Raw genomic sequence first — 111,221 nt, forward strand, 5'->3', positions numbered from 1 at the left:
TCCTGGACCGTGGAGGTCCGCTTCCGGCGGCCGGGCGAACCGGAAGCCCCGGGCGCCGAGGCGAGGGTCCGCCTCCGCTACACGCCCGGGCCCGGGGAGACCCGCTCGCCCGCCCCGCCGCGCAGCGGCATCACCCCGATGACGACCTGGCGTTCGGGGCCCGCGCGGTTGCGCTGGCGGTCCTCGGTGGTGCCCCGCGCGCGCTGGACCAGGGGCGAGCGGGGCCGCTGGGAGGGCCGGGTACGCCCCTGCGCGCCCGGCGACCTGTGGGCGACACCCGCCGCCCCGCGCACCGCCCTCGCGGTGTCCGCGCTGGAGAACGTGGTGCGGCTGTGCGCGCGGCAGGGGCCGGGGCTCTCGGTCGCGGTGGACCCGCTGACCGTCGGCCGCGTCACCCCGCACGACCCCGAGGACGGCGACTCCCTCATCGAGGGGGACCCCGTCCTCGGCACCTGGAAAGTGAAGAACGCCTCGACCGGTGCCCGTGTCATGACGCTGACCGGATTCGAGGGCCCGGTCCCGGCCGGCTGAATTCCCGCAGAAAAGGAGCGCGAGAAAATGTCCGACACCCTGAAGAACAAGGCCGTTCTGGAGCGCTACTACGAGGAGTGCCTCAACAAGGGGAACCTCGACGTCATCTACGAGGGCGCGGCCCCCGACCACATCAGTCACGGCACCGCCCCGAACAGCGAGGAGGGCGTGGAGCACCTGAAGGAATGGGTGCGGATCCAGCGCGCTTCCTTCCCCGATCTGCATGTCACGGTGGACGACTGGATCCTGGAGGGCGACAAGGTCGTCAGCCGGTTCACCGCGCGGGGAACCCATACCGGGGAGCCGTACGAGGGGATTCCGGCGCAGGGGCGTGAATTCGCCGTTCCGGGAATCGTCATCGACGCGTTCCGGGACGGGGTGATCGTGGAGAGCTGGTTCTCGCTCGACGCGTTCGACCTCGCGAAGCAGCTGGGCGCCTTCGGCTGACCACGGCGGCGGCCCCCGGCGCCCCGGGCGAGGGGCGCCGGGGGCCGGCCGGGGCCGTCGTCACGCGGTACGGGCCGCCCGCGCGGACGCGTCCGTGATGGGCTCGGCATGGGCCTCGGCGTTGCCGGAGGCGGCGATGCGGTCCAGGGCACGCTGCAGGACGACGGTGTCCTCCAAGGTGTGGATCTCGGTGATGCGCCCCCACTTGAGATACATGAACTGCGTCATCACGTTGTCGTAGCGGGAGCCGTCCGGCAGCGGGCCGCCGATCCGGACGCGGGTGGCGACCTTCGTCAGCCAGGGGCCGCCGGAAATGATGATCTCCAGTGGCTCGAACTCCGCGTCGGGAATGAGGCGGAAGACCCGCTGCCACCACAGGCTCATGGATTCGACGGTATGCCGCTCACCGGAGAGCGCGTGCTCCCCGTAGAAAACATAAGTGAATTCCGGTGCGAGCGTGTCCACCATGGACTGCCAATTGCCGGAGTTGATGTCGGAAAACGCCTTGCGCAGCTTCGCTGCCACGATCCGGTGATACATATCCGCCTCCTTTCCGAAATGCCCCGCCCGAAACGGAAGATGAGGGAGACCTTGCCCACCGAGACCTTGCCCACCGAGACCTTGCCCACCGAACCGAGCCCGGTACTGATCACGGGCTGCTCATCCGGAATCGGCCGTGCCTGCGCGCTCAGGATGCACCGCGCGGGAATGACCGTGTACGCCACCGCACGCAGGCCCGAGACCCTCTCCCGACTGGCCGACGAGGGCATCCGCACCCTGCGGCTCGACGTCACCGACGAGGACAGCATGCGCGCGGCCGTCGACGCCGTCGAGGCCGAGCACGGGTCGGTGGGCACGCTCGTGAACAGCGCGGGGTTCGCCGCCTCCGGAGTCGTGGAGGAGATCGGACTGTCAGAGATGCGGCGGCAGTTCGAGACGAACGTGTTCGGGCTGGCCCGTCTCAGCCAGCTGGTCCTGCCCGGGATGCGGGCCGCCGGGCGGGGCACCGTCGTCAACATCTCCTCGATCTTCGGCCGCTACGCGGTCCCCGGCGGCGGCTTCTACCAGGCGTCCAAGCACGCCGTCGAGGCGCTGAGCGACGCGTTGCGGCTGGAGACGGCCGGCTTCGGCGTCAAGGTGGTCGTCATCGAGCCGGGGCCGGTGCGCACCACCAACTTCGGCGCGACGTACGTGGACAACCTCCCCTCCGTCAGCGCGGTGTACGACGAGTTCCGGCAGCGCACCGCCGAGTACTTCGAGGCCATCTACACCGGCAGCCGCCGCACCCTGGCGGGCACCTTCGCCGTCCAGGCCGACGACGTCGCCCGCGTCGTGACCCGCGCGGCCCGCACCCGGCGTCCCCGCGCCCGCTACACCGTCGGCTTCCTCGCCCGGAGCACCATCGCGCTGCGCCGCCTGGCCCCGGACGTGGTCTTCGACCACCTCTTCGTACGGCGCGCGTTCCCGGTGCCGCGTGGCGGCCCCCGGCGGACGGCGCCCCTGACCCGAACCGCTCCCGCAGGTAAGGACTTTCGATGAACACCCTCACCGCCACCCCCGCCCCCACGGCCCCCCGTACCGCCCCCGGCCCGAAGGGCGCTCCCGTCCTCGGCAGCCTCGGCCCGTGGCGCCGCAACACCGCCGAGTTCCTGCTCGGCCTGCAGCGCGACCACGGCGAGCTGGTCCGGATGCGGCTCGGGCCGATGACGGTCCACCAGGCCACCAGCCCCGACGCGGTCCGCAGGGTGCTGGTGGAGAACAACGCCAACTATGTGCGCGGGCCGCTGTACGAGCAGTTCGGCGTGGTCATGGGCAAGGGCCTGCTGACCACGGACGGCGAGTTCTGGCGCGGGCACCGCCGGGCGGTGCAGCCGGTGTTCCTGAAGAACGCGGTCACCGACATCGTCCCCAACATCGTCGAGGCGACGACCGAGATGCTCGACGAGTGGGAGGCGAGGGCCGCGCGCGACGAGCCGGTGGACCTGATGGCCGAGATGCTGCGGCTCACCCTGGTCACCCTCAGCCGATCGCTGTTCGCCTACGACATCAAGCCCGACGCGCCCGCGCTGAAGCGGATCGTCGACGACGTGGTGGAGGTGATGTTCCGGCGGGGCACTCCGTCCGAGATGCTGCCGTCCTGGCTGCCGACCGCACGCAACCGCAAGATCGCGAACATCCACCAGATCTTCGACAAGGTCGTCGCGGACGTCCGGGAGAACTACGCGCGGACCGGCGAGGGCCCGCTGATCGCCCTGATGGAGCAGGCCGAGGACCCGGCGACCGGGGAGCCGTGGACCGACCGGCAGCTGCGGGACGAACTGCTCACCATCTATCTGGCGGGCCACGAGACCACGGCCGTCTCCCTGTGCTGGACGCTGCTGTCGATCGCCAACCATCCGCAGGTGCAGGAGGAGCTGGACGAGGAGATCGGCCGCGAGCTGGGCGGCGCCACCCCCGACGCGGACAGCGCGGCCGGGCTGACGTACACGCGGATGGTGGTGGACGAGAGCCTGCGGATGTACCCGCCGATCTGGATCTTCCCGCGCGCGGCCGTCGGAGCCGACACCCTCGACGGGTACGACATCGAGGCCGGCTCGTCGATCCTGCTCTCGCCGCTCGCCTCGCACCACAACCCGCGCCACTGGGACAACCCGGTGGCCTTCGACCCCTACCGCTTCACCCCGCAGGCCGTGCGGGAGCGCCCGCGCATGGCGTACTTCCCCTTCGGGGCGGGCCCGCGGCAGTGCGTCGGCAACGCCATGGCGCTGCTCGAACTGCGGATCATCGTGGCGATGATCAACCAGCGCTTCAAGCTCAACCTCGTGCCCGGCGCCGCCCTGGGCTACGGCTCTCCCGTCATCTCCCTGCGGCCCCTGCGGGACGTGACGGTCCGTCTGCGCTCACGCGAGCACAAGCCGCACACCGTGACCCCGGTGACGTCCGACGCCACCACCGCGTCACCCACCGGGGGCTCGACGTGCCCCTACGGCGCGGGGGGCGCCTAGCCGCCGAACCCGCCCGGGGCGGCCGGCGCTTCAGTGCCCGGTGCCGCGCCCGGTCCCGGCCGGCAGCGGGGGCTCCGTCTCGATGACGTGGGCGGCCATGCGCGGCACGCAGGTGATGGTCCTCGCCAGGGAGGGCCTCGGCCGGGCCGGAGCGCAGGGCCCAGTCCTCCACGCCGACGCGCAGCGCGGTGTTCGGCATGCCCGCCTCCATACGGACCGCGAGGTCGCCGGCGGGCCGGTCCGTGCGGTCGGCGATCAGCGCGGCGAACGCGGCCTCCGCGTCGTGGTGTGCCGCCGGCCGGACGGCCCGCAGCCCCGGCTCGTCCCGGCACTGCCGGACGAGATCGCGCAGTGTCCGGGCCCGTGGCCCCATGGCGTCGTGCTGCCTCACCCGGCCTCCTCTGGCGTCAGCCGCCTTCCCCCGGCGTCACCAGTCCCGCCTCGTACGCCACGATCACCGCCTGCGCCCGGTCGCGGACTTCCAGCTTGGTGAAGAGGCGGTTGATGTGGGTCTTGACCGTGTGGTCGGTGATGGTGAGGTGGTCGGCGATGTCCGCGTTGGAGTGGCCCTGGGCGATGAGGAGGAGGACCTCGATCTCGCGGGCCGTGAGGCGGTCCAGGAGGGGCCCCGGGGTGGTGACCGGGCGGCGGGGGGCGAACTCGGAGATGAGGCGGCGGGTGATGCCGGGGGCGAGCATGGCGTCACCCGCGGCCACCACCCTTACGGCGTGCAGGAGTTCGGGGAAGGTGGCGTCCTTGAGGAGGAAGCCGCTGGCTCCGGCCGCGAGGGCGTCGAAGACGTACTGGTCGAGGTCGAAGGTGGTGAGCATCAGCGCCTTCGTGGCCCCCTCGGTCTCCCGGAGGATCGTGCGCGCCGCCTGGATGCCGTCCAGCCTGGGCATCCTGATATCCAGCAGGGCCACGTCGGGCCGGTGGGCCAGCGCGAGGGCGACGGCCTGTTCGCCGTCCTCCGCCTCGCCGACTACGTCGATGTCGTCCTGGGTGGACAGCAGGTTCACGAAGCCGGTTCTCACGACTGCCTGGTCGTCGGCCACGATCGCGCGGATCGGTTCCCCCGCCGTCACTCGTACACACCCTCCGCGAAGCTCTTCGCGCCCGCCCGCACCGGGAGTCCGGCCTCGACCAGGAAGCCGCCCCCGGGGCCGGCCGGCCCGCAGGCCAGACGTCCGCCGAGTAGCGTCGCACGCTCCCGCATGCCGCTCAACCCATGGCCGCCCGAGTCAAGTTGGCCCTTCTGAGGGCCCGGGCCGTCGTCGGCGATACGGACCCGCAGCTCGTCCTCCTCGTAGGTGAGGAGTATGTCGACCGCGGCGCCTCTCGCGTGGCGGCGGGCGTTCGTCAGGGCCTCCTGGACGATCCGGTAGGCCGTGAGTTCGAGGGACGGCGGGAGCACGGGGGGCCGGGTGCCCTCGGTGTGCAGGGTGACCACTCCGCCGGCCGACCGGTGGGCCTCCAGCAGGGCGTCCAGGGAGTCGAGCGTGGGCTGCGGCAGCACCGGGGCCGGGTCCTCGGAGCCGTCGTCCGCGTGCAGCACGCTGAGGAGCTGGCGCAGTTCGGTGAGGGCCGAGCGGGCGGACGAGGCGATCTGCTGGAAGCCGTCGCGCGCGGGCGGGGACAGGTCGGGCGTGGTGTACGTGGCGCTCTCCGCCTGGACCGCGATCACCGACACCGAGTGCGCCACGATGTCGTGCAACTCCCGTGCTATGGCCGCTCGTTCCTGGGCGGCGGCATGCCTGCGCTCCATGGCGATCAGCTCCCGCTGGGCCGTCTCCCGCGCCTGCCGGGACTCCTCCCGGCTGCGGAAGGCGTCCGCGATGCCGACCGTCGCCACGACGCCCACGGCCAGGACGAACGACTCCGTGAAGTACGACAGCGAGCCGTCGGCGCCCAGGGCGGGCGACCGGCCGCCGAGGTCGTACACGCCCGTCGCCACATGGCCCGCGTTGACGAGGAGCGAGCCCGTGATCGCGGCGGCGCTGAGCAGCGCCGGATGCAGGACGCGATGGCGCGCGAGGGTGTAGAGGCCCATGACCCCGGCCACCGCGACCGCCATCAGCAGCTCGGGCCGGAAGAGGAAGTTCAGCAGTGCCGCCGGTACCACCAGGAGTCCGAGCCGGGGTTCGCGCTGCCGCCACAGCAGCGGGAGCACCACGAAGGGCAGGGTCGCCAGCACCGTCGTCGAGGTGATGCGCGCGTGCAGGACCTCGGCCGCGGCCAGGAGGATCAGCAGGACGCCGGTGACGTACGGGTAGCGGGGGGAGCGCGGCCAGGCGGTGGGGCGCAGGGACGGCTTCTGACGCATCCCCACATTGTCGGCCAGAGGCCCTCCGGCTCGCGTCACCGTACGGGTTGACCCGGGTGCCGGGCGAGTACCACGGGTTGACGCCCAGGATCGGAATCCGGTGTGACGCTTCTCGACCGCCCCTTGCGAAGACTTGCCGGCAGTGGACCGACACCGGCAGGCAGGGGACAGGGGGAGCGGGATGCGGGGCGCTTCGAGAGGGCTGTTCGACTCGCCGGTGCCGTCGGCGGTAGCCGTGGGGACCGCCCGCCCCTGGGAGACGCTCTGTTGGACCGCCTGCGCGGTGTTCGCGCTGCTGCTCTCTCTACGCACGACCCTCACCCCGCACCAGGTGTGGGGCGCCTGCGCCGCCGCCGGATACGGACTCGCCGCGCTCGTCGCCCACTTCTCCGCGCGGCCCTGGGGCCGGGCGAGCGCGGCGGTGGCAGCCGTCGGGTCGGTGCTGGTGCCGCTGGCGTTCCTGGTCGCCGACGGGGCCCGGCAGCTGGAGGTCACGGTCGTGGAGCGGTCCGGCACGCTGCTGCTGAACTCCGGCACCCCGTACGTATCCGACCCGGCCGAACTGCGCGACTACAACCCGTACTTGCCCGGCATGGCCCTCTTCGGGCTGCCCCGGGCCGTCCTCGGTGACGTCCCGCTGGCGGACGCCAGGCTCTGGTTCGCGCTGGTGTCGCTCGGGGCGATGGGACTCGCGGCGCTGTTGTGCGGGGGGTCCCGGCCGTCCCGGCCCGGCTCCCTCCCGTGGTGGGCGGCCTCCCGGTCGTTCCGGCGCGGCACCGCCCTGCTGTCCTCGGGCGACCAGCCGTCCCGGCGGGTCTCCGCCTTGCTGTCCGCGGGCGACCGATCGACCCGGCGCGGCACTGTCCCGCTGTCCGCAGGTGAGCTGTCCGCGGGCGACCGACCGACTCGGCGCGGCACTGTCCCGCTGTCCGCGGGCGAGCTGTCAGCAGCCGAGCTGTCCGCGGGCGACCGGTCGGCTCGACGTGGCCCCGTGCGGTCTCTCCTCTGGCTCGCCGCGACCCCCGCAGTCGCCCTCCCCCTCGCCGTCGGTGGGGTCGACCTCCCGGTCATCGCCCTGATGTGTCTCGCGCTCGCCCTCGCGGGCCGGGGCGTCTCCGGCGCCGCCGGGCTCGCGCTCGGCGCCGCCGCGGCGCTGAAGTGGACCGCCTGGCCGCTGCTGCCCGTCGGGCTCGCGCTGCTCGCCGTGACCGCCGGCCGCCGGGCCGCTGTACGGGCCGGTGCCACGGCCGTCGGACTCGCCGTACTGGCCGTGCTGCCGGTCGCGCTCGCCGACCCGGGGGCGTTCGCCGAGCACGTGCTGCTCTTCCCGCTCGGCGAGGGGGCCACCGGGTCCCCGGCGACCAGCCCGCTCCCGGGCCACCTCCTGGCGACGTACGTGCCGGGGGGCTTCGCCCTCGCGGTGGCCGCGCTGGCGCTGAGCGCGCTCGCCCTGGCCGTGTTCCTCGTGACGCGCCCGCCGCGCAGCACCGTCGCCGCCGCCGACCGGCTCGCGCTGGGCCTCGGGATCGCCATGTGCCTGATCCCCGCCACCCGCTTCGGATACGTCGTCTACCCGCTCGTGCTGCTCGGCTGGTTCCGGCTCGTGCCGGCCGCCCGCCGTCCGGCCCGGCCAGGAGAAATGCCGTCCCATGCGCTCGGCGTACTTCGCGCTGTGCGCGCTCAGCCGCCGCGTGCGCCCCGCGCCCACCTGTTCACCGTGAAGCCGCTGGAGGACTGACCGGCCATGCCGCGCACGCTCGTCGTCACCAACGACTTCCCGCCCCGCCAGGGCGGCATAGAGACCTTCGTCCACGCCATGACGGTCCGCTTCCCGCCCGACCGGGTCGCCGTCTACACCTCCAGCACACCGGGCGACCGGGCCTACGACGCCCGGCTGCCGTTCCCCGTGGTGCGCGACCGCACCCACATGCTGCTGCCGACCCGGCGGGTGACCGCCCGTGCGGTGGAGCTGGCCTGCCGCTTCGACTGCGACAGCGTCTGGTTCGGGGCCGCCGCCCCGCTCGGGCTGATGGCCGGCGAACTGCGCCGCCGTACGGACGTCGAGCGGCTGGTCGCCACCACGCACGGGCACGAGGTGTGGTGGGCGCGCACGCCCGGCGCCCGCGCGCTGCTGCGCCGCGTCGGCGCCGGGGTGGACAGCGTCACGTACCTCGGTTCCTACACCCGGGCCCGGATCGCCGCCGCCGTCGGGCCGGAGGCCGCGGCGCGCATGCGGCGGCTGGCGCCGGGCGTCGACGCCGAGGTCTTCCAGGGCTCCGGGGCCGCGGCGGCCCGGGTGCGGGAACGGTACGGACTGGGCGACCGGCCGGTCGTGCTGTGCGCGGCGCGGCTCGTCCCGCGCAAGGGGCAGGACACGCTCATACGGGCGTTACGCCTGGTGCGCCGCAGCGTGCCCGACGCGATGCTGCTGCTGGTCGGGGACGGCCCGCACGTACGCGCCCTGCACCGGCTGGCCGCCGAGGAGGGGCTGGCCGGGGCGGTGGTCTTCGCGGGGGGCCACCCGCACGAGGACATGCCCGGGTTCTACGCCGCCGCGCAGGTGTTCGCCATGCCGTGCCGGACCCGCCGGGCGGGCCTGGAGGTGGAGGGTCTCGGGATCGTGTTCCTGGAGGCGGCGGCGGCCGGACTGCCCGTCGTCGTCGGCGACTCGGGCGGGGCGCCGGACACGGTCCGCGACGGGGAGACCGGCTTCCTGGCCGACGGCCACGACGTCCGGGCACTCGCCGACCGGCTCACGCTGCTGCTGGGCGATCCGGAACTGGCCCGGGACATGGGCCGCGAGGGCCGGGAATGGGTGCGGGAGCAATGGGGGTGGGCCGGGGCCCACGAGCACCTGACGTCCTTGCTGGGGGTGGGCTGAGGGCCAGGGGCGCCCGGACCCCCGAGACGGCCCCGAAGACCACCCCCGTCAGCGCTTCTCGACGGCGTCGACCATCCGCAACGCGCGCCGGACGGTCTCCGCCAGGGACGGCCCGGCCGCCGGGTCGGACCGCAGCGCCCAGTCCTCCACCGCGATGCGCATCGCGGTGTTCAGCACGCCCGCCTCCACCCGGACCGCCAGATCGCCGACGGGCCGGCCCGTGCGCTCGGCGATCATCGCGGCGAATGTCGCCTCCGCGTCGTAGTGCGCCTCCAGCCACACCGCGCGCAGCCCCGGCTCGTCGCGGCACAGCAGCAGCAGGTCGCCCAGGGTCCGCAGACGGGGTGTGGCGTCGTCGTCGTACCGGACGCTCAGGATCGCCTCGGCGAGTGAGCCGTGCTCGTCCCGGCCCTCCCGCAGATGCTCCGTCAGCAGTTCGAGGCCCGTGGTGAGCAGGGGGCGTACGCACTCCTCCTTGGAGCGGAAGTACCGCCACAGCGTGCGCGTCGACACCCCCGACGCCGAGGCGATGTCCTCCGCGGTCACCGCCGCCACGCCCTTGGCGGCGAAGAGCCGCACCGCCTCCTCGGCGATCTCCATACGCGTCTCGGCACGCCGCCGCTCCGTCAGCGGTGGCCGCCCCGTGGCCCCACCTGCTCGTCCGGCCATGCGCCCTCCTCGACTTGCCGTGCTCACTCTATTTTACGTCGCGTCACGTCTGACTGGCGTGAAACGACCTGTTGGCACATCGCGTCTTTATGTCGCACTGAGACAAAAACCAGTACCGTGCCTGACGCCACACCACATCGCGCCGCGCGACGCGACGAGCAGAGGAGCGCCATGGGAGCCACGGGTCTGTCGGGCAAGAGCGTCATCGTCACCGGAGCCGCCTCCGGCATCGGCCGCGCCACCGCCCTGCGGTTCGCCGAGGAGGGAGCGAAGGTCGTGGTCGCCGACCTGAACGAGGAGGGCGCCAAGAGCGTCGTCGCGGCCATCGAGTCCGAGGGCGGAACGGCCGTCGCCGTCACCGGCGATCTGAGCGACGGCGCGGTGGTTGACGCGGTCGTGGCCGCCGCGGTCGGCACCTTCGGCGGCATCGACGTCCTGGTCAACAACGCGGGTGTCATGGACAGCATGTCCGCCGCCGCCGACGTCACCGACGCCGAGTGGGAGCGGGTGCTGCGGGTCAACCTCACGGCACCCTTCCTGCTGGCGCGTGCCGCCCTGCCGCACATGATCGCCGCGGGCGGCGGCGCCATCGTCAACACCGCGTCCGAGGCGTCACTGCGGGGCAGCGCGGCCGGGACGGCGTACACCGTCTCCAAGCACGGGGTCCTCGGCCTCACCCGGTCCCTCGCGGTGATGTACCGGGACCAGGGCATCCGCACCAACGCCATAGCCCCGGGCGGCACGACCACCGACATCACGGCCGATGTCCACATCGACCGGGAGGCCCACGGACCGACCGTCGTCGGCAGGCACTTCGTCAACATGGGCCGCATCTGCGCACCGGAGGAGCAGGCCGCCGCCATCGTCTATCTCGCCTCCGACGCGGCGAGCGGCGTCAACGGCGTCATCCTGCCGGTGGACAACGCCTGGGCCGCCGTCTGACCCCACCCGACCCCTCACCTACGGCACACCGCGAGAGGAAGAGGACACCCATGTCCACCCCCCACACCCCCGTGTCAGCCCTGGGATTCGACCCGGACGCCCTGCGCGAGCGGTACCGGGCCGAGCGCGACCGGCGGATCCGTCCGGACGGCAACCGTCAGTACCGCCGTACCGCGGGCGAGTTCGGCCACTTCGACGAGGACCCGCACGCCGAGCCCGGCTTCACCCGGGAGCCCCTGCACGACCACGTCGAGGTGGCGGTCGTCGGCGGCGGGTTCGGCGGCCTGCTCGCCGCCGCCCGGCTGCGCCAGGCGGGCCTGCGGGACATCCGGATCATCGAGAAGGGCGCCGACTTCGGCGGCACCTGGTACTGGAACCGGTACCCGGGGATCCACTGCGACATCGAGTCGTACGTCTACCTGCCCCTGCTGGAGGAGCTCGGCTACGTCCCGAAGTGGAAGTACGCGCCGGGCGAGGAGATCAGGGAGCACGCCGAGGCGATCGCGCGGCACTTCGACCTCTACCGCGACGCCTGCCTCCGGACACAGGTGAGCGAACTGCGCTGGGACGAGGCCGAGTCCGTGTGGGTCATCGGCACCGACCGCGGCGACCGGATGACCGCCCGGCACGTCGTCGTGGCGACGGGCCTGCTCAGCCAGCCCAAGCTGCCCGGGATCGAAGGCATCGAGACCTTCAAGGGGCACATGTTCCACACCAGCCGCTGGGACTACGACTACACCGGCGGCGACGCGAACGGCGGTCTGACGGGGCTCGCCGACAAGCGCGTGGCCCTCATCGGCACGGGCGCCACGGCCATCCAGGTCGTCCCGCACCTCGGCCGGGACGCCCGGCACCTGTATGTGTTCCAGCGCACCCCGTCCTCCGTGGACGTGCGCGGACAGCGCCCCACGGACCCCGAGTGGGCCGGCTCGCTGAAGCCCGGCTGGGCGCGGGAGCGCAGGGACAACTTCCTCACGGTCGTCACGGGCGGCCGCGCCGATCAGGACCTGGTCGCCGACGGCTGGACCAGCAGCGCCCGCCTCCAGCGGAAGCTCATCCCGACCAACAGCTACGACGCCCTCACGCCCGAGGAGCGCGAACGCCTGGAGGAGATCGCCGACTTCCAGAAGATGAACGAGCTGCGGGCCCGGGTGGAGAGAATCGTCGAGGACCCGGCGACGGCCGAGAAGCTCAAGCCCTGGTACCGCTACATGTGCAAGCGGCCCACCTTCAGCGACCTGTACCTGGAGACCTTCAACCGGCCGAACGTCACTCTCGTGGACACCGCCGACCACGGGGGCGTCGAGCGCGTCACCGAGCACGCCGTCGTCGTGGGCGGGGTGGAGTACGAGGTCGACTGCGTCGTCTTCGGCACCGGCTTCGAGGTCGGCGTCTCCGGGCTGCTGTCCGGGCAGCTCCCCGCGTACGGCAGGGAGGGCACCGCCCTGCTGGAGTCCTGGCGGAAGACCGGCCCGAGGACCCTGCACGGCTTCTACAGCCGGGGCTTCCCCAACCTGTTCATGCTCGGCTCCGTACAGAGCGCCAGCTCCGTGAACTACGTGCACGTCCTGGACGAACAGGCCACCCATGTCGCCGAGGTGATCGCCGAGGCACATCGGCGCCAGGCCCCGTGCGTGGAGCCGACCGCCGAGGCGGAGGAGGCCTGGGGGGCCACGATCCGTGAGAAGTCGGTGGACCTGTACACGTTCCAGTCGGAGTGCACCCCCGGCTACTACAACGGCGAGGGCATGCCCAGGCCCCGCAGCGAGTCCTACGGCGACGGCCCGGTCGCGTTCTACGAGCTGATCAGACGCTGGCGCGCGGAGGGCGGCATGGACGAGGTGCTGGGATCGTGACGGGCGGTTCGAGCAGGTACGACGCGCGTGAGATGCGCAGTCCCGGCCGGCAGGCCAGGCGTCTCAACTCACCGAACCCGCTGTGGGGTTCCAACGGCGTGGCGTTCGGCCCGGACGGGCGGCTGTACGTCGCCCAGTTCCTCGCCGGGAAGATCAGCGCCGTGGACCCGGCGACCGGGGACGTCGAGGTCGTCGTCCCGATGGACAGCCCCGTCGAGTCGCCCGACGACCTGGCCTTCGGGGCGGACGGCTCGATGTACATCGCCGACCTGGTCCCCGGCCGGGTGTGGCGCCGCAGCCCCGAGGGCGAGTACACCCTGGTCTCCGCCGAGGTGCAGGTGCCCAACGGCATCACCTGCGTCGGCGACCGGCTCTTCGTCAACGAGATGAAGATGAACGGCCGTCTGCTGGAACTCTTCCCCGAGGGCGGCGACCCGGTCGTCCTCACCGACGGGCTTGCCTTCGGCAACGCGATGCAGCTGGGCCCGGACGGCTGCCTCTACTACCCGCACATGATCAGCAGGCAGGTCTGGCGCGTCCCCCCGGACGGCGGGGTGCCCGAGGTGGTCGCCGAGGACGTGCACGACCCGGTCGCGGTCCGCTTCGACCTGGGCGGTCTCCTCCACGTCCTGTCGCGCGGCCCCGAGGGCATCGTCACCCGCGTCGACCTGCACGGCACGGGCGCGCGCTCCCTGGTCACCAGCGGGGTCACGGGCCTGGACAACGCCGCGTTCGACGCGGAGAACCGCATGTTCGTCTCCAGCTTCGCCAGCGGCGGCATCACGGAACTGCGTCCCGACGGCCGCACCCGCCCGGTCGTGCCCCGCGGCCTGGACGGCCCCTACGGCGTGACGATCGACCTCGGCGGCACGGTCTACGCGGCCGACCACTACCGGCTCGTCCGCCCGGAGCACCCCGACGAGGGCGGCTCGGGCGACGTCGCGACGGAGATCCTCCAGCCCTTCTTCCACGGCATCACGGCCGACGGCGAACTCCTGCACACCACCTCGCAGTTCGGCACCGTCCAGACCTACGACCCCGCCGCCGGCACGACCCGGCTCAGGGCGAACGGCCTGAACCAGCCCCTGGGCATCGCGACCCGGGCCGACGGTGCCCTGGTCGTCGCCGAGACAGGCGCGGGCCGCGTCGTCGCCATCGACGGGACCGACACGGTGACCGTCCTCGCCGAGGGCCTCGACCACCCCGTGGACGTGGCCTTCGACGCCGAGCAGCGCTGTTACGTCAGCGACGACCGGCGCGGAGCGATCCTGCGCGTCGACGACGGCGAGGCGGTGCCGGTCGCGGAGGGACTCGGCGCCCCGCAGGGTCTCGCCGCCCACGGCGACGAACTCTTCACCGTGGACACCGAACACCGACGGCTGTGGTCGGTCTCCCTGACGACGGGCGCCGCCCGCGTCGAGGCCGAATCGCTGGCGGTCGGCATCCCGCCGGGCACCGACCCCCGCCCGGCCCCTGCCCTGTTCACCCACCAGGTCCCCGGCCTGGCCCACCGGTTCGCGGGCCTCACCGCGGCCCCGGACGGTTCTCTGCTGCTGTCCGCGAACGGGGAGGGCACGGTGGTGCGGTTGTCTCCGGCGCGGGGCGACAGGTAGGGGCTGTCGCGCGGCGGGGTGGGGAGGACGGTCATGTCCGAGGGTGCCTGGCCCATGGGTTCGCGGGCCTCACTGCGGCTCCGGATGGTTCTCTGCTGCTGTCCGCGAACGGGGAGGGCACGGTGGTGCGGTTGTCTCCGGCGCGGGGCGGCACGTAGGGGCTGTCGCGCGGCGGGGGTGGGGAGGACGGTCATGTCCGAGGGTGCCTGGCCCATGGGTTCGCGGGCCCGACCGCGGCTCTCCGGCGCGGAGCGACCCGTAGCGACACGTGGCGACACGAACGGGGCGGCACGGAGCGCGGATCGCGCTCCGTGCCGCCCCGTTCGGCGGTTCAGCGGCGGCGGCCCCGGGAGGGCCTGCCGCGCCGTGCGCGCGGGGCGGTGCCCGTGCGGGCGGGGCGGTTCTCGGCGGGCGGCGGGGTGAGGACGACGGGCACGCCCGAGGGTGCCTGTGCGCCGGTGATGCGGTTCAGTTCGGCCTCGCCCGAGCGGACCCGGGTGATCCGCGGCGTGATGCCGGCGTCCGCCATCAGACGGGCCGTCTCGCGCCGCTGGTGCGGCAGGACCAGCGTGACGACGGTGCCCGACTCACCGGCCCGGGCGGTACGGCCGCCCCGGTGCAGATAGTCCTTGTGGTCGCCGGGCGGGTCCACGTTGACGACGAGGTCGAGGTTGTCGACGTGGATGCCGCGGGCGGCGACGTTGGTGGCCACCAGGACCGTGACCTCGCCGTCCTTGAACCGGGCCAGGGTCCGGGTCCGCTGGGACTGGGACTTCCCGCCGTGCAGGGCCGAGGCGCGGACCCCGACGGCCAGCAGCTTCTTGGCCAGCCGGTCGGCGGCGTGCTTGGTGTCCAGGAACATGATCACGCGTCCGTCGCGGGCGGCGATCTCCGTCGTGGTGGCGTGCTTGTCGTCGTCCTCCACGTGCAGCAGGTGATGCTCCATCGTGGTGACCGTGTTCGCCGACGGATCGACCGAGTGGACCACGGGGTCGTGGAGGTAGCCGCGGACCAGGCGGTCGACGTTGCGGTCCAGCGTGGCCGAGAACAGCAGCCGCTGGCCATCGGGGCGCACCTGGTCGAGCAGGGCCGTCACCTGCGGCATGAAGCCCATGTCGGTCATCTGGTCGGCCTCGTCGAGGACGGTGACCGAGACCCGGTCCAGCCGGCAGTCGCCACGGTCTATGAGGTCCTTGAGCCGGCCGGGCGTCGCGACGACGACCTCGGCACCGGCGCGCAGCGCGCTCGCCTGACGGCCGATCGACATCCCGCCGACCACCGTGGCGAGCCGCAGCCGCAGCGCGCGTGCGTAGGGGGTGAGCGCGTCGGTGACCTGCTGGGCCAGTTCCCTGGTGGGCACGAGGACGAGGGCCACCGGCTGCTTGGGCTCGGCCCGCTGCCCGTCGATACGGGCCAGCACGGCGAGGCCGAAGGCGAGGGTCTTGCCCGACCCCGTGCGTCCGCGGCCCAGGACGTCCCGCCCGGCCAGCGAGTTCGGCAGCGTAGCCGCCTGGATCGGGAAGGGCTCCACCACGCCCTCGCCCTGCAGCGCGGTCAGCAGCCGCTCGGGCAGGTCGAGGTCGGCGAACGCCTCGACGGCGGGCAGGGCCGGGGTGAGGGTGGCGGGCGGCGCGAATTCGCCGCCGGGCGCCGTACGGCGCCGGGGGCCGCCGCGTCCCGCGCCGGCCGTACGGGAGGAGTTGTTCCGGCCCCCCGTCCTGCGGGAGTGGGGCGAGCCGTTGTTCTTGCGAGCGGTGCGATCCAAGGGGATCCTTCCTCGATGCGGCACGTATCGGGGAATTCCCGGAGGTCAGACGGCCTCTAGGGGGCCGCACCAGGATTCGCAAGACTGAGCCGGGTAGGGAATGAAACGTGCGGGGGCCCGCACCACATGGGTGCGGGCCCCGATCACGTCGAACGCGTCAGCGTCAGGCGGGAACGATGTTCTCGGCCTGCGGGCCCTTCTGGCCCTGCGTGACGTCGAAGGTGACCTTCTGGCCTTCCTGAAGCTCGCGGAAGCCGGAGGTGGCGATGTTCGAGTAGTGGGCGAAGACGTCCGGGCCGCCACCCTCCTGCTCGATGAAGCCGAAGCCCTTTTCCGCGTTGAACCACTTCACGGTGCCAGTTGCCATAGTGAATCTCCCTTGAGGGGCAAATACCCGAGATCCGCACTTTACGGACTCGGAGTCGCCGCAATGATCACCCTCGGAGAGATCCGAAAATCCTCGGAAACTAAAAAGAGTGCTCGTCGACAAAGGTCGATAGAGCACTCGAAGTCTCTGGGAACCAAAACTGCAACACCAGCCAAGGTAGCACAGGTCGTCTCGGAGGGTCGGGGAATGTCGTACCCGAGGTGGACACGGGGGCCGGTCGTACTGCGTTCTCAGTAGCCCGGATTGTCGGCAGCCGCACGACGACGCGGGGGCCTTGTCACGGACACGCTGGGCGGACGATCGACACCGGATGTGGAGACCTGCTGCCGTGGCAACTTTCCTGTATCGAGTGGGCCGTCTGGCCTTCCGGCGACGCTGGTACGTCGCCCTGGTCTGGGCGGCCGTGCTGGCCGCCGTGGGGCTCGGCGCCCTCAAGGCGCCGGGGGCCGTCGACGAGGAGTTCTCGATGCCCGGCATCGAGTCCCAGAAGGCGTTCGACCTCATGGAACAGCGCTTCCCCGGCGCCACGGCCGACGGGGCGACCGCCCGGGTCGTCTTCATCGCGCCGGGCGGCGAGAAGGTGACCGCCGCCGAGAACAAGGAGGCCATCGAGAAGGCCGTGACCGGCCTCGGCGACGGCACGCAGGTCGCGAGCGCCGTCGACCCGTTCCAGGCGAAGACGATCAGCAAGGACGGCACGACCGCCTTCGCGACCGTCACCTACAAGGTCAAGTCCACCGACCTCACCGACGCCGGCCGGACCCAGCTGGAGCACACCATCGAGTCAGCCCGGGACGCCGGGCTGACCGTCGAGGCGGGCGGCACCGCGCTGGCCGCCGAGGGCGGGCCGGGCGGCATGGCCGAGGTGATCGGCGTCGCGATCGCCGCCGTCGTGCTCCTCGTCACCTTCGGCTCGCTGGCCGCCGCCGGGCTGCCCCTGCTGACCGCCGTCATCGGCGTCGGCGTCAGCATGGCCACGATCCTCGCCCTGGCGAGCGCCCTCGGCCTGTCCACCACCACCGGCACCCTGGCGATGATGCTGGGCCTCGCCGTCGGCATCGACTACGCCCTGTTCGTGGTGTCCCGCTACCGGGAGGAGCGCGCCAAGGGCAGTACGCCGCAGGAGGCGGTCGGCATGGCCGTCGGCACGGCCGGATCCGCGGTGGTCTTCGCCGGGCTCACCGTCGTCATCGCGCTGGCCGGGCTCACCGTGGTCGGCATCCCGATGCTCACGAAGATGGGCCTGGCAGCGGCGGGCGCGGTCGTCGTCGCCGTACTGATCGCGCTGACCCTCGTCCCGGCGTTCCTCGGCTTCTGGCCGAACGCGGTGCTGCCGCGCCGGGCCCGCAAGAGCGGCCGGATCGTGGAGAGCACCGAGACCAACGGCGGCGCCCGCTGGGCCCGGTTCGTCCTGCGCCGCCCGATACCCGTCCTGCTCCTCGGCGTCGTCGGCCTCGGCGCCCTCGCGCTGCCCGCGGCCGACCTCCAGCTGGGCATGCCCGGGGACGAGGCCAAGCCCACCTCCACCACCGAGCGCCGGGCCTACGACGCGCTCGCCGAGGGCTTCGGTCCTGGCTTCAACGGGCCGCTGACCATCGTCGTGGACGGCAAGGGCGCCGCCGACCCCAAGGGGGCCGCGGACTCGATCGCCCAGGAGATCGGCGCCACCAAGGGCGTCGTGTCCGTCTCCCCGGCGCGCTTCAACGACGCAGGCGACACCGCCGTCTTCTCCGTCGTGCCCTCCACCGCGCCGACCGACGAGAAGACCAAGACCCTGGTGACGACCATCCGGGACGAGCGGCCCGGCATCGAGTCCGGCACCGGCGCGAGCTACGAGGTGACCGGCAGCACCGCGATGAACATCGACATCGCGGAGAAGGTGCAGGCCGCGCTGGTCCCGTATCTGATCGTGGTCGTCGGTCTGGCGATCGTCCTGTTGCTGGTGGTCTTCCGGTCGCTGCTCGTCCCGCTCAAGGCGGCCCTCGGCTTCCTGCTGTCGGTTCTGGCCTCGCTCGGCGCGGTCGTCGTGGTCTTCCAGCAGGGCCACGGCGCGGAGCTCCTCGGTGTGGAGCAGACCGGCCCGATCATGAGCCTGATGCCGATCTTCCTGGTGGGCATCGTCTTCGGTCTCGCGATGGACTACGAGGTGTTCCTCGTCTCACGGATGCGGGAGGCGTACGTTCACGGCGAGTCGCCCGCGCAGGCGGTCACGTCCGGCTTCCGGCACAGCGCCCGCGTGGTCGTGGCGGCGGCCCTGATCATGATCGCGGTCTTCGCCGGATTCATCGGCGAGAGCGACTCCATGATCAAGATGATCGGCTTCGGGCTCGCCTCCGCCGTCCTCTTCGACGCCTTCGTCGTACGGATGGCGATCGTGCCGGCGGTGCTGGCCCTGCTCGGCGGCAAGGCGTGGTGGCTGCCGAAGTGGCTCGACCGGGCGCTGCCCCGCGTGGACGTGGAGGGCGAGGCGCTCAGCCGCCGGCCCGGGACGGATCCGGCCCCGGACACCGCCCCCGAGCTGGAACCGGCGCGCACCTGACGCACCCTCCCCCCACCAGGGCCGCCCGTGGCGAAGGACACGGGCGGCCCCCCGGGCGTTCCCGCCCGGAGTCGACCACGATGGTCCCAGCCCCACCGACCGGAGAGCCCGATGAGTATCAGCCTGGAGCGGCGCTACGCGGATCGCCTCGAGGAGTTCTCGGCACGCCACACGTTCCTCGTCGATCTGGCGATGGGCCTGGCGCTGATGGGCTGCGCGGCCCTCGGCGGTTCGCTCACCATGCCCGGCGCCGCCCCGCCGGACCAGGACAAGACCGCCACCGTCCTCATGGGAGTGGCCTGCCTCGTCCTGCTCAAGCACCGCACGCACCCGCGCACCGCCGTCGTCGTGGCCGGGGTCTCCACGGTGGCCGCGGTCGCGCTGGGCTACCTGGTCACGCCTCTGTTGCTGGCCCCGGTCATGGCGGCGCTCTACTGGCTGGCCACGCTCACCGACCGCAGGTCCATCCGCGTCTACGGCCTCACCACCCTGGTGGCGTTGACGCTCGCGGCCGTGTTCTCCGACTCCATGAACCATGTCTCGCTGGTGCTCAGGACGATCGGCCCGGTCTTCTGGCTGATGCTGCCGCTCGCCGCAGGCAAGACGACCCAGCTGCGGCGCGCCTACCTCCAGTCGGTGCAGGCCCGCGCCGAACACGCCGAGCGCACCCGGGAGGAGGAGGCCCGCCTGCGCGTCACCGAGGAGCGGATGCGCATCGCCCGGGAGCTCCATGACGTGGTCGCCCACCACATGGCCCTGGCCAACGCCCAGGCCGGCACGGCCGCACACCTCGCCCTCACCAGCCCCGAGCAGACCAAGAGGATCCTCACCGACCTCACCGGCACCACGTCCTCCGCGCTGCGGGAGCTGAAGGCCACGCTCGGCCTGCTGCGTGACAACGACGACGACCCCGGCTCCCCGAGGCTGGAACCGTCCCCGGGCCTGGCCCGGCTGCCCGAGCTGGTCGCGGCGTGCGAGTCGGCGGGCCTTCAGGTCACCGTCACGACGGAGGGGGAGCCGCAGCAGCTCTCACCGGGGGTGGATCTGACGGCCTACCGGATCGTGCAGGAGGCCCTCACCAACGTCGCCAAGCACGCCGCCGCCGAGGCCGCCCACGTCCGCCTCGCCTACACCCACTCCCGTCTGCTGATCGCGGTCGTCAACGACGGCCCCAGCAAGCCGGAGGCCGCCCAGGGCCGCGGCTTCGGCGTCGTGGGCATGCGCGAACGCGCCCACTCCATCGGCGGCGAGCTGTGCGCCGGCCCCCGCCCGCAGGGCGGTTTCGAGGTCACCACCGCCCTGCCGCTGCAACCCTCCCCCGACCTCGCGGAAGGAACCACGCCATGAGCATCAGGGTGCTGCTCGCCGACGACCAGGCCCTGCTGCGGGCCACGTTCCGGATCCTCATCGACTCCTGCGCGGACATGGAGGTCGTCGCCGAGGCCTCCGACGGCGCGGAGGCGGTGGAGCTGACCCGCGCCCACCGCCCCGACATCGTCCTGATGGACATCCGCATGCCCGGCACCGACGGCCTCACCGCCACCGCGACCGTCTGCGCCGACCCGGAGCTGTCCGCCACCCGCGTCCTCATCCTGACCACCTTCGAGACCGAGGACTACGTCGCCGAGGCCCTGCGCGCCGGTGCCAGCGGCTTCCTCGGCAAGGACGTCACCGCCGACACCCTGCTGACCGGCCTGCGCACGGTGGCCTCCGGCGAGTCCCTCCTCTCACCGGCCGCCACCCGCTCCCTCATCACCCGCTTCCTGCTGGCCCCCGCCCCCGGCACCCATCTGGCACCGCCGGAACGCCTCGCCGACCTCACGGTCCGCGAACGCGAGGTGATGGCCCTGGCCGCGGACGGCCGGTCCAACAGCGAGATCGCCGAGGACCTCACGGTCAGCCCGCTGACCGTGCGCACCCACATCCACCGGGCCATGACCAAACTGGGCGCCCGCGACCGCGCGCAACTGGTCGTCATCGCCTACCAGACGGGCCTGGTACGGGCGACGCCGCCTGCGACGTAGGAGGGGAGGGCTACGGCCTGCCGTACGTCGCCACCATGATGTTCTCGGCCACCTTGTTCATGTCCTGGCCCTTGGCGTCGGTGGAGTTGACGCTGTAGACGAGGGTGCGGGAGCCACCGCGGGTGCCGGCGATGGCCGCGTTGTACCCCCAGCGCCCGCCCGTCTTGCCCCACACCTCGCGGCCGCCCAGCACCTTCATCGAAAGGCCGACGGAGTACGCGGCCGGCTCCCCGGTCTTGGAGTCGGTCACCTTCGGCAGGGTGAACATCTCGTCCAGCAGCGGCCCGCGCACGACCAGGCCCTGGAACAGGGCCTGGGTGAAGCGCTCCAGGTCCGCCGTGGTCGACACGATGTCCCCGGCCGCCCACCCGTCCGTCGAGCCCCACACGGACACGTCGCGGAGCCCGACCGTGCCGTCGTCCAGCCGCATCCTCTGGTAGCCGTGGTTGTGCGGCCCGACGATCCGCGGGTTCGCCCCCGGGAAGTAGGTGTCACACAGCCCCAGCGGCTTGAGCACCCGCCGGGCGACCTGACGCTCGTAGGAGTCATCGGTGACCCGCTCGATGATCAGACCGGCGATCGTGTAGCCGATGTTGAGGTAGTGCTGCCGCTCGCCCGGCGCGAACTCCGGTGCCTTCGACGTCGCCGAGCGGACCATGTCCCGGGGGTCGTGGATCTGGAAGCGGTTCGCGTACGCCTCCTCGACCGTGGTGCCGGGGAAATCGGGGGCCGGGATGCCGTGCGTGTGGTTCAGGAGCTGGCGGACCGTGACGCCCGCGTACGACGCCGGGATCAGCTCCGGCAGATACGAGCGGGCACCGCGGTCCAGGTCCAGCCGGCCCTCGGAGGCCAGTTGCAGGGCGACCGCCGCGGTGAAGACCTTGGTCACGGAACCGGCGCGGAACCGGGCCGCCGGATCGGCCGGGCGGTTCGTCTCCAGATCGTGCACGCCCGAACTGCCGCGCCAGACACCCTCGGCGCCGCCGACGCGCACGAGCGCGGCGGTCGCGTCGGCCGTGGGCAGGCCGGCGATGGCGGTCTCCAGGGCGGTGTCGGGGGACTGCGCGGACACCACGGCGGTCGGGGCGGCCGGGCCGGACGCGGCGGCCGGGACGACCGACGGCCCCGCCACGACCACCCCCGCGACGAGCACTGCGGCCAGTAAACGGGTACGGGTCATGGTCAACTCCGTTGATCGGAACCGGTGTTCTGGACGGTTCCATCCTCCGGACCCGAGGCGCCCGGCGGATCGCCCCCGCGGGCGGTCCCGGGGAGTCAGTTCCTCGCCGACGCGGGGGAGGAACCGTCGCGGCCGCCTCCCCCTGGCGGGGGATCACCGGCCGCGATCAGCCCCGTCTCGTACGCGCAGATCACGGCCTGGATCCGGTCCCGCAGCCCCAGCTTCGCCAGCACGTTGCCGACATGCGTCTTCACCGTGTGGTCGCTGACCACCAGCTCGGTGGCGATCTCGGCGTTCGACAGGCCCCGCGCGAGCAGCAGCAGCGTCTCCCGCTCCCGCCCGGTCAGCACGTCCAGACGGGGATCGGGCCGACGGGGCCGGGCGGCGCCGGGCCGTGTGTACTGCTCGACCAGACGCCGGGCCACGGACGGCGCGAGCAGCGAGTCGCCCCGGGCGACGACCCGTACGGCGTGCACGAGATCGTCCCGGCGTACGTCCTTGAGCAGGAAGCCGCTCGCGCCGGCGTGCAGCGCCTCGTAGACGTACTCGTCGGAGTCGAACGTCGTGAGCATCACGGTCCGGCAGTCGCCCAGGGCGCTGATCGCGCGGCAGGCCCCGATCCCGTCCATGCGCGGCATCCTGATGTCGAGCAGCACCACATCGGGCGCGTGCCGCCGCACCGCCTCGACCGCCTCGGCCCCGTCACCCGCCTCGGCGACGACCTCGATGTCCGGCTGGACGTCCAGGATCATCGCGAAGCCGCTGCGCACCAGCTCCTGGTCATCGGCCACCACGACCCGGATCGTCACGGCCCCACCTCCGCGGCGGCCGGTACGGGGATCGTCACGCGCACCTCGAACCCCCGCCCGTCCGCTCCCCGCCCGGTCACCGCGCTCCCTCCGTGTGCGGCGGCCCGCTCCCGTATCCCGGCGAGCCCGTGCCCGCGCCCGCCGCGGCCGGGTCGCGGCCCGTGCCCGTCATCGGTCACCCTGACATCCAAGTCGCCGCGTCCGTAAGTGAGTTGTACCGCGACGGTACGTGCTCCGGCGTGCCGGACGGTATTGGTCAGGGACTCCTGGACGATCCGGAAGACGGTGGCGGCGACCGCCTCCGGCACGGGCCGGACGTCTCCCGCCGTCCCGTACGTGACGTCGAGGCCCCCGGCCCGCACCCGGTCGAGGAGTGCGGGCAGCTCCGCGAGCCCCGGCTGGGGCTCGCGCGGGGCGGCGCTGTCGTCGTCCCCCTCCCGCAAGACGCCCAGCATCCGGCGCAGCTGCGTCATGGCGTCCCGCCCGGTCGCGGAGATCGCGTCGAAGGCGGCCTCCGCCCGCTCGGGCGCGGCACGCACCGCCACCGGTCCGGCCTCCGCCTGCACGATCATCAGGCTCACCGCGTGGGAGAGGATGTCGTGCATCTCCCGTGCGATCCGGGCCCGTTCGCGGGCGGCGGCCTGCTCGGCCTCGACGCGGTGCGCCCGCTGACGGGCGTCGGTGAGCCGCCCGAAGACATAGGCCGCCGTGAACACGATGAGGGAGAAGGTCAGTTCACGCGCGGACCGCGTGTTGAGCCACACCCCCACCGGCACGGCGACCAGCAGCACAGCCCCGGTGACGAGCCGCTTCCGCGCGGGCGACAGGGCGGCAATCGTGTAGACGACCACGAGCCCGGTGTACGGCAGCGGCTGCCCGGGCCCGTCCACGGCCAGCCCGTACAGCGCGCCCGCGGCCAGCACCGCGAACAGCACGGCGAGGGGAGCGCGCCGCCGCCAGACCAGGGGCAGCGCGGTGAGTGTGCTCAGCCCGTACGCGGCCCAGGTCGCGGGCGGCAGCCCGGCCGCACGCGGCACGACGAACGGCATGGTCATCGCGCCTTGCACGAGCAGCGCGATGCCGATGTCGACGACGAGCGGATTGGCCGCCGACAGCGCCCGCCCCCGCTCCCACCACCCTCGCGGATCTCCGCGTAAGCCCCCCATGCCTCCCCAAGGTAATGCGCCCTGACGGGTGCTTACGCTCCAGGTGCGCGAAAGGCGACCTGCCGGCGGGTGGCCTCGTCGATCTCGTCGAGGGTGAGGAGCGGGGTCGCCCGGGACCGCACGGCACCGCTGGCCTTGACGGTGAGGCTGACGGCGGCCATGGAGACGGTGTCGGGAAAGTCCACGATCATCACGAGGTCGTCGGCCCCGAAGGCGAAGTACATGGCCTCGACCTCCCCACCGAGACCGGAGACCACCTGATCGACGACAGCCCGCCGCCCACTGGCACCTTCCTTGAGCAGCCCCTTGGTGCCTTCGGGCGTGTACGTGGCCTGGATGAGGAACTTCGGCATGGGGCATGCCTTCCCGGGGCCGCGTCGGCTGCTACGCGGAACGCCCGCATTCACCCGTTGGCGCCATACGGTTCAGGCCCGGAGATAGGCCAGTACCGCCAGCACACGGCGGTGGTCGTCGGGGGCCGACGGGGGAAGGTCGAGCTTCTGGAGGATGCTCGCGATGTGCTTCGCGACGGCGGCGTCCGTGACGACGAGGCGGCGGGCGATCGCCGCGTTGGAGCGGCCCTCGGCCATGAGGGCGAGGACCTCGCGTTCCCTGGGCGTGAGCCGGTCCAGGTGGAGCGGGTCGGCGGGGGCGGCCTTGGATCGCGGTGGTGCGTACGTCGGGCCGGTCATGAGGTGGCCGCCTCCGAGGCCGTACTCGCCGCGCTCGCCCTGCTGGCCACCGACACCGCCGTCGTCGCCCTCCAGGCCCGCGCCACCGCGCGGGCCGAACGGGACGAGGCCGTCTTCGGGCGGCTCACCGCCGAGGCCGACCGGGTCCGCGAGACCCACGCCGGGCCGGCGGCCCGGCTCGATGTCGCCGCCGACCGCATGCGCTCCACCCCGGACCTCAGGACCCGGCCGGCCTCGGACGCGGGCCGGGGCCTGCCCACCCGGCTGCCCGGGCACGACGGGGGTCGGCAGCTCCGGGGCGTACGCGCCCGACGGCCGCACGCCGGCCACCGCCGGCTTCGACGAGACCGTACGCCTGTGGGACGCGTCCGACCCGGGTCGCCTCGATTCCCTGGGCGAACCGCTCACCGCGCACACCGCGCCCGTCCCGTTGGTCGCGTTCAGCCCCGACGGAGAGACCCTGGCGAGCGCGGGCGAGGACGACGCGCCCATCCTGTGGAACGTCGCCAACCCCGCCTACCCGCAGCGACTCGGGGAGCCGCTGACCGGCCACACCGAGGCCGGGTGGGAGGTGGCCTTCAGCCGCGACGGCCGCACCCTCGCCAGTACCGGCGCCGACGGCGGCGTCCTGCTCCGGCACGGCTCACGGCGCCTCGGGGGTCCACGCCGCCACCAGGTCCAGCAGCCCTGGGAAGCGGGCTTCGAGGTCGGTGACGCGGACGTGGCTGCGGCGTTCCAGGCCGTACTGGCGCTGGCGGGTGACGCCGGCCTCGCGCAGGGCCTTGAAGTGGTGGGTGAGGGAGGACTTGGGGCGGTCCAGGCCGAACCAGCCGCACGAGTGGTCGAACGCCTCCGACTCCAGGAGCAGTTTGCGCACGATCGTCAGACGCAGCGGGTCGCTCAGCGCGCCCAGCACCGTCTCCAGACGCAGCTCCTCCACCGCCGGCTCCGGCAGCGGCTCCGGCAGCCCTTCCGGCTCCGGCACCACCTTGATGACCGGCACGTCGTGAGCCGTCGCGGACATGGGCAGCTCCCTGGCATCCGAATCGCTTGTACGAGTTTCATCGTACTGCATGCTAAGTTCGAGAAAACTCGTACTGAGCTTGCCGGAGGGATCAACCATGTCCGAGAGTCAGGCCGCACCCCGTACCCCCACCTGGTGGGTGTGGCTGGCGGCGTGGCCGGTCACCGCCGTCTTCGTGCTGTCCAACGCGGCGACCCCGCTGTATGTGCTGTGGCAGCGCGACATCGGGTTCTCCAGGGGGACCCTGACCGTCGTCTTCGCGTTCTACATCGTCGGGCTGCTCGGCTCGCTGCTCGTCTCGGGCGTGGTCTCCGACCGGCTGGGCCGCAAGCCCGTGCTGCTGCCCGCCCTCGCCCTGGCGTTCGCCGCCTGCGCGATCTTCGCGACCGCCACGACCGTGACCGCGCTGATCATCGCCCGGCTGTTCACCGGCATCGCCGTCGGCGCCGTCGTCTCCGCCGGCATGGCCGCCGTGACGGATGTCGCGGGCCCGGAGCGCAAGCGGCTGGCCGCGCTGCTGGCCTCCTGCGCGATGGTCTTCGGTGCCGGGCTTGGCCCGCTGCTCGCCGGTCTGCTCTCCGAGACGCTGCCGGCGCCCACCGTGACCGTCTTCGCCGTCGAGGCGGTCCTGCTGGTCACCGCCGTCCTCGCCGTGCTGCGCATGCCCGTACGCCGTCCCGCCGCACGCGGGAAGGGCGCCTGGGTGCGCGTGCCCGGCGTGCCGCACGGCAACGGCATCCATCTCGCCCTGGGCATCGCGGTGTTCGCACCCGGCATCACCGCCACGTCCTTCGTGCTGTCGCTCGGCCCCACCCTGTTGACCGAACTGCTCGGCACCACCAGCCGGATCGTCGCCGGAGCCATGGCGTTCGTGATGTTCCTCGCGGCCACCGGCGTCCAGTTCGCCGTGCGGGAGCTGCCCCGGCGCACCATCCTGACCGCCGGTGCGATCAGTACCGCCCTCGGCATGGCCGCGCTGATCGTCGCCGTGCACACCTCGTCGGTCGCCCCGCTCGTCGCCTCCGCGCTGCTCGCCGGGGCCGGCCAGGGCATGGGCCAGCTCGGCGGTCTGTCGCTGCTCAACTCCAGCGTCCCGCCGCAGCGGCTCGCCGAGGCCAACGCCGCGCTGAACGTGGGCGGTTACCTCCCGGCCGGACTGCTGCCGGTGTCCACGGGCTACCTCATGGATGCCGTGGGCCTGCCCACCGGGGCGACCGTCTTCGGAACGGTCCTGATGGGCCTTGCCGTCATCGGCGGTTCGGTCGTCCTGTCCGGCCACGGCAGGGGGTCCCGAGCCGGTACCTACGCATTCCGTAAGTGAATTATCGATGGAATTTCGAGCCCCCTTTCTCTTGCGTCTCTGGAGAATCTCCCGTCCTCGAAAGGGAATTCGAGCAAGATGCATTCCCGTCAATAAAGGCGATCGGCGCTTTCAGGACTTTATCCGCCGGTGAAAACGCGAAATCGTTTCGCCATATCTACGATCGCAAGCTATGACCGACACTTCTCGGGACAGCTCCGCCACCCGTGCGCGCTGGCAGACCTGTCTCCAGCTCGCCCGCGAACTTCTGCTCGTCGGGCCGGACGGCAAGGACCTCAAACTCGACTATCTGCACACGCTGATAGACACGGGCCGCCTCGGCCCCACCCGCCACCCGCGCAAGAAGATCCTCGTCATCGGAGCCGGAATCACCGGCCTCGTCGCCGGGCGATTACTCAAGGACGCCGGCCACGAGGTCACCATTCTGGAGGCCAATGCCAGCCGGGTCGGCGGGCGCGTCAAGACGTTCCGGGCCACCAAGCACCACCAGCCCTTCGACGACCCGGCCCAGTACGCCGAGGCCGGTGCCATGCGGCTGCCCGACTTCCACCCGCTCGTCCTCGCCCTGGTCGACAAACTCGGGCTCGGCCGCCGCCAGTTCTACAACGTGGACGTGGACCCCGGCACGGGAAGCGGCCCCGACGTCCCCGTGCCCCCGGTGACGTACTCCTCCTTCACCGGCAGGACCTGGACCTACGGCGACGACAGCCCCGACTTCCGCGAGCCCGACAAGCGCGGCAACTCCTGGATCCGCGTCAACCGCGTCCAGGTGCGGCGATCCGACTACGCCGCCGGGCCGGAACGCGTCAACGAGGGCTTCCACCTCACCGGCGACGAAGTCCGCGCCCCCGTCGTGAAGATGGTCGACGACGCGCTGGAGGCCGTGCGCGACTACTACTCCGACCTCGTCGACGGCCGGCGCGTCAACAAGCCGTTCGAGGAGTGGGTCGAGGGCTGGGCGCGGGTGATCCGCGACTTCGACGGCTACTCGATGGGCGGGTTCCTGCGCGATCACGCCGGGCTCAGCGACGAGGCGATCGAGGCCGTCGGAACCCTGGAGAACATGTCCTCGCGGCTGCATCTCTCCTTCTTCCACAGCTTCCTGAGCCGCAGCGACATCAACCCCGGCGTCCGCTACTGGGAGATACCCGGCGGCAGTTGGCGCCTGCCGCACGCCCTCCACCAGGGCCTGCGCGACGAGGTGCGGCTCGGCCACCGCATGATCCGCCTCGAGTACCACGACCCCAGCCGCGACACCGACCCCGAGGGCACCGGCGCCGTCGGACCCGACGGCTGGGGCGTGGCCGTGCAGACCGTCGCCGAGGACGATCCACAGGGCCCGCCCCGCCTGTGGACGGCCGACCTCGCGATCGTCACCGTCCCGTTCTCCGCCCTGCGCTTCGTGGAGATCGTCCCCTCGATGTCGTACAAGAAGCGTCGCGCGATCATCGAGACCCACTACGACCAGGCCACCAAGGTGCTGCTGGAGTTCAGCCACCGGTGGTGGGAGTTCACCGAGGACGACTGGCGCGAGGAACTGGACCGCATCTCGCCGGGGCTGTACGAGCACTACCGGCAGGGCGCGGACGCGGACACCGCTCTCACCGTCGTCTCCACGGACTCCGGGCCCAGCCTCACCTTCGCCGGGCTGCTCGGCGCCGCCGTCAAGGACAGCGCCGTCACCGAGGAGATGCGGCAGCTCGACAGCGCCCTGCCGCTGCGCGGACCCGCCGTCCGCCCCGCCACCCACTGCTTCGGCGGGGGCTCCGCCGCCGACAACCCCAACCGGTTCATGTACTACCCCTCGCACCGGGTCGAGGGCAGCACCGGCGGCGTCGTCCTCGCCTCCTACTGCTGGTCCGACGACGCCGCGCGCTGGGACTCCATGCGGAGCGCCGAGCGCTACGTCTACGCCCTGCGCAATCTCCAGGCCCTGCACGGCCGCCGTATCGAGGTGTTCTTCACCGGGCGGGGCGCCACGAAGAGCTGGGCCCGTGACCCGTACGCCTTCGGCGAGGCCGCCATCTACACCGCGCACCAGATGACCAGCTTCCACCTGGACGTCTCCCGGCCCGAGGGCCCGGTGCACTTCGCCGGAGAGCACACCTCCCTCAAGCACGCCTGGATCGAGGGTGCTCTCGAGAGCGCCGTGCGGGCCGCGCTCGCCGTCCACCAGGCCCCGCCGGTCACCGTCCCGGGGGAGGGGGCATGACCGCGATCGACCGCGGGTGCACGGTCGCCCGCTATCTCGCCCTGCGGCTGGCCGAGTTGGGTATCACGCATCTGTTCGGCGTCCCCGGCAACCACCTCGGCCCGTTCCTGACCACCCTGCGGGACGAGGACGACATCGAGTGGGTCGGCACCCCCACCGAGGGCGGCGCCGGCCAGGCCGCCGACGCCTACGCCCGCATCCACGGCGTGGGAGCGGTCGCCGTCACCTACAGCGTGGGCGCGTTCAACCTGCTCAACGCCTGCGGAGGCGCCTACGTCGAACAGGTCCCGCTGGTCGCCGTCAACGCCTCCCCGCCCTACGAGCAGTGGCAGAACTACCGAGCCGTCGGCCTGCTCACCTCGCACATGAGCCCCCGCGCTGAGAGCAACCTGGACGTCTACCGGCAGGTCACCGTTGACGCGCAGGTCATCTCCCACCCGGGCCTCGCCCCGGGCCAGATCGACGCCGCGCTCACCGCGTGCCTCTCCGAGCGCCGCCCGGTCTACCTGGAGATCATGGAGGACCTCTGGGACGAGCCCTGCCCCGCGCCCGAGATACCGATCGTCCCCCGTGAGCGGCCGTTCAGCGCGCGCAACCAGCAGCTGCTGGACCACGCCGTGCAGGCGATCATGACCCTGGTCGAGGAGCACCCCGGCCCGGACGGCAGGCCCCGCCCGATCGTGTGGGCCGGCGAGGAGATCGACCGGTTCCGCCTCGGCGAGCAGCTCACCGGCCTGGTGGAGGCCACCGGCGTGCCGTTCTGCACCACCGTCGGCGCCAAGGCCGTCGTCGACGAGGACCTGCCGCAGTTCCACGGCGTCTACAACGGCCCGGCCAGCCACCCCGACGTGCACGCCGTCTTCAAGGACTGGGCCACCTGCCGCATCGGGCTCGGCGCCTGGTCCACGTCGAAGAACCTCGGCGGCGAGCAGTCCGTCGGCGGCGACTGGGTGATGGCCGCGCTCGGCGGCGTCAGCGTCGGCACCTCCTACTTCCCCGACGTCCAGCTCCGTCATCTGCTGCCCGCCCTCCAGGACGCGCTGGTGAAGGCCTACGGCTCCGGGGGCCTGACCGCCGACTACTACGCCGAGTCCTACGACCACCACGGCTCGCCGGGCGACCGCCCCGCGGCCCTCGAACAGCACCGCGCCTCCCTCCGCGCCGGCGCCGCGCGATCCCGCCACCCGGACGGGCAACGCCTCACCTACGACGGCGTCTTCGACCGGATCAACCACTTCCTGAACCACGACACCGGCGAGGACTGGACAGTCGTCTCGGACGCCGCGTTCTCCCTCATCGGCTCGATGAACCTGTCCCTGCCGGAGGGCGGATTCCTCTCGCAGGTCAGCTGGCTGTCCATCGGCTGGTCGGTCGGCGCGGCCACCGGTGCCGCGCTCGCCCCCGAGCGGGCGGACGCCCGCCCGATGGTGTTCGTCGGCGACGGCGCCTTCCAGGAGACCTGCCAGGAGCTCTCCACCCACACCAGGCTCGGACTCCGCTCGGTGGTGTTCGTCATGGACAACGGCCACTTCTACGGCATCGAACAGATGCTGGTGCACCCGGAGTTCTACGCGGACCAGGACGCCGCGGACGCCGACTTCTACAACGTCCTGCACCCCTGGCACTACGACCGCCTCGCGGCCGTCTTCGCCGGCGGGAAGACCCCGGCGAACGGCGTCAGCGTCACGCACACCGCGGACCTGGACGACCTCCTGGCCCGCCTCACCGACCAGGCCGACCCGCTCAACGCCGGACCGCTCCTGGTGCGCGTCCGGCTGCACCGGCACGACTACCCGCGGGCGATGGCCTACAAGGTTCCGCACTCATAGAGGGAGAGAAGAGAATGGCAGATCTCAACGTCCTGATCGCGTTCGACGCGGCCACGATCGTCGAACGGAACCCCAACGCCTCCCGCAACCCCGACGCGCCGACCCAGGTCGACCAGAGCCTGATCTACATGACGACCCGCCACGACCACATCGTCGGCACGTCGGGCGCCGAGCTGAACCTCCGCGCCGAACCCGGGGACACCGTCAAGTGGCGCGAGACGACCGTCTCCCTGGGCAGCGACTACAAGGCCCTGCTCTACCGCTACGTCAGCAGCGACAGCCAGCACCAGCTCATCCGCACACCGGAGATAGAGGTGGTCGACGGTATCTACCCCCTGCCGAAGGAGGGCAGTGAGGGACGGCCGGAGTTCGACACCCAGCGGTACCAGGACCACTACTGGCGGACGACCGTCAAGAGGTCCGGCAAGGTCACCTACCACTTCTACTTCCAGATCCTGGACCGCCACCGCCAGTTGAAGGGGTACTTCCAGTGGGACCCCTTCATCACCATCGAGGACGCCTGACGCGTCCCCGGCGGGTCGAATCCTCCCCTCCCTGAGGGGAGGGGATTTCTGGCTCAGGCTGCCGGCGTACGAACTCATACGCGGCGTGCCCTGCGGGACTGCGCCGTCCGTACCGACCCTCAGGCGGCGCGCCTAGCGCTTCCGCGCCCCGTAGCGCTTCATCAGCGCGGTGATCCGGGCCTGGTCCGCCCGCCCGTTGAGCTCGGTCGAAGATCGTCGGGGCACAGCTCGTAGAGGTCGCCCCACCAGCGCTGCCCCCGGTTGTCCTAGATGCGATAGCCCCCGGGCACACCCCTGGCAACGTGACGTCTCCTGGCCACGATCCCCCCACCCTCGCGACGTCTGCGACGAGACCGTACGCACCCCGGGGACGCCGGGCGAGCCCATATCCGGTGCCGCGCCCTCGACTCCCCCTGTCCGGCTGTCCGGATTCGGTGTTTCTCCGGAGCGGCGTTGATGGCACCCTGACGAGCACTTCGGAACCGGCCGGCAGAGCGGAAGCGGCAGCATGATCAAGTGGATGCCCCTGGGCACCGGAGCCAGGCCCGTCCCTCAGCCGGTGGCGACCCCGCTGGTCTGGGCGGGGGCCTTCGCGGGGGCGCCGGCGCTGGTGGCGTGTCTCAACACCGTGGTGGGGCCCGACCGTCCGGAACTGGCCCTGCCCGCGCTGTCCGTGCTGGCCGCCGTGCTCGGCCTGTGCGCCCGCTTCACGGCCGCCCCCGGAACCGCCCTGCTCTGCTGGCTGTTCCTCAACGGCTTCGTCATCCCGCCGGCCGGCACCCTCACCTGGGCCGGACACCGCGACACCACATGGCTGGCCTGCCTGTTCGGCGCCGCTCTCCTGGGCACGGCCCTGGCCCGCCTGACCCACGCCCGCGCCGCCTACCGCCGCCTCACCCCCAGGAGCACCCGCTACGACGGCGGGCACGGCGACGGGCCGTACGACTCCTAGTCCGGGCGCGAGAGTTCGTCCAGTTCCGCGGCGAAGAGCTGCGCGGGGTCGATCCCCATCCCCCTGAAGTGGCCCGCGAGTTCCAGGGACAGGACGCCGTGCAGCCGGGTCCAGAAGGCCAGGGCCCGGCGCCGACCGCGGACAGGACGGCGTACAGGTTGGGCACGGTGACCGCGGCCCGGGTGGTGAGCTGCCGGCCGAAGACGGTCCGCCAGTAGCGGCGCACAGGTCGCCGTCGGCCCGAGGATCCGCGGCGATGCGCCGGGCGGGGGAGGCCACGAGCGGGTACTCCTCGTCGGCGAGCGGGACGGACTCCGGGGCCCGGCCGCGAGGGCGCCGGGTCGTGATGACGAGGTCGTGGCGGCCCGACCGCGTCTCCTCCAGCAGGGGTTCGGGCAGCCCCTGGGTGACGCGCGGTTGGACGCCGTCGGCGACGAGGGGGACCAGGGCGGGCAGGACGCGTACGCACAGCGGTTCCGATGGTCCGGCGAGATGAACGGGCAGGGTCGGGCCGCCCTCCCGGCCGCTTTCCAGGGTGGCGAGGGTGTCGAGCGGGCCCTCGGTCCGCGCGGCCGGCTCGTGGGCGACGGGCGTGGGTTCCACGCCGCGCGGCAGCCGGGTGAACAGCTCGCGGCCGGTCTGCCGCTCCAGGGCGCGGATCTGCGCGGTCACGGTCGGCTGGGACAGCCCGAGCGCGGGGGCGGCGGCGGTGAACGTACCGGCGCGGTGGACGGCCAGGAAGGCGCGCAGCAGGTTCAGGTCGGCGTGGGCGGGTAGCCGCCTGCCGGTAACGGCGGCCTCGGACGTCCGGTTCTCCATCACGTCGGAGCTCTGGCGTCGTAGCGACGACGCGGCCGGACCGTGCGGACCCACCCCCCGAACCCGTAGGAGCACCCCATGGCGAAGATCCTTTTCCTGATGACCGGCGCCGACCACTGGACGCTGGCCGACGGCAGCAAGCACCCCACCGGCTTCTGGGCCGAAGAGGCGGTCGCCCCCTACGAGGCGTTCAAGGCCGCCGGCCACGAGATCACCGTGGCCACCCCGGGCGGCGTCGTCCCGCCGGTCGACCCGGGCAGCCTGGCCCCGGAGGCCGCGGGCGGCGCGGAGAACGCCGCGAAGATCAAGGCCGTGGTGGAGGGCGCCCCGGAGTTCCGCACCCCGCTGACGCTGACGGACGTACGCCTCGACGACTTCGACGCGGTGTACGTCCCCGGCGGCCACGGCCCGATGGAGGACCTGGCCGTCGACACCGACTCCGGCGCTCTCCTCGCCCGGGCGGTGGAGTCCGGGCTGCCGGTAGGCGTGGTCTGCCACGGCCCGGCCGCGCTGCTGGCCGCGGTGAAGGAGGACGGCACGAACGCCTACGCCGGCTACCGGATCACCGCCTTCACCAACACCGAGGAGCAGCTCGCCGGCAGCGCCGACAAGGCGAAGTGGCTGCTGGAGGACCGGCTGACCGAGGCCGGACTGACGGTCGAGACCGGGGAGCCGTGGGCGCCGCACGTCCGGGTCGACCGCAACGTCGTCACCGGCCAGAACCCGGCCTCCTCCGCCCCGCTCGCCGCCGAGCTGCTCAAGAAGCTCCCCTGATGCCGCACTGACGAGAAGGACATCCCCGAACGGCGACGGCCCCCGGCTGAAGGACGACCTCGCGTTCCGCTTCGGCACCTTCGGCTTCCCGCCGCTGGACGCCCGGGGCGTGGAGTTCCGGGGCCCGGCCGAGGGCGTCCCCGGCGCCCTGTCCTGGACCGCGCAGCGGGACAGCAACGCCGGAGGAGCGGCTGGACGTGCCGCACGCCTGGTGATGTGCGTACCGGGGCCGAGGCCGCGCAGGTCGAGGGAGGCCGGGTCGTCCCAGCCCATGCGGTAGAGCAGGCCGGGCAGATCGGCGGCGGCGCCGGGGTCGAGGACCTGCCCTGCGGCCGGGTGCGGATCCTGACCCGCTGGACGCGGATCGGCCGGCCCGCCGCGGCCCTGGCCGAGCGCCCCAACCCGATGCTCAACGGGCACCAGGCCTGGCTGGACGGCCTCGCCACCGCCGCCTCCAGGTAGCCGCACACCCCGGGTTTCCTGGCCGTGGCCCCGGCGGACGGGTGCCCGGCCGGGAGTACCGTGGAGGTACCGAGAGCCCTTCGCGCACCGGCCCCGACACCGGTGCCGCCCTCGGCGACCGACGACCCCGGGTCGGGTCCTCCTGTGCCCGGAGCAGGGCTTGCCTCATGACGGTGCACGTTCCGGTCGCGCCGACGACCGCAGAGCTTCCCGGGCGGCAGGCCGTCCCGGACCGGCGCGGCACGCGGAGGCCGCGTCCGCCGAGGCCGGAGCGTGGCTCCTCGCCCCGTGAGGGCGCCCGCGTCCGCGAGCTGACCCGGCGTCAGGTCGAGGACCGGCTGGGGGAGCTGGGCGATCTGTACGCGGACACCTCCGGCGGCGGCCCGTGGGCGTGGAACGAGGCCCGCGGCGCCTTCCTGCGCCGGCTGGCGGCCGACGCGAGGCGACCGGGGTTCTCGCTGCTGATCGCCGAGACCACCGCCCTGACAGGCTGCGCCTACGGCTTCCCCGTACGCGGCGACGGGCCCGGGTGGGAGGGCTTCGACGGATACCTCCCGGGAAGCCTGCTCCGTCTCGCGGGCTCCGGGCGCCTCTTCATGGTCTCCGTGATCCTCGTCCAGCCCTGGGTACGCCGACAGAACCAGGACCGCGCCTGGAACCTCGCCCGGCGCCTCCAGAGACGGCTGCTCACCGACCACGGCGCCACCGTCGGCGTCACCCTGGTGAACCACTCCGACGCCAGGACCGTCGAGGCCCTGCGGTCCTGGGGGTGGCGGTGCCTCGACGGCGACACCTCGGGCACCACGCCGCCGGGCCCGTTCCGCGTCCTGGTCCTCGGGACCTGAGCAGCACGCCGCCCGTCACCGCCGTCACGGCACCGGAAGCCGCAGGGCCAGGAGGGCCACGTCGTCGGTGCTCCCGGGCGGCATCCGGGCGAGCAGCTGGTCGCACAGCATGTCCAGCGGTGCGTCGGCGAGCGCGAGGGCGTGGCGGCGCAGCCGGCGCAGGCCGGTGTCGAGGTCGCTGCCGGGGATCTCGATCAGGCCGTCGGTGTAGAGCAGCAGGGTGGAACCCGGCGGCAGCGCCTGGGTGGCGTTCGGCCGGCGCGCGTCGTGGTCCACGGGAGCGCCGAGGACGAGACCCTGCCCGGCGTCGAGGTACCGCGCGTCTTCGCCGGGGGCGAGGAGGAGCGGCGGCGGATGGCCGGCGCTGGTCCACCGCAGCGTCCACGGGCCGGTGTGCGGATCGCCTTCGACCCGGGCGAGGACGAGCGTGGCCAGGGGGACGGTGGTGATCGCGGGCATGGCGTCGTCGAGCCGGTCGATGACGGCGCCGGGCGGTCCGGTGTGGTCCCAGGCCAATGAGCGCAGGACACCGTGCAGTTGGGCCATACCGGCCGCCGCGGTCAGGTCGTGGCCCACGACGTCGCCGATGACCAGCGCGAGCGTGCCGTCCTTCAGCTCGAACGCGTCGTACCAGTCGCCGCCGACCTGGGAGCCCGCCGGAGCGGGCTGGTAGCGGGCGGCCAGCCGCAGCCGGCCGGGCTGGGGCAGCGGGGCGAGCAGGTTGCGCTGCATGGCCTCGGCGACGGCCCGCTGGCGGCCGAACCGCCGTGCGTTGTCGATGACCAGGCCGACCCGCCGGCCGATGTCGCTCACCACCGCCAGGTCCTCGGTGTCGAAGGGGTGCGCCGGGTCGGTGCGCACCACCGTCAGGGCGCCGGTGATCCGCTGCCCGGAGCCCAGCGGCACCGTGAGGGCGGATGTCGCGCCCGCCGCCCGCAGGAAGTCGCTGTGGACGGTGGCCAGGGGAGAGCCGGGTGGTGTGGCTCTCTCCGCCTCGTTCCGCAGTACGGGATCACCGCCGTTCAGCACCTGGACCAGGGGTGAGCCGTCCGCCTCGCCGGCCTCGGGCAGCTGCTCCCGCCTGCCCTCCAGGCCGGCCTCCCGGCCCGCCGGACCGGTCACCGCCACCCGGTGGACCTGCCCGGGAGCGGCCAGGAGGTCCACCGCCGCCCAGTCGGCGAGGCGGGGCACCAGCAGACGGCCCAGCCGGGCGAGGGCCTCGTCGGTCTCCAGGGTCTGTCCCAGGACGTCGGTGATCTCCGCGACCAGCGTCAGCCGCTCGGCGCGGTCCTCCAGGGCCCTGGTGTAGGCCGCACGTTCCCGGCGCACCACCTGGTCGCCGGTGGCGTCGGTGAACAGCACGGCCATGCCCTCGACGGAGCTGTCGTCCGCCAGGGGGGAGGCGGACCAGGAGATCGTGACCAGGTGGCCGTCACCGTGCAGATAGCGGTCGCCCCCGCGCGCGGAGGCCCCCTCGGCCAGCGCCTGGAGCAGGGGGCACCGTTCCCGGCGGAGCGTGCCGCCGGACGCGTCCCGGTGCAGCAGTTCGTGCGCGTCCTGTCCGCGCATCGCGGTGGCGGCACGGCCCAGCAGCCGCTCGGCGGCCGGGTTGACGGCGCGGATCCGTCCGGCCGGGTCGACCACCATCAGGGCTGTGCCGAGCTGCTCGACGACCCGCAGCCAGAGGCCCGGCTCGGCCGCCGGCCCCGGCCGTCCCTCATCGTCCACACCGGGCACCGCACCCTCCACCACGCCACCCCTCAGTCAAGGCAGCCTCTCACCGAAGAACGCCGGGCGCATCAGAAAGGGCGCGGTGTCCGCCCGTGTGAACGCGATGCCGATTCCGGACAGTCTCGGTTGTTACACGGGCGGGAGTACGGTGGAGACCACGAGCACTTCCGTATGCCGGAATCCACCGGCCCCGGACCGTCGCCTCGTCTCCGGCGAGTCCATTCGAGCACCCTCCCTCCAGAGCACCTCACCCGTTCTCACTGGGGCAGCCCGTGACCCCGGCCGCGCCATCCGCATCCAGGGCCGAGGAGCCACGCATGCCGTCCATTCCGGCCACGCCCACGACGGTCACACCGTCGGACCCGGCCCCGCCGCCCCAGCTCCACGACGGGACGTCCCCCTTCCCGCGGGATGCCCCGGCGCCCGCACGCGACGGCGGTGAGCGGCTGTACGTCGCGGTGACGGCGGTGACCGTCGTCCTGCCGTTCGCACTGGGCTGGGCCATCGGCGGTACATGGGTGTACGGCGTGACCGCCCTGCTGTGGGCGGGACTGGTGCGCATCGCGCTGCTCCACCACGTCACCTGGAGCGTGAACTCCCTCTGCCACCTGATCGGTGAGCGCCCGTTCCGCACCCGGCGCCACGACCGGGCCACCAACCTGCGGCCCCTCACCCCGCTCTCCTTCGGCGAGAGCCGGCACAACCTCCACCACGCCGACCCCACCGGCGCCCGGCACGGCGTCGACCGCGGCCAGATCGACCCCTCCGCCGCCTTCATCCGCCTTCTCGAACGTCTCGGCCGGGTGCACGACGTGCGCCGGCCGACCACCGAGCGGGTCGCCGCCCGGCGCGCCTGACCTCGACCATTCGCTCTCCTACGGCAGTTGGCAGGAGTTCATCATGACCACCGCACTGCAGCCCCAGATTCCCTCCCAGCCCGTCCTGAGGATGCGCCTGGCACCCCGCAGCGGCATGCCACGGCCCATCGACGGAGCATGGTGGCCCCGTTCGTACGACCTGCTCGCGGAACTCCCGTCGCTGCTCGCGGGGTTGCCGCGCGCGTGGGGCCAGATCACCAGCGTCACCGTCAACGGGGCGGTGTGGTCCGCGGTGCCCGGCCGTACGCTCGTCTTCAACCAGGTCGTACGACTGCACAGAGGCCTCGCCGCGTCCGCCCCGCACACCGCCGTCCTGCTCGCCCCCGGACGGGGACGCTGGGACCTGCTGGTGGTGCCTCCGGATACGACCGAGGCGGCGGCGGAACCGCTGATGGCGGCAGCCGCGAGCGATCAGGAGTGACGACAGGGAAGCAGGCGAGTGCGATGGCCGACTCTTCTTCCGCCCCGCGTGTGAGCAGACTGCTGCCGGACGCCGTCCACCGGGCCGTGCGGCCCGGGACGGCTGTCGTACGGCTGGAGACGACGCACGATCGGCAGAGCGTGCTCGACGGGGCGTGGTGGCCGCGCTCCCGCGACATCGCCGCCGAGTTGCCCGGCCTGATCTCCGCACTGACCGAGTACCTCGGGCCCATCACACGTGTCGGCCTGGACGCCGGCGCCTGGGAAGGGCTGCCGACGCGGATGACCATCGACGACCGTGTCGTCCACATCGACTCCTTCGCGGCAGGTGACGACACCGTCCTGATCACGCGGGGCGAGCAGGATCTCTTCTCCCTCCTCGTGGTCCCGTCGCACACGACGCCCGACGCCGCGCGCGCCGCCATGGCCGAAGCCGTCCGCGCCGGCAGCGTGACGCGGGCCGAACGGATCCTCCTCGACACCGGCGGCGCATAGGCCGGGCCCTGCGTACGGTCCGTCGGGCCTGTTCGAGGAGTACGCTGGAATGACCGAGGATATTTCGAACACCGGCTCTCAGGCCCGTGTCGTTTTCGGCGATTGAATATTCCGGGCCGGTCGTGACCGGCCCGGGGCAGGGTTCGCGTCATGACTGCGACCATTTCCCACCCGCCGACGACCGAAGCCGATGACCGGCTCTCCTCGTCCTCTCCGCGTCTGTCGCTGGCTCCCGTCGGCTCCGCCCCGGCTCTGCTGGACGGCGCATGGTGGCCCCGCTCCCGCGATCTCGGGGCGGAACTCCCGGCCCTGACCGCCGTACTGGATCCGCTGTGGGGGCGGATCACCCGGGTCACCGTGAACCCCACCCAGTGGCCGGTCGTTCCACGCAAGGTGCCCGTCGCCGGGCACGTGGTGAACGTGGGCTGGTTCCTGGCCGAGCAGGACCCGCACGAACTGCTGTTGCTCTCCTACCACGTGGGCCGCTGGAACCTCCTGGTCGTCCCGCCGCAGACCACGCCCGACTCGGCCGCCTGGCTGATGGCCGCGGCGAGTGACCCACACGGCGTGCTGACCGCGAGCCGGTTGCTGGAGGAGGCGGCGCGTCTGCGGACACTGCGCGACGCCGACCGGGCCGTGGAGGCGGTCTGGGACTCCGAAGGAGGGCATGAGGCCCGCGACCTGACCGCACGTCGACCCATCCCGACGGGAAGGTGAGGACCGTGCAGACCTTCGTGACCGTGGTCGCGATCCTGGGCATGATCGTTGTCGGGGTCCTCCTCATCCGTCTGCTGAACTCACAGCACGGAGACCGCATGGCCGCCGTCCACTACGGCCGCTCCGGGATGCCGGTCCAGGGACCGGCTCCGTCGGCCCGGCGCAAGGCACGCGGGCGACTCCGTCCCAGGCGCCGCGACCGTGAGCAGGCGAAGTACGGCTGACAGCCGATCGGGTCGCGAGGCCCGTCAGGGCCGCGTACGCCGTTGCCGCCCGGCCTTCGTCTGCGGAGCCCCGGCCGGTTCGGGGGCGGTCAGGTCGAGGAGGAGCATGGCGTCGTGGTCGGGGGTGCCGGGATCGGCGGTGTAGACGCCGAGGCGCTGGCCGGGGGTGCCTTCGAGCTGCATGCTCTGGCCGGCGAGGGTGAGGACGCCGACCTCGGGGTGGTGGAAGGTCTTCTGGAGGTTCTTGCGCCCGACGACGTCGTAGCGCTCCCACAGCCTGGCGAAGTCCGGGCTCTTGAGGACGAGTTCGCCGACCAGCTGGGTGAGGTCGGGCGCGTCCGGGGCGGTGCCGGCCAGGCTGCGGAGCCGGGCCACACAGCCGCGCACCTGCTCGTCCCAGTCGGGGAAGAGGTCGCGCGCGGTGGGGTGGAGGAAGAGATAGCGGGCGAGGTTGCGCTGCCCCGTGGGCCAGTCGGCGATGCCCGCGTACAGGGCGAGTCCGCCGGGGTTCCAGGCGAGCAGGTCCATGCTCCGGCTGATGACGTACGCGGGGCTCGGGCGGAGCGTCTCCAGGATCAGCTTCAGGTGCGGGCGCACGGTCCGGCTGGGCGGCGGCGGGGGCTCGGGGGCGTACCGGGCGGCCCTGGCGGCGAGATCGCGCAGATGCTGGTGCTCGGCGTCGTCGAGTCGCAGGGCACGGGCGAGGGCGTCGAGCACGGCGGGGCTGGGGCGGGTCTCCTTGCCGCGTTCCAGACGGACGTAGTAGTCGATGCTCATCCCGGCGAGCGTCGCCAGCTCCTCACGGCGCAGGCCGGGGGTGCGACGCAGACCGGGGCCGACGGTGAGGCCGACCTGCTCGGGGAGGGTCTGGGTGCGACGGGCGCGCAGGAACTGCCCCAGCTCCGTCCCGACCCCGACCCCGCCGCTGCTCTGCTCGGATGCCATACGGCCAGTGTCACACCGCGCTGACCTGCGCGGCGGGGAAGTGGGGGGCCCTGTCACTGCCCCCGACATCCCGCCCTCCCACCGCGACCGCGAACACGCGAGATCCTGGCGACGCGTCGGCGTCGAGGACTGACCCGCTACCGCGCCGGCAGCTGCCACCACGCGGCGGAGGCGTCGCGCAGGGTGTTGGTGCCGCAGTGCACCTCGCCCATGCCGAGGTGGTACGTGTACCAGTCGTCGATGTACGACACCTTCATGCCGACCCGTGTGTAGACGGCGTTGACGGCCTCCGTGAAGATGTCCTTGCCGCCGATGACGGGCCCCCACTGGCGCGGGGCGAGGTAGCGGTCGCGGCCCAGGAGCACGCCGTTGACCGCGCCGGGCACGTACGCGCTGGTCTCCACCGTCGCCGGGGCCGCCGCACGCGGGGCCGCCGGGTTCTCGGCGAGCCACTTCTGCTGGCCGCGGTCCCTGAGGCTGTCCACGAGGTCGGATGCCGCGCCCATGCGCGTCAGACGCGGCACGGGAACGTCCTGGCCCTCGGCGGAGAAGGCCTCCGACTCACGGGTGTACAGCGCGGGCACCCGCACGATCTCCTCGTCCGTGACACCCGTCTCACGCTTGAGGATCTCCAGGTTGGCCGCGATACGCCGGGCCGCCATCGCGTTGTCGGACACCAGGTGCCGGGAGGCGAGCGCCTGGGCGATGGTCTCCTTGGGCGCGGGGCTGTCGCTGCGGCCCGGGACGGAGAACATCTTCGTCCCGCCGTGGCCGTCGCGCTTGGCGTCGCGCAGCAGCCGCAGCCCCGCCTCCGGGTCGGCGACGCCGATGCGCCAGCCGCGCGGGGTGTCGGCGGGCAGGAACTGCACGAACTCGTCGACGTGCCCGACGCCCAGCCAGGAGGTGTCCAGCAGCAGTGGGTCCTGCATGCCCTGCGACTTCAGCATCGTCCGCATCACCTTCGACGGACGTGCCCCGCTGTCCTTGCGCTCGCCCATGATGATGCGCCCGGCCGGGAACGAGCGCCCGCCGTGCGCGTAGGGCGGGATGGTCTCCAGGTTGCCCATGGAGTTGAGCGACCAGTCGTCGGGCTCCGCCGGGTCGGTCACCTGCACGACGCCGATGTCCCGGCCGCGGATCTTCTCGAACAGCTCGCGGCCCGCGTCCCGGTCCGGCTGGGCGGAGCGCAGCATCACGCGCATCACCTGCGGCTGCCCGCCCGGCCCGGTCATGTTGACGTAGGCGGGTTCGACGAAGTCCTGGGCCCAGGGGTCGGCGTACTTCTTGAAGGTGACCAGCGGCGTGGTGACCCCGGCCTTCTTGACCTCCTTGCCGAGTTCGGCGACGAACTTCTGCTGGAGGCGGCTGTACTCGCCCTCGCCCTGGACCTCGGTCACCATCACCTGCTGGGTGTTCTGCAGGTGATGCTGGGTCAGCAGCGGTGCGACGCGCAGGGTCACGGAGTCGGAGGTGGACTTCTGCCCGGACTTGACCGTCAGCCGGATCACCGCGCGGCCGTCCCACTTCGCCGTGTCCCGGACGATGTCGGTGGCCTCGATGCCGAACTCCACGCCGGAACGCAGCTCGGCGGCGGTCAGCCGGGTCGCGGACGTCACCAGGACCCACTTGCCGTCCCGCTTGAGGAAGAGGTGCGCGTGCTTGCCTCCCGTGGTGACCTTCAGGCTGCCCTTGGCGTCCGAGGCCAGGCCGGGCATGGGAACGGAACGGACCCGGGCGAGGTCGGCGGCGTCCGCGCTGCCGTTGACCTTCGTGTCGGTGCCGTCGTTGCACGCGGCCAGCTTGGCGTCGGACAGGGGTCTGCCGCCCGGTCCGGAGACGGGACACCGCTTGGTGTCGTCATCGATGTTGGGCAGGTAGACCGCTCCCCGCCCGACCGACCAGCCGTCCTCGCCGTTCTTGTCGCTGCCACCGGTGACATCGACCCGCCCGTCGCGGTTCACATCCGCGCGCAGATCGGCCCGGCCGGCCGTCTCGACGGCGGTAGCGGAGCCGGCCGGCCCGGCCAGCACGGAGCCTGCCGCGGCGAGCGCCAGGACCATCGACCCGGCCGGATTCAGACGTGGACGTATGGAACTACGTGAACGCACAGTGCGGTCCTCTCGATTGAGGGGTTGGGAACTGCTGGGGCTTGACTGACCCTGAGGGTGTTCTGGCAGGGATGAGTGGGTCTTGGTGCTCGGCCGGTCGGGGGTCGGCGCTGGCACCACCGGCCACCGCGACGCCCAGCTCCGCCACGCCCTCACCCGCCTGCTGCACTGGGCCAAGTCCCGCGGCGTCAAGGCGATCGCGGTCGAAGACCTCGGCTTCACCGCGGACAAGACCCGGGAGAAGCACGGCCGCAAACGACGCTTTTGACGGCTCATCTCCGGCATGCCCACCGGCCGGCTCCGCGCCCGCCTGAGCTCCATGGCCGACCAGACCGATATCGCGGTCATCGCCGTGGACCCGGCCTCCACCTCGAAGTGGGGCGGCCGCCGCCGTGGCGATCGGACGGCGCGCCCGAGGGCACCCGGTCCGGCGACGGGCGACACCGCCCCACCACGACCGGAGCGATCGTCGTGGGCATCGGACCGACCAGGCCGGAGCGGGCACACCCGGGCGTGAGGGACCCCGCCCCCGCATCCCCGGACCACGCACACGACGCGTGCCGCCCGGACGCGGAGCGAACGCGGGCAACCAGAACGCCCGACACCGTTCGGGGCGCTCGGCGAGCACGAGTACGGGCAACAGGACTCACTCCCGCTCGGTCCTCAGGAACGGTGACGCTGTGCAAGAGGCGGAAGGGGGCCTGTGCGTTGCTTTTGAAAGGGCGGTTGTCGCTCGGGCGCCGGGAACTCCGTCAGTGACTTCGCCGCAGTTGGGGCGGCGTGTGCGGCGGGCCGCACTCCACCGACGGACTCCCCCGGTGGGCCGGAGCGCAGGTGAACAGTGAACCCGGCATCGACCACGGCCCGTGGTCGACCGGCCGGGGCGGCCGGGGCGGCCGGGGCGCGTTACCCGCGGCCGCGGGAGCCCGGGGCTTTCCGCCGGCCATTCGTGACGTCACCGCGGCAGGGCGGGGGTCTCGCCGTGCCGTGAGCGGAACGTCCGGCGGTAGGAGTCCGGCGGCACGCCGACCGTCCGGTTGAAGTGCCGGCGCAGCGTCGTGGCGGTGCCCATGCCGGTGGCCGTCGCGATGACGTCGACCGTGTCGTCGGTGCTCTCCAGCAACTCCTGCGCGCGGCGGATCCGTTGGGTCAGCAGCCATCGCAGGGGCGTGGTGCCGGTCACCGCCCGGAAGTGGCGGGCCAGATTGCGCGAGCTCATCCCCGCCCGGCGTGCCAGGTCCTCCACCGTGAGCGGCTGGTCGAGGCGCTCGACCGCCCAGGGGAGCAGCGCGGCGAGCGGGTGGTCGTCCCGGGTGGGCACCGGCGCGGCGACGAACTGGGCCTGGCCGCCGGCCCGGTGCGGCGGCACGACCAGGCGGCGGGCCACCGCGTTGGCGACGGACGAGCCGTGGTCGAGGCGGACGAGGTGCAGGCACAGATCCATCGCTGCGGCCTTGCCCGCGGAGGTGAGCACGCTGCCGTTGTCCACGTAGAGCACGTCCGGATCGACCTCGACGAGCGGGTGGAGGCCGGCCAGGGCCTCGGTGTGGGCCCAGTGCGTGGTCGCGCGTCTGCCGTCCAGCAGCCCGGCCGCCGCCAGCACGAACGCGCCCGTGCACAGGGACGCCACGCGCGCACCCGCCTCGTGGGCCGCGCGTACCGCGTCGACGAGTTCGGCGGGCGGGTCCACGTCGACGTCCGCCCAGCCGGGGACGATCACGGTGTCGGCATGCCGGAGCCGGTCGAGCCCCTGGTCGGGCTCCAGCCGGAACCGGCCGACGCGCACGGCGTCCGACCCGCAGACCTCGACGTCGTACCAGGGGACGTCCACGCCCGCCGGGGGCGGGCCGAACACCTCGCACGCCAGGGACAGTTCGAAGTGCAGCATGCCCTCGGTGACGGCCAGCGCGACAGTGGTCATGTCCGAAACTGTACGGGGCACGTCGTTCCAGACACTCACGGCGGTGCGCCCGCTCTCGCCAGGATGGTCGCGACGGGTCAAGCGGATCCGGCGGATCGTTCGAGCAGGGGGAGAAGTCATGGGGTCGGCAATGAGACCGGGGCAGACGGTGACGGTGTTCGGCGCGTACGGGCACACCGGGCGCTTCGTGGTGGCCGAGCTGCGGGAACGCGGATTCGTCCCGGTCCTCTCCGGCCGCGACGCCGGCAAGCTGCGGGCGCTGGCAGCATCCATTCCCGGCGCCCTTGAGGTCCGTCCGGCCTCGGTCGACGACCCCGGCTCGCTCGACCGCGCCCTGGACGGCGCGGACGCCGTGATCAACTGCGCCGGTCCCTTCGCCGTGACCGCCGCTCCCGTGATCGAGGCGGCCCTGCGCGCCGGGATCCCGTACGTCGACGTGGCGGCCGAGATCGAGGCCAACCTCGACACCTTCACGCACTTCGCGGACCGCGCCCGCGCGGCGGGAGCGGTGATCGTCCCCGCGATGGCGTTCTACGGCGGCCTCGGCGACCTGCTGGCCACCGCGGCGATGGGGGACTGGACGACCGCCGACGAGGTGAACATCGCCTACGGGCTGAGCGGTTGGCACCCCACCCCCGGGACACGCGTCGCGGGCACGGTCTCCCGGGAGCGCCGGGCCGGCCGGCGGGTCCGCTACACGGACGGGCGGCTGGAGTACCACGACGACGAGACGACCCTCCTCACATGGCCCTTCCCCGACCCGATGGGCACCCGGGAGGTCGTCGGGGAGTTCACGATGGCCGACGTGGTGACCGTCCCCAGTCACCTCTCCGTGCCCGAGGTGCGCACCCATATGACGACCGACGCGGCGGGCGACCTCGCGGCCCCGGACACCCCGGCGCCCACCGCGGCCGACGAGAACGGGCGTTCCGGCCAGACCTTCCTGGTCGACGTGGTCGTACGGCGCGGCGACACCGAACGACGTGCCGTGGCACGCGGCCGGGACATCTACGCCGTCACCGCACCGCTCGCGGTGGAGGCGGTGCACCGCATCCTCACCGGCCGGACCCGCACGCTCGGCGTCGCCTCCGCCGGCCGGATCTTCGACGCCCCCGAATTCCTCCGGGCCCTGTCCCCGCACATCACCCTCGACCCGCTCCCGGGGCGGACGGCGTCCTGAGGGCCGGAGCGGGCGCTGCGTCCGTCCGACGGTCGTGTGTCGCCGGTACCGGCGAGGTTCGGCGGGCAGGCGGAGACCCTCGACCAGAGTGGCCGGATGCGGTATATGCGGCGTATGGCCGGTGGAGGACCGTCCATGCTGACGCGCGTGGTGCTGGCGACGACCATCGGCACCGCGCTGGAGTGGTACGGCTTCATCCTGTTCAGCACCATGAGCGCGCTCGTCCTGAACCGGCTGTTCTTCCCGCCCGGTGACCCGGTCGCGGCGACCCTGGCGTCCTTCGCCACATTCGCGGTCGGGTTCGCCGTCCGGCCGCTCGGCGCGCTGGTCATCGGGCACTACGGGGACCGGCTGGGCCGCCGGCGGATGCTGGTGATCACGTTGGTCACGGTCGGCCTGGCCAGCGCCCTGATGGGCGCGCTGCCGACGTACGAGACCGCCGGGGCGTGGGCTCCCGCGCTGCTGGTCGTGCTGCGGGTGATCCAGGGGTTCGGCGCGGGCGCCGAGTACGCGGGCGCCTCCCTCACCCTGGCCGAGTTCGCCACGCCGGAGCGTCGCGGACGGTACGCCGCCATCCCCCCGGCGGGTGCGGCGGTCGGCGCGCTGCTCTCGGCCGGGGCCGTCGCCGCCGTGGCGGCCCTGCCCCCGGACGACTTCCTCGACTGGGGATGGCGCATCCCCTTCCTGGTCACCCTCCTCGTCACGGCGACCGGCTTCTACATCCGCGTCAGCGTGGCCGAGAGCCCGATGTTCGAGCAGGTCAAGCGGGAGCGGGGAGTCGCACGGGCACCCGCCGTGGAGCTGGCCCGCGGGGCTCCGCGGACCCTCGTCCTCGGGGTGGTCAGCAGTATCGGGCCGAACGTCGCCGCGTACATCCCGGTGGTGTTCGCGCTCGCCTATCTCACCGAGCAGCTCGAAGTCTCCCGTACGGTCACCCTCGTCGGGGCGCTGATCTACTTCGCGTGCAGCGCGGCGGTGACGCCGGTGGCCGGGGCGCTGGGCGACGCGGTCGGCCGCCGGGTCGTGCTCGGCTGGGCCATGGTGGCCGCGGCGGCGTTCGCGTTCCCCTTCTTCTGGCTGCTGGACACCGAGGAGTCCGGGTACGTGTGGTTCGCGTTCGGCCTGAGCGGGCTGCTGCTGGGGGCCCAGCTCGGCGCCCAGGCGGGCTTCCTGGCGGACCTGTTCACGACCAGGACCCGGTTCAGCGGGGTCGCCCTCAGCCGCGAGGTGGCGGCGGCGCTGGCGGGCGGCACCGCACCCCTCGTCGCGGCCGCGCTGCTGGAGGCGGCCGGGGGAGAACCCTGGCCGGTGGTCCTGTACATGAGCGCGCTGCTGCTGATCAGCGCGCTGGCGGTGGCCCTGATCCACGGCTTCGGACGGCACGAGCAGCGGGGCGAGGCCGGGCGACGGCCCTGAGGGGGCCCGGGGCCGTTCACCCTTCGGGGGAGGCGATCTGTCAGGGCGGGAGCATGCCCACGGCGGTCGAGGCCGCGAGGCGGTGCCAGTCGGCGTCGCCCCGGAGCATCGCGTGGTCACCGCCGGGCACGAGGTGGACGTCCGCCCGGGCCCCGGCCGCGCGGGCCCGCCGCACGAACGACACCGACGCGCTCGGGTCGGTGACGCGGTCCCGGTCCCCGTGGATCACGACGACGTCCTTGTCCCGCAGCTGGGCCACCGGCTCGCCGTCCGGGCACCAGGGGGCCAGCGCCAGCACCGCCCGGACCTGCGGCGCGTCCGCGGCGCGCAGGGCCGCCCGACCTCCCATCGAGTGGCCCACGAGGACCACCGGGACGTCACCGGCGCGGCGGGCGAGCTCGTCGAGCGCCCGCCGGACGTCCCGCAGGGCGTCGCCCTCGTCGCCGTTCCAGCCGCGCACGCGGTAGCGCACCTCTCCCAGGAAGATCCCGTCGTCCGGCAGCGCCGCGGCGACGGCTCGCACGAATGGCCTCATCCGCAGGGCCGCCAGATGCCAGGGCCGCGACGGGGCCCGGCCCTCGGATCTGCCGCCGTGCAGGAACAGCACGGCCGCCCGCGTCGTGGCAGGGGTGCGGCGCGGCACCAGCGCGGCCGTGGCGCCGGGCGCCCCGGGGGTGCCCTCCTGCTCGTGAACCGTCATCCGCGCTCCTCACATGTCTCCTTCCGGGGAGTTCCCTTCAAGGGTCATCCGTAGCCGGCCGGCGGTCGGGTCCGAGCGGCCCACCTCGGCGCCGGTAGCCGCCAGGCCTTCCCCGCCCGACGCTCACCTGGGTGGCAGCGGGAAGAAGCCGCTGGTCCGGGCCGCGTACGCGGCATATCCCGGCCGCTCGGCCATGTGCCGCTCCAGCAGCCGCTTCCCGCTGCCCTTGGTCAGCAGCAGGCTCATCACCACCGGCGACACCAGAACGGCCGCCGCCGCGGCGGGCGCGTCGCAGGCGATCAGGAACAGGCCCCACCACACGCAGAAGTCCCCGAAGTAGTTGGGGTGGCGGGTGTAGCGCCACAGCCCCCGGTCCATGATCCGGCCCTTGTTCTCCGGATCCGACTTGAACCGGGCGAGCTGGGCGTCCCCGACCGCCTCGAAGAACATGCCGGCCGCCCACAGACAGGCGCCCGCAGCGGCCCACGCCGTCATCGGCCCGGTGATGTACTGCGCGGCCTGGACCGGCAGCGACACCAGCCACACCAGCGCGCCCTGGAGCAGATACACGATCCGCAGGGCGTACAGGTTCCGGCTGCCGGGCGCCTTGGCCAGCATCTCCTCGTAGCGCGGGTCCTCGCCGTGTCCGCGCCCGCGCCGGGCGATGTGCCGGGCCAGGCGCAGCCCCCACACCGCCGTCAGCACGGTGACCAGGATCCGCCGCCCCGGGTCGCCGGTGCCCGCCGACGCCGCGAAGGTCACGGCGGCGACGGCGGTGAAACCGAGCCCCCAGGCCACGTCGACGATCCGGTGCAGGCCCTTGCGCACGGCGACGGCGAAGGTCACCAGCATCACGGCGAGAGCGGCCCCCGCCGACCAGGCGAGGCCGGCCGCGAAGGAGGCCCAGGCGAAGCCGTTCACGGCCGGTCCAGCCCATCTGCGGTAGTCATCGGGGCGTGGCCTCCTTGGTGAGCAGGTACTGCTGCACGTCCAGGTAGCCGGAGCGGAATCCGGCCTCGGAGTAGGCGAGATAGAACGTCCACAGGCGTTGGAACGTCTCGTCGAAGCCAAGGGCGGCGACCTCGTCCGCGCGCCCGGCGAAGCGTTCGCGCCACAGGCGCAGGGTCTCGGCGTAGTGGGCGCCGTAGGCGTCGCGGCGGGTGACGCTCAGCCGGGTGTGGTCGCGGACGGTCTCGGCGACGGCCTCGACGGAGGGGATCACGCCGCCGGGGAAGACGTACTTGGAGATCCAGGTGAAGGTGTCCCGGCTGGCGAGCATCCGCTCGTGGGGCATGGTGATGGCCTGGAGTGCGGCGCGTCCGCCCGGGGCCAGCCGTTCGTCGAGGCCGCGGAAGTAGACGGGCCAGAACTCCGCGCCCACCGCCTCGACCATCTCCACGCTCAGGACGGCGTCGTAGGTGCCGCGTGCCTCGCGGTAGTCGCACAGCTCCACCGAGACCCGCTCGGCGAGACCGGCCGCCGCGACGCGCTCGCGGGCCAGGGCGGCCTGTTCCCGGGAGAGCGTCAGCGAGGTGACGTGCGCGCCGCGCGCGGCGGCGCGGATGGCCAGTTCGCCCCACCCGGTGCCGATCTCCAGCACCCGGGTGCCCTCCCGCACCTCGGCGAGATCCAGCAGCCGGTCGATCTTGCGGTGCTGGGCGGCGGCGAGCAGCTCCCAGCCGGCGGGGAAGCCGCGGAAGAGGGCCGAGGAGTAGCTGAGGGTGTCGTCGAGGAACAGCGCGAACAGGTCGTTGGACAGGTCGTAGTGGCGGCTGATGTTGGTGCGCGAGCCGCCGGCGGTGTTGCGCTGGGCGTCCGGCCGGCGCGGCGCCCAGAGTCCGCGCAGCCGCTGCAGCGGTGCGGGAACCAGCTCGGCCAGGTCCGCCGCGAGCACGGTGAGGGCGGCGACCAGGTCGGGCGCGTCCCACTCCCCGGCCATGTACGACTCGCCGAAGCCGACCAGGCCCTGGCTGCCCACACGGGCGTGGAACGCCCGCGGGTCGTGGAGGTCCAGCGCGGGGCCGCCCTTCCCGAGCGAGGTGCCGTCGGGGAAACGGACGTGCAGCGGCAGGTCCCGCAGGGCATGGCGTACGACGGCTGCCGTGATCGCGGTCCGTGCCCGGGAGGCCTTGGGCGGCCGGGCCACGTCGGGCCAGCGGGCCGCGTCCACGGCCACGGGGGGCGCGGCGGTCGCGGTCCGCCCCGTGCCGCCGGGTCGGAGCTCGGCTGTCGTCATGCGGAGTTCTCCCTGTTCTGATGGTCGGGCCGGGGCCGGACGGGCAGCCCGCGCAGATACAGACGGATGCCGTGCAGACGGATGGCCGCGGACACGGCGAGCGTGGACCAGGGCCGGCGCAGGGCCAGCCGCAGCAGCGTTCCCGCACGGACGTCGTGACGCGCCCCGCGCACGGTCGCGGTGAACGGCCTGCCGCCCTCCCGCTCCAGGTGCACGGTGAGGTCGAGCCGCTCCCCGGGAGCGGGCAGGCGCATGCGGTAGCGGCCGTCGACGGGGAAGAACGGCGAGACGTAGAACTCCTTGCCCACCTCCGCCGTCCCCGAGGCGTCGGGCCGCAGCAGATAGCAGTGGCGTTCGCCGTAGGTGTTGTGGACCTCGGCGACCACACAGCGCACGGTGCCGTCGGGGCCGTGGCACCAGTAGACGGTGAGCGGGTTGAAGACGTATCCGAACACCCGCGCGTGCGTGAGCATCACGACCGCGCCGCCGTCCAGGTCCACCCCGTGGCCGGCCAGGAAGGCGTCCAGTCCCGCGCGGATGGAGGGGTGCTCGCCGGAGAAGTGGTCGCGCGGCTCGAAACGCGCCAACGGGCGCAGTGCGTACGTGAGTTGGGGAAGCCGGTCGGGGTCGACGAGCCACATGTAGGTGCGGTGGCGCAGCGCGTACCGCAGGGGCGCGGTGCGCACGTGGGCGATCACGCAGCGGTAGAGGGCGGGGGCTGACACCGGTACGGGTACGAGTGCGGGAGTCGTCACCAGCGCACCCCCAGTGCCGCGGCGGCCGCCACCCCGGAGCGGCAGCCGTCCTCGTGGAAACCCCAGCCGTGGTAGGCGCCCGCGAACGCCGTGACGGGGCCGGCCAGTTCGGGCAGCCGCTGCTGGGCGGACACCGACTCCGGGGTGTAGACGGGGTGTTCATAGACCATGCGGGCGCGCACCAGGTCAGGGTCGACACGGTCCTCGCCGCCGAGGGTGACGACGAACGTCTCGGTGGCGTCGAGCCGCTGCAGCCGGTTCATGTCGTAGCTGACCCGCACCCGGTCGGCGCCCGCCTCGCACGACGGCATCAGGTAGTTCCACGACGCCCGCGCCCCGCGCGCACGCGGCAGCAGTCGGGTGTCGGTGTGCAGGAGCGTGGTGTTGCGGGAGTACCGGAAGGCCCCGAGCACCTCCTTCTCCTCCGGCGTGGCATCGGCCAGCAGCCGCAGGGCCTGGTCGGGGTGGGTCGCGAGGACCACCGAGTCGTACGACCGTGCGGTGCCGTCGGCCGTGGTGAGGCTGACGCCGTCGGGATGCCGCCGCAGGGCCCGGACCGGAGCCGCGAGGCACACCTCGTCCAGCCGGGCCGCCACCCGCTCCACATACGCGCGTGAGCCGCCGGTGACCGTGCGCCACGTCGGAGACCCGCTGACCGACAGCAGGCCGTGGCGCTCCAGGAAGCGGAACAGGTAGGCGGCCGGATAGCGCTGCGCGATGCCGGCGTCGCAGGACCACACCGCCGACACGAGCGGGGTCATGAAGTGGGTGCGGAAGTAGGGCGAGAAGCCCTCGTGGTCCAGGAACTCCCCGAGGGTGAGGGCCTGCTCCGCCCCTCGCGCGAGGTGCCGCCGTGCGGCCCGGTGGAAGGCGGGCACCTCGGTGAGCATCCGCAGATAGGCCCCGCGCAGGGCGTCGCGGGGCCGGGCGAACAGCCCGGCGGGGCCACGGGCACCGGCGTACTCCAGGCCGCAGCCCTCGCACCGCACCGACATGCTCATCTCCGACCCCTGCGTGGCGACGCCGAGTTCGCCGAAGAGGCGCAGGAGGTTCGGGTAGGTGCGGCGGTTGTGCACGATGAAGCCGGAGTCGACGCGGTACGTCGCGCCGCCGGACGAGTCCAGCTCGTGGGTATGGGCGTGCCCGCCGAGCCGGTCGTCGGCCTCGAACAGCGTGACGTGATGCGCGCGGGCGAGCACGTACGCGGCCGTGAGGCCCGCCACCCCGCTGCCGATCACGGCCGTGCGGCGCCGCTCCCGTGCGGCGTTTCCCGGCACCTGTGACATCGCCTCTCCTCCTGGTCGGACCTGGACACGGACCTGGGTCTCGCGCGTGATCCGGAGCCGCCGCGCGAGCGGATTGGACCGGGCCGCTACCAAGTACTTCCGGGCGCGGACGCCGTCCGGATGCCGGGGTGACCGTGGAATCCGTAGCGGAACCGGCTGCGGACGGGTCGGAACGACGACTTCATCCGAACGAGCGGCCCGACCAATCCGCCCCGCTTCCAGGGCCGGATTCCTCACGTGACCCAGGACGAGAAGAAACCGCGCACCTCCCGCGGCCCGCTGCGGCCGGCGCTCGGCGCGCTCAGCGGCCCGCTGTCTGGCCGGCCGTCCGGTGGTGCCGCGTCGAGCCCGCCGCGCGGTGGTGTCGCGTCGAGCTCCTCGTCGGGTGGTGCCGCGTCTGGCCCGCCCTCCGGCGACGCCGCAGCTGGCCCGCCCTCTGGCGACGCCGCTGCTGGCCCGCCGTCCGGTGAAGCCGCAGCGAGCCCGTCGTTCGGCGACGCCGCTGCTGGCCCGCCGTCCGGCGACGCCGCTGCCGGCCGGTCGTCCGGCGGCGCCGCAGCGAGCCCGTCGTTCGGCGACGCCGCTGCTGGCCCGCCCTCTGGCGACGCCGCTGCCGGCCCGCCGTCCGGTGAAGCTACTGCCGGCCGGTCGTCCGGCGGCGCCGCAGCGAACCCGTCGTTCGGCGATGCCGCAGCTGGCCCGTCGTCTGGCGAAGCTACTGCCGGCCGGTCGTCCGGCGGCGCCGCAGCGAACCCGTCGTCCGGCGATGCCGCAGCTGGCCCGCCGTCCGGTGAAGCTACTGCCGGCCGGTCGTCCGGCGGCGCCGCAGCGAACCCGTCGTCCGGCGGCGCCGCAGCTGGCCCGCAGTCCGGCGAAGCTACTGCCGGCCCGCAGTCCGGCGAAGCTACTGCCGACCCGTCGTCCGGCGAAGCCGCAGCGAACCCGTCGTCCGGCGACGCCGCAGCTGGCCCGCCCTCTGGCGAAGCCACTGCCGGCCCGCCCCCCGGCGAGAGCCCCGGGACGTCCTGGGGTCCGTCATGGGACCGTCGCGGTTCGTGATCGCGGCGTCCGCTGTCGCCGTCGCGTCCGCCGGGGCCGGTGTGCTGGGCCGGTCCTGAGCGGGCGCGCGGACGGGATGTGGTCGCCTCTCCTGCGGCCGTCGTCCTGCCGGCCCCGGCCTCCGCAGCCCTCGCGGTCCCCACGGAGCCCGGCCCCGTATCCCCGGGATCAGCGGCAGGGCGTCGGTACGACGGACGCTTCCGCACATGCGTCCGGGGGTAGGGGGTAGGGGTCCAGCCGGACGCCGCCCCTCACCGACGTCCTGCCCACACCCCCACCGCACGCGCCACCCCATGGAGACGGCCCTGCCCCCCTACAGTGTCCGTACCCACGTCCGTCCCAGCACGTTCTCGCACCGCAGGCCCCATGTCAGCTGAACCACACTCCCCGGCAGCCCACCGCCCGCCCGCCGGCACCGCCCCGCGTCCGGGCGCCCGGTTCGCAAGGCCCTGGGCCGCCGCCCTGCGCCGCACCCCGGTGTCGATGTGGCGCGACGACGTGTCGGACTTCGCCGCCGCCCTCACCTACTACGCCATCCTGGCCGTGCTGCCCGCCCTGCTCGTCACGGTCATCGCGTTCGGCCTGATCAGCCCGGGCACGGCCGAGGCCTTCATCGCGCACGTCACCGCCTACGCGCCCGGCCAGTCGGGTGCCCCCCTGCACGACGTGCTGTCCCGGACGCTGCACGACGGTTCGGCCGTGTGGACCCTGCTGTGCGGCGGCATCGTGAGCGCGCTGTGGTCCGCCTCCAGCTATCTCGCCGTCTTCCGCCGGGCCCTGCACCGTATGCACCGGGAGGCCGACAGCCGCTCGCCCTGGCGCAAGGCCCACCGCATCCTGCTCACCGCGCTCGCCCTGCTCGGTCTGCTCGTCGTCGGTTCCCTCGTCCTGCTGCTGAGCGGCCCTGCCGCCGAGAGCATCGGCCGTTACCTCGGCCTCGGCACGATGGCCGCGTGGACCTGGAGCCTGCTGCGCTGGCCCCTCCTGCTGTGCGTGGTGGCCCTGCTGGTCGTCATCGTCTTCCACACCGGCCCCAGGGCGGCCCGCACCCGCGGCCACAGCCTCCCCGGCGGAGCCCTCGCCGCCGCCCTGTGGCTCACCGTCTCCGCGGGCTTCGCCCTCTACACCTCCGCACTGAGCACCTACAGCAGGCTCTACGGCTCCCTCGCCGGCGTCGTGGTCTTCCTCGTCTGGCTGTGGCTGTCCAACCTGGCACTGCTGGCCGGCGCCCAGTTCACCGCCGAACTGAGCGAGCCGGAGTCCCCACGGCGCCACATCTGAGGCTGTGTCACAGGCACGTGACGGTGACGTCCGGGACGTGAGACGGCGTGAACCGGAACCCGGAAGCGCCCGTCTTGATGATCGTAAACGCGCGGTACCGATCACTTGGTGTCCCGCATTTGTCGTTCCTTGGAGGAATTCCGCGATGAACCGTCGTCTGCGCACCGCCCTCGCCGTCACCGCCGTGATCGGCTCGGGCCTGCTGATGACTGCGTGTGGGGGCGGTGACGAGTCGTCGGCGTCGGACTCCTCGGCGGCATCCTCCAGCCAGTCGAGCCCGACGGCGGCCGACGGCGGCGAGGGCGGCAGCGACAGCGGCGGTTCCGGCACCTCGAAGGCCTCCGGCGGCGGCGCCGGCGGTGGCTCGTCGGACAAGTCCGGTACGGGCGGCGGCGACGCGTCCGGCGGCGACGCGTCCGGAGACAAGAAGGGCTACGGGCAGAGCTGCGGCACCAACGACATCTCCTGGAGCGTGAGCTCCGAGGACCAGGCCGGCGGCTACTTCCTGATCAAGGCCACGGCCAAGTCCGGCATCACCTGCATCCTGCCCGCCGAGCTGCCGGTCGTGGCCTTCGGCTCGGACGGTACGCAGGCCGAGCCGGCGGAGCAGTCGGCCGGTCAGCCGATCACGCTGCGCGCCGGGGTCACCGCCTACGCCGGCGTCAACCCGAAGACCACCAAGGAGGACGGCGGCAAGGAGCTGGACAGCCTCATCGTCTCCGTCTCCAACGACGACCCGAACCCGGAGTCCCTGAAGGTCGGTTCGTTCGTCGTCGACAAGCCGATCGTCTCCAGCTGGCACACGTCCGCCGCCGACGCCGTCCCCTTCTCGAGCTGAGAACCAGGGACAACTCCGGGGGAGCGCAAACAAATTGCGCTCCCCCTCTCGCCGGCCCCCGCTCACCCTGACGCTCCAAGGGCCGGACCACTGGATGGTCCGGCCCTTGGAGCCGGCGGAGAATCGAGCCCGGTCCGTCCTCAGACGGCCGTATGCCGCTGCCGCTCTGCCATGGCACGCACGGCCGAGCCCGAGACGAGCACTCCCGACAGAGCGATCAGGCTGGTCAGGATGTCCTGGATCTGCGCCGCCGGCGCGTAGACGATCACGATGACGATGAGCAGGGCCGCCCAGTTCCTCGGGCGAGCGATGGACAGTACAGAGCGAGTTGGAGCCACAATCATTGCGGTACCTCCTGGTCCTCGTTGCTGCTTGCACTCATAGTGGCCCCTCCGTCACCAGGACGTCCGTTGAGCACCCCGGTCAAGGCCAACGGTCCCTCGAACGGCGGATTGTGCGGGCGAGTTGCCCGTGACTCGCCAGAACCTCCCGCTGTGAGGAGAAGCGGAGTTACGTCAACCGCTTCATGCCGCACGTACACAGCGGACGCCCATCAGCCGGCGGGTGAGGAACGCGCATCGCCTCTGAAGTCCCGCATGAAGAAGAGGAGTTCGGCCCGGCACGGCGGGGCGTACGGCAAGGCCCGGGCATGTCGCCTGTGGGCTTGTCGCATCGGGGCGGCGCACGAAGGTCCACGAACCGCAGGATCGGGTCGTACGCCGTCCAGGACCGAGGTCCGTGACGCGGTCGCCGCCGGGGTCCGCCCTGAGACGGCCTCCGGAACTGCCACGTGATCATCGTCGTCGCGGACACCTTCCGTCGCCGGAGGCCCCCGCGGAAGCCGCATGGTAGCGTCCGTATACAAGGTGTATGCGAGAGCTGGGGGCTGCCGTGACGTCCGGTCGGGAGAAGGCGTACGCGTATCTCAAGGACACGGTGCTGACGGATCCCGGGATGCAGGGCGCCTTTCTGTCGGAGCAGGAGCTCGCGGACCGTATCGGCGTCTCCCGTACGCCCATCCGCGAAGCGCTGCTGCAGCTCGCGGCCGAGGACCTGGTCGAGCTGGTGCCGAAGCGGGGCGCCCGGGTGTCCCCCCTGACAGGGCGGGAGATCCGCGAGCTCATGGAGCTGCGGGGCATCGTCGAGCGGTACGCCGCGCAGGAACTCGTCTCCGGTGGGGGAGCGCCGGTGGCGGAGCTGCGGTCCCTGCTGGAGCGGCAGCGCGAGCTCACCGGTGCCGACCAGGCCCGGGAGTTCATCGCCGTGGACCACTGCTTCCACGCGGCCCTGGTGTCCGCCGTCGGCAACGCCCTCCTCGACCGGCACTACGAGGGCCTGCGCAGCCGCCAGGTCCGTACCGGAGTCGTCGCCCTCTTCAACCAGCAGGGACGCCAGGAAGCGGTGCTGGGGGAACACGAGGCGATCCTCGACGCCCTGGAGGCCGGCGACGCGCAGGCCGCCTGTGCCGCCATCGACCACCACCTGGAGTCGACGCTGAAGGTACTGCTCGCGGGCTAGGGGCGTGTCCGCGAAGTCCCGGCGTCCGCCCGGAGTGCGTGCCAGGCGTCGCGGGGCAGGCGGGATTAGGGGGAGTCCGGGTAGGTGATCACCAGCATGGTGACCCCGTCCGGGGACGTCCACGGCCCGTGCGGCATCCCGGGCGGGCGGCAGGCGTACATGCCGGCGGTGAAGGTCCGGCCGAGCGTCAGGTCGTGCAGCGCTCCCTCGACGAGGTAGACCTCCTCCCAGAAGTCGTGGCGGGCCACGCCGTCCGCCGAGGTGTCGCTGCCCGGCGCCCAGCGGACGAGCGCCGTACGGGATCCGCGCTCGGGGTCCTCGGCCAGCACGCGCTCCTCGACGCCCGGGCCGGCGCCGGCCGGGGTCCGCCACGGTCCGTCGGGGAGATGGAACTCCAGCTCGGGCTTGCTCATCGCCACACCTCCGGGCGCCTGTTGGCCAGGACGGAGATCCGCTGCCGCACCGCGGCGACCTCGTCGACGTCCAGGTCCGCCACCATCAGCTCGGGCTCGGCGCCAAGCGCGTGCCGTACGGTCCCGTCGGGTCCGGCGAGGAGACTGTGCCCGATGCCCGTCGGGGCGGAACCCGCGCCGGTGCCTGTGCCGGTGCCGGTGCCTGTGCCGGTACCTGCGCCCGGATCGGCCTGGTCGACGGCGGCGAGCCACACGGTCGCGTCCAGCGCGCGAGCCCGCACCAGCAGCTCCCACTGCGCCGGCTTGCCCGGCCCCGCGCCCCAGGAGGCGGCCAGCAGCGTGGCGACGGCGCCGGCGTCGGCGTGTGCCCGGAACAGCTCCGGGAAGCGGACGTCGTAGCAGGTGGCAAGGCCCAGCCGTACGCCGTCCACGTCGATGACCGTCGTGGCCGAGCCCGCGGCGACGGTGTCGGACTCACGGAAGCCGAACGCGTCGTAGAGGTGGATCTTGTCGTACGACGCCTCGACCCCGGGCCCGGTGGCGAGCAGGGTGTTGGCCACCCGGCCCCCGGTCGCCGGGGTGAACATGCCGGCCACGACGACCGTGCCGGTGTCGCGGGCGATCCGCCGCACGCCGTCGGCCCACGGTCCGTCCAGGGGCTCGGCGAGCGGTGTCAGCGGGGTGCCGAAGCAGGCCATCGACGCCTCCGGGAAGACGACGACGCGGGCTCCGGCGTGCGCCGCGCGCCGTGTCCATTCCTCGACGAGCAGGAGGTTCTTCTCGGGGTCGGGGCCGGTGGTGAGCTGGCTCAGGGCGATGCGCACGGTGCGTCCTCCTCAGGGGCGGGTAGGGGCGGTGTCCGCCTTCGGCGCGGCGAGGGCGGCGTCCTCGTCTACGGCGGCTTCCGGGTCGCGCCCCAGCCAGACGCCGACGAGGGAGACGGCCGAGGCGAGGGCGATGTACACGGCCAGCGGCGCCCAGGTGCCGTAGGCGCTCAGCAGGCTGGTGAAGAGCAGCGGGGCGACGGCGCCGCCGATGATCCCGGCCAGGGTGTAGGCCAGGGACGAGCCGGTGGAGCGCAGCCGGGGCTCGAACTGCTCGGTGATGAAGGCGGCCTGCGGGCCGTACAGACAACAGTGGATCACCAGGCCCACGACGACCCCCGTGGCGAGCGGCAGCCAGGTGCCGCCGCCGGTCATCGGGAAGAACACGAACGGCCACACCCCGGCGGCCACCGCGGCACCGCCGTACAGCAGCCGGCGGTTGACCCGGTCGGAGAGGGCGCCGGCCAGCGGCATGAGGAAGACCTGGACCGAGGAGCCGATGAGCACGGCCGCGAGGGCGGAGCCGCGTGACATGCCGAGTTCCTCGGTGGCGTACGTGAGGACGAAGACGGTGAACATGGCGTACAGCACGTCGGGGCCGACGCGGCACAGGATGGAGGCCAGCAGGGCCCGGGGCTGGGTGGTGAACACCTCGCGGATCGGCGCCTCCGGCCGGGAGTGCTCGGCCTCCATCGCCTTGAACACCGGGGTCTCCTCCAGTTTCGCCCGGATCCACAGCCCGAACCCGACGAGGACGCCGGAGAACAGGAACGCCACGCGCCAGCCCCACGACTCGAACTGCGCCTCGGTCAGCAGCGCGCCGAGGGCGGCCAGGACGCCGTTGGCCAGCAGGTTTCCGGCGGGCGGGCCGACCTGGGCGGCCGAGGCGTAGAAGCCGCGGCGGCGTGGGTCCCCGAACTCGCTGGACAACAGTACGGCGCCGCCCCACTCGCCGCCGACGCCGACGCCCTGCGCGAAGCGCAGCACGACCAGGGCGATCGGGGCGGCCACGCCGGCCGTCGCGTACGTGGGCAGGACGCCGATCAGGAACGTCGCCGCGCCGATCAGGACCAGTGTGGCGATCAGCACCTTCTTGCGGCCGATCACATCACCGAGGCGGCCGAAGACGAAGCCGCCCAGCGGGCGCGACACATAGCCGACCGCATAGGTGGAGAAGGCCAGGAGCGTGCCGGTGAGCGGGTCCTCCGAGGGGAAGAACAGGTCGCCGAAGACCAGGGCGGCCGCGGCGGAGTAGACGGCGAAGTCGTACCACTCCAGCGCCGTGCCGGTCAGGCTCGCGACGAAGGCCCGGCGGACGCCGGAGTGCTTCTCCGCGGCCCCGGCGTCGCTCTTCGGGGTGTCTTGCATGGTGCCCATCCTTGCTCGGGGACATCGACCTTCCGGCATACTTCTTGTATACAGGTCGTATGCGCAACCCCTGCGCCAGAAGTTAACCGCGGAGAAATCAGGATCCGCAGACCGTTCCAAGATCCCTGGGAGTGCCCTCATGGCCGTGCTGACCTTCGAACTGCCCGACGGATCGACGCGCGAGGTCGACGTCGTCCAGGTCCTCAACGCCGGGTACGCCGGACGCAGCCAGGAGGACGTCGCCGCACACGTCGCGGAGCTCGCCGAGCTGGGCGTGCCCGGCCCGTCCGTGACGCCCGCCCTCTACCCCGTCTCCCCCTACCTCGCCCAGCAGACCGACCGGGTCCACGCCCAGCACGGGCACACCTCCGGCGAGGCGGAGTGGGCGCTCGTCGTGGCGGACGGCGGGGAACTGCTGCTGACCGCCGCCTGCGACCACACCGACCGCGACCTGGAGGTGCACGGCGTGGCCTGGAGCAAGAACGCAGGACCCGACGTCCTGGCCCGCCGCGCCTGGCGCCTGGCCGACGTGGAGTCCCGCCTCGACGACCTCACCCTGCGCGCCTGGGTCACCCACGGCGGCACCTCGACGCAGATCCAGCACGGCACCCTCGCCGAACTCCTCGCCCCCGCCTACTGGGTCGACGTCCTGCGCTCGCGCGACGCGCTCAAGCCCGGCACCGTCCTGATCTCCGGCACCATCCCCATGACCCCGGGCGTCGACCAGTTCGCCGAGGGCTGGAGCGTGGAACTGTCCGACCCCGCCACCGGAGACACGATCCGCCTCGACTACGACGTCCAGCCGATGCCGGCACCCATCGGCTGACGCTCCTTCCGTCACGCCGAGATCGGCCGGGCCTTCCTGACGTGCAGCACGTTGCCGTCCAGGGGCAGCGGCGTCCGGTCCACCAGTGCGAGGCCGGCGTCGGCGAACAGCCTGCCGTAGTGCCCGGCCTGCCGTTCGCGCCCGCCGACGTTGCACATCATGTGGACATCCCAGGCGGTCGCCAGCGAGACCGAGCCGTCGGAGGGCAGCACGCGCTCGACGACGAGCAGATCGGCGTGCTCGGGCATCGCGCGGGCGCAGTGGCGCAGGATCTCGCGGCAGCGCTCGTCGTCCCAGTCGTGCAGGACGCGGGACAGGACGTAGACGTCCCCGCCCGCGGGCACGTCCGCGAAGTCGCCGGCCAGGAAGTCGCACCGCGTGCCGTGACCGGCCTCCTCCAGCAGGCGGCGGGCGGCTTCCACGGCGTGTGGACGCTCCAGCAGCACCGCGTTCAGACGCGGGTGCGCGGCGAGGATGCGCCCGAGCAGTTCCCCGTTGCCACCCGCGACATCGACGACCGTGCCCCCCTCGGGTGCCTCGGCCGCGGCCGTGAGCGCCGGATGGGTGGGGACCGGGGCGAACATGGCGGATCCGGCGGCCATGGACTGGTCGAAGAGTTCCGCGAGGTGCGGGTCGCGGGCGAAATGGTCGAAGTGGTTCTCGCCGAAGACGTGCTCGAAGGCGACCTCTCCCGTGCGTACGGTGTGCCCGAGCCCGGCGAAGGACTCGTAGAACGGGCCGCCGTACATCAGCGCCAGCGCCCGCATCGACCCCGGGGCACCGGCCCGCAGCAGTGCGCCCAGCTCGGTGAGCCGGAAACCGTCGCGGCATTCCTCCACCGCGCCCAGCATCGCGAGATAGCGCAGCAGCGTAGCCAGATTCCCCGGCCGCGCTCCGACAGCCCGCGCCAGTTCCTCGACGCCGACCCCGCGATCGCCGTCCCCATCCATGGCATTCATGGCATCCATGGCGTCGGGCACCCGGAGCTGAGCGAACACGGCCAGTGCTTGTGTCGTCCACGCCCCGGTCAGCAGCCGCAGGAGCGTTTCGGCGGGCTGCCGGGCGCGATGCTCGTCGAGGTGGGAGGCGAGCACGTCACGGTGGTCGCCGGGGACGTACAGCTCCACACGCCTGTACCCGGCGGCCTTGGACTCGGCGGCCGCGCCGAAGTAGAAGACCGTCCCGTCCTCGTGCGGGTTGTAGCCGCCGCCGTCCGGGACGGCTCCGTAGCGCGCGAAGGTCGAGACGAGGCCGCGCAGCACCAGCGGATCGGGCGCCACGACGTCGAAGGCGACGTGTGCCTCGTGCTGCCGCTCCCGCTCGTGCGCGGCGATCTCGTCCAGCCCCGATCCCGGCGGCACGGTCAGCGCGAACACCTCGACCGTACGGTGCTCCCCGTCCGCCCCGACCACCGCGGGGCGCAGGATGCCCACGTCGAGCTCGGCCGCCGGCCGCCGATGTCGCACGGCCAGCCGCTCGCGTACGACCACACTCGGCTGCGGCGGCAGGCCTGCGACGAGCCCGTAGTCGCTCAGCATGGCGCGCAACTCCGCCTCGTCCGACGGGAAGACGAGCAGCGCGGCATGGGAGAAGCGGCAGTGCTCGACGAGAGTCCGCAGCTCCGGACCGTCGAGCCCGGGGAACAGGAGCGGGAGCAGGGCGGCGGTGTCCTGCTCCTTGACGAAGTCGACCGTCGCGAGCAGGCGGGACGTGTCGCCCGACAACGTCGTGATCATTGCGGGGATCCTCATTCAGATCTGGGATGACGAGGGGAAGGGAGGGGAACGCGGAAAGCCCGGACCTCATACGCCGACGTAGTGCTCGGCGAACCAGTCCTGGTGGCTGCGCGACGTACGCAGCGAAGTGATGCGGGAGCGCCGCAGGGAGTCGTGGAACAGCGACGTGCCGTCCGAGCCGGACGGGCCGTGCAGCAACCGGACCATCCAGTGCGAGAACTCCTGCGCACGCCAGATGTACGCCAGGCACCGCGCTGAATAGGCGTCGAGCCCGTCGGAGTCGCCGTGGACGAGGTCGTCGGCCAAGGCGTCGGCGAGGATCTCCGCTGCCAGGACCGCGAGATTGGCGCCCTTGGCCGCGCACGGGCTGACGAGGCCGGCGGCGTCGCCGGCGAGGAACAGCGAACCGTGACGCAGCGGTTCGAGCACATCGGACTCCAGGTCGACGACGCCCCGCTGCGCGACACGGCCCCGCCGCAGCGGACCGTACTCCGCCCCCCGCATCCGCAGCTCCAGCTCGTCCCAGATCCGCTCCTCGGACCAGGCGTCGGCCGGGGTGCCGCGCTCGCACTGCAGGTAGTAACGGGTGACCTCACTGGTCCGCGCCATGTGCCCGGCGAACCCCCGCTCGTGCACGGCGTACCCGACGGCGTCGAGACTGGGCGGCGCCTCGGCGAGCAGCCCGAGCCAGGTCACGCCGTGGTCGCAGTGGTACCGGCGCACCGAGCCGTCGGGCAGCGACCGCCGGGCCGCGCCGTACCGCCCGTCACACCCGGCCACGTACCGCGCCCGCCATCGGCCGGGCCGCCCGTCCGCCTCGCGCACGGTCACCGAGGGCCGATCGGTGCCGGCGTCGAGGACGGCGAGCGCCTCGGTGCCGAAATCGACCCGCCCGCCGGAGGCGAGAAACCGCGTCAACAGATCGGTGACGAGCTGCTGCTGGGGATAGACGGTATGCCGCTCCCCACGCCCGAGCCCCCCGTAATCCAGCCGGAACCGGCCGTCAGCGCTGCGGAACTCACACACACTGTGCGCCCGCCCCCGCCGCCGCAGCCCCTCGGCCAGCCCGTGCCGCTCCAGGATCCGCACGGTATTGGCCGCCAGAAACCCGGCGCGCGCCCGAGTCTGGACGTACGCGCGCTCGGCACGCTCCAGGACGACGCAGTCGACCCCCCGCTCCTGAAGAAGATTCCCGAGCACGAGCCCGGCCGGTCCGGCCCCGAGGATGACCACGTCGGCCGTGCTCCGGGTCTGCCTGTCTGTCACGAGACGGGATAGTAAGTCCAGCGACGTGGCTTACTTGACTAAAATCACCTGAACGAGGGGGGTCACGCTCGTATTACCCATTTCGGGTGCGCATATTGGGCATGTTTCATGGCGTCTGTCCAGAATTGGTCACGCGATGTGTTCCCTCACGAAGGTGAAAAGATCATGCCGACGTATGTCACGTTGCTGAACTGGACCGATCAGGGGATCCGGAACTACAAGGACACCGCGAAGCGTGCCGAGGCCTTCGCCGCGGGGGTCCAGAAGCTTGGGGCAAAGCTTCTGACCCTCTACTGGACCGTCGGCCCGTACGACCTCATGGCCGTTGTCGAAGCGCCCGACGACGAGACCGCCACCGCGGCTCTCCTGCAGCTCGGCGGGGTGGGCAACGTCCGCACCACGACCCTGCGGGCCTTTGGCCAGGAGGAGATGGCTCGCATCATCGGCAAGGCCGCCGGCTGAGGCGCGTCAGGCCGACAGCGCGAGGACGTCCGCGCCCGAGGCCGCCAACTTCCGTGCCGTGTGCACCGGGTCGGGGTTGGCGGCCGCGACGCCCCATGGCGGCAGGCGGTGCTTTCGCCGTCCGCTCGCGGGCTTTTGTGAAGTCCGGGTATGTCGTCAGGCTCGGTTGAGCCGTGCGGCGATTCCGTGACCGATCAGCAAATACATGACGGCCGGAAGGCCGTAATTAAGGACAACGCGTAGGCCCTCTGTGTCCATCGTGAAAATGTCCTGCGACCACCAGGCCAGCAAGTCCGCCGTTCCCCGTACGAACTCGACGAATACATTCGCCTGGTTCGCGTCGAGCAGGAACAGCAGGATCCAGAGACCAAGGAAACCCGCGGCGATGTCGGCGATCGTGCAGATCGTCAGGGCCGCGCGCCGGGCGCCGGCCTGCTGGCGTACGGGGCGCTCCGGGCCCGAGGGCTGGTTGTACGTCTGATATCCGGGAGCCGGGTCGATGTTGCTCACAAGGAATCCGATCTGACGTGTTGTCCCGTCGGCACGCCCGCCCCGGACACCGAAATGCGACCCGGTTCGTCGCCCCGCTTCTGCATATCCCTGCGCCCTGGAAGCCCTGCCGTGTTACACCCTCATCCACAATGACCCGAATATGACTTCCTGCTCCGCGGGGAGTGACCTGGGCCTTCCTCGCGGTCGGGGCCGTGCTCCTCAGCGCACCGGGAAGCCGCAGGAATAGCCCTGCTCCTTGAGCCAGGGGAGGATCCGGCGCAGGGCCTCGACGGTCTGGGAACGTTCGCCGCCCGCGTCGTGGAAGAGGATCGTCGGCCCGTTCGGCAGCTCCCGCTCGACGGTGGCGACCATGGCGTCCGAGCCCGGCCGCTCGAAGTCCTTGGAGTCGACGTTCCAGCCCAGCGGGCGCATGCCCCGGGAGGCGGCCAGCTTGCGGCTGTAGGGGGTGAAGGCCCCACCGGGCGCCCGGTAGTACATCGGCCGTACGCCCCCTGACGCCTTGGTGATCATGCGTTCGGCATCGAGGATCTGCCGCGACTGGTAGGCCTCGGACTTCTTGTCCATGGTGGTGTCGTGCGACACCGAGTGGTCGCACAGCCGGTGCCCGGCCGCGACCACCTTCTTCACGAGGTCCGGGTGGGCCTGTGCCTGCGTTCCCACCATGCAGAACGTGGCCTTCACTCCGTACTCCCGCAGCACGTCGAGCACTTCGGGGGTCCACACGGGGTCGGGGCCGTCGTCGATGGTGATGTTGACGCCGCGCGCTCCCTTGTCCGAGGCGTGCGCGATGCCCACCGCGACCGGCTTGACGTCACCGCCGGGCGTGGCCGACGCGCTCGCCTTCGGCGCCGAGCCGCCCGTGGCACCGGCCTGCGCGGTCCACACCGACGCACCGGTGGCGAGCATCGTCACCCCGAGCGCCGCACCGACCACCTTGCCGTACCAGCCCCGCCCGCCGCCGTGCCGCGCCATGTCCGCCCCGCTTTCCCGCAGTTCCTCGCCGATGCCCGGTCACCGTGCGACCAACTGGCATGACGAGAAGCGGCGGCCACAGGATCCGTCCGTTACCGAGCACGGACAATCTCGGGGGAGACCGGGGACAACTCGGCGGCTGCGGGCCGTCGGGCCCGCCGCGGGCGGCGGTGTGTCTGTGTGCCGTGGACGGTGTGAGCGGCGGTTGGGCATGTGGGCGACATGGCTGCCGCATCGGACTGCGGGTGCCGTTGAGGCGAGCGTGCGCGCGGGGGGCACCCCCCCGCAAGCGGTCACCGGCCTGGTGCTTGCCCATGAATCGGCTGGAGTTGGGGAGGGGTAGGAGGCAAGCCATGCCAGGACTTGTGGGACGGCGAGGAGGGACATGCTGAGCGAGACGGTGTTCCGGAGCGATGATGTGCCGGCGGCGGACCGGTTCGACTGCTGGCGCGAGCTGGTCAGTCGGACCCATGCTCCGTTGGAATTGCGCAGCGACCATCGGGCGGACTTCCGGGCTTCCCAACGTGTGCTGGACCTCGGCGCCGTATCGGTGTGGCCCACCACGTTCCAGCCGGTGTGCTTCCGGCGGTCGCCGAAACTGATCCGGCAGTCCGACCCCGAGGGGCTGCACGTATCTCTGCCGTTGAGCGGGGCGCTGCGCACCGTGCGGGGTGAGGAGGAGGCCGAGTACGGTCCCGACAGCCTGTGTGTCGTCGACACGTCGCGCACCGTCGACGTCCATGGGGGCGATGGCTCCCTTCCGCATACAGGAGTCGGGCTGGAGGTACCGAAGGCGCTGTTGCCTGTGCCGCGGAACCGGCTGAACCACGTGACCGGTCTGCACTTGTCGGTCCGGGAGGGATTCGGTGCCTTGCTGAGACAACTGCTCACTCAGCTGGCGCGAGGCACCGACGCGTACCAGCCCGCCGACGGGCCGCGGCTCGGGTCCGTGGCGGTCGACCTGCTGTCAGCGCTGTTCGCCCAAGCCCTCGATGCGGAGAACTCCCTCCCACCGGAGACTCGGCGGCAGACTCTCGTCCTACGCATCCGCGCTTTCGCACGGGATCACCTTCACGACCCGAACCTGAATCCCGGCGCCATCGCCGCGGCGCACCACATATCCCGCAGCTACCTGTACCGACTCTTCGAGCACGAAGAGCAGTCGATCGCTGCCTGGATCCGGGGACAGCGCTTGGAACGCGCCCGCCGCGACCTCGCGGAGCCCGCCCTGGCGACCACCCCCATCCACGCCATCGCCGCCCGCTGGGGCTTCCCCCGGGCCGCCGACTTCACGCGTGCCTTCCGCTCCGCTTACGGCATCCCCCCGAGGGACTACCGCCAGAGAGCCCAGCGCCTCCCCGAGTAGACGCACTGCCAGTCAGGTGTGGACTGTCCGCTAACGAAACGCTGATGGTCACCCGGCAATCTGATGGTGTCGGTCCTACGGATTCGATCCGGGAGAGAAACTTGATCAAGCGCCTGGCCCTCTGCGCAGTCAGCCAGTCCCACGGGGGTGGACTGTGACGTCACGCAAGATCCGCGGCGCGGTCGGTAGTTCCTCGCGCGGGGAGCGACTTGGCGAGGCGGTGGCCCGCGTCACCTGCCCCTGCTTGGCGCGCCTTCACCGCGGGCTCAGTCGAGGGCGGCGAGATGGTCGGCGTCCCCGCCTCGCCACTCGACGAGGAAGATGGTCGCGTCGTCGCTCGTGGTGCCGCCACGTTCGTGTTTCAGGGCGTGGGAGAGCGCTCGCACCACCGCCCGTACCTCGGTGCGGTCGAGGAGGATCCGGTTGGTCCACTCGACGAGTTGCTCCTCACCGAACTGTTCCCCGCCGGCCTGGTGCTCCTCGAACAGGCCGTCGGTGAAGCACAGCACCCGGTCACCGGGTTGCAGCGTCCGCTCGCTGACCACCGGCTGCTCACCGCCGAAGCCGACCGGCAGCGTGGTCGGGCTCTCCAGCCGGTCCACCACGGCGCGGTCACGGATCAGGAACGGAGCCGGGTGGCCGGCGTTGACCCACTGCAGCCGGCCCGTGGTGATGTCCAGGATCATCATCTGCGCGGTGACGAAGTGGTCGTCGCCGAACTGATCGTTGATGGCCCGGTCCATGAACGCGTACACCTGGGACAGATCGGTATGGGCCCGTCGCGTGTGGCGATAGGCGCCGATGGCCACCGTCGCCATGGTCGCCGCGTCCAGCCCGTGGCCCATCGCGTCGATCATGGCCACGTGAAGGATCTCGCCGTTGAGGGCGTAGTCGAAGCTGTCGCCGGCCACGTCGTAGGCGGGCTCCAGGATTCCGGCCACCTCGACCTGCGGAATGGTCATCGACAGCGGGGGCAGCAACGACCACTGGATCTCCGCGGCCACACTCATCGGGGCGCTGCGGCGGGCCTGGAAGAACTGGTCGGTGTAGGCGTCCTTGGTGACGATCATGTCCGCGACCAGACCGGCGAGTCTGCGGAGCAGCCGCCGGTCGTCGTCATCGACGCTGTCCAGGGTGACGCCCATCGCCCCGATCTGGTCGCTGCCGTCCAGCAGCGGCAGGTACATCCGCACACTGCCGCCCTGTGGCACCTCCACCGTTCTGCGGCTCAGGAACGCCTCGCCGGCGGGGGAGTCCTCGACCGGTTCGGGGCCGCTGACCTTCAGCCTCCGGCCCGGCAGGGGCACCAGCAGCACCTGTTCGTAGTCCTGCAGGAGGATGGAGACCTCCCGTCCCCCGACCCTGGCCACCTCTTCCGCGACGAGCGGGGCGATCAAGTCCGGCGGCATCTCGTGGGCCCGGTCGAGCAGCACACCGAGCAGTCGTTCGCCGAACCCCTCCGACCGGTCCACTCCAAGCCTGTCCGGCTGCCGCCCACTGTCCGTCATCGGTGCTCGCTTCCCTTCGTCCCGGGGTATGGCGAACCCATTGGAGCGTGGCACGACGCTGTTCGACCGGCACAGGCTCGCAGCGCCGACCGGTCCAACGAGCCGATTACGCCATAGGCGGCATGTCGTCCATGGCGCGCAACGGCCCCGGCGTATGCACACCGGGGCCGCCCTTCCGGGCCGTGGCACGTGAGAGTGCACTGACCCACTTCTCATCTTATGCCCGATAAGAGCTAAATATCATTCCGGAGTGGCGCTCCAGCCTGATGGAGGCTGATGAGGGCCAGCCGCCCGGAGGTGATCAGCCCGGTTTCCACGTAGCCCACTCAGGTTGCCGCCCGTGTCTCGCGCGTGCGGTATTCGCTGGGGCTGATGCCGTGTTCCCGCTTGAACGCGGCGCTGAAGGCGAAGGCGGTGGCGAAGCCGACGCGGTCCGCCACCGTGGCGAGCGTGGTGCCGGGTTCGAGCAGCAGGTCCGCGGCGAGGGCGAGGCGCTGTTCCCGCAGGTAGGTCATGGGCGGCCGGCCGACCAGGGCGGTGCAGCGTCGGGCCAGGTTGGCCCGGGACACGCCGGTCTTCGCCGCCGGGGCCGGCAGGGTCCACGGGTGGGCGGGGTCGGTTCGCGGCATGCGCAGGGCGGGGCCGGCCGGGACGGCGCACTGCTCCGGCGGATCCGGCCCTCGCCGCCTGCCTGCATCATGACGAGGGCATCACGGTCCACGAACTCCTCACCGAGCCGCGCTGCACACCGTTCCGTACAGCCCTGGAGTCGCGCCGCCCTCCCCTGCGCGGGGACTTCGGTGCCTACCGCGTCCCCGCCCTGTTCGCCGCCTTGCTGGTGTCGTTCGGGATGTCCATGCACGCCATGGTCCTTGGCGACGGGGTTCCGGGGCTGTCCGACCGGGACCCGGCATATCGACCCGTACGACCCTTACGGCCCGTATGGACTGCAGGGCCGACGGGAGATCTCCGGCACCAGCATGCTCAGCCAGCCCTGCGCCTTCCCGCTGACTGGCCATCAGGGCACAGGCGTAGCCGCACAGTCGCATCAGGTCAGGGGCGGGTCGGCTCGGGCTCGCCGCTGAAGCGGGTGATCACGCCGAAGGCGCGGCGCAGCGGTTCAGTGCCTCCCAGGGCCGCTCGCTCTCGGGACGGGCGGCGGGCTCGCGCTACCGGGCGCCCGGCTGCTGGTCGATCCCGCGGTCCAGGACGCGCCGGGCCGCCTCGGCCTCTGCTGCCGGCGGTGACAGTTCGTCGAGGGTGTCGAGTTCATCGTCCCCTTCCAGTTCCCGTTCCCAGGCCGCCGCGAGGCGTTCCTGCTCCTGGCGCGGCTTGGCGCCGACGGCCTCGCGCTGCTCGGGGGCCAGGGCCTGCAGGAATCGTCCGACCGAGTCCGTGGGCATGCGGTGCTCCTTGTCGCAAAAGGGGTTCCGCCCTGCCCCAGCATGGCTGAACACTCCCCGGCTCGCCCCCCGACGCTGCCCGTGAATACCCACGACTGCGGAAAGGAGCTCATCGGGCAGCACTGTCCGACCTCGCCCCACCACAGGTGAGCGCACAATCACAGGTGTCCAATGTAATTATATCATAATGCGTGCATTTTACCATTAAAGGGAATCGTGTAGGTATGTGATTACTGGGCCGCATACCGCAGCGAGGGCAGCCGTCGCCCTGGCGCTTGCCGGGACGCTGATCACGGCGTGCGGCTCCGGCGGTCGCGGCACGCCTCGCGGACCGTGTGTCCCTCGAGGAACCGCAGATCACGATCAAGCTTGAGACCTCGTCCTTCGAGGACTACTTCGCCAAGCTCGGCACCCGCCTCGGCAGCGGAGACGTACCCTGCACCGTCTCGATGCAGGCCCTGCGCACCACGGGCTACACCCAGAGCATGCTGCCGCTCGACGATCTGATCGCCAAACACAAGTGCGATGTGACGGACTTCGACAAGTCCGACATGGAAGGACTGAGCGCCGAGGTAAGCAGTACGCGCTGCCGTACGACGTCGGCCCGGTGATCCTCACGTACAGCTGTGGGACCGCTTGGAGCCGCTGCTTCCTTGACCACCGACGGGCACGGCACCCCGCTCGCGGTCCTGCTGGCCGGCGGCAACCGCAACGACGTCACCCAGCTGATCCCGCCGCTCGATGCGATCCCGCCCGTCCGCGGCCGGGTGGGTCGTCCGCGCCGCAAGCCCGACCCGCTGTCCGCCGACTGCGGCTACGACCACGACATCTACCGCGACCAGGTCCGCGATCGCGGCATCGTTCCGGCCATCCACGAGGCGTTTCCCAAACTCGTCGGCGGCCTGATCACCCAGCGACAACTCAGCTCATCGTGTCAGCCGTTGTGCTAATCGTTCCTCTGTTCGGCCCAACCCCGGGTCGCTGAGGCTCTCGCGCGAACCTAGCGTCTTCCACCAGGGCCGGTCGCCAGCCGGACGACCGGCTGACCGCCCAGACCCTGCGGTCACGAGGAGCGCAATGAGCGGGGTACCGAAGTGGGGCAGCGGACAAGAACCTGCCCCGACGCACGAAGAGATCCAGGCCAGAATCGGAAAGCGCCTGGACGACGTTGCCAAGATCCTGGCCGGCGCCCTCGTCGCCGTTGCCGGCGTCATGACCCTGCTCGGCCTCAGCAGCGACGTCGTGTTCGTTGCCCTCAACAACGACTCGTGGCCCATCTATGTGGCCTCGCTCTGCGCCATCCTCGCCATCGTCTGCAGCATTGTGGCTCTGCTCGTCCACCCCACACGGCGGGGCAACCTGTGGGAGACCGTGGTGCTCATTCTCGGGGTGATCCTCTATATGGTGGCCCTGAGCGTGGCGGTTATCGGTGCGGCCAAGGCTGCCGGGGGAAACGGGCGGCCGACCATCACCAACATCAAAGTCGACGGCCCTCGGCCCAATCTGAAATTGAGTTTCGCTGTTCATGCTGACGGCGTCGAGACGGGGGCCAGCATCGAGGTGTTTGTAAACGCTGTCAGGGCCGACTTGTCGGAGCCTGTTGTCGAGTCGGTCGACGCCTACTCAAGTGAGCTCAGACCCAACGACAAGGGCGTGGTCGAGCAGCGGGTCAGCATGCCGATCTCCCTTCCACCACAGGCCGCAGGCATCAGCATCATGGCCCTCAACGCGGGCGACGGAACCCAGGACGAGTGTGGCGAGCTCACACGGCGCGGGCCGGCGTGCGCAAGGTTCCGGGTTCCCTAGCAACGGCTGACACAACGAGCCGAGTTGTCGCTGAGTGATCAGGCGGCACCTCGCCTTGGTCCACGACCCGTTCTCCCGCCGAGCCCTCAGCTGCGCCATGACGCTCCGTCACGACACCGCCCTGGTCAGCACCGCGCTGCGGTGGAGATCGCCACCCGCGGCGGCGAGGTCGACGAGGTGATCTTCCACTCGGACCGAGAGTCGGAATACAACAGTGAGGCGTTCGGGCAGCCCTGCGGCCGCTGAGGCGTGGCGCAGTCAAAGGGGAGGGTCGGGTCCGCGCTGGACAACGCCGCAGCGAAGTCGTTTCACTCCGTGCTCAAGGCCGAGTACGTCCCCCGGCACCGCTTCGCCACCCGCACCGAGGCATGGTTGAAGATCGCGACCACGCTACGACGCACACCCCGCGGAGTGGGGGTCGAGCTTGTACCCCCCATAAACCCGACCTGCCACGCCCGGCGCGGAAGCGGTTCGCTGGAATCGCGCCTCGGTCACGACACCACCGACCGTCGCGCCTTTTCCTCCACCGATCGAAGATGAGGTCCACTCGATGGAACGTCGCAAAGCACTCGGACTGATCGCAGCCACCGGCGCCACCACCTCCTTCACGGCTCTGCCCTCCTTCGGTGCGGAAAGCGGCCGCGCGGCAGGCGCCACAGGACAGGGCAAGGCCACGGCCAAGGGCGGCTACACCTTCGCGTTGGACAAGAACGTCAAGCGGACCTCGGTGCGGTTCGAGAACCGCTACGGCATCGAGGTCGCCGCGGACCTCTACGTGCCGAAGAACGCCAGGGGCAAGCTGCCCGCCCTGGCGGTCAGCGGCCCGTTCGGCGCGGTCAAGGAACAGTCCTCGGGGCTCTACGCCAACGAGTTCGCCCGCCGCGGCTACGTCGCACTCGCCTTCGACCCCTCCTTCACCGGGGAGAGCGGCGGCACGGTGCGCGACGTGGCCTCGCCCGACATCTACACCGAGGACTACAGCGCCGCCGTCGACTTCCTCGGCCTGCAGAAGATCGTCGACCGCGAGCGGATCGGCGCGCAGGCCATCTGCGGCTTGAGCGGTATGGCGCTCACCGCGGCGGCTGCGGACAGCCGTATCAAGGCGGTCGCCGCGGCCTCGATGTACGACATGTCGCGCAGCATGTCCCGCGGCCACGAGGACTACTATTCGCCCGCGCAGCGCCAGAAGGTCGTGGACCACCTCAGCCGGCAGCGCTGGATCGACGCCGAGAACGGCACCTACGCGCGGCTGTCCCACGAGGTGCCCTTCGACGAGAACGGCAACGTCGCCCCCTCCGACCGTGTCCTGCCCAAGACCCTCCCGGCGGACGCCGACCCGATCACGGCGACCTTCTTCGACTACTACCGCACCGAGCGCGGCTACCACCCGCGCTCGATCAACTCCACCACCGCGTGGACCGCGACCACACCGATGTCGTTCTTCGGCTTCCAGCTGATGACGAACATCGACATGTTGGCGCCCCGCAAGGCCCTCCTGGTGGCCGGCGCCGACGCGCACTCCCGCTACTACTCCGAGGACGTCCAGGCGAAGGCCCCCGACACTGTCGACCTCGTGATCGTCCCGGGCGCGGACCACGTCGACCTGTACGACCGCAAGGACCTCATCCCCTTCGACAGGCTCGACGAGTTCTTCACCAGGAACCTCGTCTGACCGGAAGTGCTCCAGACCGGTGCCGGCGGCCTGGGCCTGACCTTCCGTGGTCCTCCGCACCTCTGCTCCGGTTGCACGAGCCGGAGCCTGGGAGGGCTCAACAGCTGCCAGAAAGCGTCCTGATCAGCTGCTCAGCGCAGCTGGTCGGTGGACCCCGTCGCCTGGACGGGAGTGGCTGCCAGGCTGGCGAGAATCTTGAGGCGTTCCTCGGAGGTGCTGCCCGGTTCGGCGGTGTAGAGGCTCAGATCGTGCACGGCCCGGTGAGACACGGGCAGGTCCAGGGACTGGTAGGTCAGCTCCAGGAGGCCGACCTCGGGGTGCTGCAGCCGCTTGACGCCCTCGTGGCGGATACGGACGTCGTGCGCGGCCCACATGGTGCGGAAGTCGGGGCTGACTGTGGACAGTTCGCCGATGAGTTCGCGCAGGGCCCGGTCATGCGGTTCACGCCCGGCCTCGGCACGCAGCAACGCGACGGTGGCGGCGGCGCCGGAGTCCCAGTCGACGAAGAAGTCCTGTGAGCCCGGGTCGAGGAAGTGGTAGCGGGCGAAGTTGGCGCGGCCGCGCTTGTCGATGGTGTGGCTGTCGAACATCGGGGCATGCAGGGCCCTCGCCAGCGGGTTGGTGGCGACGACGTCCAGACGGCCATTACGCACGAAGGCAGCGGACATCGCGACAGTGTCCAGCAGCCACTGGATGCGGGGCGGGACCTCGACGTCCCTGCGGCGGGACGGCGTGCGCCGGGCGGGCCGGGCGGCGCGAGCCAGGTCGAACAAGTAGGTGCGTTCGTCCTCGTCCAGCCGCAGGGCCTGGGCGACCGCGGCGAGTACGTCCTCGGAGACGCCACTGATGTGGCCCTTCTCCAGGCGGGTGTACCACTCGGTGCTCACACCGGCCAGCACGGCAACCTCCTCGCGCCGCAGCCCGGGCACTCGGCGCCGGCCGCTGGTGGGCAGCCCGGCCTGCTCCGGGGAGATCTTCGCGCGGCGGCTGGCAAGGAAGTCGCGGATCTCGGTGCGGTGGTCAGAGCGGTCGTCGGGGCGCGGGTCCATGGTTTCCACGGTAGCCACCGGCTCGTAAGAAGGGAGGTTGAGCTTGTGCCCCCTATAAACGCGACCTTCCTCCAGGGTGGGGCGGCTTGTTCCCTGGGTGACGTACCCCGATCACAACCCCCACGGAGATGAACCTTGAGTACGCGAGGAGCAACCCTCCACGCCCCCGCCGAGACCGTACGGGCTGAAACCCCCCAGCCTCCGTCCGCCCGGCTGCCGCTCGTCGTCCACGTACTCGCGCTGGGCACCTTCCTGATGGGCACCACCGAGTTCGTCGTGGCCGGCCTGGTCCCCGAGATCGCGGGTGACCTGCAGGTCAGCGTCGCCCGGACCGGACTGCTGATCACCGTCTTCGCGGTCGGCATGATCGTCGGCGCGCCGCTGATGGCGATGCTCACGCTGCGGCTGCCCAAGCGGCTGACCCTGATGCTCGCCCTGGGCGTCTTCGCCGCCGGGCACGTCATGGTCGCCCTCAGCTCGAACTTCACCCTGATTCTGGCGGCACGGTTCCTGACCGCGATCGCGACCGGCGCGTTCTGGGCGGTGGCCAATGTGGCCGCTGCACGCGCCGCAGACCCTGCCGCCAGTTCCCGCGCCCTCGGGCTCGTCGGTGCCGGAGCCATGCTCGCGAATGTCGTAGGTGTGCCGCTGGGCGCGTTCGCCGGGCAACTCATGGGCTGGCGCGGGCCGTTCTGGGCGCTTGCGGCCTTCGCCGCTGCGGCCGTCGCGCTGATCGCCCGCACCGTCCCCCACGACGGTGGCGACCAGCAGGCGGTGTCGATCCGATCCGAGCTGACCTCTCTGCGCTCCGGCCGCCTGTGGCTGGTCCTGGCCGCCTGCGCCACCACCACCGGCGGTGTCCTGGCCACGTACTCCTACATCTCGCCGCTGCTCACCGACCGGACCGGTATCGCGTCCGGGATCGTGCCGCTGGTCCTGGTCGGCTTCGGCCTCGGTGCCCTGGCCGGCTCGCTCGTCGGAGGCCGTCTGGGCGACCGTCGCCCGCACACCGTGACCCGCGTGGCCGCCGCAGGAGCCACGCTCCTGCTCCTCGCGATCTCCCTGCTGGCCGGCTACGTCGTGCCCACCATCATTCTGGTCGCCCTGCTGGGCTTCTTCGGGCTCGGCGCCAACCCGGTGCTGATGGCCATGGCCGTCCGCTTCGCACGCCAGGCACCCGTCCTGGCCTCGGCCCTGACCGTCTCGGCGTTCAACCTCGGCACCGCCATCGGCTCCTGGATCGCCGGCCTCACCCTCGACTCCGGCATGGGATCCACCGGCCCCGCCGTCGTCGGCACCGCCATCGCCGCCCTCACCCTGATCCCCACCACCGCCATCGCCCTCACCCAGCGGCGCCGCTCCGCAGCGGCCGCCTGGGCCGTGTCCGGCGGATCACGTGACAGCACCGTGCTTGAAGCGTGAGGGCCCGCCGGCTGTCCAGTCACGAGCAGTAGGAGCCCTCCATCGTGTTGAACGGTGACACGTACAGCGGCAACACCTTCGCCATAGGTGAGGCGTTGTCCTCCAGACCGAGCGCTCGAGGCCCAGACCTGCCGATCCGCTCGGCCCAGCGCACGCGGGGCGAGACCCGCCCGCTGCCGCCATCGCCCCGGCCACCTCAAGTCGGCCAACAAGTGGGCCGCCGGCATCGCAGCCCCTTGCGCTCCGGGGCGACGTCCCGCTGATCGACACGGAGAATGTCGTCGCCACCGCCGACGACAGCCGCCGCATCGACTACTACACCGGCGCCCTCGCCGCGGTCGCCGCCGCACTCGACATCTGCGGCTACCTGGCCTGGAGCGCACTCGACAACCACGAATGGGGCTTCTACGAGCCGACCTTCGGTCTCATCGCCGAAGCCCTCGGCACCTTCGCACGCACGCCGAAGCCCTCCGCAGCATGGTTGGGAACTTCGGGCCCACCAAGGCGTTGCCGCGAGCGCGCCACTGAAGCGATCCACACCACGCGACATGGGGATCCGATGTCCCAGAGGGACGGCGAAGCTGAGGGCTTCCCCAGCGGGCTGGCCGATCCCCCCGAACAAAGTTGCAGGTCAACGGCCTCCGCTTGCTTTCCCGAGGCATGCCCTGGGGAATTCGTGCCCTCCGCGTGCCCGATCTCTTGAGGTTTCGATCGCCGAAACGACACCGAGGACCGCGCCAATGCATAAGCCCCAAGTCGCTGACCTGGGGCTTCAAGAAGAGCGGGTGACGAGAATCGAACTCGCGCTCTCAGCTTGGGAAGCTGATGTTCTACCATTAAACTACACCCGCGTAAGACGCCGACGGAGTCGGTGTGCGAACGTTCGCCACTTTACCTCATGTCAGGCCCCGGGTGTTGATGCCGTGGGGCCTGAGGGCGTTTCAGGGGCGGGATGCGGCTGCGGGTCACCGGAGTTGGGGCGTACGGTGGGGGCGTCGGCGAGGGTCCGGGCGGGACCGGAGCGCCGCCTCGAAGGCCGTTCCTTTGATCCCGTACTGTGGCTTTTGTCGTCAGGCAAGCACCAGCCAGACGCGGCTCTTGGGGAAGGGACTCTTGGACTTGATGGAGCGCACCGTCGTCCGCTGTGCCGATGGGCACGTGTTCACCACCGCTTCGTTCCCGATGCAGCAGGCCGAGCGACTCGGCCCCGGCCGGCTGCTCCGGTGCCCGCGGTGTACGCGGCTCCGGAGCGTCGTGCCCGTCAGCCACCAGAAGCGGTAGCGAGCGGAGCGAACGGCGGCGAGCAGTAGCGAGCAGCGGACAAAGACATAGCCAAAGGGCATAAGGCGCGCGGAGTCGTCCGGTTGTGGTCGCTCCGCGCGCCTTGCGTATCCTCGGGGCGTGCTTCTCTCAGACAAGGACATCCGGGCCGAGATCGACGCAGGACGAGTGCGTATCGATCCGTTTGACGACGCGATGGTGCAGCCGTCGAGCATCGATGTGCGGCTGGACCGCTACTTCCGGGTGTTCGAGAACCACCGGTACCCCCACATCGACCCCTCCGTCGAGCAGAGCGATCTGACCCGGCTCGTGGAGCCGGAGGGGGACGAGCCGTTCATCCTGCACCCGGGAGAGTTCGTCCTCGCCAGCACGTACGAGGTCATCACGCTGCCCGACGACCTCGCCTCCCGGCTGGAGGGCAAGAGCTCGCTGGGGCGGCTGGGGCTCGTGACGCACTCCACCGCCGGGTTCATCGACCCGGGCTTCAGCGGCCACGTGACCCTGGAGCTGTCCAACCTCGCCACCCTGCCCATCAAGCTCTGGCCGGGGATGAAGATCGGGCAGCTGTGCATGTTCAAGCTCAGCTCGCCCGCCGAATTCCCCTACGGGAGTGAGCGGTACGGGTCGCGGTACCAGGGACAGCGGGGGCCGACGGCCTCCCGGTCCTTCCTGAATTTCCATCGGACCCAGGTGTGAGCGACATCAGCATGAGCGGTGAGCGGGAGAATCTGACCTACGAGCAGTTCGGGATCGCCGTGCGCGAGCTCGCGCAGACCATCGCCGACGACGGGTACGAGCCCGACGTCGTGCTCAGCATCGCCCGCGGCGGTGTCTTCGTGGCCGGCGGGCTCGCCTACGCCCTGGACTGCAAGAACATCCACCTGGTGAACGTCGAGTTCTACACCGGTGTGGGGACGACCCTCGAGATGCCCGTCATGCTCGCCCCCGTCCCCAACGTGATCGACTTCTCCGAGAAGAAGGTGCTGATCACCGACGACGTCGCCGACACCGGCAAGACGCTCAAGCTGGTCCGTGACTTCTGCCTCGACACCGTCGCCGAGGTGCGCAGCGCCGTGGTCTACGAGAAGACCCAGTCGCTGGTGAAGTGCGAGTACGTGTGGAAGCGGACCGATGAGTGGATCAACTTCCCGTGGTCCGTGGAGCCGCCGGTCGTGCGGCGCTCCGGGCAGGTCCTCGACGCCTGAGACCATCCGACCGTGGCAATGAAGAAGGGGCTCCCCAGGGGGAGCCCCTTTCTCGTGGCCGAGCGGCCGGTCGGTCGATCGGTCTCAGACCGTGCCCAGCTTCACGATCGACAGCAGTGCGATCAGCTGGATCGCCGACGCGCCCAGCGCCTTCGGCCAGGGGAGGTCGTGGGAGCGGCTGACCATGAGGGTCAGGAGGGCGCCGCCCGCGATCCAGGTGGCCCAGCCCACGAGCTGTACGAACGTCGCGTCGCCGCCGGCGAACATCGCGAAGACCAGGCGGGGCGCGTCCGTGAGGGACATGATCAGCATGGACAGGCCGACCGTGGGCTGCCAGGCGCCGTCGCCGCCGAGCTGGCGGGCCAGGGTGTGGGTGACCACGCCCAGGATGAAGGCGCTGATCGCCATCGCGACGGCCGTCGTCAGGACGATCGGGATCGCGTTCGACAGTGTGGCGTTTATCGCATCGTTGCGGGCGCCGTCGAAGCCGAAGACGGCGAGCAGGCCGTAGAGGAGCGTGACGATGAGGGCCGGGCCCCACATCGAGTAGTCGCGCATCTGGAGGAACGTCTGGTTGGGGGAGAGGACGATCCCCCGGAGCAGGGCCTTCCAGTGCAGGCGCGGGCCGACCGGTCCGGGCGGCGGGCCCGCCGCGCCGGCGCGGTAGGTGTCGCCCTGGTTGTAGGGGTCCTCGCCGACCGAGAAGGCCTGGGTGTGGCCCGGGTTGTTCGCCGCGTACGGGTCGGGCGGGCCCTGCGGGCCGGGCGGGTACGCGCCGTCGCCGAAGTACTCCGGCTCGCCCTGGCCGCCGTAGCCGCGGCCGGGGCCGCCGCCGGGCCCGGCGTTCGCCTGCGGCCAGGTGGGGCCGCCGCCGTTGCCGTACGGCTGCTGCTGCGGGTACGGCTGCGGCGCCGGCGGGTAACCGTACGACGGTCCCTGCGGCGTCTGCTGCCCGTGCGGGGGGTTTTGCGGTCGCGTCTGAGGAGCGCCGTTGTTCCGGCCGCGTCCGATCCTGAATCCAGCCACGTCTTCGAACGTACCTGGTCCCGGGCGGTGGCGTGCCGGGCCCGGGCTTCCGGGCCCGGCTTTGCGGCCGAGCTGTGACATCCCTTAGGGGGTAAGCCCCTTCAGGAACTCATGGGTTGTCAGGGTTCGGCCGTACGGGCCTTACGGCCGCGGTCTCCCGAGTGCCCGCACCGCGGGTCAGCGCAGCATGTCCTGGCCCAGCCTCAGATAGTCCGTCGTCGACATGCCCAGGGAGCCGGGGCCGAAGCTGATCGCGTTCTTCGTGATCACGCCCGAGGCCGAGCCGCGCAGGCTGTAGAGGGAGCCGGAGGGGTGGTTCTCGCCGTCGGAGCCGACGGCGAGGTCCGCCTTGCCGTCGCCGGTGAGGTCGGACAGGCGTACGGACGCGCCGAAGCGGTCGGCGGACTCGGCGGTGCCGGGCACGCCCTCCGTGTTCTGGGTGAACGACTGGGCGCCGGTGGTGGTCAGGCCGGTGGCCGAGCCGCGCAGGACCGTGACGCTGCCGGCGATGTCCGCGGTGCCGACGTCCTCGTGGATCGTGCCGATCGCCAGGTCGCCGTAGCCGTCGCCGTTGATGTCCCCGATGGAGAGGTCGTTGCCGAACCAGTCGTCCTCCTCGTCCGCGCCGGGGACGCCGGGGGTGTCCTGGTCGATCGTGGCCTGTGGTGTGGTGCGGGCGCCGTCGGCGCTGCCGGGGTACACGCTGACCGAGCCGCCGAGGCTCTTGGCGTCGCCGCCGTAGTCCGCCGTGACGACCTCGTCGTAGCCGTCGCCGTTGAGGTCGCCGACCGCGGCCAGCTCCCAGCCGCCGCTCTTGAGGAACGTCTGGTGGGTGAGGCCGGCTGCGGAGCCGAGGAAGACCATGGCGCCGTCCTCGTACGTCGACGCCTCGCTGCCGGTGGCGACCAGGTCGTCGGTGCCGTCGCCGTCGATGTCGCCGGCGGCGAGACTCTGGGCCCCGGCGAGTCCGGCGCCGCCGCGGAGGCCGGTGGCGAGTTCGTGGCGGGCCGTGGAGCCGGCGGCCTTGGTGAAGTGCTGGTGGATCCAGACGTCGCCGCCGGTGCTGCCGACGGCGAGGTCGGGGCGGCCGTCCCCGCTGAAGTCGCCGACGGCGAGGGACATGCCGTACTCGTCGTGGGCCGATACCGCCGGGTCGGGGACGCCGCGGCCGCCGGACAGGCCGCTCTTGCCGCCCCAGACGACGGTGACGGAGCCGCCGTCGGCGTCGGAGTCGACGTCCTCGCCGGTGCTGCCGATCACGAGGTCGGCGTACCCGTCGGCGTTCAGGTCGCCGGAGGCGAGGGTCTTGCCGAAGCGGTCGCCCTGCTCGGCGGTGCCGGGGATGCCGGCCGTGTCCTGGGTGAGGACGGTGCGGCGGGCGGCGCTGATGCCGTTCGCGGAGCCGTAGGTGATGACGACGGCGCCGGCGTCGCTCTTGCCGCCGACCGGGGTGTAGGGCGCGGCGGCGGCGAGGTCGCGGTAGCCGTCGCCGTTGAAGTCGTCGGCGTGCTTGGCCGGGGCCGCGGAGGCCGGGGCCGCCAGGGTGAGCGGCGTGAGACCGGCGGTCAGCAGGGCGGCGGCGATGGCGGCCGCAGTCTGCCTGCGCATGGGTGTTCCTCCTGGTAGGGGATGGTGGGCCGGGGCGGTCAGCCCGCGAGGACGTCGCCGAAGTACGCGTCGCCCGCCGGGCCGCCCACCGTCGCGGCGCCGAAGGACGTGGAGCCGGTGGCCGTGACGCCGGACGCGGTGGACTTCAGCAGCCAGACGGCGCCGTCGGCGGTGTTCTCGGCGGAGGCGCTCGCCACCAGCTCCGCGCGGCCGTCGCCGCTCGCGTCGGTGAGCCGCACGGCGTATCCGAAGGCGTCGTACGCCTCGGCGGCGCCGGGGACGCCGGCGGTGTCCTGGGAGAAGGACTTGGCGCCGCTGCCGGTCAGGCCGGAGGCGGAGCCGCGCAGGACGGTGACGGTGCCCGCCTGCTTCTTCGAGCCGATGGCCTCGTACGGCGCGCCGACCGCGATGTCGGCGTAGCCGTCGCCGTTCGTGTCGCCGGCCGACAGGCTCCAGCCGAAGCGGTCGTTCTTCTCGGCGGAGCCGGGCACGCCCGCGGTGTCCTGGGTGATGCGGACGGGGGTGCGGGTGCTCAGGCCGCCGGAGGCGCCGTAGGTCACCGTGATCGCGCCGCCGGGGCCGCCGTTCGGCTCGTCCGCCGACTTCTCCATGAAGTTGCCGGTGACGATGTCGCCGAAGCCGTCCTTGTTCACGTCCGCGATGACGGCCGTGTAGCCGCCCGCGACCTTGGCGCCCGGGGTCGGGCCGGTGGCGGAGCCCTTGTACAGCACGCTGCGGGTGCGGTAGCCGTCGCCGACCGTCTCCTGGCCCATGACCAGCAGGTCCGTCCGGCCGTCGCCGGTGACGTCACCCGCGATGAGGTTGTCGGTGTTGATGCCGGTCTGGGCCGAGGTGTCGACGCTGGTGAGCTCGGTGGCCTTGCCGGTGCGGGAGACCGGGCCCTCGAAGACGTTCAGCTCGGGGTAGGCGAGGTTCGCGGCGGCCAGGTCGGTGTCGCCGTCGCCGTCGAAGTCGCCGGTGGCGACGGACCAGCCCAGCTCGTTGCGGTTCTCGGGGAGCGGGGCGGACACGTCGGTGGCGGTCTTCAGGCCGCTCGCGCCGCCCCAGACGACGGTGAGCACGCCCGAGTCGCCGGTGGAGCCGATCTGCTCGCCGTGCACTCCCACGATCAGGTCGGTGTAGCCGTCGTCGTCCAGGTCGCCGGTGGTCATACGGTCGCCGAAGTAGTCCTGCGACTCCGGGACGCCAGGGATGCCGCTGGTGGCCTGGCTGATGATCTGGCGCTTGGAGCTGTCCAGGCCGTTGGCCGTGCCGTAGACGACGGCGACGTAACCGGCCGCGGCCTTGCCGTCGATCTTGCCGAGCGGGGCGGCGATCGCGAGGTCGCGGTGGCCGTCGCCGTTGAAGTCGCCGGACAGGCCGGAGGGCGCGGCGGTGGCGGTCGTGGCGGGCAGGGCGGTGAGCAGGCCGGTGGTTAGGGCTGTGGCCAGGAGGAGGGTGCGCTTACGCATGTGTCGAGTCCCCGTGGGTCGGTGGGTCGGTGGGTCGGTTGGTCAGGAGTTGAGTGCGGTGCCGTAGCCCGGCGCCCCGGCCGTCGAGACGCCCGTCGTGCCCGGGCCGAAGCTCGTCGAGCCCGTGGCGGTGAGTCCGGTCGCAGCGCCGCGCAGGGACCAGACCGCGCCGTCGCCGTTCTCGCCCGGCGCGGAGACGGACAGGTCGGCGCGGCGGTCGCCGGTGTGGTCGGTGAGCGTGACGCGCTCGCCGAAACGGTCGCCCTTCTCGGAACCGCCGGGCACACCCGCGGTGTTCTGGGTGTACGACGTCGCGCCCGCGGTGGTCAGTCCGGACGCCGAGCCGTACAGCACGGTGACGGCACCGGCGGCGGAGTTCTCGCCCGCGGTGCCCACAGCCAGGTCGGCGTACCCGTCGCCGTTGACGTCGCCGAGCGAGACACCGCTGCCGAAGCGGTCGCCCTTCTCCGAGGCGCCGGGCACACCGGCGGTGTCCTGGGTGAGGACGAGCGGGGCGCGGTTCGTGTCCCGGCCCTCCGGTCCGCCGTAGACGACGGTGACCTTGCCGCCGAGGGCGCCCGCAGGGTCGGCGGAGGTCTCGCGGTCGTTGCCGACGGCGATGTCGGCGTAGCCGTCCTTGTCGATGTCCGCTACGGCGGAGACGTACCCGGCGGGCAGGTTCTGCAGCCAGTCGTTGTAGTTGCCGATCTCCAGGTCGGCCAGGGCGGTGACGGCGTCGTCGGTGCCGCCCGCGCGGCCGTGCAGGACCACCCGGGGGTGGCCGTCGCCGGTGATGGTGCCGGAGGACAGGTGGGTGATGCCGTACGACGTGGACCACATGTCCTTGCGCGAGCCCGAACCGCCGTTGTGCGCGCCGGTCTTGGTGATCGGCCCGGCGACGAGGGAGAGGGTGATCGGGCCCGTGGAGCCGACCGCCACGTCGGGGTCGCCGTCGTTGTCGAAGTCGCCCGCGGCGAGGGTCTGGCCGTAGCGGTCGTAGTCGGTGCTGAAGAAGCTGAACAGCGAACGGGCGCCGGACAGGCCGGACTTCGATCCCCAGACGATGGTGACGGTGCCGTCGTTGGTGTCGCTGCCGTCCTCGCCGGGCGTGCCGACCAGCAGGTCGGCGTAACCGTCGGTGTCGAGGTCCACGGAGGCGAGGGCCGAGCCGAAGGCGTCGTCGGCCTCGGCGGCACCCGGCATCCCGGCGGTGTCCTGGGTGAGGAGCGTGCGCGTCGAGGTCTTCGGCCCGCTCGTGCTGCCGTAGACGACGGACACGGCGCCGGCCTTCGCCTTCCCGGCGACCGTGGCGCCCGGGGCGCCGATCGCCAGGTCTTTGCGGCCGTCGCCGTTGAAGTCGTACGGGGCGGCGGCCGTGGCGGCGTGGGCGGTGGGGGCCGTGAGGGCCGCGGCGAGGGGGGTGAGGGCCGCCACGAGGAGAGCGACGCTGCGCAGACGCATGGGTTTCCTTGCCTGGTAAGGAGATTGACGGTGTGTCACTGAGCGACGGCCCAGGCGAAGTCGGCGCTGCCCTTGAGGGAGACGTCGCGGGCCGAGAGGAACTTCGACCCGGTGGTGGTCAGGCCGGAGGCGGCGCCCCGCAGGACGGTGACCGCGCCGTAGCCGTTCTCGTAGCCGGCGCCGCTGACCAGGTCGGCCTTGCCGTTCTTGTCCAGGTCGACCAGACGCACCGACATGCCGAAGGCGTCCATCGTCTCGTCGCTGCCGGGGACGCCGGCGGTGTCCTGCGACCAGGACTTGGCGCCCTTGCCGCTCAGGCCGGAGGCCGAACCGAACAGGATGGTCACCGAGCCGGCGTCCTCGACCGTGCCGATGTCCTCGGCCCAGGCGCCGACCGCGATGTCGGCGTAGCCGTCGCCGTTGACGTCGCCCGCGCTGATCGCCGAACCGAAGAGATCGCCGTTCTCACCGGCGCCGGGCACGCCCGTGGTGTCCTGGTGGATCACGGTCGGCTTCTGCTCCGGGTCGGGGCCCGTGGGGCCGCCGTACCAGACGGTGATCTGGCCGCCCTTGTGGCCGGCGGGCCTGGCCGGACTCGGGTCCTGGTAGTCGCCGAGGACGAGGTCGCCGTAGCCGTCGCCGTTGACGTCGGCGATCGTGCCCTTCTCGCCGTCGGCCTGCGGCAGATAGGTGCGGGCGTACTTGGTGCCGGTCCAGCGGTGGTAGCTGATCTCGCCGCCCTCGTCGCCGGTGACGAGGAAGGGGTAGACGCGCTCGGCCGCGCCGTCGCCGCTCATGTCACCCGCGAACACCTCGTACGTCGATCCGAACTCGCTGATGCCGGTATGGCTCGTGGGGCCGGTCGTACGGCTGAAGGGGCCCTTGTAGAGGCGGGTGTGGCTCTGGCCGGTGAGCGTCACGTCCGTCGCGCCGTCACCGTCGAAGTCGCCGGTCGCGACGCCGGAGGAGAAGCCGCCTCCCTCGGTGAGGGTGGACGGCTGGGGCAGGCCCTTGCCGCCGGACAGGCCGTTCTTGCCGCCCCAGATGACGGTGGCCGAGCCGACGCCGTCCCGGTCGCCGATGGCCTCGTACTGGGCGCCGACGACCAGGTCGGAGTAGCCGTCCTTGTCCAGGTCGGCGGCGGCGAGGCTGTTGCCGAAGCGGTCGCCGTACTCGGCGGTGCCGGGGACGCCCGCGGAGTTCTGCGTGATCACGGTCTTCTTCGCCGCCGAGGCGCCGGACGACGAGCCGTACAGCACGACGACGGCACCGGCGTTCTGCACCGAGCCGACGTCGGCACTCATGGCGCCGATGGCCACGTCCCGGTATCCGTCGCCGTTGAAGTCACCGGCGAGCCCGGAGGGCGCGGCGGCGGCCGTACCGGCCGGGAGGGCGGTGGTGAGGAGGCCGGTGGTGAGACCGGCGGCCATGAGGAGAGTGCGGGTGCGCAAGGCGGGGCTCCGGGTGGGGAGGGGTGGAGTGGGGTGGGGCCGGGCTGAGAGCAGGGCCGTTCCCGGTGTGGACGAGGGCGGGGTCGCGGGGGCGGGGCGTGCGGGAGGTCAGGCAGGGTGGGCGGGGCCCCGGGAGGGCGCCGTCGTCCTGGCGGACGCGGTCGTCCTGGCAGGCGCGGTCGACCTGGACGGTGCGGTCACCACGTAAGGGGTCGTCGCCGTGCCGGCGGTCGCGGGCATGAGCGACCCGCCCGTCGGCGTGGCTGCCGGGGCGGTGGTGGCAGTCGCGAGGGCGGGGCGCGGGTGCGGACGCCTCTGCGTGCGTCGTCGCCGGTGCTGGTCCTGGTCCATGCGGGAGTCTCCTGCGGCACGCGGGATGCCTGGCGGGCATCCACCGTCGATGAAGTGCTGGGACCGTCCGTGTTCGCCGGGAGTTAGGCGGGCGTTCACAGGTGGTCGGCGATCAGGAGACCTGTGTGGGGACGTAAGGGTTGTACGTGAGTTCGGTTAATTCTTGAGGGCTGGACTCCTGAGGCGGAGGGGCCGTGTCACCCGGACCGCACCGGCCGGTACCGCACGTCCACCGCGGCCTTGCGGTCCTCCCCGACGAGCAGATCCAGCGGCACGGGCGCGCCCCCGGGGTTGTCGAACAGCCGGATCCCCTCGCCGAGCAGCACGGGCGCGATGTGCAGGTCGATCTCGCCGAGCAGCCCGCGCTCGAGGAGTTGCCGGCCGATGCTCGGCGAGAAGACCTCCACGTTCTTGCCGTCGGCGGCCTCGAGGGCGATGCGCAGCGCCTCTGCGACGTCGCAGCTCAGGAACGTCACGCCGGGCGTCGGCCGCGCGTCCTGAGGGTGGTGCGTGAGCACGAACACGGGGCCCTGCCAGGCGCCGCCGTAGATCCCGGTGGGGTCGGGGTACGCGTCCCAGCCGGCCCGGCCGCCCAGCACGGCGCCGGTCGTCTCGACGTACTCCTGGACGAGGCCAGGGCGGAAGGTCGCCCCCGTCATCCAGTCCATCGTGTGGTCCGGGCCCGCGACGAATCCGTCGAGGGACATCGTGAAGTGCCAGAGCACCTTGCCCGCAGCGGTCTGCGGTTCCATGTCGGCCGGCCTCCCCTGGACGGTCACGGCTGCTTGCGGACGCGGTAGCGCAGGTGCAGCACGCGGTCGCCCTGGATCACGGTGTGCGGGTCCTCCAGCAGGTGCTGGGTGTCGACCGCCCCGAAGTACCGCTTGCCCGAGCCGAAGACGACGGGCACGACGTCCATCGCCACCTCGTCGACCAGCCCGAGGGCGAACGCCTGCCCGCCGACGTCGCCCGCCGCCACGCCGATGTCACGGTCCTCGCCGGTCAGTTCCCTGGCCTTGGCGATGGCCTGCTCCACGCCGCCGACGAAGTGGAACGGCGCGTCCGGGTGCCACTCCTCGGGCCTGGGCCGATGCGACACGACCACGATGCGCTCGCCCGCAGGCGGGGTGCCCTCCCACCCGTTGGTCATGTCGAACACGTGCCGCCCGACCACCAGCGTGCCGATCCTCGCCAGGGTCGGCTTCACGTAGTCGGCCGAGACCTGCGAGACCTTGGCGTACTCGTTGAGCTGGATGTCGCCGTTGCCGTACCAGTCGAAGAGAGGCCCGACCTGGTCCTCCGCGTCGGCGATGAAGCCGTCCACGGACATGACGTTGTGCATGATCACGCTGCTCATCGCATCTCCCGTGCGTACGGGGGCCGGGGCGGCCCTTCCGTATGCGTAGACCTGTCACGAGCCCGGAACTCATCGCCCGGGCTCGGGACAGGGATGCGGTCACACGTTCAGCGGCTGTTTCGAGCCGCCGCGATGCTCACGTGGCGGGCGGGACGTACGGGAAACGCTGGTAATGCCGGTGGCCCAGCAGCAGGGCGGCCGCGGCCCAGAAGAGCACGACAGGTAGGTCGGCCGCGTCCCCCAGGCACTGGCTCCTGTCACGGCACTCCTTGCTCAGCTGCATCAGCCCGCTGCCGACCGCCGAGTTGACGACAAGCTGAATTACCCACGAAACGCTGCTCGCCAACTGCAGACCGGCGACCGCGCCGAAGGCGCAGGCGCTGGTCCGGGCGTCGAACCGGGTCTCCGAGGGCAGTGGCCGGTAGTAGGCGAGCAGGATGAGCGCGCAGACCACGCCCACGACACCGTTCAGCAGGTCGTACTCACCGGCGTCCATGACCAGCACGAAGACGGTGGTGAACGTAGTGGCGGTGAGCGCGCCTTGGTCGACGCCCCGCATTGTCGTCGTCACGAGGGGAGACGGTAGGGGCTCGGGGACGCGCCTGCCCCGTCAACGGCTCAACTTCACTCGTCCCGGGCCCGGCTCAGTCGACTCCTCGCAAGTTCATATGGCTTCCCGATTACCTGGCCCGTCGCCCCTCGTTGGTCAAGTCGGCCGATCGACCAGGCACCCGAAGGAGAAGCCCGTGAGCGCTGTGGACCGGAGTCGTCCGGAGGGTGTGGTGCTGGACCTTCCGCTCGGGGGGACGATGCTCCCTCTGGACAAGGTCAACCCTCAGCACGCGCACCTGCGTGAGCGGCATGACCAGTGGTTCGCCGAGCGGCTGATCGGACGGCAGCGCGACAAGGTGCTGGACCGCATCAAGCGGCACGACATGATCGGGCTCGCCGCGCGGGCGGCCCCGTCCGCGGACACCGGATACCTCCTGGACGCCGCCCTGTTCACCACGACCGGGTTCATGGTGGACGACGTACTCGAGGATCCGGACACGTCGCCCCTGCTGATCGATGCCTACAAGGCCGTCGCCGACGAGTCCGGAATCGCGGTCGAGTCGGACGACCTGCGGCTGTGGGCCGACTCGTTGTCGCAGGCGCGCACACATCTCTCGCCGGGGCAGAAGGCCCGTCACCGCAAGGGACTGTCCGAGTGGGTGCGATGCCACGCCGGGAGGGACCGGCAGGAGCACACCAGGGACCTCACCTCGTACCTGGACTTCCGCCGTACGGACTCGGGCTTCAACTTCCTCACGGTGGGGGTGGAGCGCAGCGTCGGTGTCGATCTGGAGCAGGTGACGCACTCGCCGGAGCTCGAGACGCTGCACACCGCGTGTCTGGCCCACGGAACGCTGGTCAACGACCTCTTCTCCTACCGGAAGGAACGCGACGCGCCCGTACCCATGAACGCCGTTCACGTGTTGCGGCGCACCGAGGACCTCACACTGCAGGCCGCCGTGGACCGACTGTGCGGGCTGATCCGCCAGGCCGAACACGACGTCGACCGTCTCCGGCGGGCCTGGAAGGAGGCGGACGGGGCGCAGGCGCTCCATGCCTACGCGCACGCCTGGTGGGAGCTGCTCGGCGGTCACCTGCGCTGGACTTTGGAGAGCGAGCGCTACCACGGCCCTGGCCATGTCTGGGACGGAACCGTTCCCACCGGAATGGTCCTGTACCCGGACCGGACCGTCCTCCTCCCGGCGTGAGCGACGGAAGGACCGGCCGATGCGGTTGACGGACGACTCCACGCTGGAGGTGAGGGGGCTGCGCCACGCCTACGGGCGGCGCGCGGTCCTGCGCGGCGTCGATCTCACCGTACGGCCGGGCGCGCTGGTCGGCATCGTGGGGGAGAACGGCACCGGCAAGTCGACCCTGCTGAAGATCCTTTCCGGTGAACTGCGCCCGCGGCGCGGCAGCGTCCGCCGCGACGGCCGCTTCGGGTACTGCCCGCAGGAGGTCGTCCTCAACGACGCCCTGACGGTCCGCCAGCACCTGGCGTTCTTCCAGGCCGCCTTCGGCCTGCCCGACCTGCGCCATGCCGAAGGGATCATGGAGACGCTCAGATTCTCCGAGTACGCCGACGAGCGCGCCGGGCTGCTCAGCGGCGGGACCCGGCAGAAACTGAACCTCACCCTCGCCCTCATGCGCGACCCCCGTCTGCTGCTCCTGGACGAGCCCTACCAGGGCTTCGACTGGGAGACCTACCAGCGGTTCTGGCATCTCGCGGCCCGGCTGCGCGACGCCGGCCGGTCCGTCCTGGTCGTCTCCCACCTGGCCTACGACGCCGAGCGCCTCGACGAACTGTGGCGTCTGGAAGACGGTGTGCTGCACTCCCCTGACGAGGTGACCGCGTGAGACGGCACCTGGCCCTGTTCGCCACGGCCACCCGGTACAACCTCGTCGAACACGCCCGCAACCGCTTCGCCATGCTCCTGGTCGTGCTGTACATCCCCACCTGGGTGACGCTCTGCTACGCCAACATCCCGGACGCCCCCACCCCGTACCGCCTCCGGGACACCGGACGGCTCCTGTCGCCCCCGGGCAACGAACTCACCCAGATCTCCGGCGCCATCAACGCCGTCACCCTGATCACCGGATTCATGATGTTCGCCGCCACCTTCGCGGGCGGACGCTTCGACCGCCGCCTGGCCATGGCCGGTTACCCGCGTACGCACCTCGCGCTCGCCAAGATCACCTCGCTGATCCTCGCGTCCGCCACCGTCGCCGCCTACGCCACCGCCGTCATGTGGCCGGCCTGGCCCTCGCACCGGCCCGTCCTCCTCGCCATCGCGTTCTTCGGCGACGCGATGACCTACGGCGCGCTCGGCGTCATCTTCGGATCCCTCTTCCGCCGGGAAGTCGAGGGCATGTTCGCGATGCTCATGACCAGCGTCGTCGACATCGCCCTGCAGAGCCCTGTCGCGAACTCCGGTGTCGACAGCACCTTCGTCCGCCTGCTGCCCTCGTGGGGCGCCATGCAGGCCGCCGTCGCCGCGGGCTTCTCCCACGACCCGGTCTCCGCCTACCTCACGGCCCAGCTCATCTGGTTCACGACCACGGCCTTCCTCGCCCTCCTGGCCTTCCACCACCGAACCCGCAACGCCCTGCCCAGGACACGGTCCGAGCCTGCATAGTGGCGATCATGACAACGCCCTTACAGGACCCCACGGGCTTCCCCTACCACCGTATGGACCGCCGCACAGGCCGTCACCGCTGGTGGCGGCCCTTGGTCGGCACTCTGCTGTTCTTCGGCGCCTATCTCATATTCGTCCTCTTACTCATAGCCGTCACCTACGTCTTCGGGGCCCTGGCCGATACCCCCGAACTTCCCGATGGCGGAGCCGACTTCGGGCCGCTGGGCAACACGGCGATGGAGCTGACGTCCATCGCGATCGCCCTGCCGCTGGTGCTGCTGGCCGTGTTGTGGCCGGGGCGGCGACCGGTCGGAACCGTGTCGTCGGTCGCCGGACGGCTGCGGTGGCGCTGGCTGGGGTGGTGTCTGCTGGCCGCGGTGCTCCCTGTGGCCGTGCTGACGGGGACCGCGTTCCTCCTCCCCGACGGTGAGACCGGCGCGGGGGAGTCCGAGGTGTGGGTGGGCTGGGGGTCGTTCCTCACGTCCCTGGGCGTGCTGGCCGTCTTCGTCCCCGTGCAGGCCGCGGCCGAGGAGTACGTCTTCCGGGGCTGGCTGACGCAGTCGGTCGGTGCGTTCGCCCGTTCTCCCTGGTTCGCGGTGCTCCCGCAGGCCGCGCTGTTCGCCGCCGCCCACGGCTGGGGCACCACCTGGGGCTTCGTCGGCCTGCTGGTCTTCGGTGTGGTGGCGGGCTGGCTGACCATCCGTACCGGTGGCCTGGAGGCAGCCGTCGCGCTGCACGTCCTGAACAACCTGGTGGCCTTCGGCACCCTCGCCGCGGTCGTCGACGGGCTGACATCGGAGGAGACCGCGGCCGACTCCCCCTGGCCACTCGCCCTCGCGGACGTGGCGACCACCCTGATGTACGCGGCGCTCGTACTGTGGCTGGCCCGACGCCACCAACCGCAGCGCCTCGCCCCGCCGGTGCCCCTGCCCGCCCCGCACCCGCCGTACGCCTCGTACCCGCCGTACGCCATGCCGTACGGGGTCATGCCCGGCCACCCCTACGGCGTCCAGGGCGGCGTCGCCCCGCCTGGCACTGGTACTGGCACCGCACCTCACGGAGACGTACCGCCCGCTCCAGGGCCGTAGCCTCCAGGCAACCCGGTCCCGCCCCGTCGCCGAGGCGGGACAACGGTCCTACGGCGCGGGATCGAACGTCACGGTGGTGTCGGGACAGTCCTGCGCGAGTCGGGTGAGTGCCTCGAACTCGACGGTGTCGACGGTGAGGCCCCAGCGGAGCTTGGTCCCGACCCACTCCGAGGTGTACCGGCACGTGACGCCGGCGGCCGGCGGCAGCCACTCGGCCGGATCCTTGTCGGCCTTGCTGCGGTTCGAGGCCGCGGTGACCGCGATGAGGGAGGTCAGGGCGTCGAGGTCGTTGGCGTACGCCTCACGCCGCTGGGCGGTCCATTGCGATGCCCCGGAATCCCAGGCCTCGGCGAGCGGCACCATGTGGTCGACGTCCAGGCCGCCGGCCTCGGTCACCCACCGGGCGTCGTAGTACGACCACCACCGCCCCCCGGAGAGCTTGCAGCCGGCCAGGATCTCGGGCGGGTCGACCGCCTCGGAGATGAGCACCTCCGCGCGCGTGTTGCAGCCGTCGGTGGGGTTCTGGCCCGCGTTCCAGTGCCGGAAGCTCGTGCGCTGGTAGCCCTCCCGCACCTCCTCCGCCAGGGGCAGGACGCCGACCGCGGTCGCCATCGGGAGGGTGCGCGGCTCGGCGGCCCGACCGTGCGCCTGGGCCGGAGTGGATGCCAGAAGGGCAAGGACAACGAGTGCGACCGCGAGCGCGGCACGCCTGAGGTTTTTGATCACGCATCGCAGAATCGATGGCGTGTACCTCGTTCGAGGGGTGCGACTCGAACGGATGCGCCATATGGATGCGCGGGTTCACCGGGCAGGTGTTCTACAAGACACCCTTAAGGGGGGCGCTCTGCTTCGGGCCGGGCGCCGGTTGTGGGTCAGGGGCCGCCGACCGCGTGGAAGTCGAGGTTGGTGACGCTGTGGTGCCAGGCCAGGGCCACGAGGATGAGGAGCGCGCCGTACATGGTGGCGGGGACGGTGATCCAGGCTGAGAGGTGCGGGGCGGCCTTGACCAGCATCAGAATGATGTAGAGCACGTCGATGAGACCGACGCCCAGGTAGGCGATGAGGGTCGCGGCGCGCTGCCGGCGGGCGGCCGTGTGCAGGTTGGAGGCCCGTTCGCTGGCGGTCACGCCGAGGACGGCCCGGTCCAAGTGGGGGCCGCTCGGAGGTTCCACCGCGTCCAGGAGCGCCTTCTCGAGGGTGAGGATGGAGCGGGCCCGGACGGCGGCCAGGTTGACCAACTGGGCCTGGAAGGCCAGGACGCAGATCAGGGGGAACGGCAACAGACTGATGGCCCAGCCCAGCAGATCGAGCTTGTCGTAGAAGGCGATCGTGCCCACGAGATAGGTGACGGCGGCACCCATGGTGGCGAGGCTGACGGTGAGGGTGCTGGAGCGGTCGGCACGGTCGGACTGGTAGATGGCGGTGAGCACGTGCAGGCGGTCGGACAACAAGGCTCCCTCGGCGATCGGCGGCTCCTCGGCACGCGCGCTTCACGGCGTCGGTGATGCGCCCCTCAGCCGCTGCAGGGCGGACAGCATCGCGGACTCGGCTTCATCGAGGGCGCCTCGGCGTCCCAGTAGCCGCTCCGTCTCGTCGAAGCGGTCGGCCGCGTCGCGATAGCCGAGGGCGCGCAGGGCGGCTACGCGATCGGGGGAGAAGTTCAGCAGACCGGTCAGCGGACCGAGCGGGCCCGGCGGGACGACCGGGAGGCTCGGCCGGATGTCGACGCGGACGAGGCCGGTCGCGGCGCCCGGCGCCACCCGGGCATCGGGATGCAGATGCAGGACGACGAGGATGTCGCAGTGCTCCTCCGAGGCGAACGCGCGCACGGGGGTGCGGTCACCGCGGCCCAGGCCGCCGTCGAGGTAGGCGCATCCTTCGACCACTCGGGTCGGGAAGACGAACGGGAGTGCGGCACTGGCCAGGACCGCCTCGCGGACCTGCGGTGCGGCCAGGTCGTTGAGCCGGATGATGGTGGCCCGGGCACCGCCCATCCACCGGCCGATCTCCCTGAGGTGCCGCAGTCGCTGGGGCACGGCATGGTGGCCCGCCAGGGGATAGGCGGTGACCCACAGGGGCAGCCCGGCACGGATGCGTTCGGCGTCCACGGCCTCGTCGATCAGTTCTTCGAGCAGGGTGGTCCGCCGCTGGAGAGCCCGCAGGCGCGGGCCCAGACGCCGTAGCTGGCGTGCCGTGCTCTCCATGGCGACTCCGGCCTCGTCCAGCGGCAGCCCCCGGGCCTCGGACGGTGCGACTCCCATGCGGACGGAGAAGCGTTCCCAGAAAGTGGCCAGCCGTTCGACGCCGTGGAAGAGGGACTCCTCGCTGGCCAGCACGGCGCCGTTGAGGGCACCGATGCTGGTGCCGGCGATCGCGGACACGCGGGCGCCTCGCTCCGCCATGTAGTCCAGAACTCCGAGTTCGTAGGCGCCCTTGGCCCCGCCGCCGGCCAGCACCAGCCCGATGCGCACGGAGGTGTGCGGGGTGCCTGGCGCCCGGGATCGGCCGACCGGACCGGGGGACGGGTCCTGGTGCGAGGTCCCCGGGCCCTGGTGCGGAGTCCCCGGGCGCCGGGCCACCTCCAGAGCCTTGCGTCCGAGGCCGGTGAAGTCCGCCGAGCCGGTCATGAGGCGCTCCTCGCCTTCTGGAGCCGGGAGCGGCGCGCGGCCGCCTCCGCGAACTGCTCTCCGACCAGCTGCCGCAGCAGTTCCTCCGCGGTCAGGCTGGCGGCGACGTAGCGGGTGCCGTTGCGGACCGCGCCGCGCAGCGCCGTTCTCGCCACGGCGTCGGGGTCCGCGCCCCGCACCGTGGTAGCCGCCGCTGTGCTGAGTGCGGTGCTCAGAGGCCCGCGCGCACCGGTCAGCTCCTCCCGCAGCCCCTCCCCCAGCAGTTCGGCCAGCATGGCCCTGTGGTCGTCGCCGGGTAGGTGGCGGGTGGCCTCGGCCAGCAGGCCGGTCACGGATCTGACGCCGTCGAACCACGGTGTCGGCGGGTCCTGAAGCATACGGTCGACCAGCTCCTGCTCGACCTGGGCGCCGCGTTCGGTGTCGGAGAACTCTCCGGCGGGGCCGGCGGCGACCTCCCGGGCCAGGAGTACGGCCCCGAAGAGGCGGCCCAGTCCCGGATCGGGGCGGGGGTGGCGCCAGCGTCGAACCGCGTCGTCGATGGCGAGCCTGCTCTCGACCTTGCGCAGCCGCTCGTCGTGCTCGGCCAGCCCGCGCCCGGTCTGTTCGGCGAGTTCCGCCAGCACGAGGGCGAGTTCGCGGATATCGCCCTCGGCCCATTCCAGGCGGCTGTCGAGTATCTTCGCGTCCTCGCGGACCCGGGCCACCTCGTCGGTGACCTCGGCGACGACCAGGTCGGTGACCGCGAGCCGTGCGGTGAGGCTGGACAGCCAGGCCAGGGTGTCGCGTTGAGCGCCGACCAGGGCGCCGGTGACGGCTAGGTCCTGTCTGCGCCGGCGCCCGGTGACCTGGCTCAGCAGTCTGGCGAAGAACCCCTGGCGTACCGTGGCCCGCACGAGGTCGTCCGCGGTGTGAAGGTCGTTGAGCAGTTCGAGCAGCAGCCGATCGTCCACCAGCGGGACGCCTCGGGCGACTTCGCGCGGGTTCAACGGCCGGTTCACGGGCGGCCCGTCGGTGTCACGAACACGATCGGCCGGCTGAGGCTCTGGGGCCGGTCGCCGCCCACGACGTACGCGGGAGCGATCAGGAACTCCGGTTGGGCGTCGTCGGCCTGCCGCTCTTCCCAGGGCTGGTAGTGGTCCGCCGGGAGGGCCGTCAGGTCGACGGCGAAGTCGAGTTCGGCGGTGAGCGTAAGGCCCGCCACGCCCTCCCGCAGTTCCGCCGCCCTCCGGAACACGGCGACGAACTGGCCCCGGAACTGCGTTCCCTCGGTGGCCAGGCCGAGCGCGCGCAGCCGGGCGACGATCTCATCCGGGGTGCTGGACATCGGCTGGTCGAGCGGCTGGAACAGGAGCACGACGAGGTGCGCGACGGCCTGGGCGCGACGCCGCGCCAGCTCCGTGCGTCCTTCGTCCCCGTCCTTGGGGCACAGCAGGCGTCCCAGGTCGCGCAGGGCCTGCGTCACCAGCGTCCGGTACGTCTGGGCGAGTTCGAGGTGACGGCGATGGACGTCGGAGGTGGCGCGGCCCGCGTCGATCGCGTCGCGCACTCCCTGGTCGCGCAGGGCGTCCAGAAGCAACTCGACGTTGTGTGCCACCGCGTCGAGCCGCTTGCCGAGGCTGTCCACGCTGCGCTGCAGGGCTTCTGTCCTTGCTTCCGTCCGCGTGGTGAGGGCCTCGGTCTGCCGCTTGATGTCCTCGACGACCTGCTCGCGCAGCCACAGGCACCCGGCAGCGGTGTCGCGCTTGTTCTTGTCCTTCCTGCCCGCTCCCCACCCCCGCGTGGAGCCCGGTTCCATGCACTCGTTGTGCTCCTGGTCCTCGGAGTCGAAGCCGTTTGTGCTCCGGTCCATGAATCACCCACCTGCCTTACCCGTGCCGTCCGTACAGTTCCGTGAACGTGATCGTGGCCTTGCGACGCGCGCCACTGACCCGGTCGCGGGTTTCGACCGCGATCTCCGAGCCGCCGAACGCGTAGTAGATGTCGAGCCTGCGTTTGGTGGACGGCAGGTTCACTGAGCCGGAGACATCCGCAGTGACCGTCCCCACACGTTCACAGCCCTCCTCGTCGGCGTACTGCGGATCGTCGCTGAAGGTCGCGAGCAAAGGGATGTCGAAGGTGCGGACGTTGCGTTCCGTCACCCTGAGGTTGTCCTCGACGACCCGGTCGACGGGGACCAGGTCGCCGCGCCACACCATGACGCGGAATCGCCGCCTGCAGCTCACCTCCCCTTCCTCGTTGACGAAGCGCTTGTCCACCGGGTCCACCCCGTCACGGAAGGGCATGGAGCACTGGAAGCCGTAGGTGTACTTGGAGCGGCGTCCCCAGATGACGGACGGGTCGTAGGCGAAGTGCACGGCCCCGCCGAGGACGGCGACCGCGGGATCCTGCGGGATCACCACCTTGATCTCGCCGCCGAACCGGTGGGCGATCCGGTCCCGCAGATAGGTGGAGCGGGCGAATCCGCCGACGATGAGGATCTGGTCCACGCCCTTGACGGGGCCGCCGTCGAGGACGGTCCGGCACTGCCGTTCGATCGTGTCCAGAACCGGCTCGACCACCGAGTCGTGGAGTGCGGTGACCTCCTGTGGGGTCAGGACGAGGTGATAGGGGTCGTCGAAGGCCAGCTCCGTCAGCCGCTCCCTGGTGGACTCCGTGAGTGCCTCCCAGAGTCGGCCGGGTACTTCGATGTCGCAGGAGCTGGTGAGGGTCGGTGTGCCGTCGGGCTCCGTCTCGGAGTGCAGGCCGAGCTTCTGCTCCTCCCAGCGGTCCTCCAGCATGGCGATCTCCCGCGGGTGGGAGACCGTCAGTGCCTTCAACTGCTCGACACCGAAGCGGTCGGCGAGCACCTGCTCGACGAAGTGCTGGTTGATGTAGGCCGAGCCCAGCGGGCCGCCGTCGGCGATACCGATCTCTGCCAGCCGGTTGGAACCGACGCCTTCCGGGCGGATCTGGTAGCTGGTGATGTCGACGGTGCCGCCGCCGCAGTCGACCACCATGAAGCGGCTGCCGGCCGTCGCGACGTCGAGACGGCCTTCGGGCCGCGTCGGTCCGAGCAGGGTGCCGGGGGTGAGCGCGCAGTAGACGGCCGCCGCCTCCGGCTCGCTGACGAGCAGCAGCCGTTCCGCGTCGGCGGGCATGCCGGCCTGTGCCGCGGCGTCACGCATCGCCCGCTTCTCGGAGTCCGTCCAGATCGCGGGTACCGTGATGCACCAGCGGATGTCGTCCTCCGTGAATCCGATACCGCGGTAGCTGGTCGCCTCGATCTCCTTGAGGGCTGTCCGGTACAGCTTGCCGAGACAGTCCGCGATCAACCTCCGCACCGTCTGGCGGTCGGCCCCGGCGAGGCTGCCGAGGAAGCGTGGTACGTCGACCCGCGGGGCGTCGGACCGCAGCGCCATCTTGAACCTGGTGGCGTATCCGAGACGGCTCGGATTTCCCCGGCTGAGTTCGGTCTGCCAGCGTTTGCGGGCCTCGAACCCGAACTCCACGGCCGTTCCGTACTGATTCACCAGGACGGCCGTCAGATCCTTCGGATAGGAACTGCTGCCACCATGGGGTACGAAGTCCTGGTAGACGATATAGCGGTTGTTGACCATGTTCTGCAGATTCGAAACAGTCGCCCAGGCGAATCCGGAGCCATGTGTTCCGAAATCGATGGCCGCGACGACCTTGGGCACGAACGCGCTGACGGACGGTGAATGGCTCAACCCAGCCCTCCCCCTCAGACCGGATGCGGGCAGGGGACAGGAAGAATCGCGCTCGCCGGTCCCCACCCTCGTACGCGCGAACCGGCCTGCAGAGTGGCCGATTCAACGCGTTCTTCATTCCCACGGGGCCGCTGTGAAAACACATAACAATGTTGTCGGCCGAGGGATCCCGCGGAGTCGTCTCGGCAGGAACTCCCGAGTGTGACGCACCTCGTAGACCACACATCCCGCATCGGCTACCGCCCGCCGATGACGCGCGGCCCGAACGATTCTGTTCGAGAGAATCAAATTTCTGATCGATGTCTTTCGTCGGTGACTATGTCGGCCGTCGAGGCCAGTCTCACCGTCGACCATGGCCGGCAACGATGCATCCTGCCCAGCTGAAAGTGTCTCGTGTTCTTGCGCGTGAAAAGCCCGCCGTTCGGCAACACGAACCCAGCGGAACGACACGAGAGCGGCCCGGACGTGTTCATGTGGGCCGCTCTCGGTTTCTCAGGCGGGACCCGGATCGAAGATCTCGTGTCCACCGACCCGACGCCAGATGACGTGCGGCTCGCCTGCGCGGAGTTCCTCTCCGTACTGCCAGGTGGCGCGCCCGTCAGGCGCCCAGGTCATTTCCATGACGGGGCGCTCGCCGTCAGGGAGTCTGACTCCCTGGACCGGCTTGATTCGGAGGCCGGGCCGAAACTGCCCAGTCGCGACGTCCGGTACGAACTTGTTCCGGACGGTCTCCTCGAACCGCTCTCGCTCCTTCGGGAGGAGCTTCTTGAAGTCGCGGTCGAAGCGGGCAGTCGTCGCGAAGGTCGGCAATAGGGCCTCCAAGGGGTCGGGGTCAGCTCTCCTTGTCGAGGTGCGCGAACATGCCGTCCACGTCCTCGTGGCGGGTCGTGCGCCCAGCCGCGATGTCCTCACTGGCCTCGCGCTCACCGGCCTGCCACCGCTCCGTCCAGAACCAGGCCTGATCGGTGCGGATCTTCCTCAGTCCGTGAACCTCGACGACGCCGGCGTCATTGATCTCGAACTCAAGCTCGTCACCTGGGGAGACCCCCAGCGCCTCGCGTACGCCTGCGGGCAGCGTCAGCTGCCCCTTGTCGCGCACGCTGGCCTGGAACGTAGCCGCAGCCATGGATGACCTCCCACTCTCACCTTCCATGTCTCCTTCGCTACTCAGGCTACCCAGTAATACGTCAAATTGCGACTCTCCAACTTTCTGACTTTCTCACAATCTACCATCCGGCTTCGGTCCATCAGCGGTGGAACATCGCGACGGGCCTGTGAACAACGACGTCCCCTGCTGTTCCTCACAGCAGGGGACGTCGGAAACAACCGCGACAGAGGAGGAGCTACTTCACCGGCTCCGGCTCCGGGGCACTCTCCGAGTCCGACGTGCCCGCCGGCGGCTCGCCGCCGTCGTTGTCATCGTCGGAGCCCTCCGCGGGGACCGGCGTCTTGACGGAGTCCAGCAGGAGCTGGGCCACGTCCACGACGGTGATCGACTCCTTGGCCTTGCCGTCGTTCTTCTTGCCGTTCACGGAGTCCGTGAGCATGACGAGGCAGAACGGGCAGGCCGTGGAGACGATGTCGGGGTTGACCGACAGGGCCTCGTCGACGCGCTCGTTGTTGATGCGCTTGCCGATGCGCTCTTCCATCCACATCCGGGCGCCACCCGCGCCGCAGCAGAAGCCCCGCTCCTTGTGGCGGTGCATCTCCTCGTTGCGGATGCCCGGGACGCTGGCGATGATCTCGCGCGGGGGCGTGTAGATCTTGTTGTGGCGGCCCAGGTAGCACGGGTCGTGGTACGTGATGATGCCCTCGACCGGCGTGACCGGGATCAGCTTGCCCTCGTCGACGAGGTGCTGGAGCAGCTGGGTGTGGTGGATGACCTCGTAGTCGCCGCCGAGCTGCGGGTACTCGTTGCCGAGCGTGTTGAGGCAGTGCGGGCAGGTCGCGACGATCTTCTTGGCGGACTTCGGCTTGCGGGACTCGTCGGTGACCTTGCCCTCGTCGTCCATCTCCTCGCCGAAGGCGGCGTTGAGGGACATGACGTTCTCCATGCCGAGTTCCTGGAACAGCGGCTCGTTGCCCAGGCGGCGGGCGGAGTCACCCGTGCACTTCTCGTCGCCGCCCATGATGGCGAACTTGACGCCCGCGATGTTCAGGAGCTCCGCGAAGGCCTTCGTCGTCTTCTTCGCGCGGTCCTCGAGGGCGCCCGCGCAGCCGACCCAGTACAGGTACTCGACCTCGGACAGGTCCTCGATGTCCTTGCCGACGACCGGGACCTCGAAGTCCAGCTCCTTCAGCCACTCCAGGCGCTGCTTCTTCGCCAGGCCCCAGGGGTTGCCCTTCTTCTCCAGGTTCTTGAGCATCGTGCCCGCCTCGGACGGGAAGGAGCTCTCGATCATCACCTGGTAGCGGCGCATGTCGACGATGTGGTCGACGTGCTCGATGTCCACCGGGCACTGCTCGACACAGGCACCGCAGGTGGTGCAGGACCACAGGACGTCCGGGTCGATGACGCCGTTCTCCTCGGCGGTGCCGATCAGCGGGCGCTCGGCCTCCGCCAGAGCGGCCGCGGGCACATCGGCCAGCTGCTCCTCGGACGCCTTCTCCTCGCCCTCCATCGTCTTGCCGCCGCCGGCCAGCAGGTACGGCGCCTTGGCGTGCGCGTGGTCCCGCAGGGACATGATCAGCAGCTTGGGGGAGAGGGGCTTGCCCGTGTTCCACGCCGGGCACTGCGACTGGCAGCGGCCGCACTCGGTGCAGGTGGAGAAGTCCAGCAGGCCCTTCCACGAGTACTGCTCGACCTGGGAGACGCCGAAGACGTCGTCGTCGCCCGGGTCGGTGAAGTCGATCGGCTTGCCGCCGGACGTCATCGGCTGCAGGGCACCGAGGGCCGTGCCGCCCGTGGCCTCGCGCTTGAACCAGATGTTCGGGAACGCCAGGAAGCGGTGCCAGGCGACACCCATGTTGGTGTTCAGGCTGACCGTGATCATCCAGATCATGGTCGTGCCCAGCTTGATCATCGCGAAGAAGTAGACGAGGTTCTGCAGCGCGGCGACGCTCAGCCCCTTGAAGGCCAGGACCAGCGGGTACGACGCGAAGTACGCGGCCTCGTAGCCCTCCACGTGGTGCAGCGCGCCCTCCAGGCCCCGCAGCACGTAGATCGCCAGGCCGATGGTGAGGATGACGTACTCGACGAAGTACGCCTGGCCCATCTTCGAACCGGCGAAGCGGGACTTGCGGCCCGGGCGCGACGGCAGGTTCAGCAGACGGATCACCATCAGCGTGGCGATGCCGAGGGTCGTCATCGCGGCGATGAACTCGATGTAGAGCTCATAGGGGAGGAAGCCGCCGATGACCGGCAGCGTCCAGTCGGCCTTGAACAGCTGGCCGTACGCGGTGATGATCGTCGGCGGCAGCGTCAGGAAGCCGATCGCCACGAACCAGTGGGCGATACCGACGATGCCCCACCGGTTCATGCGCGTGTGGCCGAGGAACTCCTTCACCAGGGTCACGCTGCGCTGGTAGGGATTGTCGGTCCGCGTACCGGCCGGGACCGGCTGGCCCAGCTTGAAATACCGGACGAACTGGCCGATCGCGCGTGCGAGCAGCGCGACGCCGACCACGGTCAGAACCAGCGACACGATGATCGCGGCGAGTTGCATGGGGGCTCCTCGGGCCTGCGAGGGGTTTCTGTCGGGGACTCTCCGTCTCGAAGGGTTCCCGAGATTACTAAGCGGTAACTTATGCAGTCCGTCTGAGACTACCCCTATCCTCCGCCGCACTGTAGCCGGGTGGGGGGTGATCTGAATCGCTGAGGGTTGCCTCAGATCCGGTCGCGATCCGGTCGTGTTAGTCGTACCGAATTGTCATAGTCCCGCCTAACTTATATCCGTGCTCTACGGGATCGCTGCCGCCGCCATCGCCCTGCTGCTCACCGCCCTGCTCGCCGCCCTCCTCCGGGCGCCCGCCCGGTGGTCGCGGCTGGTCGACCGGCGGCGGCAGCGAGAGGTGCCGCTGTCCGGTGGTGTGGCCGTCGTGGTGGTCACCGGCGGGGTGGTGTGCGCCTACGGCTGGGTGGAGGGCGTGCCGACCGGGGGCGAGGTGCGGGAACTGCTCGTCGCCGGGGGTGTGGTGGCCCTGCTCGGGCTGGTCGACGACGTCTGGCGGCTGCGGCGGCGGGTGCTGTTCGCCGGTACGGCCGTGGCGGCCGCGTGCGTCGTGCCGTACGGGGAGACGGGCGTGGGGACCGGGCTGCTGGCCGTCGTGTGGGTCGCGGGGCTGACCCTCGGGTTCCGGGGGGTCGATCACGCCGACGGGCTCGCCGGGACCGTGGGGGTCGTCACCGCCTTCGGGGTGGGGGTCTGCGCCGCGGTCGAGGTGATGGACGGGATCGCCGTGCTGATGAGCGTGCTGGCCGCCGCGCTGACCGGGTTCCTCATGCACAACTGGCATCCCGCCCGGGTCGCGCTCGGCGCGTGCGGGTCCATGTCCGCGGGGTTCGTGATCGCCATGGGGACCGTGTACGCGCGGGCCGGGTTCGGGCTCGGGGAGAGCGCGGGGGTGCTGTTCGCGCTGACGGCCCTGGTGTGTGCCGATGCCGGGCTGGTCCTGCTGTCGCGGCGGATGGCCGGCCGGGCCGTTCTCCGCAGTGGCCCCGACCATCTCGCGCACCGGCTGCGGCGGCTCGGGCTGACCGCGCCGGGCGCGAGCCTGCTGCTGGGGACCGGGGCGTTGTCCGGGGTGGCCGTCGGGGTACTCGCGCACGCCGGCTGGGTCGGCGACGACGCGCTGTGGTGGGTGGCGGGGGCGGCACTCGTCGTCGTCCTCGCTGTGTCACGCGTCTCGGTGTACCCCTCCCGTGGCCCTCGGCGTGAGATGTCACCGCAGGTCAGAGTCCCGTTGCGTGTAAGGAACGGATAAGACTTGAGTCCGGTCGACTCAGCTCTGTTGACCGGTTGCGGGCCGTCGTGCACACTTGAGTCCGTTCCACTCAAGTCAGCTGGAGGAATCAACCATGGCACGTGCGGTCGGCATCGACCTGGGCACGACTAACTCCGTCGTCAGCGTTCTGGAGGGCGGCGAGCCCACCGTCATCACCAACGCCGAGGGCGCCAGGACCACGCCGTCCGTCGTCGCCTTCGCCAAGAACGGTGAAGTGCTCGTCGGAGAGGTGGCCAAGCGCCAGGCGGTCACGAACGTGGACCGGACCATCCGCTCCGTCAAGCGGCACATGGGCACGGACTGGAAGATCGAGCTCGACGGGAAGCCCTTCAACCCGCAGCAGATCAGCGCCTTCGTGCTCCAGAAGCTGAAGCGGGACGCCGAGTCCTACCTGGGCGAGAAGGTGACCGACGCGGTCATCACCGTCCCGGCGTACTTCAACGACTCCGAGCGTCAGGCCACGAAGGAGGCCGGCGAGATCGCGGGCCTCAACGTCCTGCGCATCGTCAACGAGCCCACCGCGGCCGCCCTGGCGTACGGCCTCGACAAGGACGACCAGACCATCCTGGTCTTCGACCTCGGTGGCGGTACGTTCGACGTCTCGCTGCTGGAGATCGGCGACGGCGTCGTCGAGGTGAAGGCCACCAACGGTGACAACCACCTCGGTGGTGACGACTGGGACCAGCGCATCGTCGACTACCTGGTCCAGCAGTTCCAGTCCGGCCACGGCGTGGACCTGGGCAAGGACAAGATGGCCCTGCAGCGTCTGCGCGAGGCCGCCGAGAAGGCGAAGATCGAGCTGTCCTCGTCCACCGAGACCTCGATCAACCTGCCCTACATCACCGCCTCCGCCGAGGGCCCCCTGCACCTCGACGAGAAGCTCACCCGCGCCCAGTTCCAGCAGCTGACCGCGGACCTGCTGGAGCGCTGCAAGACGCCGTTCCACAACGTCATCAAGGACGCCGGGATCAACCTCTCCGAGATCGACCACGTCGTTCTCGTCGGTGGCTCCACGCGTATGCCCGCCGTCGCCGAACTGGTCAAGGACCTGACCGGCGGCAAGGACGCCAACAAGGGCGTCAACCCGGACGAGGTCGTCGCCATCGGCGCCGCCCTGCAGGCCGGTGTCCTCAAGGGCGAGGTCAAGGACGTCCTGCTCCTCGACGTCACCCCGCTGTCCCTCGGTATCGAGACCAAGGGCGGCATCATGACCAAGCTCATCGAGCGGAACACGACGATCCCGACCAAGCGGTCCGAGATCTTCACCACCGCCGAGGACAACCAGCCCTCCGTGCAGATCCAGGTCTACCAGGGCGAGCGCGAGATCGCGGCGTACAACAAGAAGCTCGGGATGTTCGAGCTGACCGGTCTGCCCCCGGCGCCCCGCGGCGTCCCGCAGATCGAGGTGTCCTTCGACATCGACGCCAACGGCATCATGCACGTCACGGCGAAGGACCTCGGCACCGGCAAGGAGCAGAAGATGACCGTCACCGGCGGCTCCTCGCTGCCGAAGGACGAGGTCGACCGCATGCGCCAGGAGGCCGAGCAGTACGCGGAGGAGGACCACAAGCGCCGCGAGGCCGCCGAGTCCCGCAACCAGGGCGAGCAGCTCGTCTACCAGACCGAGAAGTTCCTCAAGGACAACGAGGACAAGGTCCCGGGCGAGATCAAGACCGAGGTCGAAGAGGCCGTCAATGAGCTGAAGGAAAAGCTCAAGGGCGAGGACTCGGCCGAGATCCGCACCGCCACGGAGAAGGTCGCGGCCGTCTCGCAGAAGCTCGGCCAGGCCATGTACGCCGACGCGAACGCCGCGCAGGCCGACGGCGCCTCCGCCGGAGCCGGCGCTGGTGCCGGTGCCGGTGACGCCAAGGCCGACGACGACGTCGTCGACGCCGAGATCGTCGACGAGGACCGGAAGGATGGTGCCGCGTGACGGAGGAGACCCCGGGCTTCGACGAGCAGCAGCCCGACGTCCCTTCCGGCGCCACCTCCGATGACGCCGAGCCGAAGGCCGCCTCCTCCTCCGAGGAGGGGGCGGCCCCGGCCGGGGACACGGGTCAGGACGTGGCCCTGGTGGCCCAGCTGGACCAGGCCCGCACGGCGCTCAACGAGCGCACGGGCGACCTCCAGCGCCTCCAGGCCGAGTTCCAGAACTACCGCCGCCGGGTCGAGCGCGACCGGATCGCGGTCAAGGAGATCGCCATCGCGAATCTCCTGACCGAGCTCCTGCCCGTGCTCGACGACATCGGCCGCGCGCGTGAACACGGCGAACTGGTCGGCGGCTTCAAGTCCGTCGCCGAGTCGCTGGAGAGCACCGCGGCGAAGATGGGCCTGCAGCAGTTCGGCAAGGAGGGCGAGCCCTTCGACCCGACGATCCACGAAGCCCTGATGCACAGCTACGCACCCGACGTCACCGAGACGACGTGCGTGGCGATTCTGCAGCCCGGGTACCGGATCGGCGAGCGCACCATCCGCCCCGCGCGGGTGGCTGTGGCCGAACCCCAGCCGGGGGCGCAGACGGTCAAGGCGGACGAGTCCGCCGACGCCGACGACAAGGAGAGCGGTGGCCCGGACGAGGGCTGACGTCATATCGGACGACAGGAAGGAGGGGCGTCGAGGATGAGCACCAAGGACTTCATCGAGAAGGACTACTACAAGGTCCTCGGCGTCCCCAAGGACGCCACCGAGGCCGAGATCAAGAAGGCGTACCGGAAGCTCGCCCGCGAGAACCACCCGGACGCCAACAAGGGAAACGTCAAGGCGGAGGAGCGCTTCAAGGAGATCTCCGAGGCCAACGACATTCTCGGCGACCCCAAGAAGCGCAAGGAGTACGACGAGGCACGCGCCCTCTTCGGCAACGGCGGCTTCCGGCCGGGGCCCGGCGGGAGCGGCGGCTCCTTCAACTTCGACCTGGGCGACCTCTTCGGAGGCGGCCCCCAGGGCCAAGGACAGGGAGCCGGCGGCTTCGGCGGCGGGATCGGTGACGTCTTCGGGGGCCTGTTCAACCGCGGCGGCGCGGGCGCGGGGACGCGCACGCACCCGCGGCGCGGCCAGGACATCGAGTCCGAGGTCACGCTCAGCTTCACCGAGGCGATCGAGGGCGCGACGGTCCCGCTGCGGATGTCCTCGCAGTCACCCTGCAAGGCCTGCTCGGGCACCGGCGACAAGAACGGCACACCGCGCGTGTGCCCGACCTGCGTCGGCACCGGGCAGGTCGCCCGGGGCAGCGGCGGGGGCTTCTCCCTCACCGACCCCTGCCCGGACTGCAAGGGCCGCGGCCTGATCGCGGAGCACGCCTGCGAGGTCTGCAAGGGCAGCGGCCGGGCCAAGTCCTCGCGGACCATGCAGGTGCGCATCCCCGCGGGCGTCAGCGACGGCCAGCGGATCCGGCTGCGCGGCAAGGGAGCACCCGGTGAGCGGGGCGGCCCGGCGGGTGACCTGTACGTGGTCGTGCACGTCGACTCCCACCCGGTGTTCGGCCGCAAGGACGACAACCTCACCGTCACCGTCCCGGTGACCTTCGCCGAGGCGGCCCTCGGCGGCGAGGTCCGGGTGCCGACGCTGGGCGGCCCGCCCGTCACGCTGAAGCTGCCGCCGGGCACGCCCAACGGCCGCACCATGCGCGCCCGGGGCAAGGGCGCGGTCCGCAAGGACGGCACCCGCGGGGACCTTCTGGTCACCGTCGAGGTGAGTGTTCCGACGGACCTGACGGGGAAGGCTCGTGACGCACTCGAGGCGTATCGCGAGGCGACTTCGGGTGAGGATCCGCGGGCGGATCTGTTCCAGGCCGCGAAGGGAGCATGAGGCAGATGGACGGTCGTCGGCGCAATCCGTATGAACTGACCGAGGAAACCCCGGTCTACGTCATCTCGGTGGCGGCCCAGCTGTCCGGCCTGCACCCTCAGACCCTGCGCCAGTACGACCGCCTCGGCCTGGTGTCCCCCGACCGCACCGCCGGCCGGGGCCGGCGCTACTCGGCCCGCGACATCCAACTGCTCCGTCAGGTGCAGCAGTTGTCGCAGGACGAGGGCATCAACCTCGCCGGCATCAAGCGCATCATCGAACTGGAGAACCAGGTCGCCGCGCTCCAGGCCCGTGCGGCCGAACTGGAGAACGCGCTCGACGGCGCGGCGGCGGCGATGCGCCAGCGCGAGGCGGCGGTGCACGCGTCGTACCGCCGCGACCTCGTGCCGTACCAGGAGGTACAGCAGAGCAGCGCGCTGGTGGTGTGGCGGCCGAAGCGGCAGCAGCAGTCGGACTGACTGCCTGTCCAGAGTCTGTGAAAGGGGCCGGGAGGCAACTCCCGGCCCCTTTCGCATGTCTTGGCCCGGTTTCGCCGGGTCTCCCGCCGATGGGTGGCCCGTGCAGGGAGCCTGGAGGTGATTCCGCAGAGTCTTCACAACGCTCGCGGAGCGTGGTGTTGTCATCTCGTTAAGTGCTTCCGCTTGACGCTGGGGGCCGCGTCCGCGTTGGCTTTTCAGTCACATGGGCCACAAAGCTGTGCCCACGTCCGAATCACACGTGAAGTGAGCTCCCGACATGCGTCGTCGTATCTCCATATCCGTGGCCGCGGCCGCGATGTCCGTCACGCTCGCCGGCTGCGGCGCGCTCAACGCGACGGGGAGCAGTGACGACGCGAGCCCGGCCAAGGGGAACGACATCACGGTGGGCCTGTTGCTACCGGAGAAGGCGAACACCCGGTACGAGAACTTCGACTACCCGATCATCAAGACGAAGGTCGAGTCCCTCACCAACAACAAGGGCCGCGTCGAGTACGCCAACGCCGAGGCGGACGCCGACACGCAGGCGGGCCAGATGCAGCAGATGATCGACGACCGGGTCGACGTGATCCTGCTGGACGCGGTCGACTCGCAGGCCATCGCGAGCGGCGTCAAGAAGGCCAAGGAGGCGGGCATCCCGGTCATCGCCTACGACCGGCTGGCCGAGGGACCGATCGAGGCCTACATCTCCTTCGACAACGAACTGGTCGGCGAGGTCCAGGGGCGCAGCCTGCTGGAGGCCATCGGCGAGGACGCGAGCCTCTCCGACAAGATCGTCATGATGAACGGCTCGTCGACCGACCCGAACGCCAAGCAGTTCAAGGCGGGTGCGATGTCCGCGCTGAACGGCAAGGTGACGATCGCGCAGTCCTTCGACACCAAGGACTGGAAGCCGGAGAACGCGCAGGCCAACATGGCCGACGCGATCCAGGCGATCGGCAAGGACGACATCGCCGCCGTCTACTCCGCCAACGACGGCATGGCCGGCGGCATCGTCAAGGCGCTGGAGGTCGCGGGCGTGACCGACCTGCCCCCGATCACCGGGCAGGACGCGGAGCTCCCGGCGGTGCAGCGGATCATCGCGGGCGAGCAGTACATGAGTGTGTACAAGTCGTACCCGCAGGAGGCCGAGAACGCCGCGGAGATGGCCGTGGCCAAGGTCCAGGGCCGGGACATCCAGTTCGCCGCCCTCACCCGCGACAAGGTCGACAGCCCCACCCACAAGGGCATACCGGCCCAGCTGGTGCCCGTGGTCGCGCTGACGAAGGGGAACATCAAGGACACGGTGGTCGCGGACGACATCTACAAGCTGTCGGACATCTGCACGGCCAAGTACCGGGCGGCGTGCGAGGCGATCGGCCTGAAGTGAGCCGGTGAGGAGTTGCTTCGCGCGTACGAGCGGCTTCGCGCGTACGGAGCCGCTCAGCCCCGGTGGGCCGCCTCGCGCTCCGGCGCTCCCGGTGTGCCGGCCCTGCCCGGCCGTCCGGCCAGGGTGATCACCCGGAGCAGCCACTCGGCGGGCCCGTGCCGGTGGCGCCGGGTCCACACCGTGCTGAGAGCGAGCTGCAGCGCGTAGACGGCACCCGCGAGCAGCAGCACGGCGGCCGGCCCCACCTGCCCGTAGAGGGACAGGCCGTACGCCGTGGCCACGAACATCATGATCAGGGACTGCCCGAGGTAGTTCGTGAGCGCCAGGCGCCCCGCCGGGACGAACAGCCGCCGCACCCGGTCTCCCCACGACGAGTGCAGCAGGAGCAGCAGGAGGCAGGCGTACGCGGCCGACAGGGCGGGTGCCGTCAGCATGCCGACGCCGATGCCCAGGAGTTGCCACCGGGCGTCCAGCGGACCGTCCGCGGCGGAGGCGAAGAAGAGGGCGCCAGGGACTCCGGCGGACAGGCCGACGGCCGTGATCCACAGCAGTCGAGGGCGGTCCGCTCCGCCGGATGCGAGCAGGCGCCGCTTCCCCGCGGCCAGACCGAGGAGAAACGCGCCGAGCACGCCCGGAGCCATGAGGAGGGAACCGAGGAGCGCCTCGGGCAGCCGGTCCAGGTTCTCCTGGACGACGGTGCCGGGACTGCCGCGGTAGGCGGCCACGGGCTGCGCGATCGGCTCGTGTGACGCGGGCTCCTCGTCGTCCACCCGCGTGGCCAGTGCCCCCAGTGCGGTGAGGACGACGACGTAGACCCCGTAGATCCAGGCGGCGGCCTTCACGGCGGTGGCCGGCTTGATCCGGCGAGCGCACAGCAGGATCAGGCCGAGGAGTCCGTAGGTCAGCAGGATGTCGCCGCTGTACAGCAGGATCGCGTGTGCCAGTCCGAGCAGCACCAGGCCGAGGGACCGGCGCAGAAAACGCGCGGTGGCGTTTCCTCCGTCCCGCTCGGCGGAGGCCTGTTGCAGGGTGAGGCTGTAGCCGAACAGGAACGAGAACAGCAGGTAGAACTTGAAGGTCGCCAGCGCCGTCACCAGCCAGACTGCGGCCTGGTCCCACGGGGGCGCGTCCGGCCGGCGGATCCCCTCCGTGACGTAAGGGTCCATCATCTGGGCGCTGTTGACCACCAGGATGCCCAGCAGGGCGAAACCCCGCAGCGCGTCGACAGCGGGCAGACGCCGGGGGTCCACCCCGGTGTTGACGGTCACGGGGCCTCCGAGGTGTCCGTGGACGGGCCTGGTCGGGGCCGTCCTCACAGAGGGTCACACGCCGGCTGCGCCCGCACCACCCCCTTCAGGGTTCAGCAGCCCGTGAGGGGGGTGTATTCGGCGGCAAAACGGCTGGAAAAGGGCCGTGGGTGCGGGGGAGCCGTGTTGCGGAGCAGGGCCGGTCCGCGCATAGTTGCGCTGCGGAAAGACGGCGACCGGGGGTGGGATGGGCGATGGCCGGGCACGGGGCGGAGGAGCATCCACACGGTGCTGACCGACTGTGCGAGGCCGGGGATCGCGTGTATTCCCGGGCCGTACGGCGGGGCCGCGTGCCGCGCGGGGATGCCGAACCGGTGCCCTGTCTGCTGGAACTCGCCCTGCTGCACCCGGACCCCGACGACATGGACTGGCTGGTGCCGACCTCCCCGCAGGAGGTCATGACCCGGCTGCTGCGCGGGATGTACGACGAGGTCAGCGCGAGTCAGCGGCGGGTGGGTTCGGCGGTGGAGGCCGTCGAGTGGTACGCCGGTCTCGGCCGCCGGGTGCGTCCGGCCTCGTCATGGGGGGAGGGGTCGGCGATCCGGGTGCTGGACGGACTCGCCCGGATCCAGACGGCGGTGGACGAGGCGACCCAGGCGTGCACGACCGAGGTGCTCACGGTCCAGCCCGGGGGCATCCGGCGCGAGGCGGAACTCTCCGAGGGCCTGCACCGGGCGCTGGCGCTGCGCGGCCGGGGCGTGCGGATGCGGGACCTGTACACCCATGTCGCCCGGCACGGGCAGGGGCTGCTGACGTATCTGGAGCTGATGGGTGACGCCGTGGAGGCGCGCACCCTGGACGAGGTGATCGACCGGCTGATCCTCTTCGACCGGACGGTGGCCTTCATCCCCGCCAACACCGACCGCACGATGGCCCTGGAGCTGCGGCATCCCGCGATCGTCGAGTACCTGGTGACCATGTTCGAGCGCCTGTGGCGCCTCGCCATCCCCCTGACCGCGCCGCTCCCCGAGACCGGCATCGAGGGCATCTCCCACCGGGAGCAGTCCATCGCGGCCCTGCTGGCGGAGGGCCACCAGGACGCGGTGATCGCGGAACGGCTGGGGATAAGCGTCCGGACCTGCCGGGCGCACATCGCCCGGCTCTCGGAGACGCTGGGGGCGGCGAGCCGTACGCAACTGGGCGTACGCATCGCCCAGGCAGGCCTGGACGGCCCACCGCGCTCCGCCGCGTCCCTCAGGGTTCCGGGTCAAGAATCCCCGACCGTCCGATGAGAAACCCGAGCTGTGCCCGGCTCTGACTGCCCAGCGTCGCCGCGAGCTTGGCGATGTGAACACGCGCGGTACGGATGTTCATGCCGAGCCGGTCGGCTATGACGGCGTCGGTGTGGCCTTCTACGAGGAGGGCGGCGATGGCGCGTTGGCGGGGGGTGATGCCGTTGCTGGAGGGCTGGGGGGCGGCGTCAGGGAACACCGGGGTGGCGAGGCGCCAGAGGCGGTCGAACGTGGTGGCCAGGTAGCCGACGATGGCCGGATGGCGGATCTCCAGCGCGAGGCCGCCGTCGCCGTCGGCGGGGACGAAGGCGACCGCCCGGTCGACGACGATGAGCCGGTCGGTGACCTCGTCCAGCGCACG

Annotated in this window: 103 protein-coding genes, 1 tRNA gene and 6 pseudogenes (2 of these 110 only partly in view); 54 read left to right on the top strand and 56 right to left on the bottom strand. The window is 71.5% G+C overall.

Annotated elements, in window-relative coordinates:
• Both ACZ58V_RS24950 and ACZ58V_RS24955 read left to right on the top strand, forming a co-directional pair.
• A protein-coding gene (locus ACZ58V_RS24950) for a KR domain-containing protein (RefSeq protein ID WP_471292380.1) crosses the window boundary here: on the top strand, positions 1-531 show its end. The gene continues 1,689 nt to the left of window position 1, outside the view; only the last 531 of its 2,220 coding nucleotides appear in the window; the start codon falls outside the window, past its left edge; it ends in the stop codon at positions 529-531.
• A gap of 27 nt (positions 532-558) precedes the next feature.
• Positions 559-978: an ester cyclase gene (locus ACZ58V_RS24955; RefSeq protein WP_382491709.1), complete on the top strand. Its 420-nt coding sequence runs from the start codon at positions 559-561 to the stop codon at positions 976-978.
• Between the two features lie 60 nt (positions 979-1,038).
• Here the strand turns inward: ACZ58V_RS24955 and ACZ58V_RS24960 are convergent, their stop codons facing one another.
• Complete coding sequence (locus ACZ58V_RS24960; protein ID WP_399021809.1) at positions 1,039-1,518, bottom strand: nuclear transport factor 2 family protein; 480 nt, start codon at positions 1,516-1,518, stop codon at positions 1,039-1,041.
• 39 nt (positions 1,519-1,557) lie between these two features.
• Here ACZ58V_RS24960 and ACZ58V_RS24965 point away from each other — a divergent pair, with 39 nt between their 5' ends.
• Positions 1,558-2,517 (top strand): SDR family NAD(P)-dependent oxidoreductase, encoded by a 960-nt coding sequence (locus ACZ58V_RS24965; protein WP_468192935.1) that lies wholly within the window; start codon positions 1,558-1,560, stop codon positions 2,515-2,517.
• Entirely contained in the window at positions 2,514-3,983 is a 1,470-nt protein-coding gene (locus ACZ58V_RS24970) for a cytochrome P450 (protein ID WP_468192934.1), read from the top strand. The genes ACZ58V_RS24965 and ACZ58V_RS24970 overlap by 4 nt, the downstream gene beginning before the upstream one ends.
• A 407-nt stretch (positions 3,984-4,390) precedes the next feature.
• Here ACZ58V_RS24970 and ACZ58V_RS24975 read toward each other — a convergent pair whose 3' ends face one another.
• Both ACZ58V_RS24975 and ACZ58V_RS24980 read right to left on the bottom strand, forming a co-directional pair.
• Entirely contained in the window at positions 4,391-5,068 is a 678-nt protein-coding gene (locus tag ACZ58V_RS24975) for a response regulator (protein ID WP_399021803.1), read from the bottom strand.
• On the bottom strand, positions 5,065-6,306 hold the full coding sequence (locus ACZ58V_RS24980; RefSeq protein WP_471292384.1) for a sensor histidine kinase: 1,242 nt from the start codon (positions 6,304-6,306) through the stop codon (positions 5,065-5,067). The genes ACZ58V_RS24975 and ACZ58V_RS24980 overlap by 4 nt, the downstream gene beginning before the upstream one ends.
• 181 nt (positions 6,307-6,487) lie before the next feature.
• On the opposite strand from ACZ58V_RS24980, the gene ACZ58V_RS24985 reads away from it, so the two are divergent.
• Together ACZ58V_RS24985 and ACZ58V_RS24990 are read left to right on the top strand one after the other, a co-directional pair.
• A complete protein-coding gene (locus ACZ58V_RS24985; protein WP_471292387.1) occupies positions 6,488-8,044 on the top strand; it encodes a glycosyltransferase 87 family protein in 1,557 nt (518 codons plus the stop codon).
• 6 nt (positions 8,045-8,050) lie between these two features.
• On the top strand, positions 8,051-9,187 hold the full coding sequence (locus ACZ58V_RS24990) for a glycosyltransferase family 4 protein (RefSeq protein WP_471292389.1): 1,137 nt from the start codon (positions 8,051-8,053) through the stop codon (positions 9,185-9,187).
• A 48-nt stretch (positions 9,188-9,235) separates the two neighbouring features.
• On the opposite strand, the gene ACZ58V_RS24995 is transcribed toward ACZ58V_RS24990, so the two are convergent.
• Entirely contained in the window at positions 9,236-9,856 is a 621-nt protein-coding gene (locus tag ACZ58V_RS24995) for a TetR/AcrR family transcriptional regulator (RefSeq protein WP_471292392.1), read from the bottom strand.
• 171 nt (positions 9,857-10,027) lie between these two features.
• Here ACZ58V_RS24995 and ACZ58V_RS25000 point away from each other — a divergent pair, with 171 nt between their 5' ends.
• From ACZ58V_RS25000 to ACZ58V_RS25010, 3 genes are read left to right on the top strand one after another with little or no spacing between them, the layout of a single operon-like run.
• Entirely contained in the window at positions 10,028-10,798 is a 771-nt protein-coding gene (locus ACZ58V_RS25000) for an SDR family NAD(P)-dependent oxidoreductase (RefSeq protein WP_471292395.1), read from the top strand.
• A gap of 50 nt (positions 10,799-10,848) precedes the next feature.
• Entirely contained in the window at positions 10,849-12,654 is a 1,806-nt protein-coding gene (locus ACZ58V_RS25005; protein ID WP_471292397.1) for a flavin-containing monooxygenase, read from the top strand.
• A gap of 32 nt (positions 12,655-12,686) precedes the next feature.
• Positions 12,687-14,267, top strand: a complete 1,581-nt coding sequence (locus tag ACZ58V_RS25010) for a hypothetical protein (RefSeq protein WP_471292705.1) — start codon at positions 12,687-12,689, stop codon at positions 14,265-14,267.
• A 331-nt stretch (positions 14,268-14,598) separates the two neighbouring features.
• Here ACZ58V_RS25010 and ACZ58V_RS25015 read toward each other — a convergent pair whose 3' ends face one another.
• Both ACZ58V_RS25015 and ACZ58V_RS25020 read right to left on the bottom strand, forming a co-directional pair.
• Complete coding sequence (locus tag ACZ58V_RS25015) at positions 14,599-16,032, bottom strand: DEAD/DEAH box helicase (protein ID WP_468192923.1); 1,434 nt, start codon at positions 16,030-16,032, stop codon at positions 14,599-14,601.
• Between the two features lie 163 nt (positions 16,033-16,195).
• The gene (locus tag ACZ58V_RS25020; protein ID WP_030846597.1) at positions 16,196-16,399 is read right to left on the bottom strand and encodes a cold-shock protein; all 204 of its coding nucleotides are present in this window, start codon (positions 16,397-16,399) and stop codon (positions 16,196-16,198) included.
• A 349-nt stretch (positions 16,400-16,748) separates the two neighbouring features.
• Between ACZ58V_RS25020 and ACZ58V_RS25025 the strand changes: the two genes are divergently transcribed.
• The 3 genes from ACZ58V_RS25025 to ACZ58V_RS25035 all read left to right on the top strand — a co-directional run bounded on the left by ACZ58V_RS25025 (position 16,749) and on the right by ACZ58V_RS25035 (position 20,983).
• Positions 16,749-18,959, top strand: coding sequence for an MMPL family transporter (locus ACZ58V_RS25025; RefSeq protein WP_468192922.1), 2,211 nt, complete (start codon positions 16,749-16,751; stop codon positions 18,957-18,959).
• A gap of 111 nt (positions 18,960-19,070) precedes the next feature.
• Positions 19,071-20,306: a sensor histidine kinase gene (locus tag ACZ58V_RS25030; RefSeq protein ID WP_468192920.1), complete on the top strand. Its 1,236-nt coding sequence runs from the start codon at positions 19,071-19,073 to the stop codon at positions 20,304-20,306.
• The gene (locus tag ACZ58V_RS25035; protein WP_468192919.1) at positions 20,303-20,983 is read left to right on the top strand and encodes a response regulator transcription factor; all 681 of its coding nucleotides are present in this window, start codon (positions 20,303-20,305) and stop codon (positions 20,981-20,983) included. Before ACZ58V_RS25030 ends, ACZ58V_RS25035 begins: the two co-directional genes overlap by 4 nt.
• Positions 20,984-20,993: 10 nt before the next feature.
• On the opposite strand, the gene ACZ58V_RS25040 is transcribed toward ACZ58V_RS25035, so the two are convergent.
• The 5 genes from ACZ58V_RS25040 to ACZ58V_RS25060 form a co-directional block, all read right to left on the bottom strand.
• Positions 20,994-22,163, bottom strand: coding sequence for a serine hydrolase domain-containing protein (locus tag ACZ58V_RS25040; protein WP_471292401.1), 1,170 nt, complete (start codon positions 22,161-22,163; stop codon positions 20,994-20,996).
• A gap of 95 nt (positions 22,164-22,258) precedes the next feature.
• Entirely contained in the window at positions 22,259-22,972 is a 714-nt protein-coding gene (locus ACZ58V_RS25045) for a response regulator (protein ID WP_471292404.1), read from the bottom strand.
• On the bottom strand, positions 22,969-24,138 hold the full coding sequence (locus ACZ58V_RS25050) for a sensor histidine kinase (protein WP_471292407.1): 1,170 nt from the start codon (positions 24,136-24,138) through the stop codon (positions 22,969-22,971). The genes ACZ58V_RS25045 and ACZ58V_RS25050 overlap by 4 nt, the downstream gene beginning before the upstream one ends.
• A 32-nt stretch (positions 24,139-24,170) precedes the next feature.
• On the bottom strand, positions 24,171-24,491 hold the full coding sequence (locus tag ACZ58V_RS25055; RefSeq protein WP_189725581.1) for a GYD domain-containing protein: 321 nt from the start codon (positions 24,489-24,491) through the stop codon (positions 24,171-24,173).
• 72 nt (positions 24,492-24,563) lie between these two features.
• Positions 24,564-25,106, bottom strand: a complete 543-nt coding sequence (locus ACZ58V_RS25060) for a response regulator transcription factor (protein ID WP_471292707.1) — start codon at positions 25,104-25,106, stop codon at positions 24,564-24,566.
• Here ACZ58V_RS25060 and ACZ58V_RS25065 point away from each other — a divergent pair.
• Positions 25,012-25,287, top strand: a pseudogene (locus tag ACZ58V_RS25065) (WD40 repeat domain-containing protein); the annotation flags it as partial. The gene ACZ58V_RS25060 and the pseudogene ACZ58V_RS25065 sit on opposite strands and share 95 nt — an antisense overlap.
• Positions 25,288-25,473: 186 nt before the next feature.
• On the opposite strand, the gene ACZ58V_RS25070 reads toward ACZ58V_RS25065, so the two are convergent.
• Complete coding sequence (locus ACZ58V_RS25070; protein ID WP_468192906.1) at positions 25,474-25,854, bottom strand: ArsR/SmtB family transcription factor; 381 nt, start codon at positions 25,852-25,854, stop codon at positions 25,474-25,476.
• 97 nt (positions 25,855-25,951) lie between these two features.
• Between ACZ58V_RS25070 and ACZ58V_RS25075 the strand changes: the two genes are divergently transcribed.
• The 4 genes from ACZ58V_RS25075 to ACZ58V_RS25090 all read left to right on the top strand — a co-directional run bounded on the left by ACZ58V_RS25075 (position 25,952) and on the right by ACZ58V_RS25090 (position 31,740).
• Entirely contained in the window at positions 25,952-27,175 is a 1,224-nt protein-coding gene (locus ACZ58V_RS25075) for an MFS transporter (RefSeq protein WP_471292411.1), read from the top strand.
• 172 nt (positions 27,176-27,347) lie between these two features.
• Positions 27,348-29,387 (top strand): flavin monoamine oxidase family protein, encoded by a 2,040-nt coding sequence (locus ACZ58V_RS25080; RefSeq protein ID WP_471292413.1) that lies wholly within the window; start codon positions 27,348-27,350, stop codon positions 29,385-29,387.
• The gene (locus ACZ58V_RS25085) at positions 29,384-31,216 is read left to right on the top strand and encodes an alpha-keto acid decarboxylase family protein (protein ID WP_471292415.1); all 1,833 of its coding nucleotides are present in this window, start codon (positions 29,384-29,386) and stop codon (positions 31,214-31,216) included. The genes ACZ58V_RS25080 and ACZ58V_RS25085 overlap by 4 nt, the downstream gene beginning before the upstream one ends.
• Positions 31,217-31,230: 14 nt before the next feature.
• Positions 31,231-31,740 carry an inclusion body family protein gene (locus ACZ58V_RS25090; RefSeq protein WP_468192901.1) on the top strand — a complete coding sequence of 170 codons (510 nt, stop codon included), beginning with the start codon at positions 31,231-31,233 and terminating at the stop codon, positions 31,738-31,740.
• 132 nt (positions 31,741-31,872) lie between these two features.
• Here ACZ58V_RS25090 and ACZ58V_RS25095 read toward each other — a convergent pair.
• Positions 31,873-32,060 (bottom strand): annotated as a pseudogene (locus ACZ58V_RS25095) (hypothetical protein).
• Positions 32,061-32,248: 188 nt separating this feature from the next.
• On the opposite strand from ACZ58V_RS25095, the gene ACZ58V_RS25100 reads away from it, so the two are divergent.
• On the top strand, positions 32,249-32,692 hold the full coding sequence (locus tag ACZ58V_RS25100; protein ID WP_471292419.1) for a hypothetical protein: 444 nt from the start codon (positions 32,249-32,251) through the stop codon (positions 32,690-32,692).
• Here the strand turns inward: ACZ58V_RS25100 and ACZ58V_RS25105 are convergent.
• Both ACZ58V_RS25105 and ACZ58V_RS25110 read right to left on the bottom strand, forming a co-directional pair.
• Positions 32,689-32,907: a TetR-like C-terminal domain-containing protein gene (locus tag ACZ58V_RS25105; RefSeq protein WP_471292709.1), complete on the bottom strand. Its 219-nt coding sequence runs from the start codon at positions 32,905-32,907 to the stop codon at positions 32,689-32,691. The genes ACZ58V_RS25100 and ACZ58V_RS25105 overlap by 4 nt on opposite strands.
• Positions 32,817-33,511 (bottom strand): annotated as a pseudogene (locus tag ACZ58V_RS25110) (LysR family transcriptional regulator); the annotation flags it as partial. The gene ACZ58V_RS25105 and the pseudogene ACZ58V_RS25110, both read right to left, overlap by 91 nt.
• 78 nt (positions 33,512-33,589) lie before the next feature.
• Here ACZ58V_RS25110 and ACZ58V_RS25115 point away from each other — a divergent pair.
• The 3 genes from ACZ58V_RS25115 to ACZ58V_RS25125 all read left to right on the top strand — a co-directional run bounded on the left by ACZ58V_RS25115 (position 33,590) and on the right by ACZ58V_RS25125 (position 35,592).
• Entirely contained in the window at positions 33,590-34,285 is a 696-nt protein-coding gene (locus ACZ58V_RS25115) for a type 1 glutamine amidotransferase domain-containing protein (protein WP_468192896.1), read from the top strand.
• Between the two features lie 216 nt (positions 34,286-34,501).
• Positions 34,502-34,747 (top strand): hypothetical protein, encoded by a 246-nt coding sequence (locus ACZ58V_RS25120; protein WP_471292421.1) that lies wholly within the window; start codon positions 34,502-34,504, stop codon positions 34,745-34,747.
• Between the two features lie 167 nt (positions 34,748-34,914).
• A complete protein-coding gene (locus ACZ58V_RS25125) occupies positions 34,915-35,592 on the top strand; it encodes a hypothetical protein (protein WP_471292424.1) in 678 nt (225 codons plus the stop codon).
• A gap of 24 nt (positions 35,593-35,616) precedes the next feature.
• Here the strand turns inward: ACZ58V_RS25125 and ACZ58V_RS25130 are convergent, their stop codons facing one another.
• The gene (locus tag ACZ58V_RS25130) at positions 35,617-37,329 is read right to left on the bottom strand and encodes a SpoIIE family protein phosphatase (RefSeq protein ID WP_468192892.1); all 1,713 of its coding nucleotides are present in this window, start codon (positions 37,327-37,329) and stop codon (positions 35,617-35,619) included.
• Between the two features lie 311 nt (positions 37,330-37,640).
• Between ACZ58V_RS25130 and ACZ58V_RS25135 the strand changes: the two genes are divergently transcribed.
• From ACZ58V_RS25135 to ACZ58V_RS25155, 5 genes are all read left to right on the top strand, one after another.
• Positions 37,641-38,180, top strand: coding sequence for a fatty acid desaturase (locus tag ACZ58V_RS25135; protein WP_471292427.1), 540 nt, complete (start codon positions 37,641-37,643; stop codon positions 38,178-38,180).
• 43 nt (positions 38,181-38,223) lie between these two features.
• A complete protein-coding gene (locus tag ACZ58V_RS25140) occupies positions 38,224-38,622 on the top strand; it encodes a DUF5994 family protein (RefSeq protein WP_468192890.1) in 399 nt (132 codons plus the stop codon).
• A gap of 23 nt (positions 38,623-38,645) precedes the next feature.
• Entirely contained in the window at positions 38,646-39,116 is a 471-nt protein-coding gene (locus tag ACZ58V_RS25145; protein WP_471292430.1) for a DUF5994 family protein, read from the top strand.
• Between the two features lie 150 nt (positions 39,117-39,266).
• On the top strand, positions 39,267-39,833 hold the full coding sequence (locus ACZ58V_RS25150) for a DUF5994 family protein (protein WP_468192887.1): 567 nt from the start codon (positions 39,267-39,269) through the stop codon (positions 39,831-39,833).
• A gap of 5 nt (positions 39,834-39,838) precedes the next feature.
• Complete coding sequence (locus ACZ58V_RS25155; protein ID WP_468192886.1) at positions 39,839-40,057, top strand: hypothetical protein; 219 nt, start codon at positions 39,839-39,841, stop codon at positions 40,055-40,057.
• Positions 40,058-40,081: 24 nt separating this feature from the next.
• On the opposite strand, the gene ACZ58V_RS25160 is transcribed toward ACZ58V_RS25155, so the two are convergent.
• Together ACZ58V_RS25160 and ACZ58V_RS25165 are read right to left on the bottom strand one after the other, a co-directional pair.
• The gene (locus tag ACZ58V_RS25160; protein WP_471292434.1) at positions 40,082-41,002 is read right to left on the bottom strand and encodes a helix-turn-helix transcriptional regulator; all 921 of its coding nucleotides are present in this window, start codon (positions 41,000-41,002) and stop codon (positions 40,082-40,084) included.
• Between the two features lie 137 nt (positions 41,003-41,139).
• Positions 41,140-43,062 carry a protein-arginine deiminase domain-containing protein gene (locus ACZ58V_RS25165; RefSeq protein ID WP_471292711.1) on the bottom strand — a complete coding sequence of 641 codons (1,923 nt, stop codon included), beginning with the start codon at positions 43,060-43,062 and terminating at the stop codon, positions 41,140-41,142.
• Between the two features lie 160 nt (positions 43,063-43,222).
• On the opposite strand from ACZ58V_RS25165, the pseudogene ACZ58V_RS25170 reads away from it, so the two are divergent.
• Positions 43,223-43,731 (top strand): annotated as a pseudogene (locus tag ACZ58V_RS25170) (IS200/IS605 family accessory protein TnpB-related protein); the annotation flags it as partial.
• 334 nt (positions 43,732-44,065) lie between these two features.
• On the opposite strand, the gene ACZ58V_RS25175 reads toward ACZ58V_RS25170, so the two are convergent.
• Positions 44,066-45,031 carry a helix-turn-helix domain-containing protein gene (locus ACZ58V_RS25175; protein WP_471292437.1) on the bottom strand — a complete coding sequence of 322 codons (966 nt, stop codon included), beginning with the start codon at positions 45,029-45,031 and terminating at the stop codon, positions 44,066-44,068.
• Positions 45,032-45,161: 130 nt separating this feature from the next.
• On the opposite strand from ACZ58V_RS25175, the gene ACZ58V_RS25180 reads away from it, so the two are divergent.
• Positions 45,162-46,211 (top strand): saccharopine dehydrogenase family protein, encoded by a 1,050-nt coding sequence (locus ACZ58V_RS25180; RefSeq protein ID WP_471292440.1) that lies wholly within the window; start codon positions 45,162-45,164, stop codon positions 46,209-46,211.
• 135 nt (positions 46,212-46,346) lie between these two features.
• On the top strand, positions 46,347-47,627 hold the full coding sequence (locus tag ACZ58V_RS25185) for an MFS transporter (RefSeq protein WP_468192880.1): 1,281 nt from the start codon (positions 46,347-46,349) through the stop codon (positions 47,625-47,627).
• 40 nt (positions 47,628-47,667) lie between these two features.
• Here the strand turns inward: ACZ58V_RS25185 and ACZ58V_RS25190 are convergent, their stop codons facing one another.
• The 5 genes from ACZ58V_RS25190 to ACZ58V_RS25210 all read right to left on the bottom strand — a co-directional run bounded on the left by ACZ58V_RS25190 (position 47,668) and on the right by ACZ58V_RS25210 (position 52,604).
• Positions 47,668-48,327 carry an alpha/beta hydrolase gene (locus tag ACZ58V_RS25190; RefSeq protein ID WP_471292443.1) on the bottom strand — a complete coding sequence of 220 codons (660 nt, stop codon included), beginning with the start codon at positions 48,325-48,327 and terminating at the stop codon, positions 47,668-47,670.
• 123 nt (positions 48,328-48,450) lie between these two features.
• Positions 48,451-49,248 carry a DUF1295 domain-containing protein gene (locus tag ACZ58V_RS25195; protein ID WP_471292446.1) on the bottom strand — a complete coding sequence of 266 codons (798 nt, stop codon included), beginning with the start codon at positions 49,246-49,248 and terminating at the stop codon, positions 48,451-48,453.
• A 25-nt stretch (positions 49,249-49,273) separates the two neighbouring features.
• The gene (locus ACZ58V_RS25200; RefSeq protein WP_471292449.1) at positions 49,274-50,563 is read right to left on the bottom strand and encodes a class I SAM-dependent methyltransferase; all 1,290 of its coding nucleotides are present in this window, start codon (positions 50,561-50,563) and stop codon (positions 49,274-49,276) included.
• On the bottom strand, positions 50,560-51,318 hold the full coding sequence (locus ACZ58V_RS25205) for a DUF1365 domain-containing protein (RefSeq protein ID WP_471292452.1): 759 nt from the start codon (positions 51,316-51,318) through the stop codon (positions 50,560-50,562). The genes ACZ58V_RS25200 and ACZ58V_RS25205 overlap by 4 nt, the downstream gene beginning before the upstream one ends.
• Positions 51,315-52,604 carry an NAD(P)/FAD-dependent oxidoreductase gene (locus tag ACZ58V_RS25210; protein ID WP_471292455.1) on the bottom strand — a complete coding sequence of 430 codons (1,290 nt, stop codon included), beginning with the start codon at positions 52,602-52,604 and terminating at the stop codon, positions 51,315-51,317. Before ACZ58V_RS25210 ends, ACZ58V_RS25205 begins: the two co-directional genes overlap by 4 nt.
• 1,425 nt (positions 52,605-54,029) lie before the next feature.
• Between ACZ58V_RS25210 and ACZ58V_RS25215 the strand changes: the two genes are divergently transcribed.
• Both ACZ58V_RS25215 and ACZ58V_RS25220 read left to right on the top strand, forming a co-directional pair.
• A complete protein-coding gene (locus ACZ58V_RS25215; protein ID WP_471292457.1) occupies positions 54,030-54,944 on the top strand; it encodes a YihY/virulence factor BrkB family protein in 915 nt (304 codons plus the stop codon).
• A 145-nt stretch (positions 54,945-55,089) separates the two neighbouring features.
• Positions 55,090-55,782, top strand: a complete 693-nt coding sequence (locus tag ACZ58V_RS25220; protein ID WP_471292460.1) for a DUF4232 domain-containing protein — start codon at positions 55,090-55,092, stop codon at positions 55,780-55,782.
• A gap of 140 nt (positions 55,783-55,922) precedes the next feature.
• Here the strand turns inward: ACZ58V_RS25220 and ACZ58V_RS25225 are convergent, their stop codons facing one another.
• On the bottom strand, positions 55,923-56,126 hold the full coding sequence (locus ACZ58V_RS25225; protein ID WP_471292462.1) for a hypothetical protein: 204 nt from the start codon (positions 56,124-56,126) through the stop codon (positions 55,923-55,925).
• 526 nt (positions 56,127-56,652) lie between these two features.
• On the opposite strand from ACZ58V_RS25225, the gene ACZ58V_RS25230 reads away from it, so the two are divergent.
• On the top strand, positions 56,653-57,300 hold the full coding sequence (locus ACZ58V_RS25230; RefSeq protein ID WP_468192870.1) for a GntR family transcriptional regulator: 648 nt from the start codon (positions 56,653-56,655) through the stop codon (positions 57,298-57,300).
• 65 nt (positions 57,301-57,365) lie between these two features.
• On the opposite strand, the gene ACZ58V_RS25235 is transcribed toward ACZ58V_RS25230, so the two are convergent.
• From ACZ58V_RS25235 to ACZ58V_RS25245, 3 genes are read right to left on the bottom strand one after another with little or no spacing between them, the layout of a single operon-like run.
• Entirely contained in the window at positions 57,366-57,713 is a 348-nt protein-coding gene (locus tag ACZ58V_RS25235) for a cupin domain-containing protein (protein WP_471292465.1), read from the bottom strand.
• Positions 57,710-58,537: a carbon-nitrogen hydrolase family protein gene (locus ACZ58V_RS25240; protein ID WP_471292467.1), complete on the bottom strand. Its 828-nt coding sequence runs from the start codon at positions 58,535-58,537 to the stop codon at positions 57,710-57,712. Before ACZ58V_RS25240 ends, ACZ58V_RS25235 begins: the two co-directional genes overlap by 4 nt.
• A 12-nt stretch (positions 58,538-58,549) precedes the next feature.
• Positions 58,550-59,905, bottom strand: a complete 1,356-nt coding sequence (locus tag ACZ58V_RS25245) for an MFS transporter (protein ID WP_471292470.1) — start codon at positions 59,903-59,905, stop codon at positions 58,550-58,552.
• A 139-nt stretch (positions 59,906-60,044) separates the two neighbouring features.
• On the opposite strand from ACZ58V_RS25245, the gene ACZ58V_RS25250 reads away from it, so the two are divergent.
• Positions 60,045-60,731: a DUF2848 domain-containing protein gene (locus ACZ58V_RS25250; RefSeq protein ID WP_468192863.1), complete on the top strand. Its 687-nt coding sequence runs from the start codon at positions 60,045-60,047 to the stop codon at positions 60,729-60,731.
• An 11-nt stretch (positions 60,732-60,742) separates the two neighbouring features.
• Here the strand turns inward: ACZ58V_RS25250 and ACZ58V_RS25255 are convergent, their stop codons facing one another.
• Both ACZ58V_RS25255 and ACZ58V_RS25260 read right to left on the bottom strand, forming a co-directional pair.
• Positions 60,743-62,467: a methyltransferase gene (locus tag ACZ58V_RS25255; protein ID WP_471292473.1), complete on the bottom strand. Its 1,725-nt coding sequence runs from the start codon at positions 62,465-62,467 to the stop codon at positions 60,743-60,745.
• A gap of 66 nt (positions 62,468-62,533) precedes the next feature.
• Positions 62,534-63,733, bottom strand: a complete 1,200-nt coding sequence (locus ACZ58V_RS25260; RefSeq protein WP_471292476.1) for a 4-hydroxybenzoate 3-monooxygenase — start codon at positions 63,731-63,733, stop codon at positions 62,534-62,536.
• 165 nt (positions 63,734-63,898) lie between these two features.
• On the opposite strand from ACZ58V_RS25260, the gene ACZ58V_RS25265 reads away from it, so the two are divergent.
• Positions 63,899-64,195 carry a GYD domain-containing protein gene (locus ACZ58V_RS25265; RefSeq protein WP_468192859.1) on the top strand — a complete coding sequence of 99 codons (297 nt, stop codon included), beginning with the start codon at positions 63,899-63,901 and terminating at the stop codon, positions 64,193-64,195.
• Positions 64,196-64,351: 156 nt separating this feature from the next.
• On the opposite strand, the gene ACZ58V_RS25270 is transcribed toward ACZ58V_RS25265, so the two are convergent.
• Together ACZ58V_RS25270 and ACZ58V_RS25275 are read right to left on the bottom strand one after the other, a co-directional pair.
• Positions 64,352-64,705 (bottom strand): hypothetical protein, encoded by a 354-nt coding sequence (locus ACZ58V_RS25270; RefSeq protein ID WP_468192858.1) that lies wholly within the window; start codon positions 64,703-64,705, stop codon positions 64,352-64,354.
• A 201-nt stretch (positions 64,706-64,906) separates the two neighbouring features.
• Positions 64,907-65,680: a polysaccharide deacetylase family protein gene (locus ACZ58V_RS25275; RefSeq protein ID WP_471292479.1), complete on the bottom strand. Its 774-nt coding sequence runs from the start codon at positions 65,678-65,680 to the stop codon at positions 64,907-64,909.
• A 385-nt stretch (positions 65,681-66,065) separates the two neighbouring features.
• Here ACZ58V_RS25275 and ACZ58V_RS25280 point away from each other — a divergent pair, with 385 nt between their 5' ends.
• Positions 66,066-67,046, top strand: a complete 981-nt coding sequence (locus ACZ58V_RS25280) for an AraC-like ligand-binding domain-containing protein (RefSeq protein WP_471292482.1) — start codon at positions 66,066-66,068, stop codon at positions 67,044-67,046.
• Positions 67,047-67,312: 266 nt separating this feature from the next.
• On the opposite strand, the gene ACZ58V_RS25285 is transcribed toward ACZ58V_RS25280, so the two are convergent.
• The 3 genes and pseudogenes from ACZ58V_RS25285 to ACZ58V_RS25295 form a co-directional block, all read right to left on the bottom strand.
• Positions 67,313-68,554: a PP2C family protein-serine/threonine phosphatase gene (locus tag ACZ58V_RS25285; protein WP_468192855.1), complete on the bottom strand. Its 1,242-nt coding sequence runs from the start codon at positions 68,552-68,554 to the stop codon at positions 67,313-67,315.
• Between the two features lie 326 nt (positions 68,555-68,880).
• Positions 68,881-69,198, bottom strand: a pseudogene (locus tag ACZ58V_RS25290) (helix-turn-helix domain-containing protein); the annotation flags it as partial.
• A gap of 525 nt (positions 69,199-69,723) precedes the next feature.
• Entirely contained in the window at positions 69,724-69,957 is a 234-nt protein-coding gene (locus ACZ58V_RS25295; protein WP_471292484.1) for a hypothetical protein, read from the bottom strand.
• Positions 69,958-70,292: 335 nt separating this feature from the next.
• On the opposite strand from ACZ58V_RS25295, the gene ACZ58V_RS25300 reads away from it, so the two are divergent.
• The 4 genes and pseudogenes from ACZ58V_RS25300 (at position 70,293) to ACZ58V_RS25315 (ending at position 73,435) form a co-directional block, all read left to right on the top strand.
• Positions 70,293-70,568 carry a hypothetical protein gene (locus tag ACZ58V_RS25300; protein ID WP_471292486.1) on the top strand — a complete coding sequence of 92 codons (276 nt, stop codon included), beginning with the start codon at positions 70,293-70,295 and terminating at the stop codon, positions 70,566-70,568.
• Positions 70,569-70,625: 57 nt separating this feature from the next.
• Positions 70,626-70,829 (top strand): annotated as a pseudogene (locus tag ACZ58V_RS25305) (transposase); the annotation flags it as partial.
• A gap of 205 nt (positions 70,830-71,034) precedes the next feature.
• Positions 71,035-71,763 (top strand): hypothetical protein, encoded by a 729-nt coding sequence (locus ACZ58V_RS25310; protein WP_189725628.1) that lies wholly within the window; start codon positions 71,035-71,037, stop codon positions 71,761-71,763.
• 550 nt (positions 71,764-72,313) lie between these two features.
• Positions 72,314-73,435: an alpha/beta hydrolase gene (locus tag ACZ58V_RS25315; protein WP_468192851.1), complete on the top strand. Its 1,122-nt coding sequence runs from the start codon at positions 72,314-72,316 to the stop codon at positions 73,433-73,435.
• A gap of 131 nt (positions 73,436-73,566) precedes the next feature.
• Here the strand turns inward: ACZ58V_RS25315 and ACZ58V_RS25320 are convergent, their stop codons facing one another.
• Positions 73,567-74,484 (bottom strand): helix-turn-helix transcriptional regulator, encoded by a 918-nt coding sequence (locus tag ACZ58V_RS25320; protein ID WP_471292489.1) that lies wholly within the window; start codon positions 74,482-74,484, stop codon positions 73,567-73,569.
• Positions 74,485-74,619: 135 nt separating this feature from the next.
• On the opposite strand from ACZ58V_RS25320, the gene ACZ58V_RS25325 reads away from it, so the two are divergent.
• Positions 74,620-75,906, top strand: coding sequence for an MFS transporter (locus tag ACZ58V_RS25325; RefSeq protein WP_471292492.1), 1,287 nt, complete (start codon positions 74,620-74,622; stop codon positions 75,904-75,906).
• Between the two features lie 307 nt (positions 75,907-76,213).
• Positions 76,214-76,609, top strand: a complete 396-nt coding sequence (locus tag ACZ58V_RS25330; RefSeq protein WP_471292713.1) for a hypothetical protein — start codon at positions 76,214-76,216, stop codon at positions 76,607-76,609.
• Between the two features lie 77 nt (positions 76,610-76,686).
• On the opposite strand, the gene ACZ58V_RS25335 is transcribed toward ACZ58V_RS25330, so the two are convergent.
• Positions 76,687-76,757: transfer RNA gene (locus ACZ58V_RS25335), tRNA-Gly, on the bottom strand.
• A 550-nt stretch (positions 76,758-77,307) separates the two neighbouring features.
• On the opposite strand from ACZ58V_RS25335, the gene dcd reads away from it, so the two are divergent.
• Entirely contained in the window at positions 77,308-77,883 is a 576-nt protein-coding gene (gene dcd / locus ACZ58V_RS25340; protein ID WP_382491399.1) for a dCTP deaminase, read from the top strand.
• A gap of 11 nt (positions 77,884-77,894) precedes the next feature.
• Positions 77,895-78,392 (top strand): phosphoribosyltransferase, encoded by a 498-nt coding sequence (locus tag ACZ58V_RS25345; protein ID WP_468193027.1) that lies wholly within the window; start codon positions 77,895-77,897, stop codon positions 78,390-78,392.
• A gap of 84 nt (positions 78,393-78,476) precedes the next feature.
• Here ACZ58V_RS25345 and ACZ58V_RS25350 read toward each other — a convergent pair whose 3' ends face one another.
• From ACZ58V_RS25350 to ACZ58V_RS25385, 8 genes are all read right to left on the bottom strand, one after another.
• Positions 78,477-79,499: a Yip1 family protein gene (locus ACZ58V_RS25350; protein ID WP_468192830.1), complete on the bottom strand. Its 1,023-nt coding sequence runs from the start codon at positions 79,497-79,499 to the stop codon at positions 78,477-78,479.
• Positions 79,500-79,595: 96 nt separating this feature from the next.
• Complete coding sequence (locus ACZ58V_RS25355) at positions 79,596-81,026, bottom strand: FG-GAP-like repeat-containing protein (RefSeq protein ID WP_471292496.1); 1,431 nt, start codon at positions 81,024-81,026, stop codon at positions 79,596-79,598.
• A gap of 38 nt (positions 81,027-81,064) precedes the next feature.
• Positions 81,065-82,498, bottom strand: a complete 1,434-nt coding sequence (locus ACZ58V_RS25360; protein ID WP_468192828.1) for an FG-GAP-like repeat-containing protein — start codon at positions 82,496-82,498, stop codon at positions 81,065-81,067.
• Positions 82,499-82,540: 42 nt separating this feature from the next.
• Positions 82,541-83,959 (bottom strand): FG-GAP-like repeat-containing protein, encoded by a 1,419-nt coding sequence (locus ACZ58V_RS25365; RefSeq protein WP_471292499.1) that lies wholly within the window; start codon positions 83,957-83,959, stop codon positions 82,541-82,543.
• A 35-nt stretch (positions 83,960-83,994) separates the two neighbouring features.
• On the bottom strand, positions 83,995-85,410 hold the full coding sequence (locus tag ACZ58V_RS25370; protein WP_471292502.1) for an FG-GAP-like repeat-containing protein: 1,416 nt from the start codon (positions 85,408-85,410) through the stop codon (positions 83,995-83,997).
• A gap of 548 nt (positions 85,411-85,958) precedes the next feature.
• Positions 85,959-86,513, bottom strand: coding sequence for a dihydrofolate reductase family protein (locus ACZ58V_RS25375; RefSeq protein WP_471292504.1), 555 nt, complete (start codon positions 86,511-86,513; stop codon positions 85,959-85,961).
• 23 nt (positions 86,514-86,536) lie between these two features.
• Positions 86,537-87,118, bottom strand: coding sequence for a dihydrofolate reductase family protein (locus ACZ58V_RS25380; RefSeq protein WP_471292506.1), 582 nt, complete (start codon positions 87,116-87,118; stop codon positions 86,537-86,539).
• A gap of 136 nt (positions 87,119-87,254) precedes the next feature.
• A complete protein-coding gene (locus ACZ58V_RS25385; protein ID WP_471292509.1) occupies positions 87,255-87,689 on the bottom strand; it encodes a hypothetical protein in 435 nt (144 codons plus the stop codon).
• Between the two features lie 175 nt (positions 87,690-87,864).
• On the opposite strand from ACZ58V_RS25385, the gene ACZ58V_RS25390 reads away from it, so the two are divergent.
• Genes ACZ58V_RS25390 through ACZ58V_RS25405 form a run of 4 tightly spaced genes read left to right on the top strand, consistent with a single transcriptional unit; the run spans position 87,865 to position 91,394 of the window.
• Positions 87,865-88,878 (top strand): terpene synthase family protein, encoded by a 1,014-nt coding sequence (locus ACZ58V_RS25390; RefSeq protein WP_471292511.1) that lies wholly within the window; start codon positions 87,865-87,867, stop codon positions 88,876-88,878.
• Positions 88,879-88,897: 19 nt separating this feature from the next.
• Positions 88,898-89,527: an ABC transporter ATP-binding protein gene (locus tag ACZ58V_RS25395; RefSeq protein ID WP_471292514.1), complete on the top strand. Its 630-nt coding sequence runs from the start codon at positions 88,898-88,900 to the stop codon at positions 89,525-89,527.
• Positions 89,524-90,306 (top strand): ABC transporter permease, encoded by a 783-nt coding sequence (locus ACZ58V_RS25400; protein ID WP_471292517.1) that lies wholly within the window; start codon positions 89,524-89,526, stop codon positions 90,304-90,306. Before ACZ58V_RS25395 ends, ACZ58V_RS25400 begins: the two co-directional genes overlap by 4 nt.
• An 8-nt stretch (positions 90,307-90,314) precedes the next feature.
• The gene (locus ACZ58V_RS25405) at positions 90,315-91,394 is read left to right on the top strand and encodes a lysostaphin resistance A-like protein (protein ID WP_471292518.1); all 1,080 of its coding nucleotides are present in this window, start codon (positions 90,315-90,317) and stop codon (positions 91,392-91,394) included.
• A gap of 48 nt (positions 91,395-91,442) precedes the next feature.
• On the opposite strand, the gene ACZ58V_RS25410 is transcribed toward ACZ58V_RS25405, so the two are convergent.
• The 9 genes from ACZ58V_RS25410 to ACZ58V_RS25450 form a co-directional block, all read right to left on the bottom strand.
• Positions 91,443-92,120: an HNH endonuclease family protein gene (locus tag ACZ58V_RS25410; protein ID WP_471292520.1), complete on the bottom strand. Its 678-nt coding sequence runs from the start codon at positions 92,118-92,120 to the stop codon at positions 91,443-91,445.
• A gap of 146 nt (positions 92,121-92,266) precedes the next feature.
• Entirely contained in the window at positions 92,267-92,842 is a 576-nt protein-coding gene (locus ACZ58V_RS25415; protein ID WP_471292522.1) for a hypothetical protein, read from the bottom strand.
• A 42-nt stretch (positions 92,843-92,884) separates the two neighbouring features.
• Positions 92,885-94,021: a patatin-like phospholipase family protein gene (locus ACZ58V_RS25420; protein ID WP_471292524.1), complete on the bottom strand. Its 1,137-nt coding sequence runs from the start codon at positions 94,019-94,021 to the stop codon at positions 92,885-92,887.
• Entirely contained in the window at positions 94,018-94,971 is a 954-nt protein-coding gene (locus ACZ58V_RS25425) for a hypothetical protein (RefSeq protein ID WP_471292525.1), read from the bottom strand. Before ACZ58V_RS25425 ends, ACZ58V_RS25420 begins: the two co-directional genes overlap by 4 nt.
• A gap of 44 nt (positions 94,972-95,015) precedes the next feature.
• Positions 95,016-95,870 carry a hypothetical protein gene (locus ACZ58V_RS25430; RefSeq protein ID WP_471292526.1) on the bottom strand — a complete coding sequence of 285 codons (855 nt, stop codon included), beginning with the start codon at positions 95,868-95,870 and terminating at the stop codon, positions 95,016-95,018.
• 16 nt (positions 95,871-95,886) lie between these two features.
• Positions 95,887-97,728, bottom strand: coding sequence for an Hsp70 family protein (locus tag ACZ58V_RS25435; protein ID WP_471292528.1), 1,842 nt, complete (start codon positions 97,726-97,728; stop codon positions 95,887-95,889).
• Positions 97,729-98,220: 492 nt separating this feature from the next.
• Positions 98,221-98,538, bottom strand: coding sequence for a hypothetical protein (locus ACZ58V_RS25440; protein WP_471292530.1), 318 nt, complete (start codon positions 98,536-98,538; stop codon positions 98,221-98,223).
• Between the two features lie 22 nt (positions 98,539-98,560).
• Complete coding sequence (locus tag ACZ58V_RS25445) at positions 98,561-98,854, bottom strand: AbrB/MazE/SpoVT family DNA-binding domain-containing protein (protein WP_079130912.1); 294 nt, start codon at positions 98,852-98,854, stop codon at positions 98,561-98,563.
• A 217-nt stretch (positions 98,855-99,071) separates the two neighbouring features.
• Positions 99,072-101,393: a (Fe-S)-binding protein gene (locus ACZ58V_RS25450; protein ID WP_471292532.1), complete on the bottom strand. Its 2,322-nt coding sequence runs from the start codon at positions 101,391-101,393 to the stop codon at positions 99,072-99,074.
• Between the two features lie 229 nt (positions 101,394-101,622).
• On the opposite strand from ACZ58V_RS25450, the gene ACZ58V_RS25455 reads away from it, so the two are divergent.
• The 6 genes from ACZ58V_RS25455 to ACZ58V_RS25480 all read left to right on the top strand — a co-directional run bounded on the left by ACZ58V_RS25455 (position 101,623) and on the right by ACZ58V_RS25480 (position 108,321).
• On the top strand, positions 101,623-102,651 hold the full coding sequence (locus tag ACZ58V_RS25455; RefSeq protein ID WP_471292534.1) for an MraY family glycosyltransferase: 1,029 nt from the start codon (positions 101,623-101,625) through the stop codon (positions 102,649-102,651).
• Positions 102,652-102,745: 94 nt separating this feature from the next.
• On the top strand, positions 102,746-104,605 hold the full coding sequence (gene dnaK / locus ACZ58V_RS25460) for a molecular chaperone DnaK (RefSeq protein ID WP_328412370.1): 1,860 nt from the start codon (positions 102,746-102,748) through the stop codon (positions 104,603-104,605).
• Complete coding sequence (gene grpE / locus ACZ58V_RS25465) at positions 104,602-105,255, top strand: nucleotide exchange factor GrpE (RefSeq protein WP_189725661.1); 654 nt, start codon at positions 104,602-104,604, stop codon at positions 105,253-105,255. The genes dnaK and grpE overlap by 4 nt, the downstream gene beginning before the upstream one ends.
• A gap of 36 nt (positions 105,256-105,291) precedes the next feature.
• Entirely contained in the window at positions 105,292-106,476 is a 1,185-nt protein-coding gene (dnaJ, locus tag ACZ58V_RS25470) for a molecular chaperone DnaJ (RefSeq protein WP_189725662.1), read from the top strand.
• Between the two features lie 5 nt (positions 106,477-106,481).
• Complete coding sequence (locus tag ACZ58V_RS25475) at positions 106,482-106,934, top strand: heat shock protein transcriptional repressor HspR (RefSeq protein ID WP_184594941.1); 453 nt, start codon at positions 106,482-106,484, stop codon at positions 106,932-106,934.
• Positions 106,935-107,211: 277 nt separating this feature from the next.
• Entirely contained in the window at positions 107,212-108,321 is a 1,110-nt protein-coding gene (locus ACZ58V_RS25480) for a sugar ABC transporter substrate-binding protein (protein WP_468192804.1), read from the top strand.
• Positions 108,322-108,374: 53 nt separating this feature from the next.
• On the opposite strand, the gene ACZ58V_RS25485 is transcribed toward ACZ58V_RS25480, so the two are convergent.
• Positions 108,375-109,589, bottom strand: coding sequence for a DUF418 domain-containing protein (locus tag ACZ58V_RS25485; protein WP_471292537.1), 1,215 nt, complete (start codon positions 109,587-109,589; stop codon positions 108,375-108,377).
• A 233-nt stretch (positions 109,590-109,822) separates the two neighbouring features.
• Between ACZ58V_RS25485 and ACZ58V_RS25490 the strand changes: the two genes are divergently transcribed.
• Complete coding sequence (locus ACZ58V_RS25490) at positions 109,823-110,860, top strand: helix-turn-helix transcriptional regulator (RefSeq protein WP_468192801.1); 1,038 nt, start codon at positions 109,823-109,825, stop codon at positions 110,858-110,860.
• On the opposite strand, the gene ACZ58V_RS25495 is transcribed toward ACZ58V_RS25490, so the two are convergent.
• Positions 110,823-111,221, bottom strand: partial view of a LuxR C-terminal-related transcriptional regulator gene (locus ACZ58V_RS25495; RefSeq protein ID WP_471292538.1) — the end only. It continues 591 nt past the right edge of the window; only the last 399 of its 990 coding nucleotides appear in the window; its start codon lies beyond the right edge, outside the window — the gene reads right to left on this strand; its stop codon occupies positions 110,823-110,825. The two genes, ACZ58V_RS25490 and ACZ58V_RS25495, sit on opposite strands and share 38 nt — an antisense overlap.

Source organism: Streptomyces sp. NPDC040589 (genome assembly GCF_055594445.1).

Bases quoted from the DNA above. Each gene is read 5' to 3' on its own strand.
- ACZ58V_RS24955 (WP_382491709.1), top strand. From the start codon at position 559: ATGTCCGACACCCTGAAGAACAAGGCCGTTCTGGAGCGCTACTACGAG.
- ACZ58V_RS24960 (WP_399021809.1), bottom strand. From the start codon at position 1,518: ATGTATCACCGGATCGTGGCAGCGAAGCTGCGCAAGGCGTTTTCCGAC.
- ACZ58V_RS24965 (WP_468192935.1), top strand. From the start codon at position 1,558: ATGAGGGAGACCTTGCCCACCGAGACCTTGCCCACCGAGACCTTGCCC.
- ACZ58V_RS24970 (WP_468192934.1), top strand. From the start codon at position 2,514: ATGAACACCCTCACCGCCACCCCCGCCCCCACGGCCCCCCGTACCGCC.
- ACZ58V_RS24980 (WP_471292384.1), bottom strand. From the start codon at position 6,306: ATGCGTCAGAAGCCGTCCCTGCGCCCCACCGCCTGGCCGCGCTCCCCC.
- ACZ58V_RS24985 (WP_471292387.1), top strand. From the start codon at position 6,488: ATGCGGGGCGCTTCGAGAGGGCTGTTCGACTCGCCGGTGCCGTCGGCG.
- ACZ58V_RS24990 (WP_471292389.1), top strand. From the start codon at position 8,051: ATGCCGCGCACGCTCGTCGTCACCAACGACTTCCCGCCCCGCCAGGGC.
- ACZ58V_RS24995 (WP_471292392.1), bottom strand. From the start codon at position 9,856: ATGGCCGGACGAGCAGGTGGGGCCACGGGGCGGCCACCGCTGACGGAG.
- ACZ58V_RS25000 (WP_471292395.1), top strand. From the start codon at position 10,028: ATGGGAGCCACGGGTCTGTCGGGCAAGAGCGTCATCGTCACCGGAGCC.
- ACZ58V_RS25005 (WP_471292397.1), top strand. From the start codon at position 10,849: ATGTCCACCCCCCACACCCCCGTGTCAGCCCTGGGATTCGACCCGGAC.
- ACZ58V_RS25010 (WP_471292705.1), top strand. From the start codon at position 12,687: ATGCGCAGTCCCGGCCGGCAGGCCAGGCGTCTCAACTCACCGAACCCG.
- ACZ58V_RS25020 (WP_030846597.1), bottom strand. From the start codon at position 16,399: ATGGCAACTGGCACCGTGAAGTGGTTCAACGCGGAAAAGGGCTTCGGC.
- ACZ58V_RS25030 (WP_468192920.1), top strand. From the start codon at position 19,071: ATGAGTATCAGCCTGGAGCGGCGCTACGCGGATCGCCTCGAGGAGTTC.
- ACZ58V_RS25035 (WP_468192919.1), top strand. From the start codon at position 20,303: ATGAGCATCAGGGTGCTGCTCGCCGACGACCAGGCCCTGCTGCGGGCC.
- ACZ58V_RS25040 (WP_471292401.1), bottom strand. From the start codon at position 22,163: ATGACCCGTACCCGTTTACTGGCCGCAGTGCTCGTCGCGGGGGTGGTC.
- ACZ58V_RS25050 (WP_471292407.1), bottom strand. From the start codon at position 24,138: ATGGGGGGCTTACGCGGAGATCCGCGAGGGTGGTGGGAGCGGGGGCGG.
- ACZ58V_RS25055 (WP_189725581.1), bottom strand. From the start codon at position 24,491: ATGCCGAAGTTCCTCATCCAGGCCACGTACACGCCCGAAGGCACCAAG.
- ACZ58V_RS25070 (WP_468192906.1), bottom strand. From the start codon at position 25,854: ATGTCCGCGACGGCTCACGACGTGCCGGTCATCAAGGTGGTGCCGGAG.
- ACZ58V_RS25075 (WP_471292411.1), top strand. From the start codon at position 25,952: ATGTCCGAGAGTCAGGCCGCACCCCGTACCCCCACCTGGTGGGTGTGG.
- ACZ58V_RS25080 (WP_471292413.1), top strand. From the start codon at position 27,348: ATGACCGACACTTCTCGGGACAGCTCCGCCACCCGTGCGCGCTGGCAG.
- ACZ58V_RS25085 (WP_471292415.1), top strand. From the start codon at position 29,384: ATGACCGCGATCGACCGCGGGTGCACGGTCGCCCGCTATCTCGCCCTG.
- ACZ58V_RS25090 (WP_468192901.1), top strand. From the start codon at position 31,231: ATGGCAGATCTCAACGTCCTGATCGCGTTCGACGCGGCCACGATCGTC.
- ACZ58V_RS25100 (WP_471292419.1), top strand. From the start codon at position 32,249: ATGATCAAGTGGATGCCCCTGGGCACCGGAGCCAGGCCCGTCCCTCAG.
- ACZ58V_RS25115 (WP_468192896.1), top strand. From the start codon at position 33,590: ATGGCGAAGATCCTTTTCCTGATGACCGGCGCCGACCACTGGACGCTG.
- ACZ58V_RS25125 (WP_471292424.1), top strand. From the start codon at position 34,915: ATGACGGTGCACGTTCCGGTCGCGCCGACGACCGCAGAGCTTCCCGGG.
- ACZ58V_RS25135 (WP_471292427.1), top strand. From the start codon at position 37,641: ATGCCGTCCATTCCGGCCACGCCCACGACGGTCACACCGTCGGACCCG.
- ACZ58V_RS25140 (WP_468192890.1), top strand. From the start codon at position 38,224: ATGACCACCGCACTGCAGCCCCAGATTCCCTCCCAGCCCGTCCTGAGG.
- ACZ58V_RS25145 (WP_471292430.1), top strand. From the start codon at position 38,646: ATGGCCGACTCTTCTTCCGCCCCGCGTGTGAGCAGACTGCTGCCGGAC.
- ACZ58V_RS25150 (WP_468192887.1), top strand. From the start codon at position 39,267: ATGACTGCGACCATTTCCCACCCGCCGACGACCGAAGCCGATGACCGG.
- ACZ58V_RS25160 (WP_471292434.1), bottom strand. From the start codon at position 41,002: ATGGCATCCGAGCAGAGCAGCGGCGGGGTCGGGGTCGGGACGGAGCTG.
- ACZ58V_RS25165 (WP_471292711.1), bottom strand. From the start codon at position 43,062: ATGGTCCTGGCGCTCGCCGCGGCAGGCTCCGTGCTGGCCGGGCCGGCC.
- ACZ58V_RS25175 (WP_471292437.1), bottom strand. From the start codon at position 45,031: ATGACCACTGTCGCGCTGGCCGTCACCGAGGGCATGCTGCACTTCGAA.
- ACZ58V_RS25180 (WP_471292440.1), top strand. From the start codon at position 45,162: ATGAGACCGGGGCAGACGGTGACGGTGTTCGGCGCGTACGGGCACACC.
- ACZ58V_RS25185 (WP_468192880.1), top strand. From the start codon at position 46,347: ATGCTGACGCGCGTGGTGCTGGCGACGACCATCGGCACCGCGCTGGAG.
- ACZ58V_RS25190 (WP_471292443.1), bottom strand. From the start codon at position 48,327: ATGACGGTTCACGAGCAGGAGGGCACCCCCGGGGCGCCCGGCGCCACG.
- ACZ58V_RS25200 (WP_471292449.1), bottom strand. From the start codon at position 50,563: ATGACGACAGCCGAGCTCCGACCCGGCGGCACGGGGCGGACCGCGACC.
- ACZ58V_RS25210 (WP_471292455.1), bottom strand. From the start codon at position 52,604: ATGTCACAGGTGCCGGGAAACGCCGCACGGGAGCGGCGCCGCACGGCC.
- ACZ58V_RS25215 (WP_471292457.1), top strand. From the start codon at position 54,030: ATGTCAGCTGAACCACACTCCCCGGCAGCCCACCGCCCGCCCGCCGGC.
- ACZ58V_RS25220 (WP_471292460.1), top strand. From the start codon at position 55,090: ATGAACCGTCGTCTGCGCACCGCCCTCGCCGTCACCGCCGTGATCGGC.
- ACZ58V_RS25225 (WP_471292462.1), bottom strand. From the start codon at position 56,126: ATGATTGTGGCTCCAACTCGCTCTGTACTGTCCATCGCTCGCCCGAGG.
- ACZ58V_RS25230 (WP_468192870.1), top strand. From the start codon at position 56,653: ATGCGAGAGCTGGGGGCTGCCGTGACGTCCGGTCGGGAGAAGGCGTAC.
- ACZ58V_RS25235 (WP_471292465.1), bottom strand. From the start codon at position 57,713: ATGAGCAAGCCCGAGCTGGAGTTCCATCTCCCCGACGGACCGTGGCGG.
- ACZ58V_RS25245 (WP_471292470.1), bottom strand. From the start codon at position 59,905: ATGCAAGACACCCCGAAGAGCGACGCCGGGGCCGCGGAGAAGCACTCC.
- ACZ58V_RS25250 (WP_468192863.1), top strand. From the start codon at position 60,045: ATGGCCGTGCTGACCTTCGAACTGCCCGACGGATCGACGCGCGAGGTC.
- ACZ58V_RS25255 (WP_471292473.1), bottom strand. From the start codon at position 62,467: ATGATCACGACGTTGTCGGGCGACACGTCCCGCCTGCTCGCGACGGTC.
- ACZ58V_RS25265 (WP_468192859.1), top strand. From the start codon at position 63,899: ATGCCGACGTATGTCACGTTGCTGAACTGGACCGATCAGGGGATCCGG.
- ACZ58V_RS25275 (WP_471292479.1), bottom strand. From the start codon at position 65,680: ATGGCGCGGCACGGCGGCGGGCGGGGCTGGTACGGCAAGGTGGTCGGT.
- ACZ58V_RS25280 (WP_471292482.1), top strand. From the start codon at position 66,066: ATGCTGAGCGAGACGGTGTTCCGGAGCGATGATGTGCCGGCGGCGGAC.
- ACZ58V_RS25285 (WP_468192855.1), bottom strand. From the start codon at position 68,554: ATGACGGACAGTGGGCGGCAGCCGGACAGGCTTGGAGTGGACCGGTCG.
- ACZ58V_RS25295 (WP_471292484.1), bottom strand. From the start codon at position 69,957: ATGCCCACGGACTCGGTCGGACGATTCCTGCAGGCCCTGGCCCCCGAG.
- ACZ58V_RS25310 (WP_189725628.1), top strand. From the start codon at position 71,035: ATGAGCGGGGTACCGAAGTGGGGCAGCGGACAAGAACCTGCCCCGACG.
- ACZ58V_RS25315 (WP_468192851.1), top strand. From the start codon at position 72,314: ATGGAACGTCGCAAAGCACTCGGACTGATCGCAGCCACCGGCGCCACC.
- ACZ58V_RS25320 (WP_471292489.1), bottom strand. From the start codon at position 74,484: ATGGACCCGCGCCCCGACGACCGCTCTGACCACCGCACCGAGATCCGC.
- ACZ58V_RS25345 (WP_468193027.1), top strand. From the start codon at position 77,895: ATGAGCGGTGAGCGGGAGAATCTGACCTACGAGCAGTTCGGGATCGCC.
- ACZ58V_RS25350 (WP_468192830.1), bottom strand. From the start codon at position 79,499: ATGTCACAGCTCGGCCGCAAAGCCGGGCCCGGAAGCCCGGGCCCGGCA.
- ACZ58V_RS25355 (WP_471292496.1), bottom strand. From the start codon at position 81,026: ATGCGCAGGCAGACTGCGGCCGCCATCGCCGCCGCCCTGCTGACCGCC.
- ACZ58V_RS25360 (WP_468192828.1), bottom strand. From the start codon at position 82,498: ATGCGTAAGCGCACCCTCCTCCTGGCCACAGCCCTAACCACCGGCCTG.
- ACZ58V_RS25365 (WP_471292499.1), bottom strand. From the start codon at position 83,959: ATGCGTCTGCGCAGCGTCGCTCTCCTCGTGGCGGCCCTCACCCCCCTC.
- ACZ58V_RS25375 (WP_471292504.1), bottom strand. From the start codon at position 86,513: ATGGAACCGCAGACCGCTGCGGGCAAGGTGCTCTGGCACTTCACGATG.
- ACZ58V_RS25380 (WP_471292506.1), bottom strand. From the start codon at position 87,118: ATGAGCAGCGTGATCATGCACAACGTCATGTCCGTGGACGGCTTCATC.
- ACZ58V_RS25395 (WP_471292514.1), top strand. From the start codon at position 88,898: ATGCGGTTGACGGACGACTCCACGCTGGAGGTGAGGGGGCTGCGCCAC.
- ACZ58V_RS25405 (WP_471292518.1), top strand. From the start codon at position 90,315: ATGACAACGCCCTTACAGGACCCCACGGGCTTCCCCTACCACCGTATG.
- ACZ58V_RS25420 (WP_471292524.1), bottom strand. From the start codon at position 94,021: ATGACCGGCTCGGCGGACTTCACCGGCCTCGGACGCAAGGCTCTGGAG.
- ACZ58V_RS25430 (WP_471292526.1), bottom strand. From the start codon at position 95,870: ATGGACCGGAGCACAAACGGCTTCGACTCCGAGGACCAGGAGCACAAC.
- ACZ58V_RS25445 (WP_079130912.1), bottom strand. From the start codon at position 98,854: ATGGCTGCGGCTACGTTCCAGGCCAGCGTGCGCGACAAGGGGCAGCTG.
- ACZ58V_RS25450 (WP_471292532.1), bottom strand. From the start codon at position 101,393: ATGCAACTCGCCGCGATCATCGTGTCGCTGGTTCTGACCGTGGTCGGC.
- dnaK (WP_328412370.1), top strand. From the start codon at position 102,746: ATGGCACGTGCGGTCGGCATCGACCTGGGCACGACTAACTCCGTCGTC.
- dnaJ (WP_189725662.1), top strand. From the start codon at position 105,292: ATGAGCACCAAGGACTTCATCGAGAAGGACTACTACAAGGTCCTCGGC.
- ACZ58V_RS25475 (WP_184594941.1), top strand. From the start codon at position 106,482: ATGGACGGTCGTCGGCGCAATCCGTATGAACTGACCGAGGAAACCCCG.
- ACZ58V_RS25480 (WP_468192804.1), top strand. From the start codon at position 107,212: ATGCGTCGTCGTATCTCCATATCCGTGGCCGCGGCCGCGATGTCCGTC.
- ACZ58V_RS25490 (WP_468192801.1), top strand. From the start codon at position 109,823: ATGGCCGGGCACGGGGCGGAGGAGCATCCACACGGTGCTGACCGACTG.